General features: G+C 43.4%; 97 protein-coding genes, 3 pseudogenes and 1 other annotated feature (1 of these 101 cut by a window edge). Of the genes and pseudogenes, 84 read left to right on the top strand and 16 right to left on the bottom strand.

All coding sequences use genetic code 11. From position 1 onward, the window contains the following. The first annotated feature begins 57 nt into the window (after window positions 1-57). The 9 genes from DXB91_RS10400 to DXB91_RS10360 all read left to right on the top strand — a co-directional run bounded on the left by DXB91_RS10400 (window position 58) and on the right by DXB91_RS10360 (window position 6087). Window positions 58-675, top strand: coding sequence for a hypothetical protein (locus DXB91_RS10400; protein ID WP_118017882.1), 618 nt, complete (start codon window positions 58-60; stop codon window positions 673-675). 43 nt (window positions 676-718) lie between these two features. Then, complete coding sequence (locus tag DXB91_RS10395; protein ID WP_015534086.1) at window positions 719-1282, top strand: GNAT family N-acetyltransferase; 564 nt, start codon at window positions 719-721, stop codon at window positions 1280-1282. 55 nt (window positions 1283-1337) lie between these two features. Next, window positions 1338-1631 carry a hypothetical protein gene (locus tag DXB91_RS10390; RefSeq protein WP_004853536.1) on the top strand — a complete coding sequence of 98 codons (294 nt, stop codon included), beginning with the start codon at window positions 1338-1340 and terminating at the stop codon, window positions 1629-1631. A gap of 137 nt (window positions 1632-1768) precedes the next feature. After that, window positions 1769-2497 (top strand): MerR family transcriptional regulator, encoded by a 729-nt coding sequence (locus tag DXB91_RS10385; protein WP_055223570.1) that lies wholly within the window; start codon window positions 1769-1771, stop codon window positions 2495-2497. Beyond that, entirely contained in the window at window positions 2497-3384 is an 888-nt protein-coding gene (locus tag DXB91_RS10380; protein ID WP_118017880.1) for a CPBP family intramembrane glutamic endopeptidase, read from the top strand. The genes DXB91_RS10385 and DXB91_RS10380 overlap by 1 nt, the downstream gene beginning before the upstream one ends. A gap of 146 nt (window positions 3385-3530) precedes the next feature. Beyond that, on the top strand, window positions 3531-3968 hold the full coding sequence (locus DXB91_RS10375) for a radical SAM mobile pair system MarR family transcriptional regulator (RefSeq protein WP_055274716.1): 438 nt from the start codon (window positions 3531-3533) through the stop codon (window positions 3966-3968). Beyond that, window positions 3965-4654, top strand: coding sequence for a radical SAM mobile pair protein A (locus DXB91_RS10370; RefSeq protein ID WP_118017878.1), 690 nt, complete (start codon window positions 3965-3967; stop codon window positions 4652-4654). Before DXB91_RS10375 ends, DXB91_RS10370 begins: the two co-directional genes overlap by 4 nt. Continuing rightward, window positions 4642-5550, top strand: a complete 909-nt coding sequence (locus DXB91_RS10365; protein ID WP_118017876.1) for a radical SAM mobile pair protein B — start codon at window positions 4642-4644, stop codon at window positions 5548-5550. Before DXB91_RS10370 ends, DXB91_RS10365 begins: the two co-directional genes overlap by 13 nt. Window positions 5551-5847: 297 nt before the next feature. After that, a complete protein-coding gene (locus DXB91_RS10360; protein ID WP_055156118.1) occupies window positions 5848-6087 on the top strand; it encodes a DUF6061 family protein in 240 nt (79 codons plus the stop codon). A gap of 76 nt (window positions 6088-6163) precedes the next feature. Here the strand turns inward: DXB91_RS10360 and DXB91_RS10355 are convergent, their stop codons facing one another. The 9 genes from DXB91_RS10355 to DXB91_RS10315 all read right to left on the bottom strand — a co-directional run bounded on the left by DXB91_RS10355 (window position 6164) and on the right by DXB91_RS10315 (window position 14447). Then, window positions 6164-8371, bottom strand: coding sequence for an FtsX-like permease family protein (locus DXB91_RS10355; RefSeq protein ID WP_055156117.1), 2208 nt, complete (start codon window positions 8369-8371; stop codon window positions 6164-6166). After that, window positions 8361-9128, bottom strand: coding sequence for an ABC transporter ATP-binding protein (locus tag DXB91_RS10350; RefSeq protein ID WP_055156116.1), 768 nt, complete (start codon window positions 9126-9128; stop codon window positions 8361-8363). Before DXB91_RS10350 ends, DXB91_RS10355 begins: the two co-directional genes overlap by 11 nt. A 111-nt stretch (window positions 9129-9239) precedes the next feature. Further along, window positions 9240-10253: a sensor histidine kinase gene (locus DXB91_RS10345; RefSeq protein ID WP_055156115.1), complete on the bottom strand. Its 1014-nt coding sequence runs from the start codon at window positions 10251-10253 to the stop codon at window positions 9240-9242. Beyond that, entirely contained in the window at window positions 10250-10918 is a 669-nt protein-coding gene (locus DXB91_RS10340; RefSeq protein WP_015520152.1) for a response regulator transcription factor, read from the bottom strand. Before DXB91_RS10340 ends, DXB91_RS10345 begins: the two co-directional genes overlap by 4 nt. A gap of 108 nt (window positions 10919-11026) precedes the next feature. Beyond that, on the bottom strand, window positions 11027-11773 hold the full coding sequence (locus DXB91_RS10335; RefSeq protein WP_055156250.1) for a DUF6040 family protein: 747 nt from the start codon (window positions 11771-11773) through the stop codon (window positions 11027-11029). Further along, window positions 11712-13433 carry a MobA/MobL family protein gene (locus DXB91_RS10330; RefSeq protein ID WP_117807244.1) on the bottom strand — a complete coding sequence of 574 codons (1722 nt, stop codon included), beginning with the start codon at window positions 13431-13433 and terminating at the stop codon, window positions 11712-11714. Before DXB91_RS10330 ends, DXB91_RS10335 begins: the two co-directional genes overlap by 62 nt. Continuing rightward, window positions 13403-13762: a hypothetical protein gene (locus DXB91_RS10325; protein ID WP_015520150.1), complete on the bottom strand. Its 360-nt coding sequence runs from the start codon at window positions 13760-13762 to the stop codon at window positions 13403-13405. Before DXB91_RS10325 ends, DXB91_RS10330 begins: the two co-directional genes overlap by 31 nt. Next, complete coding sequence (locus tag DXB91_RS10320) at window positions 13762-14076, bottom strand: DUF3847 domain-containing protein (RefSeq protein WP_118017874.1); 315 nt, start codon at window positions 14074-14076, stop codon at window positions 13762-13764. Before DXB91_RS10320 ends, DXB91_RS10325 begins: the two co-directional genes overlap by 1 nt. 140 nt (window positions 14077-14216) lie before the next feature. Beyond that, window positions 14217-14447, bottom strand: coding sequence for a helix-turn-helix domain-containing protein (locus DXB91_RS10315; RefSeq protein ID WP_004843519.1), 231 nt, complete (start codon window positions 14445-14447; stop codon window positions 14217-14219). A 171-nt stretch (window positions 14448-14618) separates the two neighbouring features. Here DXB91_RS10315 and DXB91_RS10310 point away from each other — a divergent pair, with 171 nt between their 5' ends. The 4 genes from DXB91_RS10310 (at window position 14619) to DXB91_RS14865 (ending at window position 19184) form a co-directional block, all read left to right on the top strand. Next, window positions 14619-15248 carry a helix-turn-helix domain-containing protein gene (locus DXB91_RS10310; protein WP_055158601.1) on the top strand — a complete coding sequence of 210 codons (630 nt, stop codon included), beginning with the start codon at window positions 14619-14621 and terminating at the stop codon, window positions 15246-15248. A gap of 86 nt (window positions 15249-15334) precedes the next feature. Beyond that, window positions 15335-16630 (top strand): tyrosine-type recombinase/integrase, encoded by a 1296-nt coding sequence (locus DXB91_RS10305; RefSeq protein ID WP_055158599.1) that lies wholly within the window; start codon window positions 15335-15337, stop codon window positions 16628-16630. Window positions 16631-16834: 204 nt separating this feature from the next. Continuing rightward, window positions 16835-18763, top strand: coding sequence for an ATP-binding response regulator (locus tag DXB91_RS10300; protein WP_118017907.1), 1929 nt, complete (start codon window positions 16835-16837; stop codon window positions 18761-18763). 370 nt (window positions 18764-19133) lie between these two features. Continuing rightward, entirely contained in the window at window positions 19134-19184 is a 51-nt protein-coding gene (locus DXB91_RS14865; RefSeq protein ID WP_242992750.1) for a hypothetical protein, read from the top strand. A gap of 2 nt (window positions 19185-19186) precedes the next feature. On the opposite strand, the pseudogene DXB91_RS10285 reads toward DXB91_RS14865, so the two are convergent. Then, window positions 19187-20239, bottom strand: a pseudogene (locus DXB91_RS10285) (IS1380-like element ISClsp2 family transposase); the annotation flags it as partial. 260 nt (window positions 20240-20499) lie between these two features. Between DXB91_RS10285 and DXB91_RS10280 the strand changes: the two are divergent. Next, window positions 20500-23919, top strand: a complete 3420-nt coding sequence (locus tag DXB91_RS10280; protein WP_118017870.1) for a M64 family metallopeptidase — start codon at window positions 20500-20502, stop codon at window positions 23917-23919. Next, entirely contained in the window at window positions 23876-24130 is a 255-nt protein-coding gene (locus DXB91_RS14860) for an InlB B-repeat-containing protein (protein WP_082241386.1), read from the top strand. Before DXB91_RS10280 ends, DXB91_RS14860 begins: the two co-directional genes overlap by 44 nt. A 183-nt stretch (window positions 24131-24313) precedes the next feature. Here the strand turns inward: DXB91_RS14860 and DXB91_RS10270 are convergent, their stop codons facing one another. After that, window positions 24314-24550, bottom strand: a complete 237-nt coding sequence (locus DXB91_RS10270; RefSeq protein ID WP_044945660.1) for a DUF6061 family protein — start codon at window positions 24548-24550, stop codon at window positions 24314-24316. A 347-nt stretch (window positions 24551-24897) separates the two neighbouring features. Between DXB91_RS10270 and DXB91_RS14150 the strand changes: the two genes are divergently transcribed. The 7 genes from DXB91_RS14150 (at window position 24898) to DXB91_RS10235 (ending at window position 30851) form a co-directional block, all read left to right on the top strand. After that, a complete protein-coding gene (locus DXB91_RS14150; protein WP_158547614.1) occupies window positions 24898-25041 on the top strand; it encodes a hypothetical protein in 144 nt (47 codons plus the stop codon). A gap of 59 nt (window positions 25042-25100) precedes the next feature. Continuing rightward, window positions 25101-25748 (top strand): nitroreductase family protein, encoded by a 648-nt coding sequence (locus DXB91_RS10265; RefSeq protein ID WP_118017905.1) that lies wholly within the window; start codon window positions 25101-25103, stop codon window positions 25746-25748. A gap of 209 nt (window positions 25749-25957) precedes the next feature. Further along, window positions 25958-26437, top strand: a complete 480-nt coding sequence (locus DXB91_RS10260; protein ID WP_118017868.1) for an Hsp20/alpha crystallin family protein — start codon at window positions 25958-25960, stop codon at window positions 26435-26437. 540 nt (window positions 26438-26977) lie between these two features. Then, window positions 26978-28777, top strand: coding sequence for a diguanylate cyclase domain-containing protein (locus DXB91_RS10250; RefSeq protein ID WP_118017866.1), 1800 nt, complete (start codon window positions 26978-26980; stop codon window positions 28775-28777). Between the two features lie 207 nt (window positions 28778-28984). Next, complete coding sequence (locus DXB91_RS10245; RefSeq protein ID WP_117551388.1) at window positions 28985-29485, top strand: hypothetical protein; 501 nt, start codon at window positions 28985-28987, stop codon at window positions 29483-29485. 49 nt (window positions 29486-29534) lie between these two features. Next, entirely contained in the window at window positions 29535-29897 is a 363-nt protein-coding gene (locus DXB91_RS10240; RefSeq protein WP_242992744.1) for an acyl-CoA thioester hydrolase/BAAT C-terminal domain-containing protein, read from the top strand. Between the two features lie 195 nt (window positions 29898-30092). After that, entirely contained in the window at window positions 30093-30851 is a 759-nt protein-coding gene (locus DXB91_RS10235; RefSeq protein ID WP_118017864.1) for an alpha/beta fold hydrolase, read from the top strand. 92 nt (window positions 30852-30943) lie between these two features. On the opposite strand, the gene DXB91_RS14765 is transcribed toward DXB91_RS10235, so the two are convergent. After that, window positions 30944-31306 (bottom strand): TetR-like C-terminal domain-containing protein, encoded by a 363-nt coding sequence (locus tag DXB91_RS14765; RefSeq protein WP_243003557.1) that lies wholly within the window; start codon window positions 31304-31306, stop codon window positions 30944-30946. Window positions 31307-31322: 16 nt separating this feature from the next. On the opposite strand from DXB91_RS14765, the pseudogene DXB91_RS10230 reads away from it, so the two are divergent. The 5 genes and pseudogenes from DXB91_RS10230 to DXB91_RS10210 form a co-directional block, all read left to right on the top strand. Then, window positions 31323-32222: pseudogene (locus DXB91_RS10230) on the top strand (ATP-binding protein); the annotation flags it as partial. Window positions 32223-32481: 259 nt separating this feature from the next. After that, the gene (locus tag DXB91_RS10225; RefSeq protein WP_118017860.1) at window positions 32482-32961 is read left to right on the top strand and encodes an Hsp20/alpha crystallin family protein; all 480 of its coding nucleotides are present in this window, start codon (window positions 32482-32484) and stop codon (window positions 32959-32961) included. 262 nt (window positions 32962-33223) lie between these two features. After that, on the top strand, window positions 33224-34561 hold the full coding sequence (locus DXB91_RS10220) for an acetyl-CoA hydrolase/transferase family protein (RefSeq protein WP_117551070.1): 1338 nt from the start codon (window positions 33224-33226) through the stop codon (window positions 34559-34561). Then, window positions 34558-35076, top strand: coding sequence for an NUDIX domain-containing protein (locus tag DXB91_RS10215; protein WP_118017859.1), 519 nt, complete (start codon window positions 34558-34560; stop codon window positions 35074-35076). Before DXB91_RS10220 ends, DXB91_RS10215 begins: the two co-directional genes overlap by 4 nt. A gap of 172 nt (window positions 35077-35248) precedes the next feature. Next, entirely contained in the window at window positions 35249-36079 is an 831-nt protein-coding gene (locus DXB91_RS10210) for a metallophosphoesterase (RefSeq protein ID WP_243003556.1), read from the top strand. Between the two features lie 123 nt (window positions 36080-36202). On the opposite strand, the gene DXB91_RS10205 is transcribed toward DXB91_RS10210, so the two are convergent. Further along, entirely contained in the window at window positions 36203-37729 is a 1527-nt protein-coding gene (locus DXB91_RS10205; RefSeq protein ID WP_118017857.1) for a CoA-transferase, read from the bottom strand. A gap of 346 nt (window positions 37730-38075) precedes the next feature. Next, entirely contained in the window at window positions 38076-38672 is a 597-nt protein-coding gene (locus DXB91_RS10200) for an N-acetyltransferase (protein WP_118017856.1), read from the bottom strand. A gap of 292 nt (window positions 38673-38964) precedes the next feature. Here DXB91_RS10200 and DXB91_RS10195 point away from each other — a divergent pair, with 292 nt between their 5' ends. The 12 genes from DXB91_RS10195 to DXB91_RS10145 all read left to right on the top strand — a co-directional run bounded on the left by DXB91_RS10195 (window position 38965) and on the right by DXB91_RS10145 (window position 60076). Beyond that, entirely contained in the window at window positions 38965-39258 is a 294-nt protein-coding gene (locus tag DXB91_RS10195; RefSeq protein WP_015534078.1) for a type II toxin-antitoxin system RelB/DinJ family antitoxin, read from the top strand. Further along, window positions 39248-39562 carry a type II toxin-antitoxin system RelE/ParE family toxin gene (locus DXB91_RS10190; RefSeq protein ID WP_015534077.1) on the top strand — a complete coding sequence of 105 codons (315 nt, stop codon included), beginning with the start codon at window positions 39248-39250 and terminating at the stop codon, window positions 39560-39562. Before DXB91_RS10195 ends, DXB91_RS10190 begins: the two co-directional genes overlap by 11 nt. Before the next feature lie 73 nt (window positions 39563-39635). Beyond that, entirely contained in the window at window positions 39636-39944 is a 309-nt protein-coding gene (locus DXB91_RS10185) for a type II toxin-antitoxin system RelB/DinJ family antitoxin (RefSeq protein WP_118017854.1), read from the top strand. Beyond that, a complete protein-coding gene (locus DXB91_RS14445; protein ID WP_118017852.1) occupies window positions 39941-40210 on the top strand; it encodes a hypothetical protein in 270 nt (89 codons plus the stop codon). Before DXB91_RS10185 ends, DXB91_RS14445 begins: the two co-directional genes overlap by 4 nt. A 337-nt stretch (window positions 40211-40547) precedes the next feature. Beyond that, the gene (locus tag DXB91_RS14570; RefSeq protein WP_278321130.1) at window positions 40548-40673 is read left to right on the top strand and encodes a hypothetical protein; all 126 of its coding nucleotides are present in this window, start codon (window positions 40548-40550) and stop codon (window positions 40671-40673) included. A gap of 235 nt (window positions 40674-40908) precedes the next feature. Continuing rightward, window positions 40909-42240 (top strand): hypothetical protein, encoded by a 1332-nt coding sequence (locus tag DXB91_RS10175; protein ID WP_118017850.1) that lies wholly within the window; start codon window positions 40909-40911, stop codon window positions 42238-42240. A 1-nt stretch (window position 42241) separates the two neighbouring features. Continuing rightward, window positions 42242-42943, top strand: a complete 702-nt coding sequence (locus tag DXB91_RS10170; protein ID WP_117551086.1) for an ABC transporter ATP-binding protein — start codon at window positions 42242-42244, stop codon at window positions 42941-42943. After that, window positions 42906-45509: an ABC transporter permease gene (locus DXB91_RS10165; protein ID WP_187115873.1), complete on the top strand. Its 2604-nt coding sequence runs from the start codon at window positions 42906-42908 to the stop codon at window positions 45507-45509. The genes DXB91_RS10170 and DXB91_RS10165 overlap by 38 nt, the downstream gene beginning before the upstream one ends. Before the next feature lie 253 nt (window positions 45510-45762). Next, entirely contained in the window at window positions 45763-55824 is a 10062-nt protein-coding gene (locus tag DXB91_RS10160; protein WP_158564598.1) for an InlB B-repeat-containing protein, read from the top strand. A gap of 128 nt (window positions 55825-55952) precedes the next feature. Further along, window positions 55953-58394, top strand: coding sequence for a LuxR C-terminal-related transcriptional regulator (locus DXB91_RS10155; protein WP_118017846.1), 2442 nt, complete (start codon window positions 55953-55955; stop codon window positions 58392-58394). A 270-nt stretch (window positions 58395-58664) separates the two neighbouring features. After that, a complete protein-coding gene (locus DXB91_RS10150; RefSeq protein WP_004849872.1) occupies window positions 58665-59246 on the top strand; it encodes a xanthine phosphoribosyltransferase in 582 nt (193 codons plus the stop codon). 35 nt (window positions 59247-59281) lie between these two features. Then, the gene (locus DXB91_RS10145) at window positions 59282-60076 is read left to right on the top strand and encodes a hypothetical protein (protein WP_004849874.1); all 795 of its coding nucleotides are present in this window, start codon (window positions 59282-59284) and stop codon (window positions 60074-60076) included. A 63-nt stretch (window positions 60077-60139) separates the two neighbouring features. Here the strand turns inward: DXB91_RS10145 and DXB91_RS10140 are convergent, their stop codons facing one another. Then, a complete protein-coding gene (locus tag DXB91_RS10140) occupies window positions 60140-61903 on the bottom strand; it encodes an alpha-amylase family glycosyl hydrolase (RefSeq protein WP_118017844.1) in 1764 nt (587 codons plus the stop codon). 181 nt (window positions 61904-62084) lie between these two features. Here DXB91_RS10140 and DXB91_RS10135 point away from each other — a divergent pair, with 181 nt between their 5' ends. From DXB91_RS10135 to feoB, 32 genes and pseudogenes are all read left to right on the top strand, one after another. Beyond that, window positions 62085-62255: a hypothetical protein gene (locus tag DXB91_RS10135; RefSeq protein WP_158564597.1), complete on the top strand. Its 171-nt coding sequence runs from the start codon at window positions 62085-62087 to the stop codon at window positions 62253-62255. Between the two features lie 176 nt (window positions 62256-62431). Beyond that, window positions 62432-63205 carry an ABC transporter ATP-binding protein gene (locus tag DXB91_RS10130; RefSeq protein ID WP_004849881.1) on the top strand — a complete coding sequence of 258 codons (774 nt, stop codon included), beginning with the start codon at window positions 62432-62434 and terminating at the stop codon, window positions 63203-63205. Next, complete coding sequence (locus tag DXB91_RS10125; protein ID WP_118017842.1) at window positions 63195-65276, top strand: FtsX-like permease family protein; 2082 nt, start codon at window positions 63195-63197, stop codon at window positions 65274-65276. The genes DXB91_RS10130 and DXB91_RS10125 overlap by 11 nt, the downstream gene beginning before the upstream one ends. Before the next feature lie 15 nt (window positions 65277-65291). Further along, entirely contained in the window at window positions 65292-65960 is a 669-nt protein-coding gene (locus tag DXB91_RS10120; protein WP_004849887.1) for a response regulator transcription factor, read from the top strand. A 24-nt stretch (window positions 65961-65984) separates the two neighbouring features. Beyond that, a complete protein-coding gene (locus DXB91_RS10115; RefSeq protein WP_015534065.1) occupies window positions 65985-67004 on the top strand; it encodes a sensor histidine kinase in 1020 nt (339 codons plus the stop codon). 196 nt (window positions 67005-67200) lie between these two features. Further along, window positions 67201-67629, top strand: coding sequence for a GNAT family N-acetyltransferase (locus DXB91_RS10110; RefSeq protein ID WP_118017840.1), 429 nt, complete (start codon window positions 67201-67203; stop codon window positions 67627-67629). Window positions 67630-67660: 31 nt separating this feature from the next. Continuing rightward, entirely contained in the window at window positions 67661-68641 is a 981-nt protein-coding gene (bsh, locus tag DXB91_RS10105) for a choloylglycine hydrolase (protein ID WP_118017838.1), read from the top strand. A 33-nt stretch (window positions 68642-68674) separates the two neighbouring features. Next, a complete protein-coding gene (locus DXB91_RS10100; RefSeq protein ID WP_118017903.1) occupies window positions 68675-70672 on the top strand; it encodes a LacI family DNA-binding transcriptional regulator in 1998 nt (665 codons plus the stop codon). Between the two features lie 505 nt (window positions 70673-71177). After that, complete coding sequence (locus DXB91_RS10095; protein WP_118017836.1) at window positions 71178-72194, top strand: sugar ABC transporter substrate-binding protein; 1017 nt, start codon at window positions 71178-71180, stop codon at window positions 72192-72194. 168 nt (window positions 72195-72362) lie between these two features. Then, entirely contained in the window at window positions 72363-73862 is a 1500-nt protein-coding gene (locus DXB91_RS10090; RefSeq protein ID WP_015534061.1) for a sugar ABC transporter ATP-binding protein, read from the top strand. A 1-nt stretch (window position 73863) separates the two neighbouring features. Next, a complete protein-coding gene (locus DXB91_RS10085) occupies window positions 73864-74883 on the top strand; it encodes an ABC transporter permease (RefSeq protein WP_022215843.1) in 1020 nt (339 codons plus the stop codon). A gap of 21 nt (window positions 74884-74904) precedes the next feature. Beyond that, entirely contained in the window at window positions 74905-76383 is a 1479-nt protein-coding gene (locus DXB91_RS10080) for a glycoside hydrolase family 32 protein (protein WP_008402272.1), read from the top strand. A gap of 21 nt (window positions 76384-76404) precedes the next feature. Continuing rightward, window positions 76405-77370 carry a carbohydrate kinase family protein gene (locus DXB91_RS10075; RefSeq protein ID WP_055280607.1) on the top strand — a complete coding sequence of 322 codons (966 nt, stop codon included), beginning with the start codon at window positions 76405-76407 and terminating at the stop codon, window positions 77368-77370. A 202-nt stretch (window positions 77371-77572) separates the two neighbouring features. Then, window positions 77573-78751 (top strand): sugar transporter, encoded by a 1179-nt coding sequence (locus tag DXB91_RS10070; RefSeq protein ID WP_055280608.1) that lies wholly within the window; start codon window positions 77573-77575, stop codon window positions 78749-78751. 300 nt (window positions 78752-79051) lie between these two features. After that, complete coding sequence (locus DXB91_RS10065) at window positions 79052-79567, top strand: cysteine hydrolase family protein (RefSeq protein ID WP_118017834.1); 516 nt, start codon at window positions 79052-79054, stop codon at window positions 79565-79567. 33 nt (window positions 79568-79600) lie between these two features. Next, on the top strand, window positions 79601-80524 hold the full coding sequence (locus DXB91_RS10060; RefSeq protein WP_118017832.1) for an NUDIX hydrolase: 924 nt from the start codon (window positions 79601-79603) through the stop codon (window positions 80522-80524). Window positions 80525-80570: 46 nt separating this feature from the next. Beyond that, entirely contained in the window at window positions 80571-81305 is a 735-nt protein-coding gene (pnuC, locus tag DXB91_RS10055) for a nicotinamide riboside transporter PnuC (protein ID WP_015534054.1), read from the top strand. A 16-nt stretch (window positions 81306-81321) separates the two neighbouring features. Continuing rightward, on the top strand, window positions 81322-82365 hold the full coding sequence (locus tag DXB91_RS10050) for an AAA family ATPase (protein WP_118017830.1): 1044 nt from the start codon (window positions 81322-81324) through the stop codon (window positions 82363-82365). Between the two features lie 239 nt (window positions 82366-82604). Then, on the top strand, window positions 82605-83492 hold the full coding sequence (locus DXB91_RS10045) for a DegV family protein (protein WP_118017828.1): 888 nt from the start codon (window positions 82605-82607) through the stop codon (window positions 83490-83492). A gap of 140 nt (window positions 83493-83632) precedes the next feature. Further along, window positions 83633-85324: a putative bifunctional diguanylate cyclase/phosphodiesterase gene (locus DXB91_RS10040; protein ID WP_118017826.1), complete on the top strand. Its 1692-nt coding sequence runs from the start codon at window positions 83633-83635 to the stop codon at window positions 85322-85324. Between the two features lie 153 nt (window positions 85325-85477). Continuing rightward, window positions 85478-85624: pseudogene (locus tag DXB91_RS10035) on the top strand (polar amino acid ABC transporter ATP-binding protein); the annotation flags it as partial. A gap of 59 nt (window positions 85625-85683) precedes the next feature. Beyond that, a complete protein-coding gene (locus DXB91_RS10030) occupies window positions 85684-86622 on the top strand; it encodes a DMT family transporter (protein WP_118017824.1) in 939 nt (312 codons plus the stop codon). A 166-nt stretch (window positions 86623-86788) separates the two neighbouring features. Then, window positions 86789-87077: a binding site (T-box leader), on the top strand. 84 nt (window positions 87078-87161) lie between these two features. Next, on the top strand, window positions 87162-88883 hold the full coding sequence (locus DXB91_RS10025) for a carbon starvation CstA family protein (RefSeq protein ID WP_118017822.1): 1722 nt from the start codon (window positions 87162-87164) through the stop codon (window positions 88881-88883). Window positions 88884-89112: 229 nt separating this feature from the next. Next, window positions 89113-89991: an NAD(+) diphosphatase gene (nudC, locus tag DXB91_RS10020; RefSeq protein WP_118017820.1), complete on the top strand. Its 879-nt coding sequence runs from the start codon at window positions 89113-89115 to the stop codon at window positions 89989-89991. A gap of 179 nt (window positions 89992-90170) precedes the next feature. Beyond that, window positions 90171-91148, top strand: a complete 978-nt coding sequence (locus DXB91_RS10015; protein WP_118017899.1) for a TAXI family TRAP transporter solute-binding subunit — start codon at window positions 90171-90173, stop codon at window positions 91146-91148. A gap of 124 nt (window positions 91149-91272) precedes the next feature. Further along, window positions 91273-92460 (top strand): sodium/glutamate symporter, encoded by a 1188-nt coding sequence (gltS, locus tag DXB91_RS10010; protein WP_055273905.1) that lies wholly within the window; start codon window positions 91273-91275, stop codon window positions 92458-92460. A gap of 15 nt (window positions 92461-92475) precedes the next feature. Next, window positions 92476-92670 carry a hypothetical protein gene (locus tag DXB91_RS10005; protein WP_004851427.1) on the top strand — a complete coding sequence of 65 codons (195 nt, stop codon included), beginning with the start codon at window positions 92476-92478 and terminating at the stop codon, window positions 92668-92670. 126 nt (window positions 92671-92796) lie between these two features. Further along, entirely contained in the window at window positions 92797-93747 is a 951-nt protein-coding gene (locus DXB91_RS10000) for an arginase (RefSeq protein ID WP_118017818.1), read from the top strand. A 99-nt stretch (window positions 93748-93846) separates the two neighbouring features. Further along, window positions 93847-94521 carry a DNA alkylation repair protein gene (locus DXB91_RS09995; protein ID WP_118017816.1) on the top strand — a complete coding sequence of 225 codons (675 nt, stop codon included), beginning with the start codon at window positions 93847-93849 and terminating at the stop codon, window positions 94519-94521. A 35-nt stretch (window positions 94522-94556) separates the two neighbouring features. Beyond that, window positions 94557-95183 (top strand): methylated-DNA--[protein]-cysteine S-methyltransferase, encoded by a 627-nt coding sequence (locus DXB91_RS09990; RefSeq protein WP_118017814.1) that lies wholly within the window; start codon window positions 94557-94559, stop codon window positions 95181-95183. A 37-nt stretch (window positions 95184-95220) separates the two neighbouring features. Further along, window positions 95221-96636, top strand: a complete 1416-nt coding sequence (locus DXB91_RS09985; protein ID WP_118017897.1) for an MATE family efflux transporter — start codon at window positions 95221-95223, stop codon at window positions 96634-96636. A gap of 160 nt (window positions 96637-96796) precedes the next feature. Continuing rightward, on the top strand, window positions 96797-99133 hold the full coding sequence (gene feoB, locus DXB91_RS09980; protein ID WP_118017812.1) for a ferrous iron transport protein B: 2337 nt from the start codon (window positions 96797-96799) through the stop codon (window positions 99131-99133). A gap of 58 nt (window positions 99134-99191) precedes the next feature. On the opposite strand, the gene DXB91_RS09975 is transcribed toward feoB, so the two are convergent. Continuing rightward, window positions 99192-100496, bottom strand: a complete 1305-nt coding sequence (locus DXB91_RS09975; RefSeq protein ID WP_117551147.1) for an MATE family efflux transporter — start codon at window positions 100494-100496, stop codon at window positions 99192-99194. 174 nt (window positions 100497-100670) lie between these two features. Between DXB91_RS09975 and DXB91_RS09970 the strand changes: the two genes are divergently transcribed. The 13 genes from DXB91_RS09970 to DXB91_RS09915 all read left to right on the top strand — a co-directional run. Then, entirely contained in the window at window positions 100671-101549 is an 879-nt protein-coding gene (locus tag DXB91_RS09970; RefSeq protein ID WP_118017810.1) for an AraC family transcriptional regulator, read from the top strand. A 101-nt stretch (window positions 101550-101650) separates the two neighbouring features. Then, window positions 101651-103156, top strand: a complete 1506-nt coding sequence (locus DXB91_RS09965) for an AAA family ATPase (protein WP_015534039.1) — start codon at window positions 101651-101653, stop codon at window positions 103154-103156. Then, window positions 103140-103907, top strand: a complete 768-nt coding sequence (locus tag DXB91_RS09960) for a hypothetical protein (protein ID WP_015534038.1) — start codon at window positions 103140-103142, stop codon at window positions 103905-103907. Before DXB91_RS09965 ends, DXB91_RS09960 begins: the two co-directional genes overlap by 17 nt. Window positions 103908-103946: 39 nt before the next feature. Beyond that, a complete protein-coding gene (locus DXB91_RS14565) occupies window positions 103947-104081 on the top strand; it encodes a hypothetical protein (protein ID WP_015534037.1) in 135 nt (44 codons plus the stop codon). Window positions 104082-104175: 94 nt separating this feature from the next. Continuing rightward, a complete protein-coding gene (gene trkA, locus DXB91_RS09955) occupies window positions 104176-105579 on the top strand; it encodes a Trk system potassium transporter TrkA (RefSeq protein ID WP_165854738.1) in 1404 nt (467 codons plus the stop codon). A gap of 23 nt (window positions 105580-105602) precedes the next feature. Beyond that, window positions 105603-107102, top strand: a complete 1500-nt coding sequence (locus DXB91_RS09950; RefSeq protein WP_117551151.1) for a TrkH family potassium uptake protein — start codon at window positions 105603-105605, stop codon at window positions 107100-107102. Between the two features lie 255 nt (window positions 107103-107357). Further along, the gene (locus DXB91_RS09945; protein WP_015534035.1) at window positions 107358-108068 is read left to right on the top strand and encodes a response regulator transcription factor; all 711 of its coding nucleotides are present in this window, start codon (window positions 107358-107360) and stop codon (window positions 108066-108068) included. A gap of 1 nt (window position 108069) precedes the next feature. Next, window positions 108070-109605 carry a HAMP domain-containing sensor histidine kinase gene (locus DXB91_RS09940; RefSeq protein ID WP_118017808.1) on the top strand — a complete coding sequence of 512 codons (1536 nt, stop codon included), beginning with the start codon at window positions 108070-108072 and terminating at the stop codon, window positions 109603-109605. A 106-nt stretch (window positions 109606-109711) separates the two neighbouring features. Continuing rightward, the gene (locus tag DXB91_RS09935) at window positions 109712-110701 is read left to right on the top strand and encodes a 2-hydroxyacid dehydrogenase (protein ID WP_015534033.1); all 990 of its coding nucleotides are present in this window, start codon (window positions 109712-109714) and stop codon (window positions 110699-110701) included. A 41-nt stretch (window positions 110702-110742) separates the two neighbouring features. Next, complete coding sequence (locus tag DXB91_RS09930) at window positions 110743-111543, top strand: tetratricopeptide repeat protein (RefSeq protein ID WP_015534032.1); 801 nt, start codon at window positions 110743-110745, stop codon at window positions 111541-111543. A gap of 74 nt (window positions 111544-111617) precedes the next feature. Beyond that, on the top strand, window positions 111618-112577 hold the full coding sequence (locus tag DXB91_RS09925; protein ID WP_015534031.1) for an AAA family ATPase: 960 nt from the start codon (window positions 111618-111620) through the stop codon (window positions 112575-112577). Window positions 112578-112613: 36 nt separating this feature from the next. Continuing rightward, window positions 112614-113705: a DUF58 domain-containing protein gene (locus DXB91_RS09920; RefSeq protein WP_015534030.1), complete on the top strand. Its 1092-nt coding sequence runs from the start codon at window positions 112614-112616 to the stop codon at window positions 113703-113705. A gap of 39 nt (window positions 113706-113744) precedes the next feature. Continuing rightward, a protein-coding gene (locus DXB91_RS09915; RefSeq protein ID WP_117874836.1) for a transglutaminase-like domain-containing protein crosses the window boundary here: on the top strand, window positions 113745-114205 show its beginning. Its footprint extends 1660 nt past the window's final position; 461 of the gene's 2121 nt are visible here — the first part of the coding sequence; its start codon is at window positions 113745-113747; its stop codon lies beyond the right edge, outside the window.

Raw genomic sequence — 114205 nt, 5'->3', positions numbered from 1 at the left:
ATATTAAAATGAAAGGAATGAATGATTATTAGCTTCTAAATAATCATACAAGAAAAAATGGAAAATATTTTAAGTGTTGAAGAAACGAAAACAAGATTAATATGTGAGTTGTCAACAGTAACTGGCTTTAAGTATTTAAAAAGTGGTATTTTGAAGAAAACAGTAAAAGACATTGTGTTTGAAATAAACTTTTTCTCGTCAAAATGGAATGCATCTGGGCAGAGTATTGAAGTAAATGCCGATTTGAGGATTATTTATAAAAAATACGGAAAATTACCAGTTGACAATGTAATAGCATCTATGAGTTATAATCCCAAAGATGGGTATTGGTATGATATATCAACGGAAAGTAAATTGCTTGAAACGAAGAATATATTAGAAAAAAGATTTCGAGATACTGCAATGGATTTGGTAAAAAGATTTGATGAAGATTATAATGCAGCTATACGATATCTTTTCTTTGAAGGGTTTGAAAAATATAATGTGTATCTTGACTTTGTGGCAGATAATTTAGGTCAGGAAATAATTAAAGATAAAGCACAACAAACATATGAGGGTTTATCTGACGAATGTAAAGAACAGGTTATTCAATATCAAAATGGGGCAAGGAATAAATCATGGATGTTAAATAGATGTAATTTAAAATATATTGTGGATAATAACTTGTTCCACTAAGAAGAAAGTAAAATCAGAATTTTCTTGATGATGGAGGATGCGTATGGAACATAAGGGCACAATTAGAATAGAAACAGATAGATTAGTTCTTAAACGACATGTATTAGATGATGCAGAAATCATGTTTAAAAACTGGGTAACAGAAAAAGATGTAACAAAGTTTTTAAGTTGGCAACCGCATAAAAATGTCGACGAGACAAAGCAATTACTAATTGATTGGATAGAATCGTATGATAAGCAGGATTTCTATTTTTGGACAATTGAGTTAAAAGATTCGCATGAACTGGTTGGAGATATATCAGTAGTAAGTCTTGATGAGGCAACAGAAAGTGTGGAGCTCGGGTATGGTATTGGAAGCAGATGGTGGGGAAAAGGTATAACTGCAGAAGCAGGAAGGGCATTGGTAAAATTCTTTTTTGAAGAAGTAAAAGTCAAACGTGTATATGCAAAGCATGCTGCAGGTAATCCAAACTCAGGAAGTGTAATGCAGAAAATGGGAATGAAAAAAGAAGGAATAATTAGGCAGTCGGGAACCTGTAATCAAGGTATTGTGGATGAAGTTTATTATTCCATACTTAGAAATGAGTATTTTAGTAATGATAATTGATGAAAAAATCTAATTTAGCGACACACTCGAAAATTTGAATTTGGAGGGGAATAACATGAATAGATTTGGTGTAAAGCTAATTCTTTCAATCGTTTCTTTTTTGGCAGTCAATATCTGGCTTATAGGTAAGGGTGTAGCAAAGGGCGCTGCTGACTTTTTCATATCTGCAACGGTTGAGGAAACAATACTATTTATCATTTTACAGCTATTAGTTGTACTGATATATTTTATATATCCTCTTACGGTAAAAAAATATAAAATCATTTACTGGTCTGTATCTGAAGCCTTAGTCATTATTACAGTTCTCTTTTGGGGAATATTTATTGTCGGTCCGATTTGGTTAAAATAAGCAAATTTGAATTTCTCTCGCTGTCTGGTTTGATATAAAAATTTGATTATTTGAAAAAATCAAAAAATAACGTAGCGTGATATATTGCTTGTCACGCTACGTTATGTACTAATATGGACCTTGAAAGGAGGCAGGATATGTCATTATACACAACAGGAGAGCTTGCAAAGAAGTGCAACGTTTCAGTAAGAACGATTCAATACTATGATGAAAGAGGTATTTTGGTGCCAACAGATTTGACGGAAGGGGGACGAAGACTGTTCTCCGAAGAGGATGTTGCCACATTGGAAACGATTTGCTTTTTAAGAGATTTGGATATCTCTATAAAAGATATTGCTGAAATATTGGAATCCGAAGAGTCAAAAAAGGTAATCGAACTTTTGCTTGATGAGCAAGAAAAAAATATTCAGGCGGATGTCAAGAAAAAAACGAAACAATTAGAAAATATTAAAGGCATAAGAAGTTCTTTGGCTTCTTTCAAGGATGGGTCGCAAAAAACAATTCATGACATATCATCGATTATGGAGGAAAAAGAAAAGCGAAAGAAAATGTACAAAAAAATGCTGATCATAGCAATTCCGTTAGAAATTGTCGAAATTGTTACTTTTGTGATTGGTATATTAAAAGGAATCTGGTTGCCATTTTTTGTGGCCATGGCAGTGATTCCTATTTGTGTAGCAATTATGTTTGGCTATTGGTACAAGCGGGTAGAGTATCTCTGTCCGGAATGCCATACCAGATTTCAGCCAAAGAAATTAGAAGCATTCTTTGGAAATCATACGCCAAAGACACGAAAGCTAACTTGCCCTACCTGCAGGAGGAGAATCTGGAGTTTGGAAGTATATAGAAAAGAGGTGGATGCATAATGGAAACAATTAATTTGAGTAAGAAACAATTTGTGATATACATGGCAGTCGCATTTGGGTTGGCCTGGATTTTAGAAATGATAGCAAGTATTTTTAGCAATAATGGAAATCAGATGGTGTTTGCTGTTATCTTGATGATTACCATGTTTATGCCATTTCTTGGAGTACTGATAGCCAGAATCCCACTAAAAGGTATGGGATGGGTACCACATTTAAAAGGGAAACTTCGTTATGTATTCTTTGCCCTTTGGATGCCGGCGTTATTAAGTATCCTTGGAGGGGTCTTGTTTTTTGTGATTTTCCCGGATACATTTGACTCTGAATTTATGACGTTAAGAGGTCTTTTAGAGGAAGCGGGAGCGTTGGAACAGTTCGAGGCACAGGGTATCACGATACCAATGTATCTGCTGATTACGTCTGTTCAAGCTGTGACAATTGCACCATTTCTGAATATGTTTGTCGCATTAGGCGAAGAGGTTGGTTGGAGAGGTGCGCTGTATCCATATTTGAAGAAGAAGCTGGGTGTTACTAAGGGTCGAATTGTAGGTGGTACTATTTGGGGGGCTTGGCATTGGCCGATTATGATTTTGGCTGGATATGAGTATGGTAAAGAATATATTGGCGCACCGGTACTTGGTCCGATTGTGTTCTGTGTCGCTACTATTATGATGGGGATATTATTTGATTATGTATATGAAAAGACAGAGACCATCTGGTTGCCATCTCTTATGCATGGTGCTACCAATGCATTTACTATTTTTGCATATCTGGTAAAACCTGATTATTCCAATATGGCAATACTGGGACCGGCATATATCGGTATTATCAGTATGATTCCGATGATTGTTATGGCGGTCATTATTTGTGTAAAGAAGAAGAGGGATTGAGTATTAAATGGATATTCAATCGCACTAACAAATTTCAGTTTGGAGAATTGAAAAAAATGGGATTTACCTATTAAGACATATAAACTGTTGACAATAAAGCTCCTATATAGTATGTTTTTAATAAACTACTATATAGGAGCTTTTGTATGGAAATGAATGGAGGATTTCTTGTCACCAAAATAAAACAGCTTGGAGACCGGATTTTCGAGAAGATTCTCAGTGAAAAGAATATTGATGCATTTAATGGAGCTCAGGGGCGTATTCTTTATGTGCTGTGGCAGGAGGATGGTATCTCAATCAGGTCACTCTCGACTAAATGCGGATTAGCGATAACATCTCTTACTACGATGTTGGAAAGAATGGAAAATCAAGGGCTGATAAGCCGTGTTCAGTCTGAAACGGACAAAAGGAAAACACTCCTGTTTCTGACTGAGAAAGCACATGCCTTGAAGGGCGAGTACGATTCTGTATCTGATGAGATGGGCAGTATTTACTACAAAGGTTTTTCAGAGGAAGAAATTACCCAGTTTGAGGAATGCCTAGACCGCATCAGAAAGAATCTTGAGGAGTGGCAGAAGTCATGAGTATTTGTATCAAAGATCAGATTCAGAACATGAATATCGTCATTGGCTGCACAGTGGGGTGTACATATTGCTATGCCCGCAACAACGTGAAACGCTGGCATATGATTGATGACTTCTCTGACCCTGAATTCTTTCCGGGTAAGCTCAAGATGATGGAAAAGAAACGTCCGAAGAACTTTCTTCTTACCGGGATGAGCGATCTCTCCGGGTGGAAGCCGGAATGGAGAGACGAGGTATTTGCAAAGATCTGTGAAAACCCACAGCATCAGTTCCTGTTCCTTACCAAGCGACCTGATTTGCTGGATTTTGATACCGATCTGGAAAACGCATGGTTTGGCGTTACGGTGACGAGGAAAGCAGAACTGTGGCGTATCGACGCCCTTCGGAAAAATGTCAGAGCAAAACATTACCATGTTACCTTTGAGCCGTTATTCGACGATCCCGGCACAGTTGACCTTTCCGGAATCAATTGGATCGTTGTCGGCACCATGACCGGAGCTCAGAGCAGGAAGATTCATACGGAGCCGGAATGGGCATGGTCTCTGGCGGACCAGGCACATAAGCTCGGCATTCCGGTGTTTATGAAGGAAGACCTTGTCCCTATCATAGGGGATGAAAATATGATTCAGGAAATGCCGGAAGAATTTAATAAAGTGTTAGAGGAACAGAAATCATGGAAGAAGTAATAAATGGAATCCTCATTCGTGAGGTGGAAACAAAGAACATCATGACTAAGTCTAGTCTGCCGGTAGGCGGTTACTCGGTCAATCCCTATGTAGGCTGTACACATGCCTGCAAGTATTGCTATGCTTCTTTTATGAAGCGCTTTACCGGGCACAAGGAGGAATGGGGCACTTTCCTTGATGTGAAGCATTGGCCGGAAATTAAAAATCCGAAGAAATATGCCGGACAGCGGGTGGTCATCGGTTCTGTGACAGATGGCTACAATCCACAGGAGGAGCAATTCGGGAATACCAGAAAACTTCTGGAGCAGCTGATCGGCAGTGACGCAGATATTCTGATCTGCACAAAGTCTGATCTTGTGGTACGGGATATTGATCTGCTGAAGAAGCTTGGACGTGTAACCGTTTCATGGTCGATCAACACACTAGATGAAAATTTCAAGAACGATATGGATTCTGCTTCGAACATTGAGCACCGTATCGCTGCTATGAAACAGGTATATGAAGCAGGTATCCGTACAGTCTGTTTCGTATCCCCGGTATTCCCTGGTATCACGGATTTTGAAGCAATCTTTGAGCGGGTAAAGGATCAGTGCGATCTGTTCTGGCTCGAAAATCTCAATCTTCGAGGCGGTTTCAAAAAGACAATTATGGATTATATCGCCGGAAAATATCCTGATCTTGTACCACTTTACGACGAGATCTATAACAAGCATAACCGCAGCTACTTTGAAGCACTTGAAGTAAAAGCTGAGAAAATGGCTAAGAAGTATGATTGTGCCTTTGTGGATAATGAAATGCCTTATGGCAGAGTCCCGCAGGGACATCCGGTGATCGTAGATTATTTCTATCATGAGGAAATCCGTGGGACAGAGAATACCGGAAAAAGAAATCGCTAAATTCCAGTTGATATTTCACATATTTTAGGAAATTTAATAACTGTTATATTTGATTATCAAATTCTTCGCAAACCCTTGAAAATACTAAGTTTGTAGCAAGTGTACTTTCCCTTACTCTTTCCCTTGTGTTACATTCTCCCATTAGCTTTCATGAACCTTAATATGGGAAAAATTAAGGGAAAGAAAATTTCATAACACAGTATAACATATAACAATAACGACATGGTGAACTGATTGAAATGTTTTCGATATTTAACTCTATTACTGATTATCAAAAGAAAATGGAGATAAGATACGATGAGAACAATTTATGCAGAATACAACATAAATCACGATAGTATTGATGTTTACACAAGTGCTGGATATATGCTTCGCATTGACTGCTGGGAAGCTGAAAAAGATTTAAAAACCACATATGGATCAGAATGTGCACTTACTTCATTAGCTGTGGATGAGCCTTTGGAATATGCAAGATTATATCTTGAGGGCAATTTACAGATGTGGGTGGATGCAGAAGATTCATTAGAATTTTATTAAGTGAAAGAGGGATAGTGTTCATTAAGAGTGCTATCCCTCTTTAAAGAATGTGCGAAATGCAATAATTACATATTTTCTATGGATTAACAGAATGCCTAAAAATAATCCATGTACTTATGAAATAACAAATCAATAAAATTGCCAAAATGCCCATTGTTGCCCCTATTTGTAACATCAATGCACCAAACCCGATATAGGCTGAAATTTCTGCTGATATGGTTTGGATAAAGTAAGCTATTACAACAGCAGCTACAATGATTGCTGTGATAATTGGAAGCCCAAACCAAACACTTAATTGTTGCAAGATAAGTTTTCCGATATGCTTTTCTTCCACCCCCAATTTTCGGAGTACAGAGAAGCGATATTTATATTGTCCTGCGTCTAAGAGTTGTTGCAAGGAAAGTACGGTAAGACATATAATCATCAATACAACAGCACCATAAAGCATTGCAGCCTGTAAAACAAAATTATTTGCTATTGTACTGTTCCTCTGTAATGTACTGAACCGTATTCCATACATAACACCGCTTTCTGCTTGCTCTGGGTATTCCTCTGTAAAAAATTTTTCCAGTTCCCTTGCATTTTCATAGGAGATGTTTTCTTCTGTTGTGATATAGCGGTTTTTTATTACCGGCAACAGCTTTTCACAAATACTGTCTGGAAGTACATAGAGTATATCTGTATAGGAATTGTACGCTGTTTCTCCGATTGCTTCCTCATAATAGGACTGCTCGGAAAGAGTCAATTCTCCTGCGTCTGTCAAAATACTGGTATGCTCTTTCAAAAAGCTATCCCGTTCTTCCTCGGTGGCGATTGCCGCCCATTGTGTCGTAAATTCATCTTCCCCCAGAGAAATCTGTTCATAACCCAACATTTTCCTTATGGTGTTATAATCACTTAAAGAAATTGCCACAATCGGAAAATCATATTTCTGTCTGTTGTGAAAATCGTCTTTCTCTGGCAGATATAGATTGAAAGTGCAATCATAGTCTGTATCTATTTTATGTTCTGCCAGAAAATCAGTAATGATTTCATAACTGTCCTGTGGCAGATTTTCTTCTTCATAAACATCATTGTATCTCGAATATACCTGCACATCATACATAGAGCGTATATCCAAATAACCAGACGACCAGCCCGTCAAAATAGGGGCTGCAACGAACATGAAAATTGCTAATACCAAAGTGATACAAATGACTGCCATAGTCTTGCTGGTCGTATTCAGCTTTGAGGTAATCTGTCCGAAAAAGAAAAGTGCTTCCTCATGGTATCGGTGTTCTGGCGATTTTTCTTTCCATGCTACAATCAAACCACTGGTAAGATAAATGAAGGCACAAATGAAGAAAAGTAAGTCAATCACAACAAAAAGCAGATATTGATTGAGCGTTCCACCACCTAAAGGCAGATAATATTTATTTGTTAATGCTGCAACGCTGGCTGCTGTAAAAGCATTCAATACAGAACATATCAGCAAACCAGCAATGAAACATTCTCTTTTTTTCTTTCTGATTATGCAAAATATCGACCACAGCAAAGTAAGCAGCGGAAAAAGAATATTTCCCCAAAACATAAGCTGCACCGGAAACGCAAAGCGGGTGTCATAATAAAACCAGACCTTTTGTATTCCTGCAATCAATCCCCATACGGTAAATACTTCAAAGAGGACTACTACAACAGAAATGAAGCGGCTCTTTTTTAGCTCTGGTTCGTTCTCTTTCTCTGCGGAAAGCATATCAATAATTTTTGTTTTCTGAATGGTACGGGTATTGAAAATTCCTACCACAAAAAAACTTGCCACAAAAAATACCACTGTCAACAAAACGGTATCCGGGAATAATGTCCATGAGATTTCATAAGGCTTTCCATAAGCAGTAAGGAGCATTGCGGTAATGAATTGAGAACAAAATACACCGCAAAAAATACCAATCAAAATGGAAAACATACCCATAATCAGTGTTTCTGCAAAGAAAATCCTGCCAATAGTTTTTTGTTCCATTCCCATAATGGACTGGACAGCAAACTCTTTTTGCTTCCGTCTTAGCATATAATGATTGACGAACCGTATCAAAAATAACAACAGCAATGTTATCATGCAGATTGCAATTTTCATTCCGTCACTTAACAGAGTAAAATCATACTCGCTGCCTATATCCGGGCTATAATAACTACTGGAAATAGACAAGAACGCATAAAACAAGGTAACACAGATTGTCATTGTGACAATGTAGACCAGATAGTCTTTTACAGACCGTTTTGCATTTCTGAAAACAAGTTTAGCATACATGGCTCTGTCCCCCTCCAATCATGGTAAGGACATTCAGAATTTTATCAAAAAAAGCACTTCTGCTGTCGTTGCCCTTGCGCAGTTCCATAAAGATTTCTCCGTCTTTCAAAAAAAGAATACGGTTGGCATAGCTGGCGGTAAAAGCGTCATGAGTTACCATAAGAATTGTCGCCCTAAGCTGTTCATTGATACTTTGAATGGTAGACAGCAGCATTTGTGAGGAATGGCTGTCTAATGCTCCTGTCGGTTCATCTGCCAATAAGAGTTTCGGATTGTTGATAATTGCTCTTGCACAGGCACAACGCTGTTTTTGACCGCCCGATACCTGATAAGGATATTTGTTTAGAATATCGCTGATATTCAGCTTTCCGGCTATATCCAAAATGCGGGGTTCTACAATCCCTGCAGGGACTTTATTGATTGCTAATGCCAGTGCAATGTTTTCTGAAATTGTCAATGTATCCAGCAAATTGAAGTCTTGAAATACAAAACCTAAATTCTCTCTGCGAAAGCGGGCAAGGAATTTTGGTTTGATTTCCGTTATATCTGTTCCCTCTAAAAAAATATGCCCTGCACTTACGGTATCAATCGTAGAAATACAGTTTAGCAGCGTTGTCTTTCCAGAACCGGACGCACCCATAATTCCGAGAAATTCTCCGGCTTCCACAGAAAAACTAATATCTTTAATGGCTTTGGTAATATTCCCCTCATTGCCATAATATTTCTGGATATGCTCCAGCTTCAAAATTGTATTCATCGGATAAACCTCCTTAACTGTTCCATACCCATATTGTAAATGGAGTATCTCATTTTTTGTATCAAGTTTTCTTACACAGTTCTTACAAAAATGTAAGAAGTGCAGAACCTGTCAGCCCTGCACTCCGATAATAAAATCATTCATTTGAAAGATAAGTGAAATCGTTGTTCCTCTGTTTTCGGAATAAGCAGTAAGTCCTATTCCCAGTTTATCACATAGACGCTTGCAAAGATATAAGCCAATTCCAGTAGAATTTTTCCCGGTTCGCCCATTCTGACCTGTAAATCCTTTTTCAAAAATACGGGGTAAATCACTTTTAGGAATACCTATCCCATTATCGCTGATAGATAGCACAATCTTGTCATTCGTTTTTGTTGCCCCAAAGTGCAAAATAGGCTGCTCTGCATGGTATTTGATTGCATTACCGATAATCTGATTTAAGATGAACCGCACCCATTTTTCATCAGTGTAAACCATTGTTTCTATATCGTCTATCTGAATTGACATATTACTTTGACGCAAAAGATACTTATTATCTGCGATTGCACTATTCACAACATCGCATAAATTGACTTCACGGACAGAATAGTCTTTTTCAGCGTGTTCACTTCTGGCATAGTAAAGTGCCTGTTCTGTATATTGATTGATATTCTCTAACTCTGCCAATACCTCTCTGGAAAAGGGAGAACGGTTATTCTCACACAGCAGCTTCATAGCTGTAATTGGTGTTTTTACTTCGTGTATCCATTGTTCAATGTATTCTTTATATTCCCTGCGTTCCCTCTGTACTTCGCCAATCCGTTCCAACATGGATTTTTCAGCCATTTTCATAATCTGGTAAAAAACCTGTTCATCAGCCCTTTCCGGCACTTGCATGATTTCCGGCAATAAATATCGTTCTTCTAATTGCTCCGTCATATTGAGCAATTTATTCAGATACTTTTTTCGTGAGAAATAAAAAGTCAGCAAAGATAAAACAAGGACAATCGACCAGACCGCAAGAATAAACAGGACTGTTTGGATAGGATTATCGCTTGCAATCAGGAACAAGGCAAAGGCAAGCATACCCAGCAGATTGATTAAAATAACGGGGAGTTGATTTTTCAAATATTGTTTTCCATTCATAATGTATATCCTTGCCTGTGTTTTGTTTTAATGAAATCTACAAGTCCGATTGTTGCCAGTTTGTCACGAATACGGGTAATATTGACACTTAGGGCATTATCATCAACATAAAGCTGATTATCCCAAAGAAAATCCACAATATCATTTCTGGAACAGATTTTTCCAGCGTTCTTAAAAAGGTAGTAGAGGATTTTCAATTCATTCTTTGTCAATTCTGCTTTCTGTCCTTTGTACTCTATCATGCTACTCTCCAAATGCAGGGTAGCTTCTTTCCACATATAAATTTCTGTTTGAGAGGAACGGTAGGCTTTCTTTAACAATGCAGCAATTTTAGCAAGAAGAATAGCAGGATTATAAGGCTTTGTGATAAACGCATCTCCACCCAGCATAATGCTGTTTAGTTCGTCCATATCTGTATTGCTGCTTGTTACAAATACAATCGGAATATCTGAAAAAGTGCGAATTTGAGAACATATTTCAAAACCGTTATTCCCCGGAAGTTTTATATCCAGAATAACCAGATGTGGTGCAGCTTCTTTTAACTGCTCTATTGTTTGGGAAAAATCCGTAACTGCAAATACTTCATATCCATTCCCATACAAAAGAGTTTTAAGCTGTGTTTGTATCGTAAAATCATCTTCAATGATTAGTATTTTTTCCTTCATAGAGATACCTCCCTAACACTTTATTATACTGTATCAGAGAGGTTTTCTCAATCGTATTATTGAATGGGAATTTTAGAATGATTTTGTACATAGCTTTGTAAAAAATGCTTAATAGTTTCTTTTCTCAAGGTACGATTCTAAATAACACCTAAGTCCAACATATGCGCCCTGCAAAAGTACAAAAAGCAATAGAAGATTTACTGACAGTGCTTTTTTGATTGCTTCTCCAAAATAAATGATGACAGCAGCACTTGTCAGTATCATCAGTAGAGTAATGACATCCCAACACTTTTCCCTATATAATTCTATAACCTTTATTTCTATCAGTATCGCCAGTATCCCTGTTCCTGCCACACATATTCCTACAATCAATATTAGCAATATCCAATATACCATTCCGGCTATAAAAGGATTTGGAATTTTTGTGCTAATCTGTGCCACAGATTGCCCGACCTCAATCGTCCAACCGATAAAAGTTTGTATGAATGACGCTGCATCATGGAAGAATGATTTGCAATCGGAAAGAAACACATCTGACTGTACTGCCTGAAAAAGAGTGGTTGTCAGCGAATACCATGCAAGAAGGAACAAGGTTGTTTGGAACATTACCGTTTTTGCTTTATACTGTCCTGCAAGTCGCTCTTTTTGTGTTTCGTATTTCGCTTTTTCATTCTGATAGGCTGTCCGGTCACAGGCTTCACATTTTTCATAGGGTACCGGCTTTTCTACCGGTATCTCTACGATTTTCTGATGTGTCCGGGCATAATCCCGTTGTTGTGTTAAGCATCGTATTTTATCTTGACATTCCCCTATCGTGACGTTTGCGCTTCGCAGCTTCTCTTTCTCGTTCCGCAATGCTCTGTCTGCTAGCTTCAAGTCGTTCTTTAATGCTTGAATATTCCCGGCTCTGTTCTCTTTGTTTAATTTCTCGTTCAAGGTCAGAGATTCGTTGAGCTGCGTCTTTAGTTCCACGATAAGCTGGTCTTTCTGTTCCAGTTCTTCTTGTATCTCCTCGGTCAAGAGGAGAAGTTCTTCCAACTGTTCGGCGTTCTTTGATTCTCTGGATTCGTTCATCTATATCACGTCCTTTCTCTATCTGCTGTTCCAGTTCAGCAATTCGGTGTTCTGTTTCAGTAATAAACTGTTTTCGCTGTTCAGCTTCTGTACCAATTTCTGCCATTGCTGATTTTCGTTTTCCAAAAGTTCTATCTTCGTTTTCTGTTCTTCCATCTTGGAAAGCAGTTCCTCGGTATTTGGCAAAATGTTGAGCAGCTCGGATAACTCGCTGTTTAATTTTTGCAATTTCTGATTCTGTTCCTGCATAAGAGAGAGTTGGGTGTCCCGATTCTGCATTTCCAGAATCATTTCTGCCATTAAGGTCTGCTGTTCTTCGATTTGCCCAATCATGGATTCCATTAAGGGTATAATTTCCCGGCTTTCTTCTAATGTCATTTAATCGCTCCTTCCATAATGATAATGCACCCGATACTTTTCCAAAGGTGTCCAGTATCTTTTGCAATAACGTGTTTTGTTGTTTTATGATTTGATTTTCCGCTACTTTCCACGAACCTTTTATTTCCTGCCCGGCAAGAAACTTTTGTTCAATCTTTCTTGCGTCAGCGCCTTCATGGATGGTAGGAATCTGGAGTTTTCCCTGTTTTTCATAAGAACGGTGATCGACCTGATTATGCAAAGGAAGATGTTCATTACACACCTTTGCCCACTCACTCCGCCACAGTTCACAATTTTTTGGATTGTTCCATCCGGTAGCATCGGTCAGCACCCGTTTCCATTGCAGGCGGTTTCTTGCACCAATCTTCTGAATTCCGTTTTCGTCTAATACAGGGATACGGATTCCATGACGGTCAGGGTTTTTCTTATCCTGCCACCAGTTCGGATGGGATTCATCAATCACGATATTTCCGTTTTTATCTCTGACAAAATCCCAATCCTTGACTTCTTTCTTTCCCCAAGAATGATCCGGGTTAAAAGGACGCATAGTCAGAAGAAGATGAACATGGGGGTTGCCATCCCCTTTATCGTGGATACTCCAATCAGCACACATTCCTCTATCTACAAAAGTTTTTTGAATATAGTCAGTTGTATATTGAATTTGTTCCTGTCTGTTCCATTCTTTGGGAAGGGCAAATTCAAATGACCTGCCAAGTTGGGCATCTGCATTTTTTTCAATCTTCAATACCTCATTCCATAACCTTTGTTTCTGAAATGTGATTTTAAATTTTTCTAAAGTAGCTTCTTTATCTTCTGATCTTTTGTATCGGACAGATTTTTGAAAGCGTTTTATATTTTCTTCTAGTACTATCTGCCATTCAGGAGGTACGTTTTCACACATCATAAGACTGGTGTAGACCACTTCTTTTTTAGAAGTGTAATAACTGATTCTCCCGGTTTCCTCGTTTTTCATCACATCCCCATTGAGATATGCGGAAGCGGAGATAACAGATTTCCCTTTACTTCGTCCGACTATTTTGATTGTGTAATGAAAAATCGCCATGTCTGGATTCCTCCTTTCTGACGTATCCGGCATAGATTTCCGGCAACATTGCTTTCAGTTTTAGAAAAAGCAGCATTGCCGGAACGCCCTCTGCGTAAGAGTGCCCTGCGCATAGCAGCCTGCATGGAATGCGCCTCTCTGGCGAAGAGTGCCTCCTGCGGCATGAGCAGGTCTGGCTGAAAGCCCCGCCGACGGAACGAGCCCGGCAAGCGTGAGCGCAGACCGGTTGCCACTTGTGGCAAACTTATTGGGACGACCTCTGGTTGTCCATAAGTGCGCCCTTCATGAAAAAGCAATGAAGGGAATGAAAAACTCATCCCCTCCGCCATTACACTTCCTCCATATCAGTATTTGTTTCTTTCTGCATTGCCTTTGAGAAAAATTTCCCATTGGCTTCCTGCTTTTTCAGAAAACCAATCAGCTTTGGGATGTCTTCCTCCTCAATAGGCGCACCAAGAACGGATTCCACCGCACCGCCAACCTGACAGAGCCTATGGGTTCGTTTTTTTCTTTCTTCGGCTTTCTTTCGTTTTAGAAGTTCTTTCTTCTGTGCTGCATATCGTTTTGCTTTTTCAAGGCTTTCCTGTTCCTTCTTTTCCATTTCAAGCATTCGTTCTTCATAACTTTTTGTTGATTTTGCCATTATTACATTCCCCTTTCTTTTGCAAACATAAGTTCTCGGTTGCGTATCAGAAGAAGCACATGGTATAATCTTCTTGCGTGTAGGTATATCATGGCTTCGGTCTGATAGAACCTTTGGCGGTTTCTTTGGAAGCCGCCTTTTTAATTTGCCGCAGTTCTTGTTACGGCTTTTACATTTCCTCTATCCCTCAAATCACGACCTTCATTCGCTTCCATAAACATTTCCAGAATATCGGTTTTAATCAGGACTTTACGACCAACCTTTAATACCGGAAGTTTCTTCCATTCTACAAGCTGTCTTAAGGTGTTTCTGCCGATTCCCGTATAGTCGGCAGCTTCTTCGATGGATAATGCAATTTTTCTTTGCGTCATATAATCACCTCCCTGTAAATTGCATTATGCAATTCTTGTGATGTAAGTATATCCCTTCCAAATCTTTTTGTCAAGCGTTACGAAATATTAAAAACAATTTTTATATTGCATATTGCAATTTTAGAGAAACAATGCTATAATTCATACATACCGAAAAAGGAGGCAGTCAGCATGAAAGATAAAGAACTACGCAAGCTGATAGGCAGCAGAATAAAACAGCGCCGTCTGGAATTGAATCTGACACAGCCTTATGTCGCAGAAAAGATGGGAGTTACCGCTTCTACAATCCTGCGTTATGAGAATGGTTCGATTGACAATACGAAAAAAATGGTGCTGGAAGGTCTTTCGGAAGCACTCCATGTATCTGTGGAATGGCTCAAAGGGGAAACAGACGAATATGAAACCGACATTACGGATAAGAGAGAGTTACAGATTCGTGATGCGATGGGAGATATTCTGGAACAGTTACCGCTTGCCCTTACCAAAGAAGAAGATGCTTTTTCAAAAGATTTATTACTGCTGATGTTAAAACAATATGGTCTGTTTTTGGATTCCTTCCAGTTCGCCTGCAAAAACTTCAAGGGGAATGATGGTCAGACGGATATTGCCAAAACAATAGGGTTTGAATCGAATGAGGAATATAATGAGATTATGTTCTTAAGGGAAATCACTCCTACCATCAATGCTCTTAATGAGATGGCAGACGTTGTAAGGCTCTATTCCAAGAAACCAAAAACAGCAGAACAAAGGCTTGCAAATCTTTTATCAGAAGTCTTATACGAAGATTCCGAATCGGTATAGTAAGACAACCGGAGTTATGATATACTTACACGCACGAAGCATTTCATCAGTTCCGATTGTCTAATATCGAAAGGAGACATACGATTATGGCAAAAGGATCTGTAAGAAAAAAAGGAAAGAAATGGTACTACCGCTTCTATGTAGAGGACGCAAGCGGCAATCTTGTTCAGAAAGAATGCGTTGGAACAGAAAGCAAAAGTGAAACTGAAAAACTGCTCCGTCAGGCAATGGATGATTATGAGAAAAAGAAATTTGTTGCCAAAGCGGAAAATCTCACAGTCGGACAACTTCTGGATGTGTGGGCAGAGGAGGAATTAAAAACAGGTACGCTCAGCAATGGTACGGTGGAGAATTACCTCGGAACAATCCGAAATATTAAGAAACATCCGCTGGCAGAACGGAAATTAAAAAATGTAACCTCTGAGCATTTGCAATCCTTCTTTGATTTGCTTTCCTTCGGGGGAGTTCATCCCGATGGAAAAGAGAAAAAGGGTTACAGCAAAGACTACATCCATTCTTTTTCCGCAGTCATGCAGCAATCATTCCGCTTTGCAGTATTTCCAAAACAGTATATTACGTTCAATCCTATGCAGTATATTAAACTGCGGTATCAGACGGACGAAGTTGATTTGTTTTCGGATGAGGACATGGACGGAAATATCCAACCAATTTCACGAAAAGATTATGAAAGACTGCTTGCGTATCTTCAAAAAAAGAACCCAGCCGCAATACTTCCAATCCAGATAGCCTATTATGCCGGGCTTCGTATTGGAGAAGCCTGCGGTTTGGCGTGGCAGGACGTAAATCTGGAAGAACAATGCCTTACCATAAGACGCAGCATCCGATATGATGGCTCAAAGCGCAAATATATCATCGGACCAACCAAGCGGAAAAAAGTGAGGATTGTTGATTTTGGAGATACGCTGGTAGAGATTTTCCGTAATGCCCGGAAAGAGCAGTTAAAGAATCGAATGCAGTACGGAGAACTTTATCACACGAACTACTACAAAGAGGTCAAAGAGAAAAACAGAGTGTACTACGAGTATTATTGCTTAGACAGAACAGAGGAAGTCCCGGCAGATTATAAAGAAATTTCTTTCGTCTGCTTAAGACCTGATGGCTGTCTGGAACTTCCGACTACTTTGGGAACGGTATGCAGAAAGGTAGCAAAAACATTAGAGGGATTTGAAGGCTTTCATTTCCACCAGTTACGTCACACCTATACAAGCAACCTTTTAGCAAATGGAGCTGCCCCAAAAGATGTGCAGGAATTGTTAGGACACTCAGATGTCAGTACCACAATGAACGTCTATGCTCACTCCACAAGAGATGCGAAACGAAAATCGGTTCGGCTTCTTGATAAAGTGGTAGGCAATGACTAAAAAATTTCCCTTATTTCCCTTGTGATTATCTCATAAGGGCAAAAATAAGGGAAACTACATATCATTTCACTAATGAACAGGCGGGAAAGCCTGTAAAATAGGGAAAGTTAGAGGAATAATTATATAAATTCCAGTTTGTAGAATCAAGAAAATCGGAATTTGTTAAATTGGAAAATTAGAATTCAGAGGATGTGAATGAGCAGCATGAAGAAAACAAAAGAAGGAGTTAATTTGAAGAAAAAGAAATTCCTTAGACTGAAGAATACAGGTAGTATCCTTGTGCTTATGGGGCTTTTGATAATTTTTGTAATAGCACTGTACACATTTATCCTGCAAAGTTCTTACACTAAGACTGCCCTTGAAACAGAAATTGCGCGCGATACAGCGAGTGCAGATGCAGTACACAAACTTGTGGATGGAAGAATCGGCAAAGAAGATTTTGATCAAATCAAAGATAAATCTGATGAAAAGAAGCAAATATATAAGGATATTTCTTCATATTTCAATGAAATCAGAACACTGAATTCTACTCGATATATTTACACCGCTACAAAAAATGAAGAAGGAAAACTCGTTTATGTGGTAGATGGTTTGGATTCGGATGCGGATGATGTAAGACACCCTGGAGATTATATTGAGGAAGAAATGGTTCCGTATATTGATAGGGCTATTTCTGGGGAGAATGTGTACTCTCAGGATATCATTGATACAACATGGGGGCCGATTTTTACGGCTTGCTATCCTGTAAGAGCAAATCATGATGGGACAGGAGAAATCATTGGCGCATTTTGCATTGAAATGGATATGCAATCAGCTTATGGAATGGTTGAAGAGACGAATCATATTTCCATCATCTGCGGTTTAGTCGCAGGAGCTGTATTGCTTTTAATTTGTCTATATACCTATTATGTTTACCAGAAAAGCAAGGCAGAAGAGCAAAAACAAAAACAATTATTAATGAACGCCGCTGAGAAAGCAGATGCTGCCAACAAAGCAAAATCTGCGTTTTTGCTTAATATTAGCCATGACATCAGAACGCCGATGAATGCCATTATTGGATTTACAAACATTGCGCTTCACCAGAACACGGTTTCAGATATTCATGATAGCTTGGAGAAAGTTCAAAAAAGTTCGAATCATCTTCTCTCTTTGTTGAATGACGTTTTGGATTTCAGTCGCATTGAAAGCGGAAAAGATATCATTTCGCCTGAGCCAGTGGACATTACTCAATTGACAGATAACGTCCAGGCGATTATGAATGGACTTCTTTATAACCGAGATCTTAAGTTTGAAGTACATCGAGAAAGACCAAAGAACCCATATGTCCTTGCGGATGTTACGCGTATTCGAGAAGTTTTGGTGAATCTTCTTGGCAATGCTGTGAAATTCACAAAGGATGGTGGAAAGATTACTTTGGATATCAGCAGTTACCCCGGAACGGATGAGAAACATATCATAATTCGTTATGTTGTTCAAGATAATGGTATTGGCATGAGTGAAGAGTTCCAGAAAGAATTATTCAAGCCGTTTTCACAAGAAGATGATGCTAATGCCAGAACCCAATATAAGGGAACCGGTCTTGGCATGGCCATCACAAAAAAACATATAGATATGATGGGCGGTTCAATTGCTGTTGAGAGCAAAAAAGGTGTAGGTACTACATTCACTGTGGAGATTCCACTGGAGTTGACAGAACAAGTTATTCAATCAAAACAAAAACAACATCCACATAGAGATTTGACGGGTATTCATGTTCTTATGGCTGAGGATAATGATCTAAATGCTGAACTTGCTACGATAATACTGGAAGATGCTGATATGACCGTAACACGCGCATCAGACGGAAAAGAAGTTGTGGAATTGTTTAAAAATCATCCACGAGACACATACGATCTTATTTTGATGGATATTATGATGCCAAACATGGATGGATACCAAGCAACAAAAGCCATTCGAGCCTTGGGTATAGAGCGGTCCGATGCAGTTACGATTCCAATTATAGCTTTGTCTGCAAATGCTTTTGTAGATGATATTCAGGAATCCCTGGATTCAGGCATGAATGACCATATTTCCAAGCCGATTAACATGGAGGAATTAATCGATACTATCACTAAATACATTAAACACGATTAGGAAAACAAAGAAGTTAATTCTGATGAAAAGTTTGCACTGGTCTTGTCGGATGCGAAAGCGCAAGTTTCCTATGATTATGATACAGGTCGTATCACCACATTTCTTATCAGCACCCAGCACCAGGAGGACACCTCTGTTATGGATATTCGCCCGCTGGTGGAAGCTGTCATGGAAACCGCCGGGAAGATCAAGAACGACAATATGTCCGATCAGGATTTCTACAACTTCAAGTTTTTGAAACTGAGAAATCGGAATTGACCGAATAAGTTAATCGTGCCATATGGCTTGATTATAAATACATAGATCAAGTTGTTTGGAATATAGATGATATGAAAAAAACACCCCATGGGGAAAGAATGTAGCTGCCTCAATTACTGATCTGTCATATTATTTTGTCACAAGTGACGGAGAGGATTTTTGACAGTACTGCTCACTTTCTCCGTGGGCATGGTAAAGATCAATGACTGTTTCGTCTGGCAGGGAAGTGTTTGTCCAGTATGTGCCCAGTTCTATATCGGGTACGATAAAATACTGCCCATATCGGTCAATGGTTCTTTCCGTGATCTCATAAATTGTGCGTATTCCGACAGTTTTCTCCTCGTTATCAGAAAGGGAATATGTCACATTCCGGAAGGTCTGTCCGATATAAACAGTTTTCCCATCACGTGGATGCTGGATATTCTGGCAGCATTCCCTGACGGATTCCAGCCATTCTTCTTTACTTTCCTGTCTGGGATTCCGTTTTATGATGAAAGACACATTGTTGTATTTATAGCTTTCTTCCATAAAGATGCCTATGTTTTCAGATGCATCGTTGCCGGAATCCAGCCGGATGAGCAGTGGTTTTTCCGTCAGCTGTCTGCACAGTTCAATGGTCTCTCTCAGGAAATCAGGAGTTTCTTTCTGGCAGTGCTGTTTCCCAATCCGCAGTTCAAGATTGACGAGGTATCCTTCTGTGCCGATATATGCCATAATTGGTGCATATCCGTCAAAACCCTTGTAGGTACGGGATACGCCTTCCTTATTGGATTTCGAATTGTCAAAGGGGGTTACATCAATATCGACAGGAACAAAGCCGTTATCCAGGGCTGTCGGCTCTATGTGCATTTCACGCAGCATGTCGACATTTGCCTGCTGGATGTCTTTGCGCAGGGAATCCCCGATCATGTCAAAACGCTGACGGAGTGTTTCGGCGGAAGGAATCGCATAGGAGATGCCTAATGCGTATTTGTAGTAGTCAGGGTCATCTATCATTTCACGGACAGCCTCATACTGGGGTTTTCCCTGACAGAGCATACCAATATAGGTGAGGAGCACGTCTCCATTTTTTATCTGTTTCTGCAGATAATCTTTTGAAATTGGAGCACGGTTGATTTTTTTAACAAAACTGCTTTTTCCAAGTATTTGCCCTACGAATACCAGACCACTGGGAGTAATGAGCCGCTCATCGCTGAATTCAATGTGTATTTTCTTCATTGCACTGCCTCCGCCTATCTTTTGATACTTTCATTATATAGGATAATGCATGATGATACAGTAAAAAAACAAAATTTTGTTTAACCTAGTGGGTGAAATAAAATGTATTGCGAAAATCAGTTTCCAGCAGGTATTATTGCTGAAAAAAAGGGATGTAACACTATGGTAAGTTTCACGGAATAAGGTGGATTTTCATTGACGCATATAACACCTTACAATATAATAAAAGCAAATATATAGCTTATAAAGGAGGTTCCTTAATGACGAAAAAAATAACCGCAATATTCTTGGCATTGTGCATGGCAATCTCCGCTTTGCCGATGACCATTCAGGCGGCATCAAAGCCCGATATTAAAGTTGGCGACTATGTTAAAATGGGCGCGTATAACAATGCCTCAATTCTTTGGCGATGTGTAAGCATTGACAATAACGGACCGCTTATGCTTGCAGACAAAATTGTTGACACCCTTGCATATGATGCCAAAACAAATGACAACAGCAATTCAAAATCACACAGCAGAAGCTATAAGCGTGATGATTACGGTTCTAACTATTGGAAAGACAGCAATATGCGTTCTTGGTTAAATTCGACCGCAGCTGAAGGCAAAGTCGATTGGCTTTGCGGCAACCCTCCGAAAGACGGATATGTAAGCGGTGTGGGAGCGTACAACGAAAAAGCGGGTTTTCTCAACGCTTTTTCAAAATCTGAAATTGCGGCAATGAAAACCGTTACCCAGCGTTCTCTCGTTTCTCATCCCGAATACAACAAGGGCATAGTTGATGGAGACGCAAATTCGGATTTGTTATACTACACCGATATTTCGGAAGCGGTGGCAAACTACGACAGTTCATATTTTGAAACTACAACCGAAAAGGTTTTTCTTCTTGATGTAAAGCAGGCTAATGCCGTGTGGAAAAATCTCAAAGGTTATTATGTTGCGTATAATAATGACGGTATGGCTTGGCCTTATTGGCTTCGCACTCCTGTTACCGATTGCAATCACGATATGCGTTATATCAGTTCATCGGGTCAGGTCGGTCGTTATGCTCCGTGGTATTCCGATTTGGGCGTAAGACCTGCATTTTATCTCGATTCCGAATATTTTGTTATAACTTCCGGCAGCGGCTCACAAAGCAGTCCTTATATCGGCTCTGCTCCAAATAAGCAAGAGGATGATTATACAATTTCGGAACCTGCCGAGGACGCAAATCCCGATTGGAATGTCAGCACCGAGCAAAGCATTCAGCTCACCCTCGGCCCGTGGTATTCAAATGACGGAAAATATTCTAATCCTACCATCCCTGTTTATACCATCCAAAAAACACGCAGCGACACGGAAAATATGGTTGTTGTCGTTTGCGGCGAGGGATACACAAAAAGTCAGCAGGGCAAATTCATCAATGATGTCAAACGACTTTGGCAGGACGCTATGAAATATGAACCGTATCGCAGTTATGCCGACAGATTCAATGTTTACGCTCTTTGCACAGCTTCCGAATCGACTTTTGACAATGGTGGAAGCACCTTCTTTGATGTTATAGTCGACAAATATAATTCGCCTGTTATTTCTAATAATCTCCACGGAAGTCAGTGGAAAAATCATATTTTTGAGAGATGTATCGGTCCTGAATTTATCGAGAAAATTCACGATGCTCATATCAAAAAAAAGTGTGATCCAAACACAATTCCGTCCGGTTCGGAATATGAGCCTTATTATTATGTTCACGATTATATTGCTCAGTTCGCTATGGTTGTAAACACAAAATCAGATTTCGGCGGTGCTTATAATAACCGTGAATACGGCTTCCATTATTTCATTTCGCCATCAGACAGTTATCGTGCGTCAAAAACTTTTGCACACGAGTTTGGACACGGTTTGCTCGGTCTCGGTGATGAATACAGTAACGGATATTTGCTTGACGATAAGGAACTTAAATCACTCAATCTTTCCTCGGTTGAAGACCCGGAAAAGATAAAATGGCGACAGCTTTTAGGTTTTAGAAACACATATACCTGCCGCAATGCTTACGGCTCAAAAATGCTTGTTTCAAGTTATGAGTGCATAATGAGAGACACAAACTATCAATTCTGTGAGGTTTGCCGTTTGCAGGGCTTCAAGCGAATGTCTCAGCTTGTTAAGGATGTAGACCTTTATGTTGCAACTCCCGAGGTTAAGGAATATACGGGCGCTTATTCAAAGCCGTCTGATTTTACCGACCTTGAAACAAGTTCATATTATAATTACACATATAATCGCAATGACCGACTTTTGAGCGGCAACAGCAAAAGCAGATTTAATACTAATATGAACGGTAAAAAAATCGAGCTTAGAACTGTTATTCAAAACATTTCAGATAAAAATGCACGACAATTAAAATTCAAAATGTGGATTAAGCACTCCGACGGAAGTGTTGCGACCGATTCATCGGGGAATCCGCTTCAAACAGTACAAACCTTTGACATTCCTGTTTGGAATGATAAGGCAAATTTCTGGCCGCTCGGTGCTTTGGATCACATCAAAAGCGACTTTAATTCAGGCTTAAAGAGTTGCTCGCTTATTTATCAAATTCCGTCTGATGCACAGCTTAAGAGCGGCGATACCGTGGCATTTCAGGTGCTCGATGAAAACGGAAATGTGCTTGCAGACGACAATACGGAAACACAGCGCTACACAACCGTTTCAATTCAGTATAAATTTGAGGACGGCTCTGAAATTCCAAACACTGCCGGCGGAACATTTACCGTGCCATACGGCACAAAGCTTGATTTAACACCGGCAAAAACACTTTATGATTATGAATTTATAAAGGTTGACGGCTTGAATAAGCCTATTGTTTCGGACGGAACGGTTGTTACATATTATTACAAAAATAAAAACGAAGAACACACTCACAATCTGACTTTGGTTGCTGCGAAAGCTGCCACCTGCACAGAGGGCGGTAAGGAAGCATACTACAAGTGCGAAGGTTGTGGCAAGTTCTATGAAGATGTACTCGGTACAAAGGAAATAACCGACCTTGCATCTTGGGGCAATATTGCTAAGATTGCCCACACCACAAAGCAAACCGTAACAAAGGCAACCCCAACAGCAAACGGCAAGATAGTAAATTACTGTTCGGTATGTAAGAAAACTCTTTCAACGACAGTAATTCCAAAGGCATCAAGCATAAAGCTTAAAGCAACATCATTAACATATAACGGAAAGGTTAGAACACCTAAGGTTATTGTTAAGGACAGAACAGGAAAGACACTTGTTAAGAATACTGACTATACTGTGTCTTATGCAAAAGGCAGAAAGTATGTTGGCAAGTACGCAGTAAAGATTACCTTTAAGGGTAAATACAGCGGAACAAAGACGCTTTATTTCACAATCAAGCCAAAGGCAACAAGTATTTCCTCACTTAAAGCAGGTTCAAAGAAGTTTACAGTAAAGTGGAAGAAGCAGGCTACACAGACAACAGGCTATCAGGTACAGTACAGTGCCTCAAGTAAATTCAGCAAGGCTAAGACCGTAACAGTAGGCAAGAATACAACAGTATCAAAGAAAATTTCAAAGCTTTCGGGCAAGAAAAAGTATTATGTAAGAGTTCGCACCTATAAGACAGTTAAGATTAACGGCAAATCCATAAGGATTTATTCAGGCTGGTCAAAAGCTAAGACTGTTACAACAAAGAAATAAAAACTATACCGTAACCTTTGATTCTGCCGGTGGCTCTGCAGTAACGACTCAGACTATCGAAGAAGGTCAGAAGGCAACCAAACCTGCCGCTCCTACCAAGTCTGACGATACCACCAAGCCTTCGGATGATGTTCAGAATCCGCAGACCGGCGACAACAGTATGAGTGGCTGTGGATCGCTCTGCTGTTCGTCAGCGGCTTCGGAGTTGTGACAACTACTGTTTATACTAAATTAGACGAAGCAATTTCTGATGCTGTTAAAACTGGGAAAATCACTCAAGAAGAAGCGAACGCAGCTTACAAATAAATATACGAGGCTTGTCTTAAAAAAGACGAGCTCAAAATGACAATGAAACTGTCACTCTCTGGAGACACTAGGAGTGACAGTATAATCATCATAAATAAAATGAATCTTCGGCATCAACCCACATCTGCATAGTTCCATCAAGGTATAGTCTTGCATATTCAAGTGGTTCATCAATAGCAAGTGCATTTAATGCACAATCTAATCTGGGTGTTGTTTTTAAATTCTTTTCTGCTTCCCAGCAGTCAATGCGGAGCATATAGCCAGCAGAAGTATAAACATCAATGCTGTTGCGTTGTGGATTGTATTCTGCAAATATTGTTCTCATCGTATCAAATCTCCTTATCATTCAATCAATCATTTGTTACAAAAATCAGAAGCATTTCAATCAGTTCACCATGTCGTTTTTATTTTGTGTTATACTGTTTTAGAGGATTTTCTTTTCCTTGTATTTTCCCTTATCAGGGTTCATAAATCCATATGGGAAGATATAACATAAGGGAAAGTCTAAGGGAAAGATCACCTGCGACAAACTTAGTGTTTTCAAGGGATTCAGAGATATTTGATAATAAAATATAACAATTATTAAATCCCTTGGAATACATGAAATCTCAATTCCAGTTTGTCAGAATGAAAAATCAAGTGTAGAAGGACACATGACAGGTGGGATTTGGAATGATTCAGACAAAGAAAAAGATGAATTATGTCCGACCGTTTGAACAGGTATTACAGGAAGAATCTCATCCTGCGAATCAGACAGCATATATTGATATTATCAGGGTACCGGAGAAACTGGCGGAAAATAAATATGAAGGATAACTTCAAGTTTGATGGACTATACTCGGCGTAGATATCAGAATGAGAGCGAGGGAAAATGCATGGATATGTTACAGTTGATGAAGGAGAGGCACAGTGTGCGGCAATATAAGGATAAGCCAATCGAGCAGGAGAAACGTGCGGAGATCGACAGGCTTATCTCTGAGATAAATTCTGAGAGTGGCCTGAGCATGCAGGCGGTCTACGATGAGCCGAACTGTTTTGATTCGTTTATGGCGCATTACGGCAAATTCACAAATGTTTCTAATTATATAGCGATAGTTGGCGCGAAGAACGACCAGGAAAAGGCCGGCTACTATGGTGAAAAGCTGGTACTTGGATGTCAGGAACTTGGACTTAACACATGCTGGGTTGCAATGTCACATGGTAAGACCAGGGCAGTCATAGGCAAAGGACAGAAACTCCTGATAGTGATTGCCCTTGGGTACGGTGAGAATCAGGGTGTTGCCCACAAGAGCAAAGATATATCAGAAATCAGCAGGGCAGATGTGGAGACAGACTGGTTCACAAAGGGGATGGAGGCGGTGTGTCTGGCACCGACAGCAGTGAACCAGCAGAAGTTCATGTTTGAGCTGAGAGAGGGTGTGGTGACAGCGAAAGCTCCGAGAGGAATATGCACGAAGATAGATCTTGGAATTGCCAAATACCACTTTGAGGCTGGGAGTGGACACAAATTCTTCATAAAATAATTAGCACTCACCTCTTGACAGTGCTAACAACTGGGTGTATAACATAGTCAAAGATAAGGAAAGGGATTAGAAAGAAGAGAAAGAATCCCGAAAGTTTATCTTGATAATTATTTTGAAAGTAACAGTAAACAAAAAGTCTAAGTGCCTTGGGGTTTCATAAGAAACCACAATTTCCGACACTTGTTTGAGATTGAAAGGAGAAATGACTTATGTTACCTAGTATTTTTGGAGAAGATTTATTTGATGATTGGATGAATGACTATTTCCCATTTGGAAGGGATTTTGATAAGGAGTTCAGTAAAGCGTTAGCACCTACCGAGCATGCTCTGTATGGCAAGCATGCAAAGAACATGATGAAGACCGATGTCCGTGAGACAGACGATTCATATGAAGTAGATATGGATCTCCCAGGATTCAATAAAGATGAAGTAAAGGTTCAGCTTGCTGATGGTTACCTGACAATTGAGGCTGCAAAGGGTCTGGATAAGGATGAGAAGGACAAGAAGAGCGGCAAGTACATCAGGCGTGAGCGTTATGCTGGCAGCATGAGCAGAAGTTTCTATGTCGGTGAAGGAGTTACTCAGGAAGACATTCATGCAAAGTATGAACATGGCGTACTGAAACTGTCGATTCCTAAGAAGGAAGAGCAGAAGAAAGTAGAGAAGAGTAATTACATCGCAATCGAATAATGTAAGAAATGCGAGATTACTTAATAACAGATGACTAATATTCGTAGAGCCCTCCGTGTATCTGCAAGGTGCAGGTATGCGGGGGGCTCTTTTGCTTGTCTGTTCCAGGGACACTCCTCATGACAAAAGAAACGTCCCCATTAAAGTAAAAAAACGTCCCCATTAAAGTATCAGCCATGAGAACAATATGACAGCAAAAGGCATGGTTATGATACAGAACAAAGTAGTAAATACATTTAAAAGACTGGAGTATGTAGCATCTTTGTTATATATTATCTTTTTCCATTCCAGATGTGGCTTTTCGGAGAGCATTGTGCTGCAGTGTGTCCAGGATCATAATAAAAAAGTTAATAAGCTTTCCGAGCAAAATTATACTTATCTGCATAGCGATTACCTCTTTTCGTTTCTGTATTATAATACTATTCCTCTAAAAAAACATCCCTGAATGCTGACTTGTCAAAAATGAATGAATGCGATAAAATATGTGCAATTTGTAGAGAACTTGTAAATAGCATCCAAAATAAGGAGAGATGACATACTATGAATTCGCGTAAAAACCATAACAAAAAGCTTATGTTGCCGGTTCTCATTTTTCTGGTTGGCTGTCTGGTTTTGACAGTAGTTTTATATCATTCATATAGATCAAATTATAAACAGGTACGGAATGTCACAGCGCTTAATGCCACAACATATGCAGAACGACTACAGAATGACATGAACCGTGGAGTTGCAATTACAGATACACTTGAAGAGATAGCAATCAGCGAAAATGGGAAAATTGACAATTTTCAAAAAGTTGCTCGGGATCTGATGGCAGATTTTATTCAGAGCATACAGATTGCGCCTGACGGTGTTGTCACAGATATATATCCGGAGGCAGGGAATGAAGCTGGAAAGATAGATTTGATGCATGATGAAAGTCGTGGAGAGATATGCCGCTATGGAAGAGATAAAAATATAGTCACGATGCAGGGTCCTTTTGATTTAAAACAGGGGGGGCAGGGCATTGCGATTAGAAATCCTGTATATCTGGAGGGGGCAGATGGCTCTCCAGTATTTTGGGGATTTACTATAGTAATTATACGTGTTCCGGAGATATTTACAGAATCAATTCAGGCACTCACAAAATTCGGTTATGATTACTCCCTGACAAAGACAGTTTCCCCTTTGTCTGATGATACAGAGATAGTATCATCATCCGGCAATATTATGAAGAATCCGATTACATTTGAGTTTGAATTTTGCGGCAGTCTATTTGATTTTGAGATAATGCCTGCTGATGGCTGGAGTCACGGGTGGAATGTATTTCCGCAGCTGTTTTTGGGAATATGTGTTATTTTGCTCTTAACTGGATTAACGGTGGTCATACTTGTGATTGAGAGACATCGAGATACATTAAAAAAAATGGCGATAACAGATCCGCTGACCGGACTCTTGAATCGTAAGGGGTTTGACGAACAGCTCAAAAAGGTTATGCAGGGCGGTCTTCATATTCATTGCGTGGGTATACAGATGGATATTGATGATTTTAAATTTATAAATGATATGTATGGTCATGTAGTTGGAGATGCCGCACTGAAAAGTCTTGCACAGGACATGCAGAGCTATTTCAATGATAATTCTATTATTTGCAGAAATGGCGGTGATGAGTTCTCTGCCATTCTGGTTGACACAACAGAGGAAGAGACAAGAAAGAAAATAGAACAATTTACTCTTCAGTCACGGCATATAACATATAATGGTGGGGAGCATCCATTTTACATTTCTCTTGGGTATGCAGAATATCCAAAAGATTGTGAAGATGTTTCGGAGCTTATCAGATGCGCGGATATGGCACTTTATGCGGTAAAACTTCATGGAAAGCATAATTGCAGTCCTTATCGAGGAGCTTATAAGATGCAGCACAGAAGCCAGCTTGGGTTTGCACTTCAGGATGTATCAAAGAATCTTCCGGGAGCTTTCCTTATATATATAGCTGATCCTGAAAATGATAATATTTTATTTGCAAATCGTGAACTGATAGAATTTGCTGGCTGCAGGGATTTTGATGATTTTCTTGATTACACAGATCATAGATTCAGAAACCTGGTCCATCCAGACGAACGGGATTCTGTTGAGACCAGCATCTGGAAACAGATTGATGCAAAGACCAGTGGAAATAATGACTATGTAAGGTTCCATTTTGCAAAAAAAGATGGAACATATCTTCCTGTTCTTGATCACGGAAGAATAGTGGAAAACCGTTATTATGGAAATGTATTCTACGTTTTGATCATGGACTGCGCTCTGGTTGAATCTTATTATGATAATAAAACGGGTCTGGGAACTGTGCAGGAATAGCGGATTGGCTTTTACAGTAATAGGACACAAATTCTTCGTCCAGCCATTTGCAAATATAGTAGACTGTTATACTCATTTACATTCTCAGGAAAATATGCTAATATTAGGTTAGCGACAACTAACTCAATCTCGATGTTTCGATCAGTGCAGCGTCTGTCAGATAGATCGAGGCGATTTTGCATGGCTGGTGTTAGGAGAGGAGGCAAAATGAATTACCTATTAGAAATAGTTATTTTTAATGTTATCATTTACACAATTTGCGGTATCAATATAGCAAAGAAGGGAAAGCTTGGCATGATACAGGAATACCCCAAGGCGATACAGGATCGATGCAGAGAGCTTGGATTGATTCAGGAAAGCTCCGGGAAACTTAAGAAGAAAGCAACGATAGGAAAACTGGGATTATTTATCGGATACATATTTTTGCAGACTGTATTAGCGTACTATATCGGCGGTGCACGTACTTTCTCTGAAGGATGGTTTCACGGATATATCATGTGGGTAGTTGAGATGTGGTTTGATGCATTGGTGGTGGATTGTCTGTGGTTTTGCCATAGTAAGAAGATGATAATTCCGGGAACTGAGGATTTGGTGGATGCTTACCATGATTATTGGCATCATATTAAATATGCGGTGATAGGAATGTTCAGCCAGGCGGTGATTGCTTTGCCGGTAGGGCTTTTGGTGATGTGGCTGTCTGGGAGGTAAAGACGCAAGAATAAAAGGCTGAGCATTTTCAGCTTCAAACAGGAATTTGATGAAAGGACTTTCCTATCATGGGAAGCCGCTTGCTTATATGCCATTTGTTTACGAACATCCAATGTATTGGAAAAAGGTTGAAGAGGAAACGAAAGGCTCAGGTGATATTGAGCGTTCCACATGCCTGTTCATAGATTCCGAAAAAGATCGGGAACATACGGAAGAAGAAATGATAAAGGTTGAAAATATCAAGGAAAAGTTAATTTTGATTGGCGCAGATGATGATAGCTTCTGGGAGGCTGGCAAATATGTCCGCCGGATGGATCAGCGTTTGCAGCAACATCCGCATGAGTGTGAGGCTACAAGAAAGGACGTAGACAAAAGACATTCGGCGGCGCTGCACGAGTGGATTGCGGTATAATGTTCGTGGTACAAGGTGCTTGCCGGACTACAAAAGGTTGGATTCGTCAGTAACCACTGAGGTTTGACGCATCCGGCTTTTATATTACAGAAATATGGCATCGAATGGATATTCGATTCTGCCGATATAATGTATAATAGAAAGTAACAAATCGGAAGTTATCAAATTGATTGGGAAGTATACAGGAGATAAGGAATGACAATTCATGAATATGGAAAAAGTAATGCAAAGACAGTGGTTCTGGTACATCCATCTGTAGTGATGTGGGATTTTTTTGAATATCTAATTCCTTTATTGGAAAAGGATTGTCATGTAATTATTCCGGCATTACCGGGATATGATGAAAATGATTCACAGCAAAATTTTACCAGCGTGGAAAATATCGCCGGGGAATTGGCAGAGTGGTTAGTAAAAAATAAGATTACCACCATTGATGTTCTATATGGCTGTTCTATGGGAGGTAGTATTGTTTTAAGAATGCTTGCAGATAAGAAAATTACCGTAAATAACACAATATGCGATGGCGGAATCACACCATATCAGATACCATGGTTACTTACTCGATTCATTGCTGTTAAGGATTTTCTGCTGATCTCTATGGGAAAAATAGGCGGGTTTAGCCTTCTGGAAAAGGTGTTTGCAACAGATGAATATAGCAAGGAAGATTTAGAATATATGGCGAAAGTTTTCCGCTTTATCAGTTATAAGACCATCTGGAGAACTTTTGAATCATGCAACAACTACAGGATGCCGGAAGGTACTATAGAATATTCGGGTAAATTAGAATATTGGTACGGTGATAAAGAACGTAAAGAAAGAGCAAAAGATTTAGCATATGTAAAAGAACATTTTCTACATGTAAAGTTTATAGAAATGAAAAATATGGGACACGCCAGTATGGCGACATTATATCCAGAAAACATGGCAGAACGTATTATGAATTTAGCAAAGTAAGGAGTTGCAGCAAATAAAAAGAAGTTGTGTTGTGACAACTTCCAGTTGTGCGCCCCGCTAAGGGTGTGTAGTCAAGCCGGTGGGAAGCCGGTTTATCCAAGGTCTAGCCAATCAGATAATAGCGAGTCTTGGGATGATGTCGGTAACGGCATTTGACAAGCGTAGACAGCAAGAAAGCAGGGGTGAATAGTGATTGAGCTTCGAAACGTTAAATTCAGTCGGTCGATTTCAATCCTTCCTCTATACTCCTGCCTTATAATGTCAGCCATTTCCGCAGGACTTTCCTTACATCCATTTTTTAACCACATTTTTATAATACTTGTAATGGCAGCCCTGAAAAATTCACAATGATATTCTATGTATTTATTTCCAAAATGCTGCTCTGCCAGCTTATGATCAAACTGAACTATTTTATAGTTATCATCAAAGCCAAGTTTAAAATATGTGTTAAAAATAATCTGATTATCTTTTATGTATCTAAACAGCTTTTCAAAATCATTAAAAGAAATTAAAAAAGATTACTATTTAGAACAACTTATAAATCGTGAAGGAAATGGTCTGATTAAAATTGTAACAGGAATAAGAAGATGTGGAAAATCATATTTATTGCGAACGCTGTTTAAAAATCATTTGCTTGAAAATGGAGTGGATGAAAAACACATCATTGAAATGGCGTTTGATTTATACTACTTTCTTTTAGATGAAGTGCAGTTGCTGGATGAGTTTGTGAGTGTGCTTAACGGTTTAGCGGATAAGAAGAATTGCGATGTGTTTGTAACAGGAAGTAATGCAAAGTTTTTATCCAGAGATATAGCTACTGAATTTGGTGGCAGAGGGGATGAGGTTCATATGTACCCTTTGAGCTTTTCGGAATTTATGAGTTGCTATGATGGAAATAAATATGATGGATGGAACGAATATATTACTTATGGCGGTATTCCGTTGGTGGTATTAGCCGAAACGGATGAGCAAAAAGTGAATCTATTGGATAATCTGTTTCAGGAAACATATATCAGTGATATTGTGAAACGAAACAAAATCAGAAACGTTGGAGAAATGGAATCATTGCTTGATGTTTTGGCATCCGCAATTGGTGCGTTGACGAATCCTAACAAACTTCAGAAAACATTTAAAAGCGTAAACAATTCGAAGATTACAGCAACAACGATTACGAAATATATTGAATATTTGGAGGATGCTTTTTTAATTGAAGAGGCGAACAGATATGATATTAAGGGAAAGTCCTATATCGGTACGCCAATGAAGTACTATTTTATGGATATGGGACTTAGAAATTCAAGAATTCATTACAGGCAGCTGGAAGTGACACATTCTATGGAGAATGTCATTTACAATGAATTAAGAATGAGAGTATCTATAAGGGATAGAGCCATTTGCGTTCACACAATCTTCATAAAAGAATTAGCACTCACCCCTTGACAGTGCTAATAACTGGGTGTATAACATAGTCAAAGATAAGGAAAGGGATTAGAAAGAAGAGAAAGAATCCCGAAAGCTTATCTTGACAATTATTTTGAAAGTAACAGTAAACAAAAGTCTAAGTGCCTTGGGACTTCATAAGAAGCCGCAATTTCCGACACTTGTTTGAGATTGAAAGGAGAAATGACTTATGTTACCTAGTATTTTTGGAGAAGATTTATTTGATGATTGGATGAATGACTATTTCCCATTTGGAAAGGATTTTGACAAGGAGTTCAGTAAAGCGTTAGCACCTACCGAGCGTGCGCTGTATGGTAAGCATGCAAAGAACATGATGAAGACCGATGTCCGTGAGACAGACGATTCATATGAAGTAGATATGGATCTCCCAGGATTCAATAAAGATGAAGTAAAGGTTCAGCTTGCTGATGGTTACCTGACAATTGAGGCTGCAAAGGGTCTGGATAAGGACGAAAAGGACAAGAAGAGCGGCAAGTATATCAGGCGTGAGCGTTATGCCGGCAGCATGAGCAGAAGTTTCTATGTCGGTGAGGGAGTTACCCAGGAAGACATTCATGCAAAGTATGAACATGGCGTACTGAAACTGTCGATTCCTAAGAAGGAAGAGCAGAAGAAAGTAGAGAAGAGTAATTACATCGCAATCGAATAATGTAAGAAATGCGAGATTACTTAATAACAGATGACTAATATTCGTAGAGCCCTCCGTGTATCTGCAAGGTGCAGGTATGCGGGGGGCTCTTTTGCGTTTTGCAATTAGATGTAAACCAGTAAAGGTGAAAAAATATTATGACTATTTTGGACTGGAATATCTCTAAAAATGTTGAAATGATATTTGATTTATTTGATAATAGTGATTGAGACTATTGAGGGAGGACAAGCGGTGAAACGTTATTTAATAAAGGGGGATTTATATGTTCGATTTTCAGCAAATGTATAGGGAAAAGCTGCGTACACCGGAGGCTGCGGTGGAGTGTGTCAAGGATGGAGACTGGGTCGATTACACATCGTCCCTTGGAAAACCTGTACTACTTGACAGAGCACTGGCAAAGCGGAGAGATGAGCTGCACGATGTGAAGATCAGGGGCAATCTGATGGCTGGGCCTATAGAGGTTGCAGAGTGCGATGACAGTCAGGAGCATTTTGTGTATCATAGCTGGCACTGTTCGCAGTACGAGAGAAAGCTGTGCGATGAGGGCAAATGCTATTATATACCGATGGTGTTCCACAACAATGCGGCTTATTATGAGTATTTCCTCCATGTGAATGTGGTCATGGTGTCGGTGGGACCTATGGACAAGCATGGCTATTTTAACTTCTCGGTGAATACCGGTGTAGCTGCCCCTATTGCCAGGAAGGCGGACATCGTGATAGTTGAGGTGAATGAGCACATGCCTAAGATACGCGGTGGATATGACGAGTGTATTCACATATCGGATGTGGATATGATCGTAGAGGGGGAGCACGAGCCATTTGCTGATGTGAAAACACAGGCACCGCGGGAGGTTGACCGGAAGATAGCGGAGCTGCTCATTCCATACATAGTAGATGGTTCAACACTGCAGCTCGGTATCGGGGGAATGCCAAATGCGGTGGGTGAGATGCTGGCTCAGTCGGATCTCAAGGATCTTGCCATGCACACGGAGCTCTGCTCGGATGCATATCTAGCCCTGTACAAGGCGGGCAAGCTGACAAATAAATACAAGAACATAGACCGTGGAAAAGGCGTATTTGGCTGCGCCATCGGTTCAAATGAGCTGTATGAGTGGCTGGACGACAATCCTGGGATAGCGGCGTACCCACTTGAATATGTGAACAGACCGTATGTCATATCGCAGATAGATAATATGGTATCAATAAACAGTTGCGTGGCTGTGGATCTGTACGGACAGGTGGCGGCGGAGAGCAGCGGTTCACGCCAGATCAGCGGAACCGGCGGACAGCTTGATTTCCTGATCGGAGCATCTGGCTCCCATGGCGGCAAGGCGTTTATATGCATGAGCTCCACCCACACCGACAGGAACGGAGTGAAACACTCCAGGGTTAAGCCACAGTTCAACGGAGATATCATCACCTCCCCTAGAAGTCAGGTGTATTTCCTTGCGACAGAGTACGGAGTCATCAACCTTGAGGGACGCTCCACATGGGAGAGAGCTGAGGCGCTCATCTCCATAGCTCATCCGGATTTTCGCGATATGCTGATAAAGGAGGCCCAGGAGAGAAAGATTTGGCGGAGGTCGAATAAGAGATGAAAAGATTATTTGACATAGATATAAAGGACTACGAAGCGGGCTACAAGGTATACTGCAGACCATCGGCACGCGGAATCATCCTGCAGGGAGACAAGATAGCCCTTGTCTACAGTGGGCGGGAGCACTATTACAAATTTCCAGGTGGCGGTATTCAAGGCGGAGAGGACAAAAAGGCAGCTCTTGTCCGTGAGGTCCGCGAGGAGACCGGGCTTGTGGTCATCCCTGATAGCATAAGAGAATTTGGAAGTGTACTTCGAAGACAGAAGAGTGATAAATCGGAGAATACGATATTTGAGCAGGAAAACTTTTATTATATATGTGATGTTGAAGCTGCGAATATAGGACAGGAACTTGATGAATATGAGCGAGAGGCGGGATTTGTGCTAAGAGTCTTGCCAATCGATGAGGCGATATGTGCAAATGACGAGTATCACAGTGATAACTATTTCGATGAGATTATGATAAAGAGGGAGCTTCGGGTTCTTCGGATGGTGAAGGTGCAGATGAAACTATAGACGCATGTGTAGATGTCTGGAGAAATGAGAATTATGACCGAACTACGGGAACTATTTCTGGTTGTATCGGTTGTTATGAGAAGAGCATGGCATTATAAAAGTGAGATTGCGGATGAAAGAAAAATCTAAAAAACAAAAAAGTAGAAATACGAAAAAGCAGAAATATATAAAATTGGCAATTGCTCTGAGTATATTGATTGTCATAATATTGTTCTGCAATTTTCAGAACAAACACCTTGAAACCACACATTATACATATGCGGCAGAGAAGCTTGGTGTGGATCTTGATGGCTATCGGATAGTTCAAATATCGGATCTGCACAATGCAAAGTTTGGCAAGAATAACCAGAAACTGGTGGACAGGATAAGAGAATGTGAACCTGATATGATCGTCCTGACCGGAGATCTTGTGGACTCAAATCACACAAATGTAGACCGCGCAGTCCAATTTGTGGATGAGATCGTGAAAATATGTCCGGTATACTATGTCACAGGCAACCATGAGTATTGGCTGGAGGCTTCTGAGTATGATGAGCTCATGTCTGGACTTACCCGTGCAGGGGCGGTTATTCTGGATGATCAGGTTTTGGAGATATCCAGGGGTGATGCAAAGTTCAGGCTGGTTGGGCTGGACGATAAAAGTCTTGCGGATGGGACACTTGGGACGTTACTGAATAACGCTCAGAATGTGGCGCATGAGGACTCTGAGAAAAAAGAATTCACAGTAGTTCTTGCACATGAGCCACAATACCTCGCAAGGTATGCCGGCACCGGTGTTGATCTCGTGCTTTCCGGACATGCCCACGGTGGACAGTTCAGACTTCCATTTGTCGGCGGGATAGTGGCGCCGGATCAGGGATTTCTTCCAGAATATACAGCAGGTGAATATTATATGAATGGCACCGAGATGATAGTCAGCCGCGGCCTTGGCAACAGTGTGGCTCCGGTGAGGCTGTTTAACTTCCCGGAGATAGTATGCGTGGAGCTGGTGGGGAAGCATTAGTTATTGTGAGAAAGTTAATGTAGATAAGAAAATGATGTACATAAAAGATCGTGGGAAGATTTTGAGTAGGGATCTTCTCACGACCTTTTAATATATTAGGATTTATTTTTCTCAGCCTTCTAGCTATCGCAGCCTTTCATCCACCTCAACCTTGAAAGGAAGCTTGTTCAGAATGTCATGTTCAAGATCAATTCCCGGGTACACCTCAATGAGCTTAAGTCCCTTTTCAGTGAGCTCAAATACGCATCGTTCTGTGACGTATATAACCCTCTGTCTGTTTGCCAGCGCACGTTTTCCTGAGAAACTGATGCTTCTGACATCGTTTACGAACTTAGGAATGTTTCCCTCGTTTTTGATGGTCACGATGCCGTCATTGTCCTCCACGGCAAGCCCCTTCGTGTCAAATGTGAGACAGAATACAACGGTTGCGGTCTTGGCGGTGATATTTGCAAATCCACCTACACCGGCAAATGCGCCAGGGCCCTTGTGGGCATTTACATTCCCGAACCTGTCAACCTCGATCCCGCCCATGAAACAGATATCAAGACCGCCATTGTTGTAGAGATCAAACTGGTTTGCCATGTCATAGATGGAGTCCGCGCCAATGACAGCGCCGAACACCTTGCCCGATGCAGGGAATCCGCCTACACCCCCGGATTCTACGGTCAGGGTTATCTTGTCCAGAATACCGTTCTCTCTGGCATACTTGGATACAGTCTCCGGAATTCCAACACCTATGTTGACTATATCGTCCGGTTTCAATTCCAGAGCAGCCCTTCTTCCAATGATCTCTGCGCTTGTATTGACGACATTCTTTGTCTTGGTACGACCGGAAAGCATCTCAGCCCAGTCCTGCCACTGTGAATATGGAATCTCAAAACTTCCTGTCAGGGATTCGTATGATGCGTGTCTTGGCTCCGGCGGTATCTCAACGATAGCGTCAACCAGACATCCCGGAATGATGGTATTGTGAGGTCTTGATGGCCTTGCCACAAGTCTGTCAACCTGCACGATGACCTTTCCGCCATTTGCCTTTACAGCCTGACAGATGGACAGCGCATCTCCTGCGGTAAACAGATCCTCAAATGAGATGTTGCCCTTGCGGTCAGCAGCAGTTCCCTTGATGATAGCCACGTTGATAAGCGGCAGCTTGTAGTAGAGGAATTCCTCACCGTCCAGCTCTACGTATTTTACAAGTGAGTCATCCTTTGATATGTTGTTGATTCCCGGTCCCTCAAGTCTCGGATCGACAAATATATCCAGCCCGACCTTGGAGAGCGCTCCCGGAAGTCCGCCGGCCTGCGCACGAATTGCGTGTGAGATACAGCCGAGTGGGAGATTGTATGCCTCAAATCTGTCCTCAAGGACAAGCTTCTTGGTGCTGTACATGGCTCCGAAATGTCCACAGATGATTTTGTCAACTGCGCCGTCTCTTATGTATCCCTCTGCCGCCTTGTTCTCATCCCACGCACCAAAGCCCGCGCTTGATATAGCTGTGAGGTGCTTCGGCGAACCTGTCCTCTGGTATCTTTTATATAATGCCTCGTGAAGCTCGATTGGAATATCTATGCCGAGAAATGAGTTGAGTGCGATCACATCTCCGTCATTTATAAGATCCATTGCCTCGTCGGCTGTCATTATCTGGTACATTTGTCTAACCTCGTATCTATAGAATCCTTTGCTGAATTTTAGTCAGTCACTTGCTATTTTTATCTTTTGAGGCTGAGATGTCAAGAAGATTATTAAGGGGAATGGTGATATTGGGGGTAGAAAAATTCGACTTATCCTAAAAAGATAAAAAACTTTCTTTTTTCTGACGAAAAATGCGCAAAGGATACAGAAAATCGAAAGTTTGTATCTTTTTGGAGGTTTATAACAAATAAGCGAAAATTTTATGCACAGAAGAGCAAGATTAAGTCAAAAAGATAAAATTAAAAATGCCAGATAAATATGAGCAATGGTTTGGGACTCATATCTAGCTGACATTTTTAATTTTCTAATCAGGATATTTGATCAGATCGTATATCTTACCATAAACGCCCATATCGCGCACACCCTCAAGCTCCATGCCGAGATGCATGTATTTATCGCACTTTGACTTGGCATCCGTCTCAAGGATGACTGGAACGTGCAACCTGTTTCCCTCAGAGAAAGCCATGTCCAGAACTTTCCTCATGTATCCCTGTCCCTGGTATTGTTCGCGGACGCAGACCATACCGACGAATATAAAATCTTTCTTCTCTTTCTTCATTCGATCCTGAAGAGATCTGCCTCCCTTGGACAGAGCTTTTCCCATGCGGATCATCTCTTTGAGGCTCATGTTGTGAAACAGAGCTTTGAGGATAGCCATGCCCGCCTTGAGATTTATTTTCTGTCCCGGCAGGGTGTAGGCGATATATCCCTCGCCCCGCTCGCTGGTCGCATAGAGCATTTGTCCCTCAAATGCCATGCGGACGTAGTCGGCTATGTAATTTGCCACGGCATCTTTGCTGCTGTAGAACACTCCCATACCTGTTTCCTGTCCATAGTCATAATATCCAAATGCATGGCCGATATCCTCGGCTGCCTGCGCATCCCATTTTGTTATCTTCATTGTATTTTCTCCGTTCAATAATTGTATTGTAATTTCTAATTCCACTCATATGGTTAGATATATCTAACCATAATCATATTATCATATATAGAGTGAAAATGAAACTATGATCTCATTCAGGATGACATGATAGAAATATATGAGGATATGAAGGATGCCGATGTCATAGTGTTTGCATATGAAATATCACTACTAAAACAATACGTTTGTATTGAATTGGCATAAATTAAATATTATAATTTATAAAGAAGCGGTGAAGTTGCATATTATTAATACTAGGAGGTGCATGAGAATGGCAAGCACAATACAGGTAAGGGTAGACAATGATCTTAAGTCAAAATCAGATAAATTATTTCATGATCTTGGAACAGATACTACGACAGCTATAAGAATTTTTCTTACCCAGGCAGTTGCAAATAATGGATTTCCATTTGAGATAAAAAGGGTTGTTACAGATCCATATGTGGCAATGACAGAGGAACAGATGATAGACAAACTGGCGAAGTCAAGACAACATGCTGAAAAAGGTGAATGTCGTGATGCTGATGTTGTGATAGATGATATGAGGAAGAAGTATGACTTATGAGGTGGTTTTGACAAAAGATGCAGAGAATGATTTGGATAATTTTATTCAATATCTCTTATTTGAAAAACATAGTAAACAGGCTGCAGCAAATGTTCTTCAGGACTTTGAGAATACGAAAAGAAGTTTGGAAAAAATTGCTTCAAGTTTGAAACTATGTGATAATCTGCGCTTGAGAAAGCTGGGATATAGAAGAATTAATTTTGAAAGACATAGATATTTTATGTTATATCGAATAGAAGGAGAACGTATTATAGTAGATAATATATTTCACGAATTACAGGATTTTGAGGGAAAAATGATATAAAACAATCCGTAGCGCAATTAACATTAAAGAGTGGGAAGCATGGAAACACTACTTATGAAAGGAGATGCTTTATATGGCTACAAAATCTGCAAATTTATATGCAAGGATTGAACCAGATGTCAAAGAAAAAGCAGAAAGTATCTTGGCTACACTGGGTATCCCTGCTTCTAGTGCTATAAATATGTTTTATAAACAGATTATCTTACAGAGAGGACTTCCATTTGAGGTAAAAATACCATATGACAGACCTGTTGACATCAGCACATTATCAGATGCAGAGTTCGATGAAGAATTGGAGAAAGGATATGCGGATATGCAGGCTGGACGGACGAAAAATGCTAAAAAGGCCTTTACTGACATTCGTAAGGATTATGGAATATGATATATGAATTAGAGATATCCGAGCAGGCTGACAATGATCTGAGAGGATTTTTTGAATATATTGCCTTTGAATTACAATCTCCTCAGATTTCCTGTCTGGTTATTTTCAAGGAACAGGACACCGGCACAGTCAAGAAGCTCTTCGAAGCCTTTGGCAGTTTGTCTTCTCCTGGTAAGCTGTTCGCCGGTTTTTACATTGTAGACTATATTTGCCTCTATAATCCGATTTGCATCGGGGGTCTTTATGGCCTTGTTTTCAAGGAATGACTTGGCATGGCTGTCAGCTCCTTTTTGCTAATAACACCCACAATATATCCAATTGAGAAAATGGTGTCAATGAACCGCGGGGAAATTGGGGGTATCTGAACCATATCTTTGCCGAGGGGCAGTACGCTTTCCCGGTTAATATGCGAGTACCTAATCTTCACAAAATCTTCACAAAATAATTAGCACTCACCTATTGACATTGCTAGCATAGAGGACTATAACATAGTCAAAGATAAGAAAAGGATAGCACAACCGGTGGTGCAGATGACCGTTCGGCATATGCACTGCAGATTTCTGTTATATAACATTTTAGGAAAACAGAAAGGAAGTGTTCAAAATGGATAAAAATCCAAAGCATCCATTGAAGAAAAAGAAAGCAGTTCAGAAGGTATATGCAACAGCAAATCACAACGCTGTAGCAGCTGAAGAACCGGCTACACCAAAGTCAAAAAAGCATAAATAGTATATGAGACAAAGGTCCCCTGTATCTGCATCAGGCAGGTATGGGGGACTTTTTTGTCGTGGGAACAGCAATATATAAATTTAATTTCTGAATATGGGGTTACTGATGTATAATATATATAACAAATATTTATGGGATACATTGTCGGACTTGACAGACTGATATATTTTCGAACTAAAATATATTGAGTGTTGATGGGATAATAGATTTGGGACACATGGGGAATATGAAAAATATGGAGAATGCGGAAGGAACGGAAACAACAGATAAGGTCAGAAAAACGGGTAAGCTGGATGAGAAGCTTTTGCCGCCGGACAAGCTTGTACTGCCTAAGGCCTCTACGCCCCAAAATCAGAACAAGCTTAATATGAAGATACTTCTGGTGGAAATTCTCATTGTGGCAGTGATCGCTGTGATCGTGATAGTTATGGCAGTAAATGGTAAGGGCAGGAATCCTGACATGAAAGGGTATTACTATAGAGGGCGCTGGCATCCAATAGGATTCGCCGGCATAGATCTGTATGGTTTCATTATGCTCATACTTATGTGTATTGGCCTCGGAGTGATGCGGGTAATCCCGGGTACTATAGCGGATTTTTCGACAAGACCGGGGAAAGAGAAACGTGGGGAGCTTGAATCTATCAGGAGAAATAATTATGCAAAGCATTTGTGCAGATTGATCGAGATCGATAAGACGGAAATTTTGGATAATATGAGAGATAGATTCAATCCTGTAGTCCAAATCCTTTTTTCGGAGGCGCAGGCTGAATGTCTGAATAGATCGAGGGCCTGCAATCATCTTATGGTCAGACTGGGGCTTGGCAGTGTGGATATATCTGATCATGTGGTGGTTCAGGAGGCTGGCGGAAAGCGGGAGAGAGAGGTACAGCTCACAGACGTTGCAAATGAGGTGAAGATAAAAACGGCAGTTATCCACGACTTGCCGGTGGTGCTGGATCTCAGCCGTACCGGGGTTATAGGAATAGTAAGTGATGGAAATAAAAAGAGTGCATTTGATATAGCGAGAAATATCATAGGCCAGCTTGAGATAAATGAGACAAATGACAGGATTCAGCTAGCATTTGCCTGTGATCCGGGTGATGGTGAATGGGTAGGATATGATGAGCTTTATCTGGCGGACCGTAAGAATGGAGAAATCTCTTTTGCCGCAGGAGAAGCTGATGTGAAGGGCTTGTTAGACATGCTGGCAAATGAGCTTCAGAAAAGAAATGGTACTCTGGATTATTTTGTGAATAGCGAGAATGTAGGCGGATATAGGCATATAGTTTTGTTTGTTGACGATCCCGGACTTCTGGAGGGGCATTTGATAAATCGGTACATTTTGCCGGGGGAAGAAAATCTGGATTTTACAGTTGTCGTTCTCTCTGATGATGAAGAGAAGTTTATTTTGGAGATGGACTGTGAGATAATACAAAATGATGATTTTGCGGGAATATATAAGCCTGGAACGGAAGAGTGGATAGAGATCAAATTTGACAGGGTGACCGAGGCAAGGCTGTGGAGTCTGGATGAGATTGTAAGAAAGAACAGTGGAAGGATGGTGTGAGATGAGCTACGTAGAATTTAAAGATGTTAAGAAGGTATATAAGACAGGAGAGGTGGAGATCAATGCTCTCCGCGATGTGGATTTTGAGATAGAAAAGGGAGAGTTCTGCGTCATAGTCGGAGCCTCTGGTGCGGGCAAGACTACTATCTTGAATATACTTGGCGGTATGGATACTCTGACAAGCGGCAGCGTGAAGCTGGATGGCAGAGAGATATCAACTCTGAATAAGAGACAACTCACGGCATACAGAAGGTATGATGTGGGATTCGTGTTCCAGTTCTACAATCTGGTACAGAACCTCACAGCACTTGAGAACGTGGAGCTTGCAGCCCAGATCTGCAAGGAACCGCTGGATGCTGCAACGGTTCTGAAGCAGGTGGGACTTGAGGATCGTATGGCGAACTTCCCGGCACAGCTCTCCGGAGGTGAGCAGCAGAGGGTTGCCATAGCAAGGGCTCTGGCGAAGAATCCGAAGCTCCTGCTCTGCGATGAGCCGACGGGCGCGCTTGACTACAACACGGGCAAGGCGGTGTTGAAGCTCCTTCAGGATACATGCAGAAATACGGGAACGACAGTTATAGTCATAACGCACAACCAGGCACTCACAGCCATGGCGGACAGAGTCATCACGGTTAAGAGCGGAACTGTGGAGAAAGTGGTTATGAATGATAACATCAAGAACGTTGAAGATCTGGAATGGTAGGTGGCCTATGAAATCAATGATGAGACGCACGACATTTCGTGAGATAAAAAATACATTTGGAAGATTTGCAGCCATCATGGCGATCATAGCCCTGGGCGTGGGATTCTTCTCGGGGCTCAAGATGACGAAGCCGGATATGATGAATACCATATCAAAATTCCTTGACGAGGGAAATTTCTATGATCTGCATCTTCTGTCAACTCTGGGATACACGGATGATGATGTGGATTCATTTGCCGGGGAGAAGGATGTGTTGTACGCAGAGGGTGGTTACAGCCTGGACGTCCTATACAAGAACCAGGGTGAAAATGACAGGGTGTTGAAGACTATGTCAGTTCCGGAAAACATCAACAAACTGAGTCTTGTGGACGGACGCATGCCGGAAAAGGAAGATGAATGTGTTGTAGATGCCAAGATGGACAGTATAAAGATAGGTGATGTCATAGAGGTGGCAGATGACGATGCAGCAGAAGGCAAGTCTGACGGGAAAACAGACAGTGATATCGCTGACTCGGGAAACGAAAGCGAGGGCGGCAGTACACAGGATATACTGAAGGTGAAGAAGTTCACTGTTGTCGGAACTGTCAACTCCCCTCTTTATATTAATTTTGAGAGAGGCACCACAACACTTGGAAACGGTAAGATCGCGGGCTTTGTATATGTCAGCCCTGAAGCATTTGACAGCGAATGCTACACCGATGTATATGTGAAATTTGACAGAAAGTTTGATCTGTATTCCGATGAGTACGAAGACTATATAGACGACAGGAAAGACGAATGGGAGTCAATATGTAAGACCAGTGTGTTAGACAGGTATAAGGATATCCTCATGGCAAAGGGTATGACGGAGGATATGGTGAAGGACATAACGCTGGATGATGCAGATGGTGTGAACTATTACATACTCGGCAGAGAGACGAATATCGGATATGTCTGCTTTGAGAGCGATTCAGATATAGTAAATGGAGTTGCAAAGGTATTTCCGGTATTCTTCATATTGGTTGCCGTGCTCGTGTGTATGACTACCATGAACAGAATGGTTGAGGAACAGCGCTCTATGATAGGCATGCTGAAGGCTCTCGGCTATGGCAAGGCGGCGATCATGGGAAAATATATGATCTATTCGGGAACTGCGGCTGTAGTAGGATGTGCAGGTGGATATCTTATAGGTACATATGTATTTCCGGAGGTTATCTGGTATGCATATCATATGATGTATATACATGTGCCACTTGAGAGAACCACAGACTGGACGCTGGTTATTGGCGTGCTGGCAGCATCCCTTTTGTGCACTGTAGGTACAACCTGGTTTTCCTGCAGATACGAGCTTTCTGAGACTGCGGCAAGTCTTATGAGGCCTAAGGCTCCGAAGCCGGGCAAGAGGGTGTTCCTTGAGCATATCCCATTTATATGGAAGAGACTGAAATTTCTGAGAAAGGTAAGTGTCAGAAATGTATTCAGATATAAGAAACGTTTTTTTATGATGATAATAGGAATAAGCGGCTGTACTGCGCTGCTGCTCACAGGCTTTGGAATAAATGATTCCATAAGCGGATTTGCGGACAATCAATATGGGGAGATACAGGTCGGAGATGGAGTGATAACGCTGAATACATCGATTGCGGGTGATAGAGAAGATGAGCGCTTCAGTAGTCTGAAAGACCGGCTGGAGGAGGATACCTCCTGCTATGATCTCGTCAGTGAATCTACCTGGGATCTGGTGTGTGATGGTGGTGTAAAGTCCGTGAACATGGTCATCATGGAAGAACCTGAGCACGTTGACAGGTATATGAAGTTGGCGGATAAAGATGGTGCGAAGATAGAATATCCGGGCAAAGGGGAAGCTGTGATCAATACTGCGCTGGCAGAACAGTACGACCTCAAAACAGGCGATGTAATAACGGTCAGAGACAGCGAGATGAAAGAGATAAGAGTTTCCGTATCAGGCATATTCAGGAATCATGTATACAACTATGTGTATATATCACCTGAAACATATGAGGATCAGATGGGGGAAGCACCTCAGTACAAATCGGTGTACTTCAATCTTGAGGAAGGCGCAGATTCGCACGAGATATCTGCTGATCTTATGGGTGATGCAGCAACAGCGTCAGTGACTATCAACAAGGATATGAAGAACAGGATATCCAAGATGATGGAGAGTCTGAATTATATAGTAATTGTAGTCATACTATCGGCTGGTGCGCTTGCATTTATCGTCCTCTACAACCTGACAAATATCAATATCACAGAGCGAATCAGGGAGATAGCAACCATAAAGGTTCTGGGATTTTTCAAAAACGAGACTTCAGCTTATGTATTCAGGGAGAACAGAGTCCTGACGACATTTGGAATCGCTGTGGGACTTGTGCTTGGAGTGTTTTTGCATGCATTTGTCATAGGACAGATCAAGGTGGATATGGTCGCATTTGATACATATATAGCGCCGATGAGCTATGTGTACAGTATCGTTCTGACATTTGTGTTCAATTTTCTTGTCAACAGAGTTATGTCAGTCAAGCTTGATAAGATAAATATGGCGGAATCGCTTAAGTCGGTGGAATGATCCTTTCATATATGGCATGTAACAGAATAGTTTAGATGTTTATTACGATCCACAGGGCGTACAGTATAGACGGTACGTTCTGTGGATTTTTTTGCAAAAAAGTTGTTTTCACGCCTGTTACTAGCCTTTTGGTTAGTGTACATGGAAAAACATAGCAATTATAATTGTAAATATATTATTGATATCAGAATGTGGCAGCTTAAAACGGCTGGTGCTCATGGTTAGTTTTTTAAGTGAAAGGGAGGAAGAAATTATGAGAAAGAGGGCGATAAGCTGGGCGCTGACGGCCAGTATGGTGCTATCTATGCTGTCCGGATTTATTCCCGGACAAAAAGCATACGCGGCGGACAGCTCGAAGAAAACAGGCAAGACGGTGGTCGAGACAGAGATTGACGAGAGTACATACAAAGCTCTGGGTCTCAGCACCGATATAGACAAAAGCAAAGCTGCGGTGCCGTATGACAAGGATAATATATCTACATTTGCAGAGGTGAATGAGGTATACGTTGCGGCAAACGGCAATTACAGAAACAAGTACACTGTGCGAGACGGATTTGACAGGATTGGAGATTTCAAGGACAGGACTACAAAGGTAAACAGCAGCCTTGGCAATCTGTACGGAGCGTATGGTTTCTATGATCTTGGCGAAGATAATGTGAAAGTGGAACACGGCGGATCGGGAGACAGTAACATAAGCAGCAACATGGGAAATGTTCTAAAAAAGGACAGTAATGGTTTTAACGGCCTGTATGCGACAAGCGTTGCATTTGATGGAGGCGACGGAAAAACCAACTACGTTGCGGAGCTAAGAGTACATGGAGATAAAGTATTCGGTCCAGCTGGATGGAAAAGTATTAAAACTGTCATAGATGGCAAGGAGTACCGCGGAAAGATAGATGTGAGTATTTTCAAGATAGCAGCTGATGGTACAAGATCTTCAATTGCTACGCTTACCCCTACTTTAAACAAGAATTCTACATATGGCGATGGACTTTTGTATTTTATCAGAAGATACCAGCAGGAGTTGGATGCGATGTTTGAGATCGAAAAGGCCGATCTGAATGGAGATGGTTTTGAAGATCTTCTCGTATACTGTGGAACTTACGAGGATAGAAATATAAACGATCAGAACATACGCTATGCCATAGTCGATGTATATTATGGCAAGAGAAACGGCAGGTTCACAAAGGGAAATAATATAAGCATACCGGGCGGGCTTGCATCTAATTATGAAAGTGGAACGGGTGGATCGTGGTGTGATTATGGAATAGGAAGAGCTCCTGTGGTAACTCTGGCCGGCGGTGATCTGGAGCAGGATGGCCGGGATGAGGCCGCGGTTGCCGTATCTGGATCAGTTCTGAATTACAACATGGCAAAGGCAGGTCATATGACCGTCTATACATATAAAGACGGCGGACTTGTCCCTATAGAAGGTCTGAATGAAGTGTCACTTGGAGACACAGATGGCAGAAAACAGAACTATGGAATGTATGCTGCAAATTGTGCATTTGGCCGGTTTAAGTATCCTGGATCAGGAGCCATGGTCACAGGACTTATAGTTGGTGGATATTATTCAAGCAATTCTCAATATGTGCAGAGGGAATATGAAGCCACGCAGGCTGCATACAGATACGTATACTACGATAGTCTGACGGATAATTATGTGTTGTCAGATTATCATACGAGAAGCCTGGGGACTAAGAGTAAAGAAATCGTGAAATATCACGAGGTTAAAAGTAACGAATATTACAGACCTGTGAATGCACCTATGGCGCTTGCGTGTGCAGACCTTAAGGGCATGAACGGCAATAATGAAAATGACAGTGTGCTTTTTGGCGCAGAGGTATATGCTTTCTCACTGGAAGATGGCGGAATAACAGGTTCGGAGATAGGAAGCATGAGTATATGTACCGACCAGCGCAATCAGGGCAACGACAAGAAGAAAAAAGATCAGGTGTGGATCGGCGATGTCAGGGTTGGCTGTGTCGATAAGGATGCCAAGGGGAACAATTACAGACAGAGTTTTGTGTGCGTTGTGGGAGTGCACAGAGAGAAGAAACTCAATGATAAAGATGATTATTACTGGCTGGACATAGCGACATTTTCTATGGATGGCGGCAGCCCATACAGCAGTCAGGAGGGTGTAGTATGCCAGTCGAACAGCAGACAGGATATGTATGGAACATTTGTTTCACTGTGTCTTCCGGATATTGATAATGACAGTGTGCGGTTAAAGTACGAGGGAGAGTATCCGGTATACACAAATCCAGAGGTCTATGCAATCCTTCAGGCAAGTCCGTATTTTGATGATGTTCAGGAAGTATATGAATATGTAAATAACGGTGGAACATCATATTCAACAAGCAAAGGTTCATCGAACACGGTATCAGCTAACTTGTCAATATCAGTTGGCGCGTATGTGTCGTCGGAGATCCAGCTCATCGGAGCAGGTGAGGTAGAGGTTGAACTTTCGTATGGAGCAAGCTTTGAATATGCAAATACAAAGACAACGGAATATGAGATAACATATAATGCCGCAGGTGGAGGTTCTGATCAGGTCGTTCTGTACTGTTTGAAATATATGTATTACGAATACTCCATATATGATCCGATTGCGAGAAAATGGGAGCCGGTGGTTATGCCGGTATGTCTCGGACCTTCAACTTCAATCATAGATGTGGCAGATTACGACAAGGTTGCAAGAAGGAGCAAGGGGCTCAACGAGATATATAATAATATTCTGAATAACACAGCGGGAGACCCTGCTACATACCAGACTCTTGGAGGTAAATTAAAGTACGCCTATCAGTCAGGTGGAAATAACAATTATTCTTCTGTAAATGCCAGCTCTGGTGCAGATCAGACTCAGACGATATCTGTGACTGATGAGAACGAGTATTCAACTGAAGTGTTCATTGAGGCGAACGAAAAGCTTGGTGCCGGAGGCGGAGGACTCGGTAATAAGGTCATCGTCGGTGTGACATCAAGCCAGCATGCGGGTCTTGGTCACACCTATGTAAGCTCGAATGGTGTTACATACAGTGGAACGGTGGACAATGTTCCGGCAGACTGCACAGGCTTCTCATTTGACTGGCAGCTGCGAGTGAACACTGCAAAGCTGAACAGCGACAGTGATTCAGTGTTCGTCATTGGCTATGATGTTAAGAATGTTGTTCGTCCGGCGCGTATGCCGATGGGACTTTCTGTTGTCGACACAACGAGAAACAGTGTCAGTCTTGAGTGGTCACCGTCCAATGATGCAGATTACTATGAGGTCTGTATCGTTGATGCAGGAGGTAATTACAACAGCAAGGCAGTTGTGCCATATACAGTTACTGACTATGAAGTGAAGGGACTATATTCCAACAGGACTTACACATTTGCAGTGAGGGCTCTTCAGGCAAATGGTTCAAAGAGTCTGTTCAGCCGTCCGGCAACCGCGACGACACTTCAGGACAGTTCTAATTTCCATATAACAAAGAACCCTGATGATACAAATACGTTTGCGGGTGGAAATGCAGAATTTGCGGCAAATGCGGTTTATTATGATGGGGATGGAGTAAACCAGAGCGTTGGATACAACTGGCAGGTTAATACAGATAATGGATGGAGAAGCGTATCGACAGGAGGCAGCAATCCTACGCTCAGACTTACTGATGTAAGTGATGAAATGGATGGAAACGAATATCGATGCAGAGTTTATTACAACGACATCACACTCTACACCAAGACTGCGACACTCACTGTAAATAAGGCGGACAGCAAGGTCATGCTTCTGGCGCACAACGATACCGAGAATAAAGATCTGTCGGATGGCAGCGTAGTCAGGGCATCGGGCTCAGAGACTACAAAGGTGGAGAACGTGACTAAGGAGAGAAATCTTATAACAGTAACATCCGGAGTCAGGGAATATATTCTTGTCAGCGACGGAACAAACTATATGTGGAAAGATAGTAACGAGAATTACTATCCATGCAGCGTAAGCGTCAAAAAGGACAGCGATGGTTACGTGGATGAATCACAGACATTTAAAGCATCTGATGTGGGTGGCGCGGCATATGGTGTGAGTGAATCAGATTTCATCGCAGATATTGATGGCAATACTTACAAGCTGACCAGCGTAAATGCAGATGACTATGCAGGTGAAAAGGTGTCATATGCATCTGATGATGTTACATATGACAGGATACTCGCAAAATGGGTATCAGAGGATGGCAGCAAGAACTTCTATCTCCTCGGAAACACATCGGGAAGTGAAGACAGTACGGTGTACTATTATGTGGCAGATAGTGAAAGCGGAAGTTTTACGATGACTTCAAAGAAGACTCTGAATGTGTCAGATACTGTCAAGGTGGTCCAGACTGATCTCAAATCAGTATATCAGACCAAGACGGTGAGATCTGAGACCACAGGGGCAGAGGTCACATATACAGGAGACAAGATCACACTCAGCTGTCAGCCAAAATCACTGTCAGGTGAGGATGTACAGGGAGATGTGGAATTTGTCATTACAGGGCCTGAGAGCAAGCGCATAGCTGGTAAGTACGACAGAGCAAATGGCTGCTATACTGCACAGTGGGAGCCATCCGGACAGGGAATATACAACGTATATGTATACTTTGCAGGAAACAAACAGTACAACGACAGTATATCTGACTCGATGTCTATATATACCTCATTTGAGGGAAAGACGAACATGAATCTGACCATGCAGGATAATGTAAGATACGGAGATTCAGTGAAGATGTCTCTGGAGAAAGTGTCATACGACAATACAGGAAAGCTTCAGGATATCACGGACGATTCAGAATACACAGTTAAGATAAAGAATAATAAGACAGGAGAATTTGAGGACACAGACAAATACGAACTTGCAAACGGCGTGTTTATACCGAAGTCTATTGGAATGTTCCAGATAACGGCATCAAATGGCGGAGACAAGACTCAGAAGAATATAAATGTTGGAAGGGCACAGCTTGAGATAGCTGCCCAGGATACAGAGAAAAGTGTAAATGATTCTGTAAGAGAGTGCGAGGATGCGGTGATAACAGGTCTCAAGGCATGGGATACCGACATAATGCCTCAGAGAGACAGGGATTACGAGCTCAGATCATATGGAGTAAGTGGGCTGTTGCCGGGTATATATGATATAGATGTTGCATACGTCAAGGTGGGCGATCAGCATTCACAGGTTATGAATGAACTTGAGAAGAACTATATAATAAACCTGGTTAAAGCATCATACACACTGACAGGAAACGTGTACACCGTCACTGCCAGGCCGGCAAATACACATGGCACAGTTTCAATCAAGTACCAGCAGCCTGGAAATGAAAACAGTGACGGACTCACAGTTGACAGTGGAACAAGACTCCCTGAGAACTCAACGATCACTTTAGCTGCTACTCCTCATAAGGGATATAAGGTTAAGAGCTGGTCACTAAATGGAAAGACAGTTACGGATCCACAGTGTGGAACATCCGGTGGCAAGGCGTGCAGCGATGACCAGATCCAGATGGATAAGCTGAAAGCAAACATGAATGTAGCAGTAAACTTTGAGCCTGTATATCACAAGCTGACATACAAGCCTGACAATGAGGCTCATGGAACACTCAAAGCAAACTATGTGACGGATGGAACAATTGGAAAATCGTTCGGTTCAGGTGCAAACATTCATATAGAACAGAAGGTAAGACTCACTGCGGTTCCGGCAGCAGGATATGTTCTGGATCATTGGACTGTTACGGGAGAAGATGGAGTTCCGGAGACCGTTCTCGCGGAAGATGGAGTGACAAATAACACATCTCTCACATATGATGCAGAGGAGATCAGCGAGGATACACTTATCACGGCATATTTTGCAGAAGCACAGAATTTTAAAATATCAGTCTCGCCTGTAACTGTTGGAAGCGATGGAAAGACTACAGTGACAACAGGTGTGGATGTCACAGTCAAGGCTCAGCGAGTTGACGGCACAGTGATTATAGAGAGCGGTGAAGACGGTATATATGAAGTCAGCCGAGGCGACAACGTAACCATTCAGGTTACAGTTCCGTCAGGACTTCTTCTCGACGGATGGTCAGCAGCAGATGGACAGGAACTTGGAACTGTATCAGCGGATCTCAGGACGATGACAGTGTATGATATAGCTTCAGACCTCGATTATACAGTTAAGTACACTGCGCCGAACAGATACAAGGTGACATATGGTGCGGATGATGATGCAGCCGGTGTAGTAGATGCTGTGGCTACCGGAGGTACAGACGCACTTGTATCCGGTGACAAGCAGCTTCAGGGTAGTGACATAGTATTTACAGCAACTCCAAATGAAGGCTACGAGATAGCATACTGGGAGGTAAATGGCGAGAAGGTTGATGCTGAGGCAGAAGGTGCTGGCGCCCAGAGGTATGAACTAGAATATCTCGGCAAGGATACAAAGGTTGTCGTATACTTCTACAAACAGCCGGTTGTGTCGTGGACATCAGGAAATGACACAGAGATGACTGCAAGGTCAGGAGATTCTGATCTGGCAAATGGCGGATGTATCGCATATGCAAGTAAGGATGATCTGAAATTCACATTTGCGGTGAAGAGAAATTATGAGATAGCTGACATAAAGGTAAATTACGCAGGAGAGGATGTATTCAGTCTTGCGGAGAACAGCGGAGAAGGAAAGCTGGCTGAGACTGCGGATGCTGAGTCCGGAACAGAGAGATACACGTTTACGTGGAGTGCTCCGGCAGATGGATTTACAGGGGATGTGACAGTAAATGCCACATACAGAAAGATATCACCATCCGTGAAGGCTGAGTATTCTCTGAAAGTGATAGAGAAGGCTTCTGCTGGAGAGGCGTCAGGAAAGACACACGGCTCTATAAGTGCAGATGTGTCAAGAAAAAATCTCCCTTCATACATACAGATAGGAGATACCATAAGTGATGCAACGGAGAGCAAATCTGCGCAGATCACAGACATATACAGAGATTCTGTCATCACATTCAAGGTTGTGCCTGATGATGGATACAATGTAAAAGAATGGATCATAAATGGACATAAGCTGACAAGCGAGACGGAGAATATAAAGTTATATTCAGACAAGAAAGTAAATGATACCCTTAAGATCACGGTTGACGGAGATTCATCTGATGTGACAGTTATGGCTGGTCTTGAGCTGGTTGGTGATGTACTCACATTTGGTCCTGAGACAGAGGGAACAGGTGAGGTGAGCGCCATGATCACATCTACAAAGCTGGTGCTCGAATCAGGAGATATGATAGGTGCTGCTTCATATGTGGAATTCACAGCGACGGCTGCAGAAGGATATGAAGTTGCAGACTGGCTTGTAAATGGAATCAGTCAGGGCGTGGCAGAGAAGATATTTGCATACAAAGTGCCAAAGGATACGAGAGTTGATGTGAGGGCTGTGTTTGACAGACCTGTGTATAAGATAACATGGTCAGCGGACGGAGCCGGACAGATAGAGGCAGAGAACGTGACATCAGGAGAAACACTATATGGAGAGTCTGCGGATATCAGAGGCGACAGAATGCTTAAGTTTACGGCTATTCCGGATCTGTATATGGAGTGTACGGGATACACAGTAAAGACAGCAGAGGGAACAAAGGATTACACAGCAGAGGAGCTTGGCAGCAACGTATTTGTGGTTGACAAGGTGGCATCTGACATAGATGTTGTTGCTCACTTTGCTAAGCAGGAACTCAAGTCAGTTATAACCTTTGAGGCAAATGATACTGCTCTGGGAACTGTGACAGCGGTATATGGACTGGACGAGAAGGCTGAGATCACAAGTGGCGATAGCCAGGTATCCGGCGGAGATGCAGTATTTACGGCAGCTCCTGCAGATGGCCAGATGATCGAGGGCTGGTATCTTGATCCTGAGTGTACACAGGCTATAGAAGGCACTGAACTGGAGCAGACTACCTATGAGGTGAAGACTATTTACACAGATGTGGCAGTATATGTTAAGTTTGTGGAGATTCCAGAGTATACAGTTAAGGTAGGTACAACAGGAACCGGATCGGCGAAGATCACTGCATCTTCTGACGGTGAGGAACTTGAGATCGTATCAGGAGAGGTTAAGCTCAAGAGACATAAGGATCTTACAATTACAGTTGCACCGAAGGATGAATACAACACAGTTGAGCACTGGACAGTTGACGGAGCAGATGTTGATTCAGATGAACTCACATACAAGCTGACAGACATAACAAAGGATGCAGAGATATATGCATATATCGCACCATCACTTCTTGTAAATGTAATATTCAAGAATGAGGATGAAGTTAAGAAATATGACAATATAGACATCAGTACAGGTTATGTCGGCGAGGATGGAGATATAAGCGGACTTAAGCCAATAAATGCTGAGAATAACTTAGTGAGAATAGGTTCTGGCAAGGATGTAAGATTTGCCATAACACCTTCTGATGATTATATGATCCAGGCATGGACAGTTAAGTACATCAGAGGCGGAAAGGTTGTCAAGGAAGAGTCTGGCACTGACTTTGGATTTACCAACGAGATACTTTTAAATGATGTTACAAACAGCATAGAGGTAAGTGCAGAGCTTGTTGACAGAGTTGGATATGCCATTCCTGTAGAGGGAAATTATGACAGAGATAATAATCTGATAGAGACTGCAGGTGGTGAAAGCACACCGGAGACAGCTTACACTATAACAGACCTTACAAAGATACCAGACAATGTGGTATTCAAGAATGACAATGGCGTAGTTCTTGATAATATGGTAAGAGAGAACGGAGATGCGAGTGTTGTTATTACACCTGCTGAGGGCTGGAGAATCAGAGATATAATCATTGATGAACCAGAGAACGCTGAAGATTCAGAGGAGTCAGAGAATATCATGTCAGTCCAGCCAGTGCTTGCAGAGGATGGAACTGAGACAGGAGCATATCTTGTAAGTGATGTAAACGTCACAAAGAATATGGAGTTTAAAGTTGATGCAGTTAAGCTTTACTCTGTAACAATAGTAGATACAGAGCATGGAAACATAAAGGTGACAAAGCCAGATGGCACAGAGGTGAAGAACGGTGAAATGATTGACGAGAAAACTGTTCTTACATACACAGCAACACCGGATATGTACTATGACTTTGACGAATGGACAGAGGATGCGGCAGATCAGGCTGAGAGCACATTTGAAAAAGCCCTTGACGAAAGTATCACAGTGGGAGCAGCCTTCAAGGCAAGATATGCGAAGGTAAGTATTGCCACAGTGAAGAATGGTACGGTAACTGTCACAACAGCTGACGGTAAGAAGATATCTAACGGACAGCTGGTTCAGGAAGGCACAGATATCATCTGCAAGGCAATTCCTGCAAAGCATTGTGATCTGTCAGCCTGGGGCGGAGATGCCAAAGGCAAGACTGGTACTACAGTGAAACTTACGGTGACAAAGAACATGAATATAAGCGCGGCATTCAAGTTCAGGTATGTGAAGGTAGCTATTGGAAAGACTGAAAACGGATCGATCACAATCAGGACTGCGGAAGGCAAAACAGTTAAGAATGGTGCATCAGTGATCGAGGGAACGGTTCTTATCTGCACAGCAAAGGCGGCAAATAGCTGTAAACTTGGAAGCTGGACAGGAAGCTTCAAGAGTACAAAAACTTCGGTAAAGGTTGCTGCAAATAAGAATATGAAAATCAATGCCAGGTTTGTAGCAAAAATACCGGCACAAAATACAGCTGGTATCAATAAGAATATCCATGCAGTAGTATCTGGAAACAAAGTGACAGTTGTGTGGGGTAAGGTTAACAAGGCTGACGGATATGATATATATGCACAGAAGTGCTATGTAAACTTTGGCTCGAAAAGTCTTGTTAAATCGGTAAAGGGCGCATCGGCAACCCGAGTTACAATATCCAGAATTAATGGCAAATCACTTGCTAAGTTAGATACGATCAAGCTGAGAGTAAAGGCATATAAGCTGGTAAATGGTAAGAAGAAGTATATAGACAATAGTGTCATGCTTCATATAGTTACCAATAGCAGCAAATATACCAACATCAAGAAGGTTCTGCTTCCACAGAAGAGCTACGTGTTGGGAGTTAAGCAGACGATTAAGCTTAAACCTGGATATACCAAGGCAGATGCCAGCAAGAAGGTGCTTGATGGCACACATGGTGCAAGGTATTTGTATGCATGTACAAATAAAAATGTTGCCACAGTTGATGCCAAAGGAAGAATAAAGGCAAAGGCCGCAGGAAAGTGTACGGTCTATGTAATTGCTGTAAATGGCACTACACAGGCTGTGCAGATTATAGTAAAATAAAAATAGTAGCTGCATGAGGTGCTTGATATCCGGCCCGTTGGGGCTGGATGCAGGCACCTTTGCTGATATATACAGGGTGTTGATTATCTATACCGGGATTAAAAAGTGAGAAAAGGAGATTTGTACATATGGGGAATACGGCTTCGGGTAATAAAGGCTGTTTTATAAAACCGAAAAAAGCCTGGAGGCTTCTGAAGACAGCGGATGAAGGGAATGTAACTGCATATATATTCGGGGTCAGTGGTTCGGGAAAGACGACTCTTGTCAGCAGATATCTTGGAACACGTAAGTACATGGTGGTGGATGCCGGCGGTATCAGACCGGATGACCTTGTGGTAGAAAGCAGCAACGCAAGAAAAATAATTGTCATAGATAATCTGCACGAGCTCTCATGGGGGGATGTGGACACAGTGAGGGAGCAAATCATAGAACTCATTAGAAGAGAAGACGTATGGGTTATACTCGTTGGCCGGTGTCCGGTTCCCCCATGGCTTTCTGCTGTAAGATTTCAAGAAGGATTTTATGTGGTGGACAGCAAGCTGCTTATGTTCAGTCTGGAGGATATAAAGAAGTATGCTGAATACGCTGGATTTAGTATCAATGAGGCACAAGTGCAGAGAATGTACTATGAGACTACAGGACTTCCGCTGGCTGTGGAGATGTGCCACATCAAATACATGGAAATGGCATATACAAGCGAGATAACAGATGATATGTATAATGATTTTTCGAGACGCGTTGAGGATGAGATGTGTAATTACCTTGAGTATCATGTGTATGATAACTGGGATGTGGAAATGCAGGAATTTCTCATGGAAATATCCGTGGTGGATGAGTTTACAACAAAACAGGCTGAGATGATAACCGGAAGAAGTGACAGTGAGCTTTTGATCGAGAGGGCAAAGTGGCTTGGAAACTTTATGACCAGCCGGATGGATAAGGATGGCAATACACAATATCAACTGCAGTTTCACATGAGGGTCTCTATGCGCAGACGTCTTAAGCGGAAGTACGAGAAAGAGCGTATAAGAGGCCTGTATGAGAATGCCGGACTGTTTTACAGACTTAACGGAGATATAAGGAAAGCTCTAGAGATGTATGAAAATGCAGGAGTTACAGAGCGAATAGTTTCAATACTTGTCGATAATGCCAGACATGCGGCGAACAGTGGTTATTACTATGATCTGAAAAAATATTACCTGGAACTTCCGGATCATGTCATCGAGAAAAGTCCTGAGCTTATGTGTGGTATGAGCATGCTGCAGTCACTCCTTCTAAATCCTGATGAGAGTGAAAGATGGTACGACAGACTAAAATTATATGCAGATGAAAACCAGGGAAGTGCCAGGAAAAATGCAAAGGGGCTTTTGCTGTATCTGGATATTGGTCTGCCGCACAGAGGAAGTGTTGATGTATTAAAGCTTTTGAAGTCAGCATACACAATGGTCTTTAATAAGGAGGTAAGAATACAGGAATGGTCGGTTACATCCAATCTGCCTTCAATGATGAACGGTGGAAAAGATTTCTGTGAGTGGAGCAAGAGAGACAGAGAGCTGGCATCGAAGGTTGGCAGGATAGTTGAGTTTGTGCTTGGAAAATATGGAAAAGGCCTTGTAAATCTTGCTTTGGCGGAGAGTTTTCTTGAAAAGAGCGGAGATAATTATGAAGTGGCAACTCTTGCGGCAAAGGGCAGAATGCAGGCGGAAGCAGGAGGAAAAATCGAGCAGTGCTTTGTTGCTGATGGTATATTGGCGTGGCTGCATTTGCAGAACGGAAAGCCACAGGAGGCTCTTGAGGTTTTGAATGGAATAGAGGGAAAGGCTGAAAAAGAGGAAGGACAAAATCTCCTTCCCAATATATATGCATTTGAGACCAGATGCAGCCTGTACAGAGGAGATAGAGCCTGTGTTACAGGTTGGATGGAAAATGCTCCGGATGAAAATGTTGAATTCAGGATATATGACAGGTTTATCTATCTAACCAAAGTGAGAGTATACCTTCAAAGCGGACGGAATGAACAGGCATATTCGCTGCTGACAAAGCTGAGATATTATGCTGAGATGATGTCCCGTACGTATATAGGGATAGAATGTAGTGTGCTGATGGCTGTAGCTTTGCAGCGATTAAAAAATGATGACTGGAAAAAGGCGATGTGCCATGCTATGGATACTGCGATGGAATATAGCTTCACAAGGATTATATCCAGAGAAGGTGCGGCGGTGAATACTCTTATAAATACCTGTGGATGGAAAGTCGAGAAAGATGGTGCTGACGATAAGGAGATAGCCGCAAGAAGGGCATATTTCAGACAACTGCAGAAGGAGACTGAGAGTATGACGAGATACTACCCCGGATATATGAAAGCGGGAGTGGATGATGTTCAACTCAGTGAGACTGCTACAGCCATACTTAAACTGCAGGCAGAGGGGCTGTCCAGACAGAAGATAGCGGACAGACTCAACATGTCGGAGGCGAATGTAAAGTATCATCTGAACCAGGTGTACAGGAAACTCGGGGTGACTGATAAGGCCGGGGCGGTTAGGGAGGCATCTAACAGGGGACTTATCTAGTGATTGTGAGATTTGTGTTCGGTGGTGATTTACTTGAATACACCGCATGTAAAAGTTGTATATGAATGTATATAATTAGGGTGGAAAAACTTAGATTGTTGTTGTATTATGTCTATAATTATGATTACATACGAATCAGTAACGTCAGATTGAGATGAGGATAATTTCCGTATGGCATAAAAGTGTTGGTGAAGATGGCGTTTGGAACTTAGAGAATGAGCGAGTACGGACGGATTCGTATTTGACAGGTATTCAAGGAGGAATTACGACGTGAATTTTTTGGAAGAGAGAATAACTAAGGATGGAATAGTAAAGGAGGGCAATGTTCTCAAGGTGGATAGTTTCCTGAACCACCAGATGGATATACGTCTGTTTGATCAGATCGGTGAGGAGTTCAAGAAGAGATTTGAGGGAACAGAGATCAACAAGATCCTTACTATAGAGGCATCCGGAATAGGCATTGCCTGTGTTGTTGCCAGACATTTTGACGTGCCTGTTGTATTTGCGAAGAAGTCAAAGAGCATTAATATAGAGGGCGATGTGTATGTGGCAGAGGTTGAGTCATTTACACACAAGTGTAAGAATCAGGTTATCGTATCCAAAAAATTTATAAATCCGGAGGACAAGATTCTTATCATAGATGATTTCCTTGCAAATGGATGTGCGCTTCAGGGACTCATCTCCATAGTCAAGTCAGCAGGCGCCAGCGTAGAGGGAATCGGAATCGCAGTTGAGAAGGGCTTCCAGACAGGTGGGCAGGTCATCAGGAATCTCGGATATCATCTTGAGTCGCTTGCGATAGTGGACAGCATGGACGCTGCTACGGGCGAGATAAAGTTCAGGGAGCAGTAGGATCGCTGCGGGATATTTGCTGAGAGGTGGGGTATATGGGAAATAACAATTTAGAAGAAAAAAATGTTTCTATGCCTGAGAAAATTGGAGGCGTAATATTTGGCATATGGTTTGTTGCCAGTATTATAGCCGGATTTGTTGCAAGTGAGATCGGAACGGATGCTGTTATGCTTGTTGTGGGGCAGTTTTTTGCCGGGATAGTTCTTGTCATAATTCTAAAGACTCTTATTCCGATGATTAAGAAGCGAAAGCGGGGGAGCATCATCGGTATAGTGTTCATATCTGTGTTTGCCGGTGCTGCATCGGCGCTGATATGGGCGGCGTGTGCTGTGAAAGATGGCTCTTTTGCGGATAAGATAGTATTGCTCCCGGAACGGATATTGGGGAGAGAAAATTGCAATGTTGGAGCATTTTATGCAGAGATATTTGCCTGTGCATTCTTTGTGGTCAGTGCAATAACACTGCTCTCTGTGATATGTAAGAGAAAAGCGCTTGAGCGAAGATGTTCATTTACTGTGAAAGCTGTATGCCATGATGTACGTGCAGATATGAGACAGGATATGAGAGCCGGCAGAAGATATCCGGAGGCGGGAGTATTTGAATTTACATACAGGGATAAGCAGTATAAAGTGTATGAGCAGACATATGTATATGGACTGAATATAAGTAAAGGCGATGTGGTATATCTTTATATCAACCCAGAAAATCCGTACGAATTTTATCTGGAAAACAGTGGTATATTCAGCAGTCAGGCGATATGGTCAGCAGTTTTTTTGATGGTTATATCAGGTTTGATGGCCGCAGGCTGCAATTTGTTGATTTTTAGGTGAAAAAATAGCCAGGTGTATGTTCTCCAATTTGGAGAATATGCACCTGGCTGTTTCTACGTAATTTTATCTGAAACTCTTCAGCCAATTGACGAGAGAGTCGTGCCAGATATTATCTACGACTGTCTTTTTCATCTGTGCGTCAACAGGTCCGTTTCCGGCAAGCTTTGCCAGGATTGCAGCCTGAAGTTCAGGAACTGTCATGGATTCCGGAGACTTGCTCCAGTCAACTGTGATGGTTTCTGGATCAACCGGGGTGTTGGCAGTAGTATTCTTCTCAATATCAGTAGTGTTTTTCTTAGCATCTGCAGATTCTGTAGCAGTCACAGTGTCTTTGGATTCTATCTTTGGTTCAGATTCCTGATTGCCTTTTGCATCGGTAGATGTTCCAGACGCTGCTTTATCTTCTGTGTTGGTCTTAGCTTCACTCTCAGTCTTGTTCTTAGTCTTGTTCTCAGCCTTCGTCTCCATCTTAACTGGCTTAACGTTCAGGTCAGTTCCATCAGGCACCCAGATCTCACCACTGTTTGCAGGCTGGGTTATATTGATATGACCATCCTGTACAGATACCTTTTCGCCTGACAGGGCGCCGATGTATGCTGTGCAGTTACCTGCTGCAAGGTGCATTCCGGCTGGGGCATCGTCGTTGTTCACTGACACGATGACACGTGTTCCGTCAAGATCCCTCGCGTATGCGAACTGTCTGTTGGTGAGCATCAGCTCATCGTAGCTGCCATATGACAGTGCAGGAACGGCCTGACGTACCTTGCCGAGTGCGGCGATGAGTGCTGTACAAGGATTAGTTTTTACTGAATCCTTGTAATCTTCTATATTGAGAGCTGGTCTTAAGCTGTCGTCCGAGCCATATTCCTTGCGTCCCTCAATGCCAAATTCCGAACCGTAGTATATGCTAGGCACACCCGGAAGAGTGTAGAGCAATACATGTACAGGTGCAAAATGAGCCTTATTGGTAAGTTTTGTATAGATACGCTCCACATCATGGTTGTCTACGAAGTTGTAGAGCTTTAATGTTCCCATGTTCTGGAGACGTCTTACAGTGTGCGCGATTTCAAAATAGTTGTGGTCATTGTGGCCGCTGTACAGAGCCTTGTGAAGTGTGTAGTTGGTGACACTGTGAAGAGTCTCGCCGTTTACCCAGCGGCTGTAGTCGCCGTGGATGACCTCACCCATGAGCCAGAAATCCGGCTTCACTTCATTTGCTGTGCGGCGCAGTGCCTTCATGAAATCAAAATCAAGGACGTCCGCAGCGTCAAGTCTGATTCCGTCCACATCGAACTCACTCACCCAGAAACGAATCACATCGCATATATAGTCAACGACAGCAGGATTCTTCTGATTCAGCTTGACGAGAAGGTTGTAGCCTCCCCAGTTGTCGTAAGAGAAACCGTCGTTGTACTCGTTGTTACCCCAGAAATTCACGTTGCAGTACCAGTCTTTGTACTGTGAATTCTCTCTGTTTGCCTGGATGTCCTTGAATGCGAAGAAGTCACGGCCTGTGTGGTTGAACACTCCGTCGAAGATGACCTTTATTCCCTGTTCATGGCAGTAAGCCACAAATGCTGTCAGGTCCTCATTTGTTCCGAGACGGGAGTCGAGCTTCTTGTAATCTGTAGTCTCGTAGCCGTGTCCGACTGACTCAAAGAGTGGTCCGATGTACAGTGCTGAACCGCCAATCTCCTTTATATGATCCACCCATGGAAGCAGGGTGTTTAAGCGGTGAACAGGCTCACCGTAGTCGTTCTGTTTAGGGGCTCCCGCAAGTCCCAGTGGATAAATGTGATAAAATACTGCCTCATCATACCATGCCATAGTTATCCCTCCATTTTTAAAAATTAGCATTTACATTATACTAAAAAAATTAGGAAAAAGCGACAAAAAAACATGTCTATATTGCACGAACTATGGTAGAATCATTTCTGTTGAAATGGACAAAAAAATACAGGAAAGAAAATGAGTAAAGAACAAGCTAAAACAGCAAATTCAGAGCGCGATGATAATTGCAGGAATAGGCTCCCTTATCCAGATCTTCCCTAAGATTGTGCAGACGGTATTTGCTGAGAACTGTGTGGCTGTTGTATTCATAGTTGCCATCATTCTGAATCTTGTGCTTCCTAAGAACATGGATGTCCATGAGACCCCAAAGACTGAGGATGCAGAGTAGATCCAATAAAACATACAGATTATCCGAGAGGAAAACTTACAAGAGGTGTAAGTGTTAATCACAGCGTCGTTCTGATATTATGATATCAGAGCGGCGCTGCTTTTGTATTAACGTGGGCAACGAGCAAAAGTCCGTGATAGCACTCCGGCCCCATGAAAATAAGAAAGGTGAACAATATGGATAGTTTATTAAAGATAGAATCACTGAAGAAATACTATGGCAAAAAGCCAAACCAGACTAAGGCTCTGGACGGCATATCATTTCAGGTCATGCCGGGGGAGTTCCTTGGCATCATGGGTAGCAGTGGATCGGGAAAGTCCACACTGCTGAACTGTATCGCAACGGTCATAAAGCCTGACAGCGGAACCATAGAGCTTCAGGGCAAAGAGATACAGGCGCTTAAAGGTGCGAAGCTTGCGCAGTACAGAGGCAGGGAGATAGGTTATCTGTTTCAGAATTTTGAACTTCTGGACAATCTAACAGGCAGAGAGAACATTATGGTTCCGTTGTCAATACACGGTGTATCCGAGGATGAGAGCAGAAACAGACTGGAAAAGCTTTCATCATATCTGGAGATAGATAACGTGCTTGACAAATTCCCATCGCAGATGTCTGGTGGTCAGAGACAGAGGGTTGCGGCCGCCAGAGCACTCATACTTAATCCGGGGATCATTCTTGCGGACGAGCCGACCGGAGCACTCGACTCAAGAAATGCAAAGGCACTCATGGAGAAACTGTTGGGACTGAACAGGGATGACAACACTACCATACTTATGGTGACCCACGACTCAAATGCGGCCAGCTTCTGCAAGAGGATACTCTTCATACAGGATGGCAGGATATTCCATGAGCTCAGAAGAGATATGGAGAGAGAGTCACAGCAGGAGTTTTATGAGAGGATACTCAAGCTGATGGCGCAGATGGGAGGAGGCAGCGCAAATGTTCTTTAAACTCGCAATGAGGAACAGCCGGAGAAGCAGGAAAGAGAATGGTCTGTTCTTCGCTTCGCTGGTCGTGTCCATAGTGGCATTTTATATCATATTGGCGCTGTCCCATCAGGATGTGATGATATTCCTGAGAAGTCTTGAAAGCGATGCGGTGAACAGTCTTCTTCAGATAGCGGCGGTGTTCTATGTATTTTCACTGGTCATGTTGTTCTTTCTTATATACTATGCAAGCAAATACCAGCTCGAACGACGGAGGCACGAACTTGGAATGTATATAATGATGGGGATGAGGAGATCAAAGCTTTTTGCCCTGCTGATTGCGGAGGATCTGGGCAGCAGCGTAGTGGCTCTGCTCATCGGACTTCCTATAGCGATCCTGATGTCTGAGGTGGTCAGCCTTCTCACAGCCAGACTGGTAGGTCTTGGCGTTATAGATCATCACGTATCATTTTCACTGCAGGCAGTCATACTGACAACTGTTGGATTTGTAGCGATAAAGCTTGCAGCATTTCTCATACTGAGCGGTAAGCTTGCAAGAAAGCAGATAGGCGATCTCCTTGTAGATACACCGGAGACAGAGAAGAAACAGCTTCCGGCTCCTGTGTATGGTGTGAGTGCAGTCCTCGGTCTTGTTGCGCTGGTCATTGCATACTGTCAGGGAATAGGTGGCTATTCGTGGATCAGCGTAAAATATATGGCGGTCACCATAACACTGGGATTTGTTGGCATGTTCCTGCTGTTTTTCGGTCTCAGGCTCTTTGTTGATGCACTGGCCAGACGTGCAAATGGCTCAAAACCACTTGCTGTGTTCGGTTTCAGGCAGATACACGAAAATGTAGTAACAAAATCTGGAACGCTTGCAATAAGCTCGATACTCATACTCGGCGCTCTGTGCTGCTGCGGTGCGGGCGTTGGCATATGTATATCCAGACAGAATATGGATCATGTGCTCGATTATACATTTGCCTCATATGGGGGTGACGCTGAGACGGACAGCAGGAATATCCGCGCGAAACTGGAGGAAACCGGCGTGTTGGAGGATTTCTCGGACGTATTCGATATGAAGCTTGGTTATATAAAGATGGGTGAAAATGAGTCCCATGATGATGCTGTGAACGTGGGGAATGTCATATCCGCACTTGAAAAACTCAAGGTTTCAGAGGACAGGGACGTGCTTATAAATAACATGTCATACATGACATACCCTTACCTGATCCAGGAGAGTGCGTACAACAAGGTGCTTGAGACTGCGGGAAAGGAGCCTTTGGAGCTCGGAGAGAATGAACTGGCACTCTATACGGATTTCTTTACTGATTACCGCGGAGGTTTACTGAATGAGGTATTGGCAGAGCGTCCGGAGGTGGATGTAAGAGGAGATGAGTATCATCTGACCGGAGAGGTCCAGACCACGAAGATTGTGACAGATTCATCGATAACCCTGTCGTTCGGACTTATCGTGGACGATGATACATTTGCCAGACTGACAAATGACAATTACGAGTTATATGTAAATGCCGTTCTCAAAAAGGATATCGTGGACGATAAGGGCCTCATGAAAGCCATAATGGACGAAAATGAGAAACTTGACGGCATAGATTTTGAGAGTATAAACGCTGATTGCGAGAGTTATCTGCAGAACATAGGAAGAAATATGTTCTACACGGTGGCTGCAGGATATATAACGCTTTATTTGGCGGTGGTGTTCCTCATAATCGCAAATACCATAATCGGTGTTCAGTTCCTGATGGGACAGAGAAAGTCCGGCAGAAGGTACAGAACCCTTGTGAAGCTTGGCGCGACATACGAAATGCTCTGCAGCTCAGCAAACAGACAGGTGGGCTGGTATTTCGGAATCCCGGTTGCCGTGGCGGCGGTCAGCAGTATATTCGGTGTGCGTGCTCTGCTCACGGGAATCCTGTCAGAATCCATGCGAGGCAGTGTGAAACAGATACTTATCATAGCTGCGGTTATGATAATCCTGTTGTGTGTGGTAGAATATATCTATATGACAGCGGTGAAACGCTCAAGCAACAGATATCTCATGGCGATGATGACACCGGAAAGGGTTGAGTAAACGGTGAAGTGTGTGATGGTGGTTGAGGACGATGTCCTCATGTGCGATGAACTTCTGGATATGCTGACAAAGGCAGGATACAGGGCAGTTAAGCCAGATGGATTTGACAACATAATAGAACAGATACTGGACATGGCTCCGGATATTCTTCTGCTGGATATCAATCTTCCTGGCAGGAGCGGCTTTGACATATGCCGGGAGATCAAGAGGCGGAGCTCTGTCCCGGTGCTGGTTCTCACATCGAGGGACCAGCTAAAGGACGAGCTCCATGCGCTGGAGCTGGGCGCTGATGAATTCCTCACGAAGCCATGCCGCCGTGAGCGGCTTCTGGCCCGGGTGGCAAATGTGCTCAAGAGGTACGAGGGCAGACAGAACCTGATCGAAGGAGAAGGGTTTCTTCTGGACACTCAGACATACACTCTGTATATAGATGGGAGATCTGCGGTGCTTCCACAGAATCAGGGACGTATATTTGAGACACTTATGACAAGCGGAGGAGATGTCGTGTCTAAGGAGAAACTTTGTGAGGCAGTGTGGGGCACATCGGAGTATATAGATGAAAATGCCCTGCAGGTGAATCTTACAAGACTCAAAAAGAAAATGGCGGGACTGGATATGAAGGCAAAGATCATAGCTGTAAGAGGCGTTGGATACAAAATATTCCCTGGGGACGGAGGTGCCTGACCCACTTGTCAGAGTGGAGAAAATATGAAAAGATTTGGACTTGTTATAAAACAGAATATTGTCTGGCTTGGTCTGCTGCTTCTGATGGACGTGGCGTTCTGCTTCTTCATGTGGCTTGTGGCACCAGAGGCATTTGTCAGAATAAGGGTGCTGGTTGGCATGTTCACTGTGATACTGTTCGCGGCGGTGTGCTCGGTGCTGTGTATAAAGGACAGGAAGAAGATTGAGGCGTTCAGGAGATTTGTCACTGCCCCGGATGAACAGAGCGAGATAGAAATGAGGAGCCTGTGCGGGGCTTCTGAACAGGAATATGTGAGCGTGCTGTCGGAGGAGCTTCACGATCTGAGAGATTCAGTGATGCAGAGTGGCAGACAGCTCAGGGATTATCAGGAGTATGTGGAGAACTGGGCACATGAGATCAAGACCCCCATCTCTCTGCTGACATTTGTGGTGGACAACAGGAGAGATGAGCTGCCTCATAATGTTGTGATGAAGATGGACAATGTGACCAGCCAGATGCAGAACTATGTGGACCAGATGCTCTACTACGCCAGACTGAAAAGCGATTCCAAGGATTATCTCATGGAGAGCATAGATGTGGAAGAATGCGTGGATGAGGTGATAGCTGACTACAGATCCCTGCTTGAGGAGAAGGGCATACGGGTCAGAAAGTGTCTTGAGAATGGAGAGGTGTACAGTGACCGCAGGGGATTGCAGTTTATACTCGGTCAGCTTGTGAGCAATTCCATGAAATACACAAATGAGCAGCCGGAGATATCATTTGACTTCTGGACGGCGGGGGACAAAAAGCTGCTGTCCGTGAGTGACAATGGCATAGGTGTAAAGAGCTGTGACATGCCATACATATTCGAGAAGGGTGTCACGGGTGATTCGGGTGAGAACAGGAAGCATGCAACGGGCATGGGACTGTATCTTGTCAGTGAGATGGCGCATGACCTGGGCATCACAGTGACGGCAAATTCAAAGTGGCAGAATGGATTTGAGATAGTACTTGAATTCCCGGATGTGGAGACAAAGATATAAAAGTGAGGAGGCAGATACAGCGTTGTGCGTATCTGCCTCCTCACTTTTTACCGGGATATTTTATAATAAATTTATGGGTGGCGGTCTGTTAATAATCACTTTGATATTTTATAATGTAAGCATTGGTTGTAATTTAGTTGATGGTGCAAAGTCAGTTTACGTGGACTGAAACTCAGTGGGAAAGGAGAATATAATTATGGAGATCAGAAAAGCGACAGCAGAGGATTTTGATATTGTATTTGATTTTATAGAAAAATTATGGACATATAATACATATGACAGGGAAGAAATACGCAAAGTATATATGGACGTCATAGATGACGATCGTAGCTTTGTTTTTTTATTATGGGATGAAGGCATTTGCAGAGGCATGTGCCATGGAGACTATTTTAATACATTCTGGATGTCGGGGCTCACATGCTATGTGCCAAGTCTCATAACGAGAGAGGAGGACCGTGGCAAGGGATATGGTGTGGCACTCCTGGATCATGCAAAGGAGCTTGCAAAGCAGAGGGGATGCAAGGCTATCACCCTTGATTCCGGACTTCCGAGGACAGGGGCACATGGCTTCTACGAGCACTATGGCTTTGAAAAGAGCTGCTACGGCTTTGAGATGATGATATAAATTATCTGTTGAGATTTGAAAGGAGACAAATATGTGTACAGCAGCGACATATAAGACAAAGAATTTCTATTTTGGAAGAACACTTGATTATGAATTCTCGTACGGCGATGAGATCACCGTGACTCCGAGAAATTACCCGTTTGAATTCAGATATATGGGCAGGAAGGACAGCCATTATGCCATGATAGGAATGGCACATGTGGCGGGTGGCTATCCTCTCTACTATGATGCTATAAATGAGAAGGGACTTGGAATGGCAGGCCTGAATTTCGTTGGAAATGCCGCGTATCAGGAAGTGGATGAGAGCGGTGACAGGGACAATGTAGCCCAGTATGAGTTTATTCCATGGATACTCGGAAGCTGTGCCAGTGTAGGTGAGGCAAGGGTGGCACTGGATAGGATGAACCTGACAGGAACACCGTTTTCCGAGCAGCTTCCTACAGCGCAGCTCCACTGGATCATCGCGGACAGAAATGGCGCCATAACAGTGGAGTGCATGGCTGACGGACTTCATGTGTATGAGAATCCTGTTGGGGTTCTCACGAACAACCCGCCATTTCCGCAGCAGATGTTCCTGCTCAATCAGTATATGGGACTGTCACCAAAGCAGCCGGTGAACACATTTGCACCGGAGGTGGGACTGAATACTTACAGCCGTGGCATGGGAGCAATAGGACTTCCTGGGGATCTGTCATCGACGTCAAGATTTGCCAGGGTGGCATTTGTGAAGCAGAACAGTCTGTCTGGAGATTCTGAGGCTGAGAGTGTGAGCCAGTTTTTCCATATACTCGGTTCTGTGGATCAGCAGAGGGGATGCTGTGAGGTGGCATCTGACAAATATGAGATCACTATATACACGTCCTGCTGCAACGCTGACAAGGGAATATACTATTACAATACCTACGAGGGTCATCAGGTAAATGCAGTGGATATGAACAGGGAGAATTTGGACGGCGCAGAGCTTGCCAGATACCCTCTTATCCAGGGGGAGAATATCAATTGGCAGAACTGATGTATGTGGCTTACAAGGGAGAAAGGATGCTGTATGAGTAAAAGCAAGGTTACAATAAAAGAAATAGCGGAGATGGCTGGGGTGTCAATAGCCACGGTATCACATGTTATAAATAGGACGAGGTATGTAAGACCTGAGCTTGTGGATAAGATAGAGAAGATCATTGTAGAGACGGGATACCAGAATAAGATAGCTGATAAGGAGAGAAAACTGCTGGTTGGACGGGAGTCCACGATAGTTGCAGTTATTCCAAACATTGAAAGTACTATATACAGAGATATGGTAGCTTATGTGAAGCAGCTTGTCAGTGTGCAGGGATATCAGTTCCTTGTGGCGATAACAGACAATGATCTCAAGGAGGAGGCGCAGGTGCTTGCCGGACTTCTGATCAACAAGAAGGTTGCCGGTATCATACATGCGCCGGTGAGCGATGTGGCATCTAACTACACAAAACTCATACAGTCGGGTGTTCCATTTGTCTGCGTGGAGAGAAATATACTTGGATCAGGGATAGACTCGGTTGAGTTTCGCGACCGTGAGGCTATATTTAAGGGCGCAGATTATCTGCTTGCGAGTGGACACAAAAATGTTTTGTTTTTCAGAGAGAGTACGGACAGTACCACCAGGGATGAGAGAACAAAAGGTTTCCTGAATGCTCTGGAGAAATACAATATAAATACAAATGATGCAAACATTGTTGATGTGACGTTGGAAAAAGGAGAGGATGACTGCATGCTGGCTATTCAGAAAGCCCTGCGCAGATACAGGCCGACCGCTGTACTTGCGGGAGGCAACAGAATAACTCTTTATCTTATGAAGACACTGAGAGATATGGGAATCGACTGTCCGGGAGAAATATCTGTGGTTGGATTTGGTGATGAGAGCTGGTCTGAACTTACTTATCCACCTCTTACAATACTGAGAAGAGATGTGAAGGGACTAAGTGCCAAGGCTGTTGGGATGTTGTTTGAGAAGATCAATACGGGAGTTGCCATATCGCATGACTGTTATGCAGATGTAGAGCTTGTAGTCAGAAAATCCACAAAAATGCTTGACAATGGACCATTTGGAGATAAAGCGGCAGCACCGGATTCGGTTGTACTGACAAAAGAAGAGAAACACAGACTAAAGGCAGGACATTACAGGGTTGCGATCTCTTTCCACTATACCGGAACGTCTTGGGCAGAATTGCATGAGAAGGGAATTCGGGAGGAACTTGAGCAGTTTGGAATAGATGTGGTGTCGGTTATGGATGCACACTTTGACTCTGAACTTCAGAATGCACAGCTCGATGGAATAAGGCTTCAGAAACCTGATGCGGTGATTGCCATCCCGGCGGATGACAGCCGTACCAGAGAGAAGTTTCAGGAACTCTCCAAGGTGTCAAAACTGGTGTTCATAAGCAATGTTCCGGAGGGTATGTCCAAGAACAGCTATGTGTCCTGTGTATCAGTAAATGAGTCGGAGAATGGAACGAACACGGGAAGAATGTTGGGAGAATATTGTAAGGAAAATAAGAAAAAAAAGGCAGGTTTTATTATTCATGGTGCGGCATTCTATGGAACAAGGGTCAGGGATAACGCCGCCGAGAGAATAATCAAGGACAGTTATCCGGATATTGACATAGTTACGATCAGGAGTTTTGGAGAGATATCCAATGCATATCAGGTAGCCAAGGACGTGATAACTGCCAATCCTGAAATTGAGGCAATGTATGTGAGCTGGGATCGCCCGGCGCTTCTGGCTATAAAGGCGCTCAAGGAGCTTGGCAGGGAGGATGTGGCGGTGTTCACAACTGATCTTGACCATGGTATAGCCCGGTGCATGGAAGAAGGAATAGTCAAGGGACTCAGCACGCAGAGACCATACGAGCAGGGAAGAGCGGCTGCGGCGGTTGTTGCCAAGTCCCTGGTAAGTGAAGAACAGCTTCCAAAGTATGTGGGAGTTCAGCCGTATCAGGTTGAGCCAAAACAGCTCAGGCTTGCATGGAAGGAAATCTTCCATGAGTCCATGCCGGACAGATTGAGGTGATATGACATCCGTCAGAGAGAAAATTGTATCTTTCTGGCGGATTTTTTGCGTTTATACACAAGACCTTGGAAGATTGTATCTTTTTCGCCTGAGAAGTTCTCAAGGATACAATTTTGTGTCCAAGTTGTTGTAACCACACCCAAAAGAGAATATTCCCGGGGGAAGTGGTACCGGAGACAATGGACAAGATTACAAGAGACAAGGTGACAAGTAACGGGTGTCAATCATACACTACAAATCCCATAAGTATGACATCTGGTAAAATATTTACGTAAAAAATAATAAAAGACCCGCGAACCCTATAATGCAATCGGGCGTTATTTGTACAAAACGACGAATAAACAATAAATAAAACACTTGATATTGACAATAACCGACAAAGGTTATATCATCAAAACATGCAAGGGACGAAAAACAGTTTAAAATTTACGTAAATAAACCGGTTAAGAACAGTTTTTCGACAACGAATTAGCAAAGAAAACACATGATAGTGGAGGTAAAAATTATGAGAAAATTTAAAAAGTTATTAGCAGTTGGAGCATGCCTGTGCATGTCACTCAGTTTACTGGCAGGTTGTGGATCAGGAGCAGGAGGTGCATCAGACAGCGGTACATCTGAATCAGGTACAAAGCAGGAGAGCACAAAGTCATCTGACCTGTCATTTGCATTTTGTACAAACACACTCAACAATACATTCCAGAGTTCAATCGATGCCAAGCTCAAGGAGCTCTGCGATGCGAACGGAATATCGTATACATGTCTTGATCCTGACTACGATCTGAACACACAGCTCAGCCAGTTATCAGACGTGGCAAATAGTGGATACGACGCAGTGTTCATCATCCCGGTTGATTCAGCAGGTATCACATCAGGTCTTGCAGAGATCAAGGATGCAGGAATCCCAATCTTCAATGTAGATACAGCAGTTATCGAGGATGACATAGAGAACTTCGTAACACAGTTCGTTGGAACAAATGCTTACATGGCAGGACAGCTTGTCGGTGAGCAGATGGCTAAAGATTATCCGGACGGAGCAGACATTGCGATCCTTGACTTCCCATCAAATGAGAGTTGTGTAGACCGTGTAAATGGTTTCCTTGACGGACTCGGTGATAACAAGGATAAGTTCAACATTGTAGCACAGCAGGATGGCGAGGCAGCACTTGATGCATCAATGAGCCTTGCAGAGGATATCATCACAGCAAACACAGATCTTCAGGCATTCTTCTGTATCAATGATCCTTCAGCACTTGGCGCTGCAGCAGCAGTTAAGGCGGCCAACAAGACAGGTCAGATTGGTGTATACAGTATCGATGCTTCACCAGATGGCAAGCAGGCACTCCTCGACGGCGAGTTCACAGCAGTTGCATGTCAGGTTCCTGTACAGATTGCTGAGTACGCATTCAACGCAGCACAGAAGTATGTGGGCGGAGATACAACGATCGACGAGAAGAAGGTATATCTTGACTCACACCTCGTACTCAAGGATGAGGCTGAGCAGACAGTTAACGACTGGCAGTAAGGCCGGATCGAAGCCGGCAGTAACAGCACGGGGCTGCCCCCGGCTGGACATACATGACACAACGTAGGTGTATATAATACGGGAGAGACCGGGGATCTTAGATCTCCGGCCGAGATCCCGAAAAAGCAGGATAACAAAAGATCTATTTTAGAAACTTGGAGGTTTAATATGGGACAGACAGTTCTGGAAATGATAGGGATAAAGAAAAGCTTCTCCGGAATATATGCTTTAAGTGGCATCGACTTTTCCCTTGAGCTGGGAGAGGTACATGCACTGCTCGGTGAGAATGGTGCAGGAAAGTCCACACTGATCAAGGTCCTCGGCGGAATTTACCAGCCCGACAGCGGAATCATCAAGGTAAATGGCAAGGAGGTCAAGATCAACGGAGTTCCGGCTGCCAGAGAAAATGGTATAGGAATAATACATCAGGAAATCGTACTTGTTCCATATCTTTCGGTGGCACAGAATCTGTTTCTCGGCAGAGAGATAAGGACAAAGCTCGGAACGCTGGACTTTGCAGAGATGAACAGAAGAGCAGAGGAGATGATATCATCCCTCGGTGTGAATATAAAAGCAGACACTATAGTAGAAAATCTGACCATCGCACAGCAGCAGATGGTGGAGATCGTCAAGGCGGTCTCATTCAACGGTAAGATCATAGTTATGGATGAGCCTACCTCATCACTTTCAAATGAAGAGGTGGAGCAGTTATTTGAGATCATTGAGAATCTCAGAAAGAAACAGGTAAGTATAATCTACATCTCCCATAGAATGGAGGAGCTCTTCAGGATATCTGACAGAGTTACCGTCATCAGGGATGGTGCATACGTAGGAACAAAAAAGACATCAGAGACAAGCCCGAATGAGCTGGTTGCGATGATGGTAGGAAGAGATCTGGAGAGCTTCTATGCAAGAGATTACTGCGACATGGACAAGGCAGAGGTTGCTCTGGAGGTAAAGAATCTTTCCCAGACAGGTGTCTTTGAAGATATAAGTTTTTCGGTACACAAGGGCGAGATCCTGGGCTTCTCAGGTCTGGTCGGTGCCGGACGAAGTGAGATCATGGAGGCGGTATTTGGCGCGACACGGCCTACATCGGGAGAGGTGATACTCGGAGGAAAGCCGGTTCACTTCAAGAATCCAATGCAGGCTATCAAGGCAGGCATAGCACTGGTTCCGGAGGACAGAAAGAAACAGGGACTGGTACTCGGCAACAGCGTGGCATTCAACCTCACACTCTCATCCCTCAGATTCTATATGAATGGAATCGCAATAAGCGAGAAGAAGCGCGGCGAGGTAATAGACCATTATTCACAGAGACTTAGGATAAAGGCGGCATCGCCAGAGATTGAGGCGGGCAGCCTGTCAGGTGGAAACCAGCAGAAGGTGGTTCTGGGCAAATGGCTCGCGACCAAGCCGGATGTACTTATTCTGGATGAGCCGACCAGAGGCGTGGATGTAAATGCAAAATTTGAGATATACACAGTAATCAATGAACTGGCAAAGGAAGGCATAGCGATAATCATGGTATCCAGTGAGCTTCCTGAGATCATCAACATGTGCGACAACGTATGTGTGGTCAGAGCCGGAAGACTCGTGAAGAAGCTGTCAAAGGACGAGCTCTCACAGGAAGAGATAATGAAATACGCTGCAGGAGGTATCGAATAATATGGGCGAGACAAAGAAGAATTCAAAAGCAACTTCTATATTAAAGAACAATCCCCTGACATCCATAGTCAAGGGCAACATAGGAATCATAGTGGTTCTGATAATCATGTGTGTGGCGGTAGCACTTGCCACGGACAAGTTCCTCACGACCAACAACATCATATCAGTGCTTAGACAGATATCGATCAACACATACATAGCACTTGGAATGACACTGATAATTATACTTGGACACATCGACTTGTCAGTTGGATCGATAGTAGCCATGTCGGGAACCCTGACCGTAGGATTTATAGTTAACCAGGGACTCCCTCTCGGCGTTGCCATAGTAGCAGGACTTCTGGTTGGTACAGCAGCGGGCTTTATAAGTGGTTTTATAGTTGCTAACTTCAAGGTGCCTGCATTCATCATCACAATGGCCATGATGAACATAGCAAGTGGTATAGCTTATGTCTACACAGGTGGACAGTCAACACGTATCACCAACAAGATCTTCATCGAGATCGGAACAGGATACCTGTTCAATGTGATCCCACTCCCTGTAGTGTACATGGTAGTGCTCATCATACTGTTCAGCTTCATCCTCAGTAAGACAAAGTTTGGAACATATGTATATGCGATAGGTGGTAACCGCGAGGCTGCAAGACTCTCAGGTGTACCTATCAAGAAGATAGAGATCGTAGTATTTACAATATCTGGACTTCTCTCAGCATTTGCAGGACTTGTACTTTGTTCAAGAATGTACTCAGGCCAGCCTTCAGTAGGAAGCGGATACGAACTTGATGCCATCGCAGCCTGCGTACTTGGCGGAACATCCATGACAGGAGGTAAAGGAAGGATCAGTGGAACCGTATTTGGTGCCATGGTCATCGGAATCATCTCAAATGGTCTTAACCTTATCGGAGTGTCATCATACTGGCAGCTCATCATCAAGGGTCTTATCATCGCATGTGCGGTACTCCTTGATGGACAGAAGGGCAAGCTTGAGCTTCTCAAGAAGAAGAAACTGGCAGCAAACTAGTAGAAAGAGAGGACTGATAATATGGAGATTTTTAGAAAGATGTCCTTCGCGGATTCCACGGGAGATGCAATACCTTTCTACCACGAGGGCAAATATCATATATTCTCACTGACTTCCCCTCCGGGAACAACAGTGTACCCGGCAAGACTCAGAACAACATGGAGCCACAGTGTATCAGATGATCTGGTGCACTGGGAGGAGCTTCCTACAGCGCTCTATCCGGGCGAGGGCGACGAGCCGGATGCATCAGGAGTATGGACTGGATCAGTCATATACGGCGAGGGCAAATACCATGCATTCTATACAGGCTACTGCCTCACCGCAGAGTATCAGCAGACCATATGCCACGCTACAAGCGACGATGGAATCACGTGGGTGAAGGATGCAGCCAATCCGGTCATCACACCTATGATAGAGCTTTACGAGAAGCTTGACTGGAGAGATCCATATGTATTCTACAATGAGGAGGACAAATGTTACTGGATCCTCATATCAGCGAGAAGGTTGGATATGCCGATAACCAGAAGAGGATGTATAGTTCTCTACAGATCAAAGGATCTGGTCAACTGGGAATATTACGGACCGATATATTCACCGGGACACACCAACTGTCCTGAGTGCCCTGAGATGTACAAGATGGGAGACAATTGGTATCTCTCATACTCAAGATTCTCAGAATATGTAAATACAATATACAGAGTTGCAAAGTCACCATTTGGCCCATGGAGAAAGCCAAAGAAGGATGGCATAGGCGGAAGAAGATTCTACGCAGCCAAGTCCATGCAGGATGATGACGGCAGACGCTTCTACTTCGGTTGGGCTCACGACAGAGCAGACAGAAGCGACAGAGGTGAATGGTACTGGGGCGGAACCTTCTGCGTGCCGCATGAGGTAGTTGCCACAGCGGATGGAGGACTTGACGTAAAGCTTCCAAAGGAATATGAGCATGTATTTGAGAAGCCTGTGGCATGGGATTACATTCCTGTACTTGGAAATGCAGAGCTTCACGGAGACAGACTGGTTGAGATGGATTCAGTAAGCACATGTACATACGGATTCCTTGGACACAACGAGGAGAGCTACATGCTGAAGTGCAAGATCATGCCTAGAGAGGTGTATGACCATTTCGGTATACTGCTCAAGTCAGACAAGGAAGCAAGCGGATGCCTTCTCCTTGAGTTCGATGTGGCCATGCAGAGAGTGTCACTGGTAAATCTTCCTATGGGAGTTGACCCGTTCTGGGTTCAGTCCTGTCAGGCTGTGCCTCCTGCAACGGAGCCGGGCCCTGATGGAGTCAGAGTGTGCGAGAAGACATTTGACATAACAGAGGGCAGCGAGATAGATGTGAAGATCATCGTTGACCATGATATGGTGGAGGTATTTGTCGGAGAACAGGTGGCGTTTACATACAGAATATATGCGAAGCCTGAGTTTGAGACGGGACTTCTGGCACAGGATGCAAGAGTAGAATTCTATGACATAGAGATCACAGGAAAGTAAAATTCACAAGGAGGATCCAACATGGAAAAGAAATATGATGTTGTGGCTCTTGGTGAATTCCTGATAGACTTTACCCCTGCCGGAAGCACTGATTCCGGGATGAAGCTCTTCGAGCAGAATCCCGGAGGCGCTCCGGTAAACATGCTCACGGCAGTCGGTAAAGCCGGGCTTAAAACTGCCTTCATTGGTAAGGTTGGAGATGACATGCACGGCAATTTCCTTGTTGAGACGGCAAAGCAGGCAGGGATAGATACCAGAGGTATAGTGGTTGACAATACGGTATTTACCACTTTGGCATTTGTCACTCTGGATGAGAACGGAGAGCGTGAATTCTCATTTGCCAGAAAGCCGGGAGCGGACACAATGCTCTGTTACAAGGAAGTGGATGCCGACCTGCTAAGAGACACAAAGGTGTTCCATATAGGTTCGCTGTCTCTCACGGATGAACCGGCCAGAACCACCACGTTTCAGGCGGTGAAGGAGGCAAAGAAATACGGCGCGGTGATATCGTATGATCCGAACTACAGAGCACCGCTGTGGGACAGCAGAGAAAATGCGATGGAGAGGATGAAGAGTATTCTTCCATTTGTAGATATAATGAAGCTTTCGGACGAGGAAACAGCGCTACTCACACCATTTTCCGATCCGGAAGAGGCAGCAGAGTATCTTCTGGGAAGCGGCGTAAGACTTGTTGCGGTTACCCTGGGAAGTGAGGGTGTGCTGATATGCAGCAGGGATGGAAGCCGGAAGGTTCCCGGATTCGTCAGCCATGTGGTAGATACGACGGGGGCTGGAGATTCATTCTGGGGAGCATTTGTATCACAGCTTGTCAGAGCGGATAAGAGACTGGAGGAGTTCAGTATAGATGAGCTTGCAGAGTGTGCAAGATACGGAAATGCGGTTGCGAGCCTGTGTGTCGAGAAGCGCGGAGGACTCAGATCGATTCCTGAAGAGAGCGAGACATTTGAGAGACTCACAGTAAAGTAAGTGTACTACAATTTTTCACATAAAATTTTCCCTTAACCCTGAAGGCCGGAGAGTTTCCGGCCTTCTTTTTTGTACAATCTAACATTTGGACAGTATAACCATTCAAAAGTGCATTGACTCATAATTCCATTTCCTATAATATGTGGCTGGTGAACAAAAAAATAATCATATATACCACATATTATTAGGAAGAGGAATAAATATGAAGAGTAGATTGACGAGAAAAGAAATGCTTCCGCTTGTGGGAATGACCGTCTCGGCGTTCATATTCAACACATCGGAATTTATGCCAATTGGCTTGCTGACAGACATTGCAAAGTCGTTCAGCATATCGGAGTCGAAGGCGGGAATGCTTATCACAGTGTATTCGTGGATAGTCATGCTGTTGTCCCTGCCGCTCATACTTCTTGTGTCGAAGATAGATTTCAGGAAACTGTTCATGGGAACGATCGCACTGTTTGGAATATGCCAGATCATGTCCGTGATCGCGCCGACATACGGAGTGCTCATGGCATCGCGTATAGGCGTTGCGTGTACCCATGCGATATTCTGGTCGATAGCTTCACCGGTTGCAATAAGACTTGTAAATGAAGAACACAGATCATTTGCACTGAGCATGGTCGTGACTGGAACATCCATAGCTACTATAGCCGGGCTTCCGCTTGGAAGACTTGTTGGACAGTATATGGGATGGAGAGTTACATTCCTCATCGTTGGAATCATAGCATTTGCGGTTCTGGTGTACATGGCATTTGTATTCCCTAAGATCGCAAGCGGAGAGCAGTTCCATGTGAAGGATCTCCCTGCTCTTCTGAAGAATCCGGTGCTCATCTGCCTGTATATTCAGACGATACTGTTCGTGCTTGGATACTACACGGTGTACAGTTATATAGAGCCGTTCATGCAGCAGGTTGCAAAGCTCCAGAACAATGTCATCACTGTAGTGCTCCTGATATTTGGAGCGATGGGACTTCTCGGAAGCTATCTGTTCTCAAAGCTTTATGACAAGCACAGATTTGCATTCATCGGTACAGTCATGGCAACTCTTCTTGTGTGGCTGCTGCTTCTGCTTCCGGCGTCAAAGACGTTGGCGACCATGGTACTCCTATGTGCATTCTGGGGAATAACAGCCATGGCGTTCAATGTGACCACGCAGTCGGAGGTCATCAGAAGTGTTGATGAGAAGAGCTCCGCAGTGGCGACTGCCATATATTCAGGACTTTTCAACCTCGGTATCGGAGGTGGAAGCTGGATCGGCGGAATTGTGTGCGACAAGGGCGCGATATCATATATCGGTTTTGTAGGTGCGGTGTTCGCGGTTATATCGGTGCTGTTCTTTGCATTTGTACTGCTCAGGAAATTGAAGCAGAGCGTGGACTGATAGTGTGTTGTATATAAAAAATATGATAGAAATATAAAGGTGCGGCATAGCTGACATGCGGGTTTCGTTTGGAACGTGGAATATCAGCTATGCCACTTTTTCTATTGAGTTTCAAATAATGGGTTGACATATTATCAAAATGATAATATTATATAAAACAACCTGAAGATATTATCAAAACGATAATAATGGCGGCGGTGAGGGCACATGTATATGTACTTATATGCTTTATAAGGAATCCGCGCCTTTGTGGATTCCCTCATGAAAGCAGAAAGTTGAATGTGAAAAGGAGAAAAAATTATGGACAAAAACAAGAAAAAGACACTTATAGTAGTTGATATGCAGAATGATTTCATTGATGGGGCACTAGGCACAAAGGAGGCAGCAGCCATCGTGGAAAATGTGAAAGCAAAGATAAGAGAGTATGCTGACCGCGGGGATGAGATCATCTTCACAAGGGATACGCATTATGAGGACTACATGGAGACAAACGAGGGTCGTCATCTCCCGGTTCCGCATTGTATAGAGGAAACTGAGGGCTGGGAGATCGCAGCTGGTCTTGAAGTCCCGGGAGCCATATACATCAACAAGACCAGCTTTGGATATACAGGATGGGGAGACTTCGACCTTCAGGATGTTGAGATTGTAGGTCTCTGTACGGATATATGTGTCGTGTCGAATGCTCTGATCATCAAGGCTCTGTACCCGGAGATAAATGTCAAGGTGGATGCGAAGTGCTGTGCCGGGGTGACGCCGGAGAGCCATGAGGCTGCGCTGACGACCATGGCGATGTGTCAGGTGGACATAATCAGATAACGGCGGAAATATAAAGGAGGATGAAGCATACGTATGAAGACATATGAGATGAGTGACGAAGAGAAGGAATTCCTTGCCGGATATGACCTGACAAAATATGACAGGCCATCTGTTGCCGCGGATGTGGTTGTATTTTCAGTTATGAAGGATGACGAGTGCGAGGATGTAAGAAGACTTCAGGAGAAGAAGCTCAAGATACTACTGATAAGAAGAGGTGGATTCCCATATAAAGGAAGCTGGGCTATGCCCGGTGGGTTCTGCAGAAAAGGTGAGGATGTCATAGATTCGGCCAGAAGAGAGCTTTGCGAAGAGACTGGTATAGGAGATGCATATGTAAAGCTTGTCGGAGTGTATGGCGAGCCGGGCAGAGACCCGAGAGGCTGGGTCATATCATCAACTTATATGGCACTTATGAACGCCGGAGCCTGTAGCCTTAAGGCAGGAGATGATGCACAGGATGCAAGATGGTTTACGGTTGAACTGACAGAGGTGTCAGGCACAAGCGAAGAAATTGCGAAAAATGAAGTTGAAGCTTCATATAAAGTCCAAAACGGGAAAAGATACAGGCTGGTTCTCAAGAATGCAGACTCTGATATAAAACTTACGGCAGTGCTGCGAAAAACAGATATGAGCTCATGCGGACGAAGCTCGGACAGCTACGACATAGAGGAATGTGAAGGACTGGCATTTGACCACGCAAGAATCATAACAGAGGCGGTGCTAGGACTGCGGGAGGATGTCAGGAGAGATATGAAGCTGGCATTTGACCTGCTGCCGGATAGATTTACACTCACTGAGCTTCAGAATGTATATGAACAGATATGGGACATGGAACTTACCACACCTAACTTCAGAAGAAAGATTGTGGAATATGTTGAGGAGACTGATGCATATCAGTCCGGTGAGAGATACAGACCTGCCAAACTGTTCACGCGAAGGAATGATGCAAGGAAGTAGAGACTATAGTGTAGTGGATTGATGTTTAAAAGGGAGGAATGAATAGATGACATTTAAGAAATTTATAAAAAATGAGATAGAGGGCTGGAAGAAGCTGGAGGTCACCTGGCTGCTTATCGCATGTGCAGTCATCGTGGGGCTGTCCATATATTGGGATGATACGGTTATGGGGATCATATCGTCCACCACAGGCGTGGTCTGTGTAGTGTGCACGGGAAAAGGAAAGTTGTCAGCGTACATATTCGGTCTTGTGAATACTGTGCTTTACGCGGTTATATCGTATAAGGCTGCACTGTACGGAGAGACGATGCTCAATGCGCTATATTATGTGCCTATGCAGTTTGTTGGATTCTATGTGTGGTCAAGGCATATGAATGATGAGACGCATGAGGTCAGAAAGAAACACATGAAGGCGGTGGGAAGGATATTCATGGTGCTGGCGGTGGCACTTGGCACATTTCTGTATGGGCTGCTGTTAAAGAGACTCGGGGATGCCATGCCATTTGTGGATGCGTTTACAACGGTTTCATCGGTTGTGGCGATGGTTGTATCTGTAAGAATGTTCGCGGAGCAGTGGTGGATATGGATTGCGGTAGATGTGTTTACAATATATATGTGGGCACAAAACTTTGTGAGTGGCAATGACAACATAGCAACGCTGCTCATGTGGATAGTGTACCTTGGAAATGCCGTTATTATGTGTGTCAGATGGGAACGTGAGGTCAGAAGAAATCGCCTGGACGAAGTACACGTTTTCGAAGACGGCACGGCAACAGAGTAAGGGAGGCTGACAAGTTATGTATAGATATAAGGTAGGAATGTATGGGGGTTCGTTTGATCCACTCCATATAGGGCACATCCATGACATCATACGTGCTGCGGCGATGTGCGAGGAACTGTATGTGATGATAAGTTGGTGCGAGGGCAGAGAGTCCACCTCTAAGGAACTGAGATATCGCTGGATACTTAACAGTACAAGACATCTGCCAAATGTGAAGATAATCATGATAGAGGACAAGGCGGTCTCAAAAGAAGAATATAATACGGATTATTATTGGGAAAAGGGAGCACAGGATATCAAGGACACGATAGGAAAGCCTATAGATGCAGTGTTCTGCGGTTCGGATTATCTTGGAACCGGTAGATTTGAGAGCCTGTACTGTCCGGGGAGTGAGGTCGTGTACTTTGACAGGGCGGAGGTTCCGGTATCCTCGACAGAGATACGTGAGTGGGCGACGGCACACTGGGAGTATATTCCAGAGGTGTGCAGGGATCACTACGTCAGAAAGGTTCTGGTGGTCGGCGGTGAATCCACAGGAAAATCCACACTGGTTGAGAATCTTGCGCTGGCATATAACACGAACTTTGTACGGGAGATAGGACGTGACACCTGTGAGTACGCGGGTGGCGAGGAGTTCATGGTTGAAGATGATCTGGTGGAGAATTTCATCAGACAGAAGGACGAGGTCCGCAGGGCAGCCAGGCATAGCAACAGACTGTTGTTTGTGGATACCGATGCACTGACTACAGGATTTTATTGTGATCTGCTCATGGATGATGATGAACAAAAACGCAGGCTTACAGATATGGCGGGCGCGATAAATGCAACAAATGAGTGGGATCTTGTGTTGTTCCTTGATCCTGATGGAACGGATTTTGTCCAGGATGGGACCCGGAATGAGAAAATAATGCGGGAGAGATGGCATTACAGTGATTTGCTCAAGGCGTGGTTTGACAAGTATGGGGTACACTGTGAGACGATATCGGGAGATTATCTTGACCGGTTCAACACTGCGAAAAAACTGATTGAGGAACGACTTGCGATAACAACTGTATTTTAAATGACAAATGATCATATATATTAACATTCACAACATGGTTTTTAAAACAACATGTTGTGGATGTTTTTGTCTGTTTTTTATCGTATTTATGACTATGAATAAAATGCCAATGATGATACAATAGTAGATAATGTAACAACTATTATAGTAGGAAAAGACTGAAAAAGTAAATGAAATGCAAAAGAAAAAAGTACAGATGAAGACAGAACTGTACAAATATATTGGAGAGGTGGACAAACATGGCAAAGTATATCTTGAGCTGCTGCTCAACAGCAGATCTTTCAAAGGAACATTTTGACAAAATAGACGTAAAATATATATGCTTTCACTATGAGCTTGATGGAGTGGAGCATCCTGATGACCTGGGACAGACCATGCCATTTGAGGAATTTTACAGGAAGATGACAGAAGGTGCGGCTACGAAGACCTCACAGGTAAATTCGGATGAATATTATGATTTCTGGAAACCTTATCTTGAGCAGGGGTATGACATACTTCACCTGACATTGTCATCGGGAATAAGCGGGTCTGTAAACTCTGCAAATATTGCCAGAGAGGATCTGGAGGAAGAATTCCCTGACAGGAAACTATATGTGGTCGATTCCCTGGGGGCTTCCTCGGGCTATGGACTCATCATGGACACGCTGGCAGGCATGAGAGATGAAGGCAGGTCCATAGACGAGCTGCATGACTGGATAGAACAGCATAAGCTGGACCTGAACCACTGGTTCTTCTCAACGGATCTCACGTTTTATATCAGAGGCGGAAGAATATCCAAGACTGCTGGAACAGTCGGCACAATACTTGGAATATGTCCACTTCTCAATATGGATGACGAGGGCAGGCTGATACCGAGATCAAAGGTAAGAGGTAAAAAGAAGGTTATTCAGGAGATCGTAAAGCGCATGGAGGAGAATGCACAGGATGGGCTTGATTATTCAGGTAAGTGCTATATATCGCAGTCTGCATGTATGGATGATGCCGAGGCTGTGGCAAGGCTTGTTGAGGAGAGATTTCCAAAACTTGACGGTAAGGTGGAGATAAATTATATAGGAACTACCATAGGAAGTCATACAGGACCTGGCACAGTTGCCTTGTTTTTCTGGGGCAAAAGACGTCAGGGGTAGGATAATACATTGTGCATTCATTTCTCCACTGCTATAATGTAGGAAGAGTTTATATTTATTAATTTTTGATGCGTTTGGGCCGATTGTAATATTTAAGACTGGACGATACAGGCTATGTGTTGAAGGCTGGAGGAGAGAGAATGGATAACATAATTGATAAAAGAATACAAATGGACAGTCAGATGAAAGAATTCTTCGAGTGCATAGGTGGGGACGCGGATACACAGCAACAGAGAATCCAGTGTATAAGGAATGGTCTTGCTGTTATTGCTGACAGGCTCAGGCTGGGAAAGGCGGAGATTACTGTTGATATTCCGAAAAACAGGTTTATGCCGCTTGGAGAAAGAAGCAGCGCGGTATTATACGAGGAAGATGGTGCTGAATTGGGTACCCCCGTTGATATAGAGATGAAGATCAGAACCGGTGGTACTGTGTTTATCAAGGATTATCCATATGGTCCTGGTTATTCAGAAGAGGAGATACAGACACACAGGTTTATATTTAGGGGGATATTTATTCAGTACAACCGGACATTGGCTCAGTGCATGCTTGAAAAGATCATGAATACAGATATCAACACGGGTGTTGCCAGTCAGGATTCCCTGATGTATTATGCGGTGAATCTGATAAAAAACGGACGGATTGGTGATTATACAGGCATATTTTTTAATATCCACAATTTCAAGTATGTGAATAAGGTTTTTGATTATTCACAGGGAGATGTGATACTTAGAAATTATGCGCAGATGGTGAAGTCATATCTTGACAGCGATGAGGAGATAGCAAGGCTTGGAGGAGATAATTTCGTTGTAATCTGTCGTAATGAGAATGCGTCTGATTTTATAAGCAAGATTAAAGATGTTCATATGAGTCATGAGTTCAGATCTGTCAAAAGAGAATTCCAGCTGGGAGTTACAGCGGGGATAGCCTGCCTGGAAGGCGTTGATAAGCCGAGGGAAGTTATGGCAAGAACCAGCATTGCTTATCAGGCAGCAAGAAAAACCGGAGCGGGCTCTATAGTGGTATATACAAAAGAGATTCAGAAGCATCTTATGGATGACCAGGAGATTCTGGCTGCTTTTCCCCAGGCACTTGCTGCGGGTGAGTTTGTAGTATATTATCAGCCCAAGGTGAGAATTGCAGACAAAAGCATATATGGTGCGGAGGCACTTGTACGCTGGGTGAGAGATGGACAGGTGGTCACACCTGCGAGATTTATTCCGCAGCTTGAGAGAGAGAGCAGCGTGTGCAGACTTGACTATTATATGCTTGAGCAGGTATGCGGTTTTTTGAAGAGCAGACTGGATAAAGGTCTGAAGATTGTGCCTGTATCAGTCAATTTTTCCAGAAGACATCTGGAAGAAGGCGATCTGGTAGAACGAATAACCGGTACCATAGACAGATTTGGGATAGACAGAAGCTATATTGAGATAGAGCTCACAGAAAGTGAGGATTATCAGAATTATGAGATCATGTCCAGCGTGATAGGAAGACTCAAGGAACGAGGCATAAGTACATCTATAGATGATTTTGGTACAGGATTTTCTTCGCTCAACATGATCAAAAAGGTTGACCTTGATACCATCAAGATAGACAAATCGCTGATACCTTTTGACGATGTAAACAATAATAAGCATCAGGATATAGTAATGTTTTCAAGCATAATAGACCTCATAGGAAGACTCGGGAAAAAGTCAGTTGCGGAGGGCGTTGAGACACATCAGCAGCTTGACTACCTGGAAAAACTTGGCTGTGATATAGTACAGGGATATGTGTTTGACAAGCCCCTGCCAAAGGATGAATTTGAGCAAAGGCTGGAATCGGGATATTAAAAAGTGGCAATGGAGCCATATGAACTCCATTGCCGTTTTTTGTGTATGTAGTAAAACGGTAAAATATATATACATGGGGACTTGTTTCTTCACCGGGAAAATGATAAAACTGTTGAGAGAATTGATAAAGAAACACAGCAAAAACTGCTGCTTGAGATGGGGGTTGCCAGGGAAGTGGCTGACCGTGTTATATTTATGGTTAACGGGATCATAGTTGAGGATGGAACTCCGGAGCAGCTGTTCGGGGATCCGCAGAATGACAGGACAAAGGCGTTTCTCAGTTCAATTCTCAACACCTAAGAGAGTGCCTATATGGTTTATGCTGTGGCACGGACTAAAAAGAACGAGAGGTTTCACAGATGAAGAGTAGACAGGTAAGGAACTCACTGCTGCTGGTTTTGACAGCTTTTATATGGGGCGTAGCTTTTGTTGCACAGAGACAGGGAGGAGATGAGGTCGGACCGTTCTCTTTCAACGGAATAAGGTCACTGATCGGCGGTGCTGTTCTTATACCGGTCATATTTATAATTGACAGGATAAAACCATCTGACAGGAAACCATGTAGTAGATCAGACAGAAAGAGACTTGTGATTGGCGGTTTATGTTGTGGAACTGTTCTATTCCTGGCAAGCTCTGCACAGCAGCTTGGACTTTATATGGGAACACCAGCGGGCAAAGCGGGATTCCTCACAGCGTGTTACATATTGCTGGTTCCAATTCTGAGTCTGTTTTTGAAGAAGAAGTGTGGCTGGAATATATGGCTTGGAATAGTTATAGCTGTGGTGGGGCTTTATCTGCTTTGTATGAGCGGCTCACTGTCATTTCAGAGCAGTGATCTTATGGTGCTTGTATGTGCATTGCTTTTTGCAGTACATATACTTGTGATAGACCATTTCTCACCGCTTGTGGATGGAGTCAGAATGTCATGTATACAGTTCTGGGTATGCGGGATTCTCAGCATATTCCCGGCGTTTTTCTCGGAGATGCATCACAGTGTGGCCGGGATTGCGGCATGGGTGCAGCCTCTCGGTACATTGAGTGCGTGGATTCCGATACTCTATGCAGGAGTGTTGTCGTGTGGTGTGGCATATACACTTCAGATAGTTGGACAGAACGGACTAAATCCCACTGTCGCTTCAATGATCATGAGCCTTGAGTCGGTATTCTCTGTCATTGCCGGTTGGATCATCCTTGGAGAACGTATGGGGGTAAGACAGCTTGCAGGATGCGGGCTGATATTTGCCGCAATACTTCTGGCACAGATCCCGGTCGGACGAGAAAAGAAAGAGATGGCATGAACGTCTTGAGAGTCGATGATAAAAATACTTTGTTTTCACAAGAAAAAATATGCAGCAGGCGTACATATATCGTTGAAACACTTGAAAAAAATACGAGTTTTTATTTACTTGAAAAAATGGGTTGACAATAAAATACTTCAGTGCTAGTTTATGTACCAAACAAAGAGCAAATGCAAAGAACAGAATACGATCGTCAAAGATCGCATACTTCAGAGAGCCGCCGGTTGGTGTGAGACGGTGTATGTCCTTGATGATTATCCTCTGCGAGCAGTGCGCTGAATTCCCTGGTCATGAGATGCCAGAGACATTAGGTGTCACCGGTTTTCTACCGTTACATAGAAGCTTATTTCAATAGACAGTGAGTAGTGGTCAGGCGAGATAAGGTCAGAGAGGTCATCCTTTTATGATGGCAAATAAAGTGGTAACGCGGAAGTATACAGGCTTTCGTCTTTATGAGATTGCATAAAGACGAAAGCCTTTTTTAATTTACTCTTTGCAAAAATGAGATATCGCCATAAGGCGTGAGAAAGGAGAAAGATATGAATAGTTTGGTAATTGTTCTTATCGCAGTAGTAGTTTTAGGTGCTGGCTATCTGGGCTATGGAAGATGGCTTGCAAAGAAATGGGGTGTAGATCCAAATGCAAAGACACCAGCAGTTGCAAATGAGGATGGCAAGGATTATGTACCATCATCAAAGCTTACAGTATTTGCACATCAGTTTTCATCGATAGCAGGTGCCGGCCCTGTCCAGGGACCTATCATCGCAGCCATGTTCGGATGGGTACCAGTTTTACTCTGGCTGCTTGTCGGAGGCGTATTCTTTGGTGCAGTTCAGGATTTTGGTTCACTTTACGCATCAGTTAAAAATGGTGGTAAGTCAATAGGACTTGTCATCGAGAAGTACATAGGCAAGGCAGGAAGAAGATTCTTTTCATTATTCTGCTGGCTCTTTACACTTCTTGTTATAGCAGCATTTACATCGATGGTTTCATCGACATTTAACGGTTTCACAGCAGGAGCTGATGGAGCTGTGACAAAGAACTTCAACGGCGCTGCAGCAGCTACAGTTTCCATGCTGTTCATCGTAGTTGCCATGGTATTTGGTGTGGTTATGAAGACATGCAGGAATATGAGGGAGTGGCTCAAAGCTATAGTAGCCATCGTCCTCATCGTTGCAATGTTTGCAGTAGGTATGAAATGTCCTTGGTACTTAAATGGTGACCAGTGGAATTACGTAATCATGGCTTACCTTTTCCTTGCATCAGTGCTTCCAATGTGGTTACTCATGCAGCCAAGAGATTACATGACAACATTCATGCTCATCGGTATGTTAGTTGGTGCATTTGTCGGAGTTCTGGTAGGACATCCTGATATGAACCTGAATGCATTCAATGGTTTCACAGTTGTATCATCAACAGGAGCTAAGAGTTATCTGTTCCCAACACTGTTTGTAACGATCGCCTGTGGTGCGGTTTCCGGTTTCCACAGCCTTGTTTCATCAGGAACATCATCTAAGACAGTAAGAAATGAAAAAGATATGCTTTTCGTAGGTTACGGCGCAATGATCCTTGAGACACTCCTCGGAGTTATCTCACTTATAGTAGTTGGTGCTGTCGCAGTTGGCGGCAAGGCTCCAGAGGGTCTTACACCTTTCCAGATCTTCTCACAGGGTATCGCGGGATTCCTCGAGAAGTTCGGACTTCCAAACTCAGTTGCAAATGTATTCATGACAATGTGTGTATCAGCACTTGCTCTTACATCACTTGACTCAGTTGCACGTATCGGACGTATGTCATTCCAGGAGCTCTTCATGGGAGACACAACAGATACATCCAAGATGCCTGTATGGCAGAAGATACTTACAAACAAGTATTTTGCAACAGTTATAACACTGTTCTTTGGTTATCTTCTCTGCAAGGGTGGATATTCAAATGTATGGCCACTCTTCGGATCAGCAAACCAGATGCTTGCAGCCCTTGTACTTATAGGCGTAGCAGTATTCCTCAAGGCAACAAACAGAAAGCACGCAATGCTCTACCCACCTATGCTGATAATGCTTGCTGTTACATTTACAGCTATCGTGCTCAATGTAATAGGCAATATTCAGAAGTTCCAGGCTGGAACAGCAACATTCCTTGTAGAGGGACTTCAGCTTATTGTAGCAGTATTCCTTATCGTACTTGGTATCATCGTGGCTATCACATGTATCAAGAAGCTTGTTAATATGAAGAAGGAGAATGTTAAGAAGGCAGAGGCTTAATAGATGAGCGGGGGTTTCCCGTAAAGATTTTAAATACAATATCTACATAAAAAAGATCAGGCGATTGGCGAAATACCGATTGCCTGATTTTTTATGTTTACATGGCATGGCTGTAACCAACATTAAGGATTGACAGGTTGAAGTCTTTGAAGGAAAATAATAGGGAAAATGAGGGATATCATTCTCTTTGAGATCTTTGGACATCTGGAATAGTGGAGGAAATATAGGTATGATACAGGATATAGAACCACAGAGGTTTAATAATCAATATAGTAACAGGAGAGAACCAGAGGATCACGATATGGTTCTCTCTTTTTCTGAGAAAATGATATTTGCGAAAGTTATGGATAATGAGAACCTGCTTGGGTTTATGACGTATGGAGAACTGCAGAAAATAACCGGATGCGATAGGAAAATAGGGGATCTGGTTTATCTCTTTTCAATAGATGATACTGCATATTTTCTGTGGAATGGAGATAACCGACTGACAGCTCCGGGATATGATTACCGAAGCATGTATAAGACAAGGGCGTGCCAACCGAAGGCTGCGGTGCTTGCGGCGGCTACCGGCTGGCATCTGTCACTGTGGTACAGAACCAACAGGTTCTGCGGCGCCTGTGGAGAGAGAACTGTATATGATGAAAAAGAGAGGATGCTCAGATGTCCGTCCTGTGGCAGGCTGATATTTCCTGTCATAGCCCCGGCTGTTATAGTGGGTGTGATCGACGGCGACAGGATAATACTTACCACATATGCTGGAAGAGAATACAAGAGATATGCCCTGATTGCGGGATTTACCGAGATAGGAGAGAGCGCTGAGCAGACAGTCAGACGAGAAGTCATGGAAGAGGTCGGCATCAGCGTTAAGAATATAACATATTACAAGTCGCAGCCGTGGGGCTATGACAGCAATCTCCTCATGGGGTATTTCTGCCAGGCGGATATACCGGAGGGCAGTGACAATCACCTGACAATAGACAGACAGGAGCTTGCAACTGGAGAGTGGGTAAAGCGTGAGGATATCCCGGACTATCCGGAGCACCTGAGCCTTACCCATGAGATGATGGTGTACTTTAAAGAGCATGGACAGGGAATAATAAGTAAATAGTAATACTGAGTTGACTTTTAAATACAATCAGATAAAATAATAATATGTATTTTAAATTGTATTTTCAATAAATGTATGGCGGTGATAAAGGGCTGAAAAGCCCTTTATTTCGTGTGATGAATAAACGAACAAAGAAGATTCAGACAGAATGCTGTGCGAAGAGCAAGGAGGACGACATGATAAAGAGGAATTTGATAAAACGTCTGATGGCGGCAGGGGCCATCATGGCGGTGACACTTTCGCTGACCGGGTGTGGTATCGGTGGCAATTCCGTGAAGCTGGGAGCCGCGGGAGTTGGCGGCGGATACTACGCGTTTTCCAACGCATTTGCACAGATAGCATCCGAAGAGGATGAGGATCTTGATTTTGAGGTGAAGACAACGGCTGGCTCCACAGCGAATATCAGACTTTTGGCGGACGGTTATGTAGATATGGCCATAGCCCAGGCGGACCTTGTGGATGCAGCCTACAACGGAACAGGAGCAACGGACAAGAAGAGATACAGAGGATATTCAGCGGTTGCCAGTCTGTATACGGAGGCGTGCCAGATCGTGGTGAGGGCTGACTCAGGAATAGACAATCTGGATGACCTTCAAGGAAAGAAGATCTCTGTGGGTGAGGAGGAATCAGGAACCCAGAGAAATGCGGAACAGATACTGCAGATGACCGGTCTTGTGGAATCTCTTGTAGACACAGTCAATCTCGATTATGTTGATGCGGCAAATGAACTCAAATCAGGACAGATAGATGCATTCTTTTGTACAGCAGGTATACAGACCTCGGTGATCGAGGAGCTGTCTAAGGAATGTGACGTAAAGCTCATCGGAATAGATGACAAATGCAGGGACAGACTAAAATCCGTGTACGGCTTCTATACGGATTACACCATACCAGCGGGAACCTACGAGGGACAGACTCAGGATGTTGTGACACTCGGTGTCAGAGCAGTGCTCCTCGCCAGGGATGATATGGATGAGAAGATAGTGGAGGAGCTCACAGGACTTCTCTTTGAACATGCGCAGGATATCCAGTATTCAATAGCACTCACCTTCCAGATAGATGAGAGTGAGGCTGTGAAGAACGTGACCATTCCATTTCATGATGGTGCGAAAGCTTATTATCAGAAAAAAGGAATAGAGATCCCGGCTGAACAGTAGTTGTCAGCTGCTGATAATAAATATACTGAATGCGGAAAAGAATATATGCAGATGATATTGGGTAAATAGGTATCTGATCACGGATGTCTGCATGTGTATATAATATAGATAAGAGAGGTCTTACATGGAGATACAGATAGATATGTATCAGACACTGGCGGTGTCAGTTCTGGTACTTATATTGGGACAGTTTTTGAAGAAAAGAATTAATTTCTTGGAGAAATTCTGCATACCGGCGCCGGTCATAGGAGGTCTGCTTTTCGCAGTCCTGACCTGTGTGTGTTACAGTCTTGGCATAGCAGAATTTACATTTGACGATACGCTGAGAGAGGTGTGCATGGTATTCTTCTTCACATCCGTTGGATTCCAGGCGAATCTCAAGGTTTTAAAGAGCGGAGGAAAGTCGTTGTTCATATTCCTTGGACTGGTTGTGGTGCTTATAGTGTCCCAGAATTTTCTGGCACTCGGGGTGAGTAAGCTGCTGCATCTTGATCCGCTTGTTGGACTCTGCACGGGATCTATACCTATGGTAGGTGGTCATGGAACTGCAGGAGCGTTTGGCCCGGTGCTGGAGGATTTTGATGTCAAGGGGGCAACAACTATATGCACGGCTGCGGCAACATTTGGACTTATCGCAGGAAGTCTTATAGGTGGACCTATTGGCAAGAGACTCATAGACAGGAAGAAGCTTCTGGACACTGCAGTTGCCGAGGACGACAGTATACTGGTTGAGGATGAGAAGAAACATGAGCGCCATACCAATATGTATGCGGCAGCTGTGTTCCAGCTCATCATAGCCGTAGGAATAGGAACCATCATATCGGAACTTCTCACAAAGACAGGACTTACATTTCCTATATATATAGGTGCGATGATCGCGGCTGCGGTCATCAGAAATATCGGAGAGTATTCCGGTAAGTTTGATATATACATGGGTGAGATCAACAACCTTGGTGGTATCTGCCTGTCACTGTTCCTTGGAATGGCGATGATCACACTGAAGCTGTGGCAGCTTGCAGAACTTGCACTTCCGCTGATCATACTGCTCTCGGCGCAGCTCATACTCATGATGCTATTCACATATTTTGTTGTGTTCAACGTGATGGGCAGGGATTACGATGCGGCGGTTCTGTCCGCCGGAACATGCGGATTCGGTATGGGAGCAACGCCAAATGCCATGGCGAACATGCAGGCTATATGCGACCGCTATGTTCCTTCGGTCAAGGCATATCTGATAATACCGCTTATAGGAAGTTTATTTGCTGACTTCCTGAACAGCCTGGTAATTACATTTTTCATAAACATACTTTAGGGGGTATAACCAACTATGAGAGAAAAAAATAAAGAACAGCATAAAAAGCATCACAGATTCAACATGTCATTTGACAATCTGGCTATTCCTGAGGTGAACACAAAGAGCCATGATGACAATGAGGATAATGTGGGTGAGGATGACTCGTCTGTGACATATGACACGGTGGCAATTCCGGAGATCCACATAAGGAAAAAGAAAGACAAATAGTGATTAAAATCGTCCGGTTGTGTTAGAATACAGTCGGGCGATTTTGTATTAAGATTATTTTATTATTGACAGGTTAATTGATATTGCTGCGAAATTGACTTGTTATTGGATACATGGGGGTTGTATATGGGTGACAGCAAGGTGAAAAATGAGAATATGATCCTGGATTTTACACATGTATACTGTGACGAGTATATAAAGGATATAGACAGGTTCAGATATATGGACTGCTCGGACATAGAAGAGACAGATATGTATTGTTCAAAAAATGCGTATGAAAAAATATGGGGCAGGATAGAGCCGTACGGAATCCAGGGTATACATTATATAGATTCGGGAAATTATCATTATATAACGAAGATTATAACAGATCATATAACCGAACCGTTTGGGCTGGTTATGTATGATCATCATACAGACATGCAGATACCGATGGTTCCAGAAATGATGAGCTGCGGAGACTGGGCGGGACAGACTCTTATACAGAATGAAAATCTAAGACAGCTGGTGGTTGTAGGTCCGCCGGAGTCAGATATAGAGCAGACTTTGGAAAGTTATAAAGGTTCCAAGGGGAGACAAGAAAATGTGGAAAGCTATAAATGTGGGTATAATGTACAAGAAGCTGAGTACGATGATTCGTATGATATTTCCCGGGATATCTCAAGCGGAAGACTGTTGATATTTTCTGCCAAAGACCTGCATGGTGGACTGCCTGAGGATAAGCTGAAACATATCAGAACAGATCTGCCCTTGTACATATCTATAGACAAAGACGTCCTCGGAACAGAATACACGGAGACGAACTGGAGTCAGGGGGATATGTCAATCGATGGACTTGAACGTCTGCTCAGTGTCTTTCTTGGCGGTCAGGGTGAAGAAAAAAATACAGACGCTTGTCGTAATGATGAAAGATATGCCGGTGGTATAAGACATTCAAGAATATTGGGTGTTGATGTATGCGGAGAGGTTCAGACAGATATTTCAGTGCCTGAATATCTTGAGGCGGAGGAGAAGAATGAGAAGGTCAATATCGAACTGTTTCGGTTTATATCGGAGCATGTGAAGAAATTCAGATAGTATTAGATATAATAGTTGTATACAATTATGAGTTAGAATAGAAAAATGTAGAAAATGGAAAACTAACAACGAGAAAATTAGAAAGCGTAAGGTGAAAATATGGAGGAGATTCAAAAGCATCTGTTTGAACTTCAGGATATAAAGTACAGAGATTTTCACAGCAGGCTTATGCCTGACACCGACAAGGAGACTGTCATAGGCATAAGAGTTCCAGTGCTCAGAAAGTATGCGAAGAGTATAGCTGGAACAGAACTGTCAGAAAAGTTTATAAAAGAACTTCCACACCATTATTACGAGGAAAATAATCTCCACATGATGTTCATAACCAGGATAAAGGATTATGACAGATGTATCTCGGAGATAGAAAGATTTCTTCCATATATAGATAACTGGGCGACATGTGATTTTCCTGCGCCGAAGTGTTTTGAAAATCACAAGGAAGAATTGCTGCCGGTCATCAAGCGCTGGATCGCCTCAGGCGAGACATATACTATACGGTATGGAATAGGAATGCTCATGAGGCTTTATCTGGATGCTGATTTTGATCCTGAATATGTGAAGCTGGTGGCAGAAGTTCAGTCTGATGAGTATTATGTCAACATGATGATAGCATGGTACATGGCGACAGCACTGGCAAAGCAGTGGGATGCGGTCATTCCGTACATAGAAGAGCACCGCATGTCCGACTGGGTTCACCGAAAGACGATACAGAAGGCAGTGGAGAGTTACCGTATAACGGACGAGCAGAAGAGATATCTTAAGGGATACAGATAATTACATAATCGCAACACAAGAAAGGAAAAATACACATGACAACAAGGGAGGAAGTTCTGGCATATGGTCTCTCATTTCCGGACACTTACCAGGAGGCTCCATTTCACGATCAGAACTGGCAGCTTGTGAGAGTCAAGGGAAGCAAGAAGGCATTCCTTTGGACTTATGAGAGGGATGGATATATCAATCTGAATGTGAAGGCTGATCCGGAAAGCCGGGATTTCTGGAGGCAGGCATTTGAGTCTGTCATACCGGGGTGGCATCAGAACAAAGAACACTGGAACACTATCATACTGGATGGAAGTGTGCCAGAGGATGCGGTGAAGCAGATGATAGCGGATAGCTATGACATAGTAACCTACAGTCCGACAAAGAGGATCTACGATGCGGTGAAGAAGATTCCGAAGGGATGTGTTGCAACATACGGCCAAGTTGCGGAGATGGCAGGTGACAGGAAGATGGCGAGGGCGGTCGGAAATGCGCTCCACAAGAATCCAGATCCTGATAACATACCGTGCTACCGCGTGGTGAATTCCAAGGGCGAGCTGGCGGGAGCGTTTGCATTCGGCGGGGCAGATGTCCAGGCAGAACGGCTCAGAGCGGACGGCATAGAGGTCGAGAATGGCCGTGTAGACCTAAAAAGATATGGAATAAAAATTTGAGATGGCAGGAATACAGACAGGAAGGCAATACACAAATATGACAACTGATAACACAAAGACAACAGAAAATCAGAATAACCCGCTTGGATATGAGAATGAGGCACATCTGCTCACAAGATTTGCCATACCATGTATCATATCCATGCTGGTGACCGCGCTTTACAATATAGTCGACCAGATATTTATAGGACACGGAGTGGGAATGCTTGGAAATGCTGCGACAAATATAGCATTTCCTCTTTCAACGGCATGTACCGCGATATCGCTTCTTCTTGGCATAGGAAGTGCGACCAGCTTTTCATTGAAGCTTGGTGCCGGAGATGAGAAGAAGTCGGCTGAGGCAGCAGGAAATGGAATCTGTCTCATGGCGATATTTGGCGTGGCACTTTTCCTTGTGACGACAATATTCCTGACACCTATGCTAAAGGCATTCGGCGCAACTGACAAGGTTCTGCCATTTGCACAGGAGTACACAAGGATAACAGCGATAGGTTTCCCATTCCTGATAGCGAATACCGGAATGAGTAAGCTGATCATGGCTGATGGAAGTCCGAGGTATTCAATGATATCCATGCTGACAGGTGCCATCATCAACACTATACTTGATCCGATACTTATATTCGGGCTCGATATGGGTATGCGCGGTGCGGCGTTGGCAACTATCACAGGACAGATCATATCATTTGCCATAAGCCTCAGATATATGTTCCATTTCAAGACAATACATCTTACCAGGGAAAGTTTTGTTATGCGAGGAGAGCCTTGCGGCAATATATTCAGATTCGGTGCGTCGGCGTGTTTCAATCAGATAGCCATGGCGATAGTCCAGGTTGTCATGAACAATACTCTCTCAAGATACGGAGCACAGTCGGTGTATGGAGGCGACATACCACTTGCGTGTTCAGGAATAATAAGCAAGGTAAACATGATATTCATGGCGATCGTTATAGGAATATCACAGGGAACCCAGCCGATCATAGGCTTCAACTATGGCGCAGGAAAGTACAGGAGGGTGAGAAAGACTTATCTTCTGGCGCTGGCAGCAGCATCGGCTCTGTCGGTGGTGGCATTTGCAGCATTCCAGATATTCCCCAGACAGATCATCAGCGCATTTGGAGAGGGAAGCGAGCTGTACTTCCAGTTTTCAGAGAGATACTTCAGGATATATATGTTTCTTACCATCGTAAATGGAATCCAGCCGGTGACATCAAACTTCTTCAACTCTATAGGAAAGGCGAGACTTGGTGTGTTCATGTCACTCACAAGACAGATACTATTTCTGCTTCCTCTCATCATCATATTCCCTATATTCATGGGAATCGATGGTGTTATGTATGCGGGACCGATAGCGGACGGAATAACTGCGATTGTCTGTGGTTTGTTTACGGTGAGGGAACTTAAGGAACTGATTTCTATAGACAGAGATGCACATGAAAAAGCCGTGAAAATATAGACGATAATCAGGATCTATATATTGCGCATACAACGCATCGTGCTATAATTGAGAAAAAATATCAATAGACATAAATAGACGGCATTCGACAGACGATTTTGTGGTACTGAAAGACTGCGTGGATGAATCTGGACGAATGATGAAAGAAGGATAATCAATTATGACACTGAGAGATTTGAAGGTGGGACAGAGTGCCAGAATAAAGGCAGTTGGCGGTGAAGGAGAGCTAAGACAGCATTTCCTTGACATGGGTGTTATCCCCGGTGCGGAGCTCACCCTTGTGAAGCTTGCTCCTATGGGCGATCCTATGGAGTTTCAGATCCATGGATATGAACTTACACTCAGACTGGCAGATGCAGAGCAGATAGATGCAGAGCAGATAGAGACAAGATCCAGAGCTCACACCAGGGTTGAGACAATAGAGGAGAAGGAACATCCGGGACTTGGCGAGGAAGGAAAATATCACGTCAAAGGGGACGGCGATCCGCTTCCGGAAGGAACAAGACTTACATTTGCCCTGGTTGGAAACCAGAACTGTGGAAAGACGACACTGTTCAATCAGCTCACCGGATCAAATCAGCATATAGGCAATTTCCCCGGAGTAACTGTCGACAGAAAGGATGGTCCGATAAGGGGCAGGGAGAATACTTCCGTGACAGATCTTCCCGGAATATATTCGATGTCTCCTTATAGCAGCGAGGAGATCGTGTCCAGAAACTTTGTGCTTGACGATCACCCAAAGGCTATCATCAATATAGTAGACGCTACTAATATAGAGCGAAATATGTATCTCACGATGCAGCTTCTCGAGATGGAGATACCGGTTGTCGTTGCACTCAACATGATGGATGAGGTCACAGGCAATTCAGGCTCCATAGATGTAAATGGGATGGAGGCCATGCTTGGAACCCCGGTTGTTCCTATATCTGCGGCAAAGAACGAGGGTGTGGATGAGCTTGTAAGACACGCCATACATATAGCCAAGTATCAGGAAAAGCCTGGAAGACAGGACTTCTGTGATGAGAATGAGTTTGGCGGAGCTGTTCACAGATGTATACATGCGGTGGCGCATCTTATAGAGGATCATGTAAAGGCGGCAGATCTGCCGCTTAGATTCGCTGCTACCAAGATCATAGAGGGAGATCATCTCATACTTGACAGGCTTGGACTTGATGAGAACGAGAAAGAGACGATAGAACATCTGATAATCCAGATGGAAAAAGAGCGAGGACTTGACCGGAGTGCAGCCATAGCTGATATGAGATTTAATTTCATAGAAAAGGTATGTGAAAACTGTGTAGTCAAGCCAAAGGAGAGCAAGGAGAGGATCAGAAGCGAAAAGATAGATCGCATTCTTACGGGTAAGTATACCGCAATCCCATGCTTTATAGGTATCATGCTGGCGGTGTTCTATCTGACATTTAACGTGATCGGAGCTGGACTTCAGAAACTTTTAGAGATGGGGATAGATGCACTCACGGTTCAGGTGGGAAAGCTTCTCACCGCAGCAAATGTAAATGTGGTCGTCAAGAGCCTTGTTATGGATGGAATATTTGCGGGTGTCGGAAGTGTGCTCAGTTTTCTTCCAATCATAGTGACTCTGTTCTTTTTCCTGTCGCTCATGGAAGACAGCGGATACATCGCCAGAGTTGCATTTGTCATGGATAAGCTGCTAAGGAAGATCGGACTTTCCGGCAAGAGCATAGTTCCGATGCTGATAGGCTTTGGCTGTACGGTTCCGGCCGTCATGGCAACCAGGACACTCCCGAGTGAGAGAGACCGAAAGATGACTATTCTGCTCACTCCATACATGAGCTGTTCAGCTAAGCTTCCTATATATGCGTTCTTTGTAAGCGCATTCTTCCCTGGAAAGGGCGGCCTTATTATGGCAGGGCTTTATTTCCTTGGAATTGCGATAGGAATAATTGTGGCTATGGTTTATCGGAGCACATTGTTTAAGGGCAATGCGGTTCCTTTTGTCATGGAGCTTCCAAATTACAGACTTCCGGGTGCGAAGAACGTAGGCCAGCTCCTGTGGGAGAAGGCAAAGGACTTTCTTCAGAAGGCGTTCACAGTTATATTTCTTGCAACTATATGTATCTGGTTCCTTCAGAGCTTTGATATGCACCTCAATATGGTGAAAGACTCGCAGGACAGCATACTTGCTGCGATAGCCGGACTTTTGGTGCCGATATTTAAGCCTCTTGGACTTGGCGACTGGAGAATATGTACGTCGCTCATAAGTGGTATCATGGCGAAGGAGAGTGTGGTATCCACACTTGAGATATTGTTTAACGGATCAGTGACCGCAGCTATCACAACCAGGGCTGCAGCATCGCTGCTCGTATTCAGCCTGCTTTACTCGCCTTGTATAGCAGCCATCGCTTCCATCAAGAGAGAGATGGGGCACCGCTGGGCTATCGCCGTAGTGATATGGCAGTGCGTTGTGGCGTGGCTTGCAGCATTTGTGGTGTATATGATAGGGGGAATACTGTGATAAAAGCCTGAAGTATGGGGCTGATACATTCTGGAATACGTTTGGTATTAGTGTATTATCACACCAGTTTCTTCTCTGTCCACTTTCCGCTTCGCCAGCGCAGAATCATGCCAACCGCACGCACACATTCGTCACAGGTAAGGCCGATGTAGGCTCCGGTTACGAGCAGACCAAGATGCAATCCGAACAGCCATGTGCCGCCGGCGGCACATACAAACATAAAGACAGCGGCTATAGAAGCGGGAAATACTGCATCGCCACTGGTCTTAAGGGCCTGGCCGTAGACAAGATTCGTAACTCTGCCTATTTCAAGTATGATGTCAATGGTAAGAAGCCTTGTAACAATGTGGATCATGTCCGGGTTGTCGGTGAACAGCTTCATGGTCCATGGGGCAGTAACAGCAAATAAAGATTCAAGACAGGTCGCCACGATCACACCGATCATGGCGGCCTTTTTGGTGTCTCTTTTACATGCCTCTATATCACCAGCACCGATATGCCATCCGGTCATTATGGCATTTGCCTGGGCAAGAGCTGATCCTGCACAGAAAGAGAAGTTGCTTATCTGGGAGGCATATGAGCGGGCGGTGACATTTAATCCGTCGGCATCCATCTGATTTAGAAATTTGACAACCAGCATCATTGCAACATTGTACAGCATAGATTCAAATGCGGATGGCAGACCTACCTTGATAATCTGTGAAAGAACAGTACCATTTGAGAGCCTTTCAGGGCTTCTGCCTGCTTTTACAAGGGTGCAGGAGAAAATAATAACTATCGACAGATTGATAACTTTAGATATGATCGTAGCTGTGGCAACGCCCTGTACTCCTCTGTGCAGTACAAAGAGAAATACCGCATTTAAAACAAAGTTTACAAGGTTGCCGATTATGGTAGCGATAAGAGGCTGCTTTGTGTGTCCAAATGCCCTTAGGTAGCTTGCAAAGATTGGAATCAGAGCATTCAGAAAACAGCCGCCACCCACGATCTCAAGATAGCTCATGGCAGGTTCTCTGAGGTTTCCGGCTATTCCTATCAGATCAAGAATATTTCCGGAGAAAATGAACAGGAATATAGACATTCCCATACCTATGACTGAGTTGAATATAAGACCAAGCTGGCGTGCCTGATAAGCAATCCCAGGTCTGCCTGCGCCGATATTCTGAGTCATGACCGTCATCATGCCGGATGATATGATGGAGAACATGATGATGAACATTCCGATATAACTGTTGGCGGTTCCGACAGCACCCACGGCATAGTCCCCAACTGATGATAGCATGAGTGTGTCAACCATACCGGACAACATATAGAAAAGTGTTTCAAAACATATAGGTATAAAAAGTGCAGATAATTTCTTCATATAACCGTTGCTCCTTTGCAGACTAGTGCCAAATTATATATTGTAACTAAATTGTATAATATCGCATTTTCACAGGCTGAATCTTGTACTATATCAATCAAAAGTTGCACATATTCCACATATGGGGTAGTATGACAACGTAGTATGAGACAAATGTGGAGGCAGGAGATTAAGATGTACGCAGAATTAAAGGAAAATCATCCACACGGGACAAGAGAATATCCATTTTGTGAGTATCATATGAGATACTGGCCACATGCATTCCAGATCCCGGTTCATTGGCATGATGAGGTGGAGATAATATATGTAAGGAAAGGTCCACTTATGGTTGAGATTGATGGACAGAAATTTATAGGGGATGACGGAGCTGTATATATAGTAAGTCCGGGAGTGCTGCATATGATGGCCGCCCCGGAAACACCGGTGGATTATTTTACATTTCTGTTTCCGATGGAATTCATATCATTTCAGACCAAGGATGAATTGGAGGATGAGATATTTTTTCCTCTTAGGAATCACACACGGGAATTCAGACCTGAAGTGACGAATCGGAATCTGCTTGAAAAACTTATACCTATTCTTGATGAGTTGTCAGAGGAAAATGGGAAATTTGGAACACACAGACAGATACAGGTGAGAATCAGACTGTTGCAGGTTGTAGATCTTTTAGTGGAATACGATCAGCTTGAAGCGAAGACAGGGAGAGCGACAGGTGGACTGGAAAAGGAGATACTTATATATATACAGGATAATTATCATGATCACATAAGTCTTGCTGAGCTTTCTGAACATTTTCATCTGTCGGAAAAGTACATGTCAAGATTCTTCAGTGAGAGATTTCACATGACGCTCACACAGTATGTGAACTATGTTAGACTTAAGTATGCAAGGCATCTTCTCGAGTCCACAGATCTGTCGGTTACCGAGATTGCCATGAAATCAGGTTACCCAAATGTAAGTTATTTTATCAGGAAATTTTCTGCGGCGGTGGGAGAACCACCGTTAAGATATAGAAATGGTAAAGCTGTGAAAGATCAAAAAAACAGAATATAAAATTCGAAAAACTTGATGGCTGTTGACGGAAATTGGAGATAACAATATAATGGTAATACAGTTTTATGACGTTATATTAAGAGTATCTGAGGAGACCATGAATGAGAATCAGACAATTTAGAGAAGACCACTGGGATAGGCTTCCCACGATAAGACTGCAGAAAGCGGTGCTTGACAACTTCAAGAGTGTGGAGCATGGAGAGATAGTATTTGCCTGTGGAAAGAAGTTTGTTCCGTATGGAACAGAATCAGATATATTGGGACTTTATGGACAGAACGGCTCGGGTAAGACGAGTTTTATAGAGGCGCTTGCCATACTGAAGCTTCTGATGATTGGAGCTGAGGTTCCGGCGGTGTATGCAGAATGTGTGGCAAAGGGTCAGGAGATGGCCAGACTGGAGTTTACATTTGACCTTCAGTACGAGGACGGACGCATCCGAAAGGTTGTGTACGAATTCCTCATGTCCGCCGTGGAGAATGAGACAAATAACGGATTCAGACAGTACGGAGGAGAGGATCAGAACAGTGGCCAGCCGAGCTACAGAGTCCGCATATCGGGTGAGAAACTGAGTATGTCAGGTGATTTTGAGGGCAGGAAGATGATACTTCAGCCTGTGATTGACACATGCACTGACGACATGCCGTTCGGGCCTGTATCGAAGCAGAAATATTTCATAACAAATGACAGAAAGTTCGTGGATGAGCTGAATGTGGTGAGAAGACTGGCGCAGGAAAAGTCGGCGTCGTTTATCTTCTCGCTCGGAACTGCAAAGGTGTGCGATGAGTGCGGGTTATACTCTGAGTTTTATCAGGTTATACTGGAGCTGGCGTACTACAGTCAGCTCTATCTTCATGTGGTAGACACGAAATCAACAGGATATATAAGACTCAACTACGGACTTCCGCTATACACACAGAGCGGTAAATTCCTTCTGAAGACGGATGTGCCGAACATCATGCCGGAGATAGTCTTCAGCGAGATAAAGAGCCAGTTTGAGAATATAAACATAGTCCTCAGCCAGATAGTTCCGGGACTTAATGTTGATCTTCACGAGCTGTCGCCTGCCCTCATGAAGGATGGCAGTATGGGACATGTGGTGGAGATAGTGTCCAGCAGGAATGAGACGGACATGAGTGTGTTCCACAATCAGGAGGCTGCGCCTGACGGAAGAGTACACATGCCATTCAGGTACGAGTCCGACGGTATCCGCAAGATCGTGTCGGTGCTCAGTCTGATAATAGATGCGTACAATGAGCAGTCGTGCACGATAGCCATAGACGAGCTGGATGCCGGTGTGTTTGAGTATCTTCTGGGAGAGGTGCTGCAGACGTTCCAGGAGTCTGGCAAGGGGCAGTTTATATTTACATCGCATAACCTCAGACCGTTGGAGGTCATAAGCAAGGATTATATATATTTCACCACGACAAATCCGAGAAATAGGTATATCCGTATGAAGGGAATCGGAAGCAGCAACAATCTCAGAAATACTTATTTCAGGGAGATCGTGGTTGGAGAACAGGACGAGGAGCTGTATAGGAATACGAAGAGGTTCAAGATTGTATCGGCATTCAGAAAGGCAGGTATGGATCATGGGGAAACGACCTAAGAAGAAGATCTTCCTGTTCCTTGTCGAGGGAGTGTCGGACCGGAATGCTCTTGAGGTGCCATTTGGACAGCTCCTTGAGGATATAGATCCTGATATTGTTCTGGAATTTGCCATGCTCATGCAGGATGACGGAAGCTTTGGCGGTGATATAACCTCAAAGAATGGCATACATCCTGACAACATAGAGCGGTTTATAGATGAGATAATGGTCAGTCCTCTGCTAAAGAGGACGGGCCTGTATCCGAAGGATATTGTGGAGATAATTCATTTTGTGGATATGGATGGGGCGTACATAGATGACAATCTGGTCGTGACTGATGGGGGAAATGAAGACAAGCCGGTATACTACCCGGATATCATTGTGACGGCAAATCCGGATCACGTGAAGGAGCGCAATCTCTGCAAGAGTGCGAATCTGGATGTGCTCACTTCGCTGTCATCAATAAAAATAGGAAGTAAAAAGATAAAATACTCCGTATACTATTTTTCGAGCAACCTGGATCATTTCCTGTATCGGGATGCAAATTCAGATGAGCACGGCAAGGTGCGGAGGGCGGCGGAGTTCTCGATGAAGCATGAGACGTCGGGATCGCTGGAGCGTTTTTTTGAGGAGAATGAGACTGTGACTACAGATATGACTTATGGGGAGTCATGGGATTTCATAAAGAGTGGGGAAAATTCTTTGAAGAGGCACACAAATGTGAATCTGCTCATAAAGAGGCTTAAGGCTATTGCGGAAAATCACATATAAAATAAACTCATAACAATAAAACAGGAGACAGAAAAGGCTATGAAGAAGAACAAAGAAGATGACGGAATCTACAGAAAACCCACCAAAGGTTTCAGCAAGAGAACAAATATGATAGTCGGCATAGCATTTGTCATATTTGTGCTGGTGTGCTGCATAATAAGACTGTTCGTGTAAGGTTTCAGTAAAGAAAAATGGCAGGTGTTGATTTTTATATTTAGCATGCTATACTTGGCTTAGTTAATTGAAGGTAATCAAGGAGGATAAATCCGTGTTTGGTAGCAGATCAAGCAAGAAGACGGGATTGAAGATCATAATAGTGGGCTGTGGAAAGGTTGGCGTGGCCATACTCAAGCAGCTTGCAAATGAGGGGCATGATATAACTATCATAGACAAGGATCCCCAGAAGGTCGCAACATACGCAAATCAGTATGATGTTATGGGAATAGTTGGAAACGGAGCAAATCACAGCGTGCAGCTTGAAGCGGGAATACAGAACGCAGATTTGATAGCTGCAGTCACGTCGTCGGATGAGCTCAACATCCTGTGCTGTACCATAGCCAAGCAGGTCGGAGACTGCGCGACCATAGCGAGACTCAGAGACCCGGATTACAGCAAGGAGGCAAGCTATCTCAGGGAGAAGCTTGGACTTACCATGATCATAAACCCTGAGCTTGAGACCGCAATCGAGGTGTCGAGGGTACTGTATCTGCCAACGGCTCTTGAGATAAATTCATTTGCACACGGACAGGCGGAGATGACCAGGATAAAGATCCCGGAGAAGAACGTGCTTGACAACAAGAGCATAGCTGATTTGGGTAAGGATCTTGCAAATAAACAGAAGCCGATAAATATACTTATAGCGGCAGTTGAGAGAGCCGGGGAGTTCTATATCCCTTCCGGAGATTTTGTGCTCAAGGCGGGAGATATCATGTCATGTGTGGGAACAAGACCTATGTCCAGAAAATTCATGGAGCATATAGGCTTTAAGACTGCCAGGGTCAAGGACACCATGATAATAGGAGGCGGCAATGTCGCTTACTATCTGGCTGGGCAGCTTGTCAACATGGGAATATCTGTCAAGATCATTGAGGAGAGCAAGAAACGATGCGAGGAGCTCTCTGTGCTTTTACCAAAAGCTATCATCATAAACGGTGATGGAACGGATCAGGAGACTCTGAACGAGGAGGGCCTTGCGGAGACTGAGTCATTTGTATCCCTGACAGGAATCGACGAGGAGAATATACTTTTGACTCTCCATGCCCGCAAACATTCAAATGCCAAGACGATAACCAAGATAAACAGGAGCAATTTCAGAGAGGTCATAAACAGCCTTGATCTGGGAAGTGTTGTATATCCATGCAGTATAACCGCGGAGTCCATAGTCGCATATGTCCGTGCGAAGAAGAATTCCAACAGTAACAGCATAGAGACACTCTATCACATGTTTGACTCAAGAGCTGAGGCTATAGAGTTCCGTGTGGATGAGAAGTCGGAGGTGACGGATATACCGCTGAAGGATCTCAATCTCAAGAAGAACCTCCTCATAGCATTTATAAATCGAAACGGTTCGATCCTGCTTCCAACAGGTCAGGATTCTATACAGGTTGGAGATACGGCCATGATAGTCACCACTGAGACAGGATTTACGGATATAAGAGATATACTTGCTTAAGGCAGTTTGATTAGGAGAAGATTATGAATAATTCCATGATAGTATTTATACTTGGCCAGATCATAAGACTTGAGGGTCTGCTCATGATCATTCCATGCCTGACATCTCTCATATATCAGGAACATGAAATATTTGCGTTCCTTATAGTCATAATATCATGTCTTGTGATAGGAACGCTTATGACACTTAGAAAACCGGCAAATCAGACCATATATCTCAAAGAGGGATGTGTAGCTACGGCATTCAGTTGGATACTGCTCAGTATATTTGGCTGCATGCCATTTGTCATTTCAGGGGAGATCCCTTCATTCACAAATGCACTGTTTGAGACCATATCGGGATTCACCACAACGGGAGCCAGCATACTGAGCGATGTGGAGAGTATGTCACACGGCATGATGCTGTGGAGATGCTTTACCCACTGGATAGGCGGTATGGGAGTTCTGGTGTTCCTGCTTGCCATCATTCCGATGAACAGTGCGTCCGGTTCAAATATGAACCTGATGAAGGCGGAGAGCCCGGGACCATCCGTTGGAAAGCTTGTTCCAAGACTCAAGCACACTGCCAGGATATTGTATGTTATCTACTTCGGAATGACGGTTCTGGAGGTCATTTTCCTTATGTTTGGACATATGTCATTGTTCGATGCTCTGTGTACGGCATTTGGAACAGCCGGAACAGGCGGTTTTGGAATAAAGAACGACAGCTTTGGAAGCTTCTCACCATATATACAGTGGGTTGTAACTGTGTTCATGATATTGTTTGGTGTGAATTTCAACTTTTATTATTTTGTGCTGTTCAGGAACATCCGAAAGGCACTTTCCATGGAGGAGGTCAGGACATATTTCCTCATCATCCTGACATCGGTGGTGATACTGTTTGTAAGTCTGATGAACACCATGTCAAATATGTGGGATGCCCTGCGACATGCGGCCTTCCAGGTGGCATCGATCATCACCACGACGGGTTACGCATCGGCGGATTTTGACCAGTGGTCACAGACCTGTAAGACGGTGCTGGTCATCCTGATGTTTGTCGGAGCTTGTGCGGGAAGCACCGGTGGCGGTATGAAGGTGTCGAGACTCGTGATAATGTTCAAGACCGTTGTCAAGGAACTGAGTTCGTATTTCCATCCGAAGAATATCAAGAAGATAAACATGGATGGCAAACCGGTGGAGCACGAGGTAGTCAGGGCGGTAAATGTATACTTCATCACGCTGATGGGAATATTTACCCTGTCTGTATTTCTTGTGTCTCTTGAGGGCAGGGATCTGGTGACCAACTTCACTGCGGTGGCATCGTGTCTCAACAATATAGGACCGGGTCTTTCCGAGGTAGGACCTACCAGAAACTTTGGCGGGCTGACGGGATTTACCAAGTATGTTCTGATGTTTGACATGCTTGCGGGACGACTGGAGCTCTTCCCATTGCTGCTCATATTCAATCCTGGCGTGTACAGGGACATGATCATGGGGGCATGGAGAGGCATAAAGCGAAGAAGACAGGAGAGAAGAGCAAACTGATAAATGTTATCATTACAAATGGCGGGCAGGTTATTGACATATGTTGGCAATTTGGATATACTCAGAAACAGTTAGACACACCTAACTATAGCTCTTCCAATCATTTTATAAAGAAAAGGCGGGGACTTCTCACATAGTGAGGGTTCCCGTTTTTTTATGACTTAAATTTCCTTACAAAGAAGTTTAGAATGGAATAAAGATATGAGTATTTGTTATAATGTACATACATTTGGTGTGGATAAGGAGTAATGCGATATGGAGAACGAAAAAGAATCTGTAAAAGTACTTATAGTGGACGACGAGCAGGACATCAGAACGCTGCTCAATATATATCTCAAGAGACTTGGATACGATGTTGTGGAGGCTGCCGATGGAGTTGAGGCTGTCGAGACCGTGCGTGCGGACAAGGACATCGATCTCATAGTTATGGACATAATGATGCCAAAGCTTTCAGGTACTGAGGCATGCCAGCAGATCAGAGAGTTTTCATCTATCCCAGTCCTCTTCTTGACGGCGAAGACGAAGGAGCCGGATCAGAACGAGGCATACGATGTGGGTGGCGATGATTTCCTGGCAAAGCCATTCACCCAGAGCGAGTTTAACCGCAAGGTGAATGCTCTTATCAGAAGATACAAGGTGTACCGCGGAAAATCAGAGACCGATCCAAAGAATATCTCAGTCGGCAATATAAATATTGACTCATTTAAGAGGATTGTGATCAAGAACGGTGAGGTCATCAAGCTCACCGACAAGGAGTATGCACTTCTGTTCTTCCTGGTGGAGCACAGAGGAAAGCCATGGTCACTCGAGGCACTCTACGAGAATATATGGCAGGAGAAGTATCTTCCTTCATCTTCCAATACGGTCATGGTACACATACTCAGACTCAGACAGAAGATAGAGGACAACTCAGCGCAGCCTGAGATCATTAGGACCATATATGGAAAGGGATATCAGGTAGACTGATATGAAGATGCCATTTAAGCGGACACTCAGGGTAAAGCTGTTTGTGATCATACTGCTTGGGCTAATATTGTCCATATCGGCTTTTTTTGCAGGAACATTTGCACTGAACAGCTACATGAAAAATGTATACATGAGTGACACGAATACACAGAAGAGATCCGCCAGACAGATCCAGAGCTTTGCTTCATATGTGACTAGCCATTCCATAAAGGCTACGGATACGCAGGCACTCAGGGCATGGCAGGAGCAGCACGACAATGTGTACATACTGATTTATAACAACAATGATATAGTATTCGACTCTGACTGGATGATAGAGAAGAAGGGCGCATACAAATATGTCATAACGAATTCGGAGACTGGTGAGATAATCATTCTGTTACAGGACAACTATGGAAATATCAGAAAGATCAAGAGGAAGGCATCCTCGAGCAGCGAATCCCAGAAGAAATCCGATGCGGTGACCGCGGATGAGGGAGCTTACTACGGCAATTCCAGCATGCTGCGAGGAGACCTCAATGAATTTGACTACGATTTCTATCCTGTTCTATTCAAGGATGGAGTGTTTGATGTCTGCATAGTTGACTATTCGGATGATACGATCAAGGATGTCGGAGAGATAGCGATATTTGTCATATGCTGTATCCTGTTCATCGGTGTGATAATAGTCTATTTCGGAAGAGAGATAGGCAGAATGAGACGCCTCACAAATGAGGTCATGGATATCAAGGATGTGGATATCAATGGGCCGATAACAATACACGGTCAGGATGAGATCTGTATGCTGGCGGAGAATGTAGACACCATGAGGCAGACCATTATTGAGCAGCTCAGCAGGGAGCGTGAGGCATGGCAGGCGAACAGTGATCTGGTCACAGCCATGGCCCATGATATAAGAACTCCGCTCACAGTCATGGCGGGATATCTGGAGCTCATGCAGAACAAGGAGTATTCATCCCAGGAGGAGCTTGACGAATACATAAGGATAAGTGCTGAGAAGGCGGAGCAGCTCAGGACGATGTCGGACAAGATGTTCAGATACTTCTATGTATATTCAAAGGGCGGTGAGGATCTCAACATGGAGATGTTCCCGGCGGGGCCGTTCCTTGACCAGATGCTTGGAGAGTATGTTGTGCTCCTGGGCGAGAATGGATATCAGTTCGACATTGATATCTCGGACAAGGAAGCCGAAATATACGTTGATCTTCAGGGTATGAAGAGAATAACCGACAATGTATTTACCAACATCAGAAAGTATTCGGACAAATCAAAAAGCATAGATATAAGGGTATATATAGACCGGAGAAAGGTAAGAATTTATTTCAGAAATTATATAAATCCAGAAGGTGGCAAGGCGGAGAGCACACACATAGGAACATTGACATGTCAGAAGATGGCGGAGGAGATGAATGGATCATTCACGACCTGCAGAAAGGGCAAGGTGTATGAGGCGACACTCACACTGCCGAACATGCTGAATGACGATGACTCACACGTTCCGACACAGGGACTTACAGCTATACTGTCACGCAAATAATAATCGGAGATCCTCTGTACACAGTTCAGAGAATCTCCGTTTTTGTACATAGAAAAAAGCAATGCTACACATTATACCGATAGAGGAAAAAACAGGAGGAACAGATATGAATATATTATTTTATGATACAAAGCGTTATGACATGGAGTCGTTCGATGCGATAAAAGATCAGTACGACAAGCTGACCATAGATTATGTGGACACAGATCTGTCGGTGAAGACCGCAAGACTTGCAAAGGGGTATGACGCCATATGTGCATTTGTCAGCTCGGATGTGAGTGCACCCGTTGTGAATGCGCTGAGTGATGCGGGCGTGAAGCTTATACTGATGAGATGCGCGGGCTTCAACAACGTGGATATGGATGCGGCAAAAAAATGCGGTATAACTGTGATGAGGGTTCCGGGCTATTCGCCTGAGGCTGTGGCGGAGCATGCGATGGCACTTGCCATGGCGGTGAACAGGAGACTGCACAAGAGCTATATAAAGGTGAGGGAGAACAACTTCAGTCTGGTCGGACTTACAGGCATGAACTTCTACGGCAAGACAGCCGGTATCGTCGGAACCGGTAAGATCGGGGCTGCCATGGCGAGGATATGTCATGGATTTGGAATGGATGTGATCGCTTACGATATGTATAAGAATCCGGACCTTGATTTTGTCAGATATGTGGAGCTCCCTGAGCTTCTGGCGGGATCTGATCTTATATCGCTTCACTGCCCGCTGACCGACGAGACCTACCATATGATAAATGAAGAGACCATTGGCATGATGAAGGATCACGTGATCCTGGTGAATACCTCCAGAGGTGCACTCATCAAGACCGACGATCTCATAGCTGGGATCAGAAGCAGAAAATTCTTCGGAATCGGGCTGGATGTATACGAGGAGGAGACTCCAAATGTATTTGAGAACAGGGAGGATGACATACTGGAGTCCTCGATCACTGCGAGACTGTTGTCATTTCCAAATGTGATAGTGACGTCTCATCAGGGATTTCTTACAGAGGAGGCACTGGAGGCGATAAGCAGGACCACTCTGGACAATGCCATGGATTTCCTTAATGGGTCTGTAAATGAATCGAATATTGTGTTATGATGTGATGACAGGATATTGTGAGAGAAATTGAGGTTGACTATATGAATATAAATGAGGTTTTTAGCGGGCTTGATAAGCTGTTCGCAGAGAACAGACTGCCGGAGGTGGAGAGATACCTTACCCAGGCACTCAGCGATGCTGAATATGAAAAGGATACTGATTCCATGCTTGCGATATACAATGAGCTTATCGGTTTTCACCGCACCACGGGAGAACACGACAAGGCACTGTATTTTTGCAGGCAGGTCATGAGGCTCGCTCATAAGATGGGGATTGAAGATACAGTTCCATATGGAACCGCTCTCATGAATATTGCAAATGAGAACAGGGCTGCAGGTAACCTGTTGGAAGCCCTGTCCTATTGCAGGAAGGTGTATGACATATATTCGGAGCAGCTCGGTCCATATGATATATTGCTGGCGGGTTATTATAACAACGTGGCGCTCATTTATCAGGAGCTTGGCGATTATGACAAGGCTGTTGATGCACTGGAGCACGCGCTCAGCATCATAGAAAGACATGAGAATGCCGGTACGGAGATTGTTGCCACATATGCCAATCTCGGCGAGAGCCTTCTCAGGGCAGGTCGGCTCAAGGAAGCTCAGGACAAGCTGACGGAGGCGGTGCGCAGATATCAGCTCAAGGGTGTCAGAGGATATCACTACAGTGCTGCGCTGTCTGCTGTTGCAGAGGTGTGGTACAGACAGGAGGACTACCAGCAGGCACTCAAATTTTATCAGCTTGCGGCAGAAGAACTCTACAGTGTCTATGGGGACAATGATACATACAGAGTTATAATGAATAATATAGAGACGGTAAAGGCGAAGCTTCAGCAGCAATGATAACAGGGAGGAAGTGGAAGAGCTTCCTCCCTGTTGCGTATGTAGACAGATAATCTGAAGGATGGGAGAACGAGATGAATTATAATGACAAGGTAATGGACGTTATAGATGAGGTGAAGAAGGTCGTCATAGGCAAGGATGTGTGTATTGCCAAGATAATGGCGGCGATAATCGCAGGCGGTAACATTCTCATGGACGATGTACCGGGAGTCGGCAAGACGACGATGGCTCTTGCATTTGCAAATGCAATGGGGCTCCAGAACAAGAGAGTCCAGTTTACACCGGATGTCCTTCCGGGAGATATAACGGGATTTACGATGTACGACAAGGCGACAAATCAGTTTGTGTACAGACCGGGTGCTGTTATGTGCAATCTGTTCCTCGCAGATGAGATAAACAGAACATCTCCAAAGACACAGTCGGCACTTCTCGAGGTTATGGAGGAGGGACATGTGACTGTGGATGGAGTGACATATCAGGTTCCGGATCCATTTATAGTAATTGCCACGGAGAACCCTATCGGCAGTGCCGGAACACAGCTTCTTCCTGATTCCCAGCTCGACAGATTTATGGTGTGCCTTAAGCTGGGATATCCATCCATAGAGAGCGAGCTGGATATAGTTAAGGGAAGAACCTCCGCTGATGGCTTTCAGGATGTACAGCCTGTAATAGGTGCGTCTGAGCTACGGCTTATCAGGGAGGAAGTAAAGCATGTCAAGGTCAGCGATGACGTGTATTCTTATATAGGCCAGCTTGTTGTTGGAACCAGAGAGAATCCAAGCCTTGAGCTAGGAGTGAGTCCAAGAGGAACGATAGCCCTCACCAAGATGGCGAAGAGCTGGGCATATATAAGCGGGAGAGATTTTGTCATACCTGAGGATGTGCAGATGGTGTGGACGGACGTCATAAGACACAGGATAGTCTTAAGTGCCAAGGCAAGGGTGAACCACATAACACAGGAGGCTGTGCTCAAGGACATAATGGAGAGGGTGTACAAACCGTCGGTTAGACGAAGAAGTTCGGCGAAAAAGTAGCATGAGATTTGGAAGCGTGTAGTGGTAGGATGTCGTATGAGACGAGGAATATTGTATATTGTCCTGATAGGGGCATGTGTATATATAGGAATAATCAATAAAGAAAAATCATACTTTTTCGCAGCGGTGATCATGACTGCTGTCATGCTGAGTCTTATAGCCGGGCTGATCGTGCGATACATAAGAACCAGTGTTAAGATGCAGATGAATATACCTGTGGTTGAGAAGAACAGTACATTTTGTCCGGAACTTGCGGTATCTGCCACCGGTGGTCAGGTACCCCATGTGGCAGCGGTGTTCAGTGTTCTTGCTCCGGGTATGAAGAAAAAGAAGAAGAGTACATTTGAACAGATAGATGACAGGTATGGAAAGTGCGTGGGAAAGATGAAGCTGGATGTCAGCGGAAGATACGAGATAAAGGCATCGGGCGTCAGGATATATGATGCTTTCCATATTTTCTCAATCAGGAAAAAGGTTGGTGGAACGGCGTACATTTACGTATTGCCTCAGTGCTATCTCGTTCCGGTGGAGGTCACGAAGAACACAAGAGATTTTGTGACGGACAGTGATGTATATTATTCGGATGTGAGAAGCGATGACTCGACCGAGGTGTATCAGGTGAGAGAGTACAGACCTGGAGACAGGATGACCCGTATCCACTGGAAGTTGTCGGCCAGACAGGATGAGATAATGGTCAGGGATACATCAAAGGCATTGTCGTGTCCGGTCATCATCTGTATGGATCTCGATGGAAGAAACTGCCGTCACTATGGACAGGCAATGTCTGTTGCGCTGGAATCCATGGTATCGGTGAGCTTTTCACTGATAGATGTTAAAGTCCCTCACTTTATAGCGTGGTATGATCCGGAGGAGATGTCCATAACGAGATACCGCATAGTCCGTGAGGAGGATGTGTACGATGCCGCTGCAAGGTTGTCGTATGTGGATGCCAGGACAAATGACAGCTACGATGTGATAGGAATGTACAGAGAGAGATACAGAGGTGAGGATTTCACAAGCTTCATCGACATAGACATGAATGGCAATATAGAGTGTGGAGATGAAAGTTTTCAGGTGGGATTTGAAACCATAAAGGAGGATCTTGCAAAATCCTATATCACGGTGTAGATTCTCCAGGCATCATCATAGAATTACAGAGGTGTGGAATTGAGAGTTGTTTTGGGACTGGCTGTATGGGCGTTGTCGCTTGGTATGACATACCTTGTGGGCGATATCGCATACAGCTCGGATATAAATAAATATATGGACTCCACCAATCTTGTGGGTGCGTATATCATAGGAAGTCTGGTGATAGCACTGGTTTATTCTCTGTGGTACATTTTGAGAAAAGAACAGAGGATACTGGATATTGTGGTTCCGGTTACTGTGTTGCTGGGTTGGGGGCTTGCCAGAAGAAAGCTGCTCTATGCCGGAGGAAAGGGCATGGTATACAGCATAGCATATGATCTGAAAAAGGTTTATGGGATAAAGACAGGACTCATAGATCTTGACTATGTCAGCGTGAGTGCTGTGACGGAATTTGTGCTTTTTATAGTGGCGGTGTCAATGTTCTTTGCCACTTATATGATATACAGGTGTAACAGTCTGATGATAGCTATCGGACTTGC

It is taken from the genome of Coprococcus sp. OM06-34AC (assembly GCF_003462545.1).
Classification (GTDB): domain Bacteria; phylum Bacillota; class Clostridia; order Lachnospirales; family Lachnospiraceae; genus Coprococcus; species Coprococcus aceti.
This window is presented reverse-complemented; position numbering and strand designations above follow the sequence as displayed.

Bases quoted from the DNA above. Each gene is read 5' to 3' on its own strand.
- DXB91_RS10400 (WP_118017882.1), top strand. From the start codon at position 58: ATGGAAAATATTTTAAGTGTTGAAGAAACGAAAACAAGATTAATATGT.
- DXB91_RS10395 (WP_015534086.1), top strand. From the start codon at position 719: ATGGAACATAAGGGCACAATTAGAATAGAAACAGATAGATTAGTTCTT.
- DXB91_RS10390 (WP_004853536.1), top strand. From the start codon at position 1,338: ATGAATAGATTTGGTGTAAAGCTAATTCTTTCAATCGTTTCTTTTTTG.
- DXB91_RS10385 (WP_055223570.1), top strand. From the start codon at position 1,769: ATGTCATTATACACAACAGGAGAGCTTGCAAAGAAGTGCAACGTTTCA.
- DXB91_RS10380 (WP_118017880.1), top strand. From the start codon at position 2,497: ATGGAAACAATTAATTTGAGTAAGAAACAATTTGTGATATACATGGCA.
- DXB91_RS10375 (WP_055274716.1), top strand. From the start codon at position 3,531: ATGGAAATGAATGGAGGATTTCTTGTCACCAAAATAAAACAGCTTGGA.
- DXB91_RS10370 (WP_118017878.1), top strand. From the start codon at position 3,965: ATGAGTATTTGTATCAAAGATCAGATTCAGAACATGAATATCGTCATT.
- DXB91_RS10365 (WP_118017876.1), top strand. From the start codon at position 4,642: ATGGAAGAAGTAATAAATGGAATCCTCATTCGTGAGGTGGAAACAAAG.
- DXB91_RS10360 (WP_055156118.1), top strand. From the start codon at position 5,848: ATGAGAACAATTTATGCAGAATACAACATAAATCACGATAGTATTGAT.
- DXB91_RS10355 (WP_055156117.1), bottom strand. From the start codon at position 8,371: ATGTATGCTAAACTTGTTTTCAGAAATGCAAAACGGTCTGTAAAAGAC.
- DXB91_RS10350 (WP_055156116.1), bottom strand. From the start codon at position 9,128: ATGAATACAATTTTGAAGCTGGAGCATATCCAGAAATATTATGGCAAT.
- DXB91_RS10345 (WP_055156115.1), bottom strand. From the start codon at position 10,253: ATGAATGGAAAACAATATTTGAAAAATCAACTCCCCGTTATTTTAATC.
- DXB91_RS10340 (WP_015520152.1), bottom strand. From the start codon at position 10,918: ATGAAGGAAAAAATACTAATCATTGAAGATGATTTTACGATACAAACA.
- DXB91_RS10330 (WP_117807244.1), bottom strand. From the start codon at position 13,433: ATGGCGATTTTTCATTACACAATCAAAATAGTCGGACGAAGTAAAGGG.
- DXB91_RS10325 (WP_015520150.1), bottom strand. From the start codon at position 13,762: ATGGCGGAGGGGATGAGTTTTTCATTCCCTTCATTGCTTTTTCATGAA.
- DXB91_RS10320 (WP_118017874.1), bottom strand. From the start codon at position 14,076: ATGGCAAAATCAACAAAAAGTTATGAAGAACGAATGCTTGAAATGGAA.
- DXB91_RS10315 (WP_004843519.1), bottom strand. From the start codon at position 14,447: ATGACGCAAAGAAAAATTGCATTATCCATCGAAGAAGCTGCCGACTAT.
- DXB91_RS10310 (WP_055158601.1), top strand. From the start codon at position 14,619: ATGAAAGATAAAGAACTACGCAAGCTGATAGGCAGCAGAATAAAACAG.
- DXB91_RS10305 (WP_055158599.1), top strand. From the start codon at position 15,335: ATGGCAAAAGGATCTGTAAGAAAAAAAGGAAAGAAATGGTACTACCGC.
- DXB91_RS10300 (WP_118017907.1), top strand. From the start codon at position 16,835: ATGAAGAAAACAAAAGAAGGAGTTAATTTGAAGAAAAAGAAATTCCTT.
- DXB91_RS10280 (WP_118017870.1), top strand. From the start codon at position 20,500: ATGACGAAAAAAATAACCGCAATATTCTTGGCATTGTGCATGGCAATC.
- DXB91_RS10270 (WP_044945660.1), bottom strand. From the start codon at position 24,550: ATGAGAACAATATTTGCAGAATACAATCCACAACGCAACAGCATTGAT.
- DXB91_RS14150 (WP_158547614.1), top strand. From the start codon at position 24,898: ATGATTCAGACAAAGAAAAAGATGAATTATGTCCGACCGTTTGAACAG.
- DXB91_RS10265 (WP_118017905.1), top strand. From the start codon at position 25,101: ATGGATATGTTACAGTTGATGAAGGAGAGGCACAGTGTGCGGCAATAT.
- DXB91_RS10260 (WP_118017868.1), top strand. From the start codon at position 25,958: ATGTTACCTAGTATTTTTGGAGAAGATTTATTTGATGATTGGATGAAT.
- DXB91_RS10250 (WP_118017866.1), top strand. From the start codon at position 26,978: ATGAATTCGCGTAAAAACCATAACAAAAAGCTTATGTTGCCGGTTCTC.
- DXB91_RS10245 (WP_117551388.1), top strand. From the start codon at position 28,985: ATGAATTACCTATTAGAAATAGTTATTTTTAATGTTATCATTTACACA.
- DXB91_RS10240 (WP_242992744.1), top strand. From the start codon at position 29,535: ATGAAAGGACTTTCCTATCATGGGAAGCCGCTTGCTTATATGCCATTT.
- DXB91_RS10235 (WP_118017864.1), top strand. From the start codon at position 30,093: ATGACAATTCATGAATATGGAAAAAGTAATGCAAAGACAGTGGTTCTG.
- DXB91_RS10225 (WP_118017860.1), top strand. From the start codon at position 32,482: ATGTTACCTAGTATTTTTGGAGAAGATTTATTTGATGATTGGATGAAT.
- DXB91_RS10220 (WP_117551070.1), top strand. From the start codon at position 33,224: ATGTTCGATTTTCAGCAAATGTATAGGGAAAAGCTGCGTACACCGGAG.
- DXB91_RS10215 (WP_118017859.1), top strand. From the start codon at position 34,558: ATGAAAAGATTATTTGACATAGATATAAAGGACTACGAAGCGGGCTAC.
- DXB91_RS10205 (WP_118017857.1), bottom strand. From the start codon at position 37,729: ATGTACCAGATAATGACAGCCGACGAGGCAATGGATCTTATAAATGAC.
- DXB91_RS10200 (WP_118017856.1), bottom strand. From the start codon at position 38,672: ATGAAGATAACAAAATGGGATGCGCAGGCAGCCGAGGATATCGGCCAT.
- DXB91_RS10195 (WP_015534078.1), top strand. From the start codon at position 38,965: ATGGCAAGCACAATACAGGTAAGGGTAGACAATGATCTTAAGTCAAAA.
- DXB91_RS10190 (WP_015534077.1), top strand. From the start codon at position 39,248: ATGACTTATGAGGTGGTTTTGACAAAAGATGCAGAGAATGATTTGGAT.
- DXB91_RS10185 (WP_118017854.1), top strand. From the start codon at position 39,636: ATGGCTACAAAATCTGCAAATTTATATGCAAGGATTGAACCAGATGTC.
- DXB91_RS14445 (WP_118017852.1), top strand. From the start codon at position 39,941: ATGATATATGAATTAGAGATATCCGAGCAGGCTGACAATGATCTGAGA.
- DXB91_RS14570 (WP_278321130.1), top strand. From the start codon at position 40,548: ATGGATAAAAATCCAAAGCATCCATTGAAGAAAAAGAAAGCAGTTCAG.
- DXB91_RS10175 (WP_118017850.1), top strand. From the start codon at position 40,909: ATGGAGAATGCGGAAGGAACGGAAACAACAGATAAGGTCAGAAAAACG.
- DXB91_RS10170 (WP_117551086.1), top strand. From the start codon at position 42,242: ATGAGCTACGTAGAATTTAAAGATGTTAAGAAGGTATATAAGACAGGA.
- DXB91_RS10165 (WP_187115873.1), top strand. From the start codon at position 42,906: ATGATAACATCAAGAACGTTGAAGATCTGGAATGGTAGGTGGCCTATG.
- DXB91_RS10160 (WP_158564598.1), top strand. From the start codon at position 45,763: ATGAGAAAGAGGGCGATAAGCTGGGCGCTGACGGCCAGTATGGTGCTA.
- DXB91_RS10155 (WP_118017846.1), top strand. From the start codon at position 55,953: ATGGGGAATACGGCTTCGGGTAATAAAGGCTGTTTTATAAAACCGAAA.
- DXB91_RS10145 (WP_004849874.1), top strand. From the start codon at position 59,282: ATGGGAAATAACAATTTAGAAGAAAAAAATGTTTCTATGCCTGAGAAA.
- DXB91_RS10140 (WP_118017844.1), bottom strand. From the start codon at position 61,903: ATGGCATGGTATGATGAGGCAGTATTTTATCACATTTATCCACTGGGA.
- DXB91_RS10135 (WP_158564597.1), top strand. From the start codon at position 62,085: ATGATAATTGCAGGAATAGGCTCCCTTATCCAGATCTTCCCTAAGATT.
- DXB91_RS10130 (WP_004849881.1), top strand. From the start codon at position 62,432: ATGGATAGTTTATTAAAGATAGAATCACTGAAGAAATACTATGGCAAA.
- DXB91_RS10125 (WP_118017842.1), top strand. From the start codon at position 63,195: ATGTTCTTTAAACTCGCAATGAGGAACAGCCGGAGAAGCAGGAAAGAG.
- DXB91_RS10120 (WP_004849887.1), top strand. From the start codon at position 65,292: ATGGTGGTTGAGGACGATGTCCTCATGTGCGATGAACTTCTGGATATG.
- DXB91_RS10115 (WP_015534065.1), top strand. From the start codon at position 65,985: ATGAAAAGATTTGGACTTGTTATAAAACAGAATATTGTCTGGCTTGGT.
- DXB91_RS10110 (WP_118017840.1), top strand. From the start codon at position 67,201: ATGGAGATCAGAAAAGCGACAGCAGAGGATTTTGATATTGTATTTGAT.
- bsh (WP_118017838.1), top strand. From the start codon at position 67,661: ATGTGTACAGCAGCGACATATAAGACAAAGAATTTCTATTTTGGAAGA.
- DXB91_RS10100 (WP_118017903.1), top strand. From the start codon at position 68,675: ATGAGTAAAAGCAAGGTTACAATAAAAGAAATAGCGGAGATGGCTGGG.
- DXB91_RS10095 (WP_118017836.1), top strand. From the start codon at position 71,178: ATGAGAAAATTTAAAAAGTTATTAGCAGTTGGAGCATGCCTGTGCATG.
- DXB91_RS10090 (WP_015534061.1), top strand. From the start codon at position 72,363: ATGGGACAGACAGTTCTGGAAATGATAGGGATAAAGAAAAGCTTCTCC.
- DXB91_RS10085 (WP_022215843.1), top strand. From the start codon at position 73,864: ATGGGCGAGACAAAGAAGAATTCAAAAGCAACTTCTATATTAAAGAAC.
- DXB91_RS10080 (WP_008402272.1), top strand. From the start codon at position 74,905: ATGGAGATTTTTAGAAAGATGTCCTTCGCGGATTCCACGGGAGATGCA.
- DXB91_RS10075 (WP_055280607.1), top strand. From the start codon at position 76,405: ATGGAAAAGAAATATGATGTTGTGGCTCTTGGTGAATTCCTGATAGAC.
- DXB91_RS10070 (WP_055280608.1), top strand. From the start codon at position 77,573: ATGAAGAGTAGATTGACGAGAAAAGAAATGCTTCCGCTTGTGGGAATG.
- DXB91_RS10065 (WP_118017834.1), top strand. From the start codon at position 79,052: ATGGACAAAAACAAGAAAAAGACACTTATAGTAGTTGATATGCAGAAT.
- DXB91_RS10060 (WP_118017832.1), top strand. From the start codon at position 79,601: ATGAAGACATATGAGATGAGTGACGAAGAGAAGGAATTCCTTGCCGGA.
- pnuC (WP_015534054.1), top strand. From the start codon at position 80,571: ATGACATTTAAGAAATTTATAAAAAATGAGATAGAGGGCTGGAAGAAG.
- DXB91_RS10050 (WP_118017830.1), top strand. From the start codon at position 81,322: ATGTATAGATATAAGGTAGGAATGTATGGGGGTTCGTTTGATCCACTC.
- DXB91_RS10045 (WP_118017828.1), top strand. From the start codon at position 82,605: ATGGCAAAGTATATCTTGAGCTGCTGCTCAACAGCAGATCTTTCAAAG.
- DXB91_RS10040 (WP_118017826.1), top strand. From the start codon at position 83,633: ATGGATAACATAATTGATAAAAGAATACAAATGGACAGTCAGATGAAA.
- DXB91_RS10030 (WP_118017824.1), top strand. From the start codon at position 85,684: ATGAAGAGTAGACAGGTAAGGAACTCACTGCTGCTGGTTTTGACAGCT.
- DXB91_RS10025 (WP_118017822.1), top strand. From the start codon at position 87,162: ATGAATAGTTTGGTAATTGTTCTTATCGCAGTAGTAGTTTTAGGTGCT.
- nudC (WP_118017820.1), top strand. From the start codon at position 89,113: ATGATACAGGATATAGAACCACAGAGGTTTAATAATCAATATAGTAAC.
- gltS (WP_055273905.1), top strand. From the start codon at position 91,273: ATGGAGATACAGATAGATATGTATCAGACACTGGCGGTGTCAGTTCTG.
- DXB91_RS10005 (WP_004851427.1), top strand. From the start codon at position 92,476: ATGAGAGAAAAAAATAAAGAACAGCATAAAAAGCATCACAGATTCAAC.
- DXB91_RS10000 (WP_118017818.1), top strand. From the start codon at position 92,797: ATGGGTGACAGCAAGGTGAAAAATGAGAATATGATCCTGGATTTTACA.
- DXB91_RS09995 (WP_118017816.1), top strand. From the start codon at position 93,847: ATGGAGGAGATTCAAAAGCATCTGTTTGAACTTCAGGATATAAAGTAC.
- DXB91_RS09990 (WP_118017814.1), top strand. From the start codon at position 94,557: ATGACAACAAGGGAGGAAGTTCTGGCATATGGTCTCTCATTTCCGGAC.
- DXB91_RS09985 (WP_118017897.1), top strand. From the start codon at position 95,221: ATGACAACTGATAACACAAAGACAACAGAAAATCAGAATAACCCGCTT.
- feoB (WP_118017812.1), top strand. From the start codon at position 96,797: ATGACACTGAGAGATTTGAAGGTGGGACAGAGTGCCAGAATAAAGGCA.
- DXB91_RS09975 (WP_117551147.1), bottom strand. From the start codon at position 100,496: ATGAAGAAATTATCTGCACTTTTTATACCTATATGTTTTGAAACACTT.
- DXB91_RS09970 (WP_118017810.1), top strand. From the start codon at position 100,671: ATGTACGCAGAATTAAAGGAAAATCATCCACACGGGACAAGAGAATAT.
- DXB91_RS09965 (WP_015534039.1), top strand. From the start codon at position 101,651: ATGAGAATCAGACAATTTAGAGAAGACCACTGGGATAGGCTTCCCACG.
- DXB91_RS09960 (WP_015534038.1), top strand. From the start codon at position 103,140: ATGGGGAAACGACCTAAGAAGAAGATCTTCCTGTTCCTTGTCGAGGGA.
- DXB91_RS14565 (WP_015534037.1), top strand. From the start codon at position 103,947: ATGAAGAAGAACAAAGAAGATGACGGAATCTACAGAAAACCCACCAAA.
- DXB91_RS09950 (WP_117551151.1), top strand. From the start codon at position 105,603: ATGAATAATTCCATGATAGTATTTATACTTGGCCAGATCATAAGACTT.
- DXB91_RS09945 (WP_015534035.1), top strand. From the start codon at position 107,358: ATGGAGAACGAAAAAGAATCTGTAAAAGTACTTATAGTGGACGACGAG.
- DXB91_RS09940 (WP_118017808.1), top strand. From the start codon at position 108,070: ATGAAGATGCCATTTAAGCGGACACTCAGGGTAAAGCTGTTTGTGATC.
- DXB91_RS09935 (WP_015534033.1), top strand. From the start codon at position 109,712: ATGAATATATTATTTTATGATACAAAGCGTTATGACATGGAGTCGTTC.
- DXB91_RS09930 (WP_015534032.1), top strand. From the start codon at position 110,743: ATGAATATAAATGAGGTTTTTAGCGGGCTTGATAAGCTGTTCGCAGAG.
- DXB91_RS09925 (WP_015534031.1), top strand. From the start codon at position 111,618: ATGAATTATAATGACAAGGTAATGGACGTTATAGATGAGGTGAAGAAG.
- DXB91_RS09920 (WP_015534030.1), top strand. From the start codon at position 112,614: ATGAGACGAGGAATATTGTATATTGTCCTGATAGGGGCATGTGTATAT.